We start from the raw sequence: 115,343 nt of genomic DNA on the forward strand, positions 1-115,343 counted from the left end.
GGGCGTCGGCATCGAGACCTGGGTGCCCGAACCGGTCGCCTGGGAGTGGGCCCAGCACCTGGCCGACGACTGGAACACGGTCATGACCGCGTCCTCGGCCGAACGCAGGGCCCTCTCCCGCGCCCGCATTCCGATGCCGGAACCCCTCTACCGGGACACCCGCGAGGTGATCGAGACCTTCCTGCGCGCGATCACCGAGATCGAGCACGTACGCGTGATCGCCGCGACGCCGGAGAGCGCGCTGGAGGGCCTCAAGGACCAGGTCATGCAGCGCGCGCCCGGCAAGCGCAAGAAGGACGTCAAGACCGGCGCCAGCGACAGCACCTGGCTGCGCGACGTGCGACGGGCCGCCGGAGGTTCGCTGGACGACCTGCTGTTCCTCACCGAGGACAAGGACATCAGCGCGGCCTGCACCGCCTGGGGGCTCGACGCGCCGCTCACCAGGACCCGGCAGCAGCTCCGGCCGACGCTGTTCAACGTCACCGTGGACGACGGCCACGCGACCCGCGAGGTCGTACGCCACCTGCTGGCACGCCTGCCGATCTGGGTGGACGCCGGGTGGAGCGACAGCGAGCCCGTCTTCGACATCGGCGACACGCCCAGCCTGAACCGGGCGATCGAGGCCGACGGCGAGGGCGACCTGCGGGTACTCGGCGCGAACGTGGTCCGGCTCACCCGGCTGGCCGGGCTCGACGACGTCACCGTCGTGTCCACCCAGACCGAGGCACCGCGCTGGCCCGGCGAACTCGGACCGCCCACCCACGACCAGGCCCTGGCCACCGTGTACTTCCTCGGCGACTCGGAGGCCACGGTGAACCGCATGGATCCCGGCGCAGGGCCGGAGACGATGACGGTGGGGTACGAGGACGTGTTCGTCCGGGCGGAGCTGGCGTTCCACTTCACCGACGGGGTGATCACCGGGGTCTCGGCCGAAGGGGACGCCCACGTGTCCCTGCCGTCAGTGACGTACGGGGAGGCCGACGACGCGATCGAAGACATCCGGGAGGCGCTCACCTGCGTGCCGGGACTGGTCGTCCCCGACGACTTCCTCGCAGATGAGCACCGGCTGGTCATCCCCGGGCATGCGGCGGAGCTGACGTTCACCTGGCTGCCGAGCGACTTCTGGGCCTTCCGCGTCGAAATCCGGGTCGACGACGAGTCTGATTACGCCGAGGTGAGCTGCGAGTACAACGTGGACGCCTGGGTGGGCGGGAAAGACGGGTTCCACATGGTCGACCCCTTCTATCCCGTCGTCGAGGAAGGGGACCTCGCGCCCGGCAACCCCATCTGGTCCCTGCCCGCGTGGGTCATCAAGCGCCTGGACTGGGACAGCGGTGACGGCCACGGGCGTGCTCCTGGGTGAGAGGAGCACGCCGCGCGGCCGTCAGGCGGTCAGCCGCCGTTGATGACGAACTGTGTGCCCGGTTGGCGCACGATGTTGCCGGTGGCCGAGTTGGTGATGGTCACGTTGGTCAGGTTCGCGTTACCGCGGGCGCCGCTCATGGCCAGGATGCCGGCGCCGTTGTTGGACTTGTCGATCCTCACGTTCGTGATGGTGACGTTCGGCATGTTGCCGCCGCCGGTCTTGAACTGGATGCCGTCGTAGGTGGAGTCGAAGATGTCCGTGTCGCGGATCGTGACGCCGGGGATGTCCGGGCCCTGCGGGAACAGGGTGATCGCGCCGAACTCCTGGTCCTCGTTCCAGAAGACGCCACCGGCCCGGTAGAGCGCGTTGTTGGCGATCAGCGTCGTCCCGGAGAAGGGCAGCGGGTCGTGGTCGGTCGCCAGCATGATGCCGGGGTAGTTCATGGTGTCGTAGATGAGGTTGTTCTCGATCTTGTTGCCGTACCCGCCGTAGACCGCGATGCCGTTGGCGCGCCACGGGAGCTGGATCGTGTTGTTGATGAACTGGTTGTCGTGGGCGATGTCCACGGCCTGGTTCTTGACGTACTTGTTGGCCCAGACGGCCAGGGAGTCGTCGCCGGTGTAGCGGAACGAGGAGTTGAACACCTTCGAGTTGCGGGTGCCGTTGGTGAAGTTGATGCCGTCCGCGTACGTGTTGCGGATCCGCATGCCGCTGAACTCCAGGCCGTCGCCCGGTCCCCACAGGTCGGGGATGTTGTCGAAGTCGCGGCCGACCCAGACGCCCACGTTGGCGTGCTCGATCCAGACGTTGCTGATCTTGGTGTTGAGGCCGAACCGGCCGTTCAGGCCGACGCCGCCCTCGGCGTTGCCGTCACCGCCGCGGATGCGGCCGGAACCGAAGATCGCGATGTCCGAGATCTGCACGTTGTTGTCGATGTCGAAGCCGAAGTTGCCTTCGTGCGGGTGGTTGATGCTGCCCTGGGCGAGGTGCGGCTCGGTCAGCGTGTACAGCTGGGAGTGCCACATGCCGGCGCCGCGGATGGTGACGTTGCTGATGCCCACCTGGTTGAACTGGCCCCGGTTGAGCGGGTCGTCGGTGAGGATCTTCTTCTCCTGGCGCCACTGGCCCGCCGGGATCCAGACGCAGCTGATGACGCCGTTCTGGTCGTCGGTGACCGCCCGCTGGATGGCGGTCGTGTCGTCGAGGCCGTCGTTGGGGACGGCGCCGTACTGGGTGATCGAGGTGCAGCCGGCCGGCTGGCTCGCCGCGGGCGCGACCTGCTCCAGGTCGATCAGGTCGATGATGTAGAAGGTCGCGTTGTCGGTCGCGTCGCGCTGCAGCCGGAACCTGGTCCCGGCGGGGTAGCTCTGCGAGAGCAGCGCGTGCGACTCGTCGAACATCCGCCGGGCGTCGGCCTGCGGGGTGTTCGTCAGGCCCTCGGGCTGGTCGGTGTTCCCGTAGAGCCAGCTGTGCCGGGACGAGAGGGTCAGTTTCTGGGCGAAGGTCCCGTTGATGTAGAGGCTGATCGTGGCCTCGGTGCCGCCGCCGCCCGGGGCGTCGGGGATCGAGTTGCGGACAACGATCGAGTTCGCCTGGTTGGTCGAGGTGAACTCCACGAACTGGCCGGTGTTGTTGAGCCGGACCGACTGGCGGCCGGAGGACTCGGTGGCGAAGTTGGTGTGGCCGAAGGTGCGCAGCGGGTCGGCGGTCAGCAGGGTGCCCTGGTAGCTGGCGGACTCGGCCTCGTACTCGACGTACGGGACGGCCGCGCCGCGTCCGACCACGATCGACTGCGAGAGCGTGTTGTTGCCCTCGTTGGTCTCGGTGAGCACGTTCGTGGCGTCGGCGGTGGCGGTGATGGTGGCGCCGCCGCTGGTGGCGGTCCAGCTGCCGGTGATCGCCACGTTGGCGGTGGCCCCGGCGGCGATGGACGCCGTGTTGGTGTTGAGCGTGGTCCCGCCCACCGACAGGCGGGTGACCGTGGTCACGCCCGAGGCGGTGGTGCCGCGGTTGTTCACGGCCACGGTGAAGGTGACCTGCGCGCCGACGGCCGGGTTCGGCGGGTTGGAGGTGATGCCGGTGACCTGGAGGTCAGGGCCCGGAGCCTGGGCCACCACCAGCGGCGAGGAGGCGACCAGGACGTTGTTGGCCTCGTTCTGCTCGAAGACGGTGTTGTCGGCGTCGGCCCGGGCGCTGACCTCGTAGCTGCCCATCGCGCGGGTGCCGATGGCGGCGGTCACCGTGGCGGTGGCGTTGACGGCCAGGGCGGGCAGGGTGGCGGTGCCGACCAGCGCGCCGCCGAGGTTGAAGTTGACGCTGTCCGCGGCGCTGGCGGCGGTGCCGGCGTTGCGGACGGTGGCCGACAGGGTGATCGCGCTGGTCTCGTTCGGGGACGTCGGGGTCCACGAGACGCCGGTGACGGTCAGGTCCGGGTTGGGGGCCGGGACGCCGAAGACCTGGAACTCGGCGACCTGGCCGCCGGGCGCGCCGGTGTTGCTGGTGAACCGCAGCTGCACGTCGGCGACGGTCGCGTTCAGGTTGATGGTGACCGAGTTGCCGCCGGAGGCCGGGTTGAAGGTGTAGTTGGCCGCCGACACCAGGTTGCTGTAGCCGGTCGCGCTCTGCTCCCGGCCCAGCACCTGGATGTTCTGGGTACGGGTACCCCACTCGGAACCCGGATTCAGCTTCACCACCACCGAGCTGACCACCGCGTTGGCGCCCAGCTTGACCGTCAGCGTGTTCGGGAAGGCGCCGGAGTTGGCCTCCCAGTAGGTGGCGGTGTTGTTGTCGTTGGCGTTGGCCGCCACGAAGCTGTGCACGTGCCCGGACTCCACCATCTCCTTGCCGAGGGCCAGGTTGGAGCCGGGGTTGCCGGTGCCGGTCCGGGTCACGCTGTTGCTGTCGGCCGACTCGTTGCCGGCCGCGTCCTTGGCGCGTACGACATACGTCACCGTGGCACTGTCCGGCTGCGTGTCCGTGTACGTCAGGACATTTCCGGCGACGCTGGCGCGGAAGGAGTTGTTGGCGTAGACGTCGTACCCGGTCACGCCCACGTTGTCGGTGGAGGCCGTCCAGGTCAGCCGGATCTGGCCGCTCGCCGGCTGGGTGAAGGCCAGGTTGCCGGGCGCGCTCGGGTCCTGGTCGTCGACCGACTGGCCCTGGCGGGTCACGCTGTTGCTGTTGGCCGACGGGTTCCCGGCCGCGTCCTTGGCCCGGACGAAATAGGTGACCGTGGCGCTCAGCGGCTGGGTGTCGGTGTACGTGGTGACGTTGCCGACGCTGGCCCGGAACTGGTTGTTGGCGTAGATGTCGTACCCGGTCACGCCCACGTTGTCGGTCGAGGCGGTCCAGGTCAGGCGTACCTGGCCGGGCGTCTGCTCGGTGAACGCCAGGTTCGTGGGAGCGCTGGGCGGTACGGGGTCGACCGTGCCGCCGGGGCCGTACACCTCGAACTCGGAGATCTGGCCGGCGGCCCAGCCCGTGTTGCCGGTGATGTTGAGCCGGACGTACCGGGTGACGGCGGTAGTGAAGTTGATCGTCACGGTGTTGCCGCCGGCCGGGTTGAACACGTAGCCCGCGGATCCGACGATGTCGGTGAACGAGGATCCGTTCGTGCTCCCCTGTACGGCGAGCGTCTGCGTCCTGGTCGCCCAGCCCGAGGCCGGCAGCTTCAGCACGACCCGGTTGACGCTGACCGAGGAGCCGAGGTCCACCTGGAGCCACTCGGGGAAGACGTTGTTGACGCTCTCCCAGTAGGTGGCCTGGTTGCCGTCGTTGGCGTTGGACGCCACGTAGTTCTGCGCGACGCTGCTGCCGGTCATGGTCCGGCCGGCGGCCAGGTTGCCGCCCCCGCCGCCGCCGTCCGCGCCGTAGATCTCGAACTCGGAGATCTGCCCGGCGGGCCAGCCGGTGTTGGCGGTGATGTTGACGCGCCAGTACCGGTGGCTGGCCGCCGCGAAGTTGATCGTGACCGTGTTCCCGGTCGCCGGGTTGAACGTGTAGTTCGCCGAGGCCACGACCGTGCTGTAGTTCGTGCCGTCCGCGCCGCCCTGGACCGACAGCGTCTGGGTACGGGTCTGCCACGCGCTCGGCGCGGGCACCTTCAGCACGATCTGGTCGACGCTCGTCGCCGTGCCCAGATCGATCCGCGCCCACTGCGGGAAGCTGTTGTTCGCGCTCTCCCAGTAGGTGGACTGGTCACCGTCGTTGACGGCCGACACCGCGTGCCCGGCCGTGGTGGTGCTCGCCTGGGTCGCCTTGCCCAGCGACAGGTTGGGTCCGCCCGCGGCGGAGGCCGGAACCACGGCCCCCACCACGAGCAGGCCGGCCGCGACCACGGTCGCGACCAGCCGTAACGGCAGGTTCAGTCTTCTCATTCGCGTTCGTCTTCTCTCGTCAGGCATGACTGGGTCGCGGCACGAAGGCATGCGCCTTCACCGCACACGGATGCGGGACAAGTGCACGGACGCAGTGCAATCCCTGAGTTGCGAGGAACAGCGAGAAATTGGATGGCTTTTTGCAAGCTTCTTGCGTATCGCTGATCGGATGTTACATACGCGCAACAGTCCCGTCAACGGTCGGGAACAGCCGTGCTCAGACGGCTCGAAGAGGGCTCACGCGGGGGGTCTCACGCGGGGGAGGTCAGCACAGCACGTCGGGAGACGCCGCGGCGGTCTCGGCGGCGGAAATGTTTACGTAATAGGCCCGGGCGTTTTCCACGTTGACGCTGTAATAAGCCATGGTGTTCGCCACGGGACGGCTGAAGCACACCGAACTCGGCAACGCTTCGACCTCCACGGGAGTCCAGCCCAGCGATTGCGCGCGCTCCGTGTAGAACGCCACGACGTCGGAAATCTCATCCGTGGTTTCAAAAGATCGGCCGACCGTCAGGTAGTGGTCGTCCGTCTCGCAGCCCGTGTACAGGTCACCGTCGGGCGTGGACGCCGCGGGATGGCTGTCGAGTATATCGTCCGAGGTCAATTGGGAAAGCACCGCGTCGCTTCCCGGGAAACACTCCCTGTCCAGCGACTGGTAGATCGAGGCCGCCCCGAAAATCAGCAATCCAGCCATGCAGGCGAAGAAGATGGTTACACGGTGCCACATTCGCATGGATGAAACGGTCCCTTCGGCGATCTTCGCGCTGTGGAAGCATTCCAGGGTTACGTTTCTGACTGGCGCTGTCCAGTGCCGGGACGGCCCATTGTCGTCAGCGGTCCTGAATGGTCGTCAGGTGGGGGTTCAGTGCAGACGGCGGATCTCGCCGTACGCGCGATAGAAGCCGCCGCTGCCGGCCGTGCGGATGCCTTCGACCAGGTAGCGGGCACCGGCCTCGCGGATGCCCTTCGGGAACTGCACGTGCCAGCCCTGGTCGTAGCCGGGGGAGATCACCCGGACCCGCAGGCGGTCGCCGTCCGGGAAGCACTCCACGGTGATGCCCTCGTCGGAGAGGTCGGCGGTCTCCACGACGAGGGTCGGCTCGACGGCGGGCAGTCCGGCGGCGGCCTTCACGTCCACCGGCTCGGGCACGGTGCCGGACTGGGCGGCCAGGATCGCCTGCTCAGAGGCGTCGATGCAGGCCAGCGTGCCCTGGCCGGTGACGATGTAGAGGCGCTCGTCGAGGTACTGCATGGACAGGGCGGAGCCGCAGCCGGTGGCGAGTTTCCACAGGCGGGTGCCGTTCTCGTCGAAGCAGTAGACGGAGGAGGAGCTGTCGCCGGCGAAGACGTACCGGCCGCCGGGGGCAGTGGCGCAGGAGTAGATGGTGTCGTCGCAGTGGTAGGTGGCCTCCTCGGCGCCGTCGGCCTTGGCCAGGCGCACCACGCGGTCGGCGCTCGTCCCGGCGTAGACCGAACGCTCCTCCTGCCAGCCGAACAGGACCGCGCCGGGGATGTTCCGCTGCCAGACCGGCCTGCCGTCGGCGGCGTCGTAGCGGGCCACGCCGCCGGAGTGGCCGTGGTAGACGGCGTCGCCGTCGCAGCGCACCATCCAGCCCGAGGATCCGTTGCTCTTGCGCTCCCACTGGAACTCGTCCTCGTGGTCGATGGCGGTGATCCGCCCGGCCACGTCGGAGACGCCGAGCACGCCGTCGTAGATGTCCAGCCAGTAGATGTCCACGTCCTCGGCGATCTCGTACGCCACCCGCGGCACCTTGCCGGAAAGGTCGTAGACGCGGCCGTCGTCGGCCCCCGCGTAGATCCAGAAGTCGTCGCCGACGATGCACTTGACGCCGTCGGGCAGCTTGAAGTGGCCGACCACCGAGCCGTCGTGCGTCACCTTGTAGACGTCGCCGCGCTGGTTGCCGACCCAGCACCGGTCCTGGTCCACGAAGATGCCGAACGCGGCCGACCCGCTGGCGAAGCGCCACAGCACCGGCGCCCGCCGTGCGGTGGACGCCCGGCTCACGATCGGCCGCCGGGTCACCGCCCGCCGCTGCCGCACCCCCCGCACCGCCGGCGCGTACCCCTTGCGTAACTTCTCGTCGATCTTCTTCTTGGCCGCCGCCTGGGCCTTCTCGGCGTTCGCGAAGGACGAGACCTTGGTCTGCCCCGGGACCCCGATCCGGCCATAAGTGATCGACACATCCGTGCCGGAGACGATGACCTCGTAGTACTTGTGCGCGCTACCGCTGTCTTCCGACAATTCCAGATATGTCATGACGCCTCCCGCTCTCCTGATCAATGGGCGAGAGCGTACGGGACCCTGGCGACATTTTCCGCGGATCAGACATTGCCCGCGGCGAGGCGGCGCTGCTCCTCCTCGACGATGCGCCGGGCCACGGATTCGTCGGAGATGTCGATCGCGCCGGCCGTGTTCTCGGCGACCTCGCTCCTGCGCGCGTACGCGTCGAAGAGTTCCGCCTTGTCGTCCAGGATCTCCAGCAGCCGCTCGTCCACGCTGTCCACGGTGAGCAGCCGGTGCGCCTGAACCGTACGGACCTGTCCCATGCGGTGCGCACGCGCGATGGCCTGGGCTTCCACGGTCGGCTTGAGCTGCGGCTCACAGATGATCACGACGGACGCGGCCTGCAGGTTCAGGCCGGTTCCGCCGGCCTCTATCTGGCTGAGCAGGACGGCGTGACCGGCCGCCGCCGAGAACGTGTCGACGATCCGCTGGCGGCGTGCCGCCGAGAGCCCGCCCGTGATCGGCCCGTGGACGTGCGGTCCGAGGGCTTCGCCCACCACCGCGAGCACGTCCCGGAAATAGGAGAAGACGATGACTTTCAGCTCGTTGTCGGCGGCTTCCTTGACGATTTCCACGAGCCGTTCGAGCTTGGCCGACTCGGCGGGGACCGCGTACGCGGCGCGGCGCATGAGCATCCATTTCCCGGCCGACACCGCGCTCCGGTAGACGTCCAGGTCCGCCGCGCTCATCTCCTCCCACTCGTCGACGCGGAGCACCGGCGGGAGTTCGTCCAGGACGTCCTGCTGGTTTCTCCGGAGGTACACGGGGGCGACCGCTTTACGGAACGCGGTGGGCCCGGCCACGCTGTCGTTCAGCCGGAGCTCGGCAGCCAGCCCGGGCTGGAGGTACGCGACCAGATTGCGGAATTCCTCGACCCGGTTCTCCATGGGCGTACCGGAAAGGAAGAGCACCCGGTCGACGCGCGAGCACCACGCGGCGACGGCCAGTGAGCGTTTGGCGCCGGGATTCTTGATGTAATGCGCCTCGTCCACCACCAGCATCTCCACGGCCAGGCCGCCGGGAATGGCGAGCTGGTCGAGCATGGCGAACGTGGTCACCGCGACGCCCCCGCGGCGGACCCATTCCGCAGTGGCCTCGGCGCGCTCCGGGCCGTGCAGCGGGTACGCCTTGAGGGTGCTCCGGCGCTCGATCTCCCGCAGCCAGTTGATCAGGACGCTCGCCGGGCAGACCACGACGAAATGCGTGCCGCCCCCCGCCCTCAGGTGGGCGAGCGCGGCGATGGCGACGACCGTCTTGCCCAGGCCCATCTCGTCGCCGATGATCGCCCGGCGCTGGGCCAGCGCGTAGCGGGCGCCGAACGCCTGGTATCCGCGCAGCGAGACCGTCCGGTGCGTGTCGTCGAGTTCCTGGGCTTTGACCCGCTCGGCGATGTCCTCGGAGAGGAAACCTTCGGCGGCCGGCCGGTCGGGGCCGACGCCGGAGATCTCGGCCAGCAGGCCCTGGTATTCGGGCGCCTGGATCTCGTAGTCCGTCCAGGCTTCGAAATCGCCGCTCACCGGGCGGAGCAGATCGACGGACGCCTGCGCGAAGAGCGTCGCCGCCTCGTCCGCCGTGGCTTCGGCGAGCAGGGACGAGATCTCGCGTACGGCCTCCCTGGCCCGGTCGCGGCCCTTGGCCCCGGCGAACAGCATGCGCAGGCGGCTCCGCGCGGGTCGCGCCGCGGGGACGGCCTGGGCCAGCCTGGCCTGTACGGTCCCGGCCAGCCGATGCGTACGCTCCAGGGTGGGACCGGCGTTGACCAGCCGTTTCAGGGCCTTGAGCAGGTCGGTGGCGGGGGCGTCCTGCCGGTCGACGTCGATGCGCACGCTGACGGAGTCCGCCACGGCGCGCTCGATCTGCTGGGCGGCGGCGTGGATGTGCCGCGCCGACTGCGGTCCGACCCCGGGAAGCAGCTGCAACTCGTAGGGAGTGGCGCGGAGAACGTCCCGTACGGAGGTGTAGCCCGCCTGTTCGAGCGGTCCCAGCCGGAGGCGGCCTTCCGTCACGTCCTTGAGCCGGTGCAGCGGAATCGCGGCCAGGTCCCGCTGCGCGGCCTCTGTCCGGACCACGGACAGCGCCTTCTGGACGTCGGCACGGGCTTGGTCGTAGTCGGCCAGAAAGCCCTGGGTGGTCTTCTGTAACGAGGCCGCCGCCGCGAGGACCACCCTGACGTCCCGGGTGGAGAAGATGGCTTCCACGTTCCGCCCTCACCAGCACACGGCGGATCAGCCCGCTCACCAGAGAAGGTACAGGAGGCCTCGTCCTGAGGTGTTGCTTTGTGGCTACTTCGGGGATTCGTGTGGTTACGCGAGCATGGGCTGGTGTACAAGCGGAGGTCGAAATCACCCACGCGTAAGGACAACCGTGCGCCCACGGAGTCGACTCCGTCGAGGCTGGAGGATAAGCCGCGAATCGACGGCCTGAACAGGGCCACTCCCCGGATCGTCCCCCGGCAGCAGACGACCAGCCTCACGGAGGATCAGCCCGCTCTCGTCAAGGACAAGGGTTCCGGGCGAAACGACCGGGTCGATCAGGTCGACCGCATCCAGCGGCAGGAGACGGTCCAGACGGGCGAGCGGCCCGTACGTCAGGTGCGGGTCGGGCGGCAGCCGGATGTGGCGTTCGGCGACCAGCCCGGCCTCCAGGCGAAGGTCGACTACAGCGCCCTGGTCAAGGTGACGCCGGACACGGAGGAGAACTTCTTCAACGGGCTGAACACGCTGCTGGGCTCGGATGAGGAGCTCTGGCCGCACGTCGAGAGTCTCGGCGAGAACGACCGCTGGTGGCTGACGCACGCCCTGTATCTGCACGCCTCCAACAGGGGCACGCTGCCGCCGGAGTTCGACCACGCGGCCGCCGTCGCCCGGCTGCTCAAGCGCGCGGGCCGGCACACCACCATGCCGGGTGACCCGGACCAGGCGTTCGAACGCGAGGTGCTGTCGGTCGGCGGCTGGGCCGGATCGGTGCTGACCCGCGAGCTGAAGCCGCCGCCGGACCAGTACGCGCGCGTCATCGACGGCCTCTACAACCCCCGGGGCTCCGGCGGCCAGGCGATCGGCCCGTTGAAGAAGGACGTGCTGCGGGACACGCTGCTGCCCGCGCTGGAGACCATGATGGACACGGAGATCGGATACTGGCGGCGCGGGGACGAGCCGCTGGAGGCGGAGCCTCTCGACCGGGTCAGGGGTGTGGCCTCCTATGTCCAGGACTACGTGGCCAGGGCGCTCGGGCCGTACCCGCTGGCCTGCCAGGACGGTCCGTACTGGGAGGGCTTCCGGTACGCCGACCGGGTGCAGAGCACGGCCGAGTTGCCGACGGAGCCCGAGCACCTGCTCAACTACCTGCGGAACCGGGCCCAGCTGATCGGCCGGGCCGCCAAGTACGACGCGCCGCTCGTGCAGGCGTCCTTCGACGGGAACCGCGCGGAGGACGTCCAGGAGCTGGATCGGCTGCTCGCCGAGTTCCTGAAGGGCGAGCGGATCTGGCGGTCGGTGCACGTGCTCATCAAGCGGACGGGCGCGCACACCGGAGGCGAGGGCAACATCTCGATCCAGCCCATCCTGCCGAACGAGACGTGGGGGACGAAGGCCGACTGGCGCTGGCGGACGCTCCGGACGCTGGTGCACGAATTCCTGCACCGGCTGGCACATCCGGCCTTCACCGCGAAAGCGACCACCATCGGGCATGGGCAGGTGCTGAAGGAAGGCTTCGTGGACCTGCTCACCGTGGACGTCTTCGCGAAGCTCGCCGAGGACGTCGGGAAGTCGCCGGAGCTGTGCCGTCGCCTGCTCGGCGAGCTCGGCCTGGGCACGACGCCCAAGGATTCGCTGATGCACGCCGACTACGGGCAGGCGAGCGACTCCGCGGAGACGATACGCAGGGCGGTGGGGGACAAGAACGTGCGCGCCGCGTTCTTCCTGGGCGCCACCCACCTGATCGGCCTGCCCTGACCGGAAAGCCGTCTCCGAGTGACGGGCGGGAGCCCCGAAGCGGTCTGCTTCGGGGCTCCGGGCGTCAGCGTGCGCCCGCGCGGTACATCAGGATCAGGCCGGCGTTCAGGAGCGCCTGCGGATCTCCGTCCAGCACCAGCCGCCACGTCGGCCCGCCCACGCCGAGGCCGGGCGTGCGCAGCAGCTTGCCGTGGTCGAGGGCCATGCGCGGATCCCCGTTGAGCAGGAACCGCGCCGAGCCGCCTTCCGCGAGCTGGTACGTGGCGTGGATGCCGGTGATCTGCCGCCCGTTCATGCCAGGGAACATCTCGGGCGAGAGGGGCAGCACGAGCGCGCCGTCCTCGTCCTCGAAGAGCCGGCTCCACTCGTCGGGGAACTCCCCGGCCACGTCGAAGTACCGCGCCGCCGGATACGGCTTGAGCATGCCCTTCACCGCGTTGCCGAAGACCTCCCCACCCTGCTCGGCCGTGTACTTGACGGTGACCGTGACGTCGAACAGGTCGACCGGCCCCGCCGCCTCCAGCCGCCAGGTGGACACCGCGCCCGTCCCTTCGAACGGCAGGTACCGGTCGTCGTCGAAGCGGAGTTCGAACAGCCCGTTGTTGTCGCGGCCCTCCTCCAGGTCGGAGAGGGCGATCTGCTGGCTGGGCCGCCAGTCGGACCGTACGGACGCGGGCGGGGCGCCCTTGGCGTCGAGCAGGAACTTGACGCCCTTCGGGTCCGCCGACAGGACCGTCTTGTGGCCGAGCTGGGTGAGGGTGGCGTTGACGCCGAGCGGGCCTTCGTAGCCGTCGAAGGTGACCGACAGGGTTCTGATCCTGCGCCGGTAGTGGCCGGGGAAGTCCCGGTCGAAGAGGGCTTCGGGGAGCGCGAACTCGCAGCGGCCCTCGTTCCTGAAGGCGAGCACCGCCAGCGGGTCCAGCTGGAGCAGCGACACCTTCTTGGTGATCTCCAGCCCTCGGCTGTCCCCGTCCACGTACGCCTTGCCGAGCCGTTCCAGGTCCACGCTCAGGCTGTCGCCCGCGAGCAGCCCGTTGCGGCGGCCCTCCCAGTAGACCGGCTGGACGAACGCCTCGTCGACGCCCCGTTCGTACTGGTAGGCGCGTTCTGCGGACTTCGCCATCTCGTGGGCCATGTCGTACGTCTGGAAGTACAGCCCGGACAGGCGTCCCGACATCCACTGGTAGAGCTGGAGGTTGCTGAACTTGTCCTTGAGGAAGGCGGCGACCTCACGCTGGTTGGCGATCTCCTGGTTGACGATCTCCAGTTCGCGTTCGGCGATGGCCACCTGGTGCCCGGAGGCGTTGACCTGGTGCTGGAGCTGGACGATGTCGGCCTCGGCCATCATCAGCTGGTACTTCCAGTCGCCCTCCTGGCGCTCCTGCTCGGCGCGTACGCCGAAGAGCTCGCCCAGCACGCTCAGGCCCTCGCCCAGGGACTCGGCGATCTCGGCGCCCTTGTCCAGCACCTCGCCGGCCTGCTCGCCGCCGAACTCGGTGCCCATGATGAAGGGCCCGGCGAGCACCTGCGGCAGCGCGTACGCGATGGCCGAGCCGACCTTCAGGCCGCTGGCGATGAAGTGGGAGACGGCGGCGCCCGTCATCGAGTCGATCTGGGCCTGCTGGGTGGCGCTGATCCCGGCCGCGATCAGGCCCTCGTAGTAGGTGGCCCGCGACTTGGCCGCCGCCAGTGACGCCTCCGCCTCACCCAGGGTCTCGACGGCCACCTTGACCTGCGCCTCCCTGACGGACCTGGTCAGCGCCTGGATGGCGGCCTCCTGCCGGTTCTGCAGCAGGGTGAGCTCCTCGTTGTCCTTGCGCTCCAGCACGCCCAGCAGGTCGTTGCCGAACTGGCGGACCCGGTCCACCAGGTCCTGCGCCTTACGGTGCAGGAAGGCGAACCGGTAGTGCGGCACGGGCGCGGTCACACCCGCGCCGACCTGGTCGGGGGTGAGCCCGGCGGCGGCGCCCCGCACCAGCGCCATCACGTCCACGGGCGGCTCGAACAGCGGCAGCGGCTGGCTGACGCCGAGGATGTTGAGCGACTGCCTGATCTTGCGCAGCCGGTCCTCGACCCGCGTCCAGTAGTCCTCCAGCAGCGTGTTGTCGGGGATGTAGAAGTAGGAGCCGGCCACGCTGCCGTGGATGGCGCCCATGCCGTCGAGCATGCTCCCGCCCGCCGTCAGCCGCTCCGCGTACGGATCCTCCACCGCGCCCGGCAGCTCGCCGTAGGTACGGGTGGGCGGCAGCGTACGCGTCCCGACGCCCTGCGGGCGCCGCCCGAGCAGGTCGTAGGCGAAGATGTAGAGCATCCGCGCCTCGTCGATGCTCTCCATCGTGTACTGCCGGAAGAGCAGGTCGCCCCAGTCGAGCAGGTTGTCGATGTAGGCCATGACCACCGCCCGCCGGTACGCCACCGGCCGCAGCTCCGCGATCGCGTGCGGATCGAACGGATCCTCCAGGTACGCCCTGAGCAGCGCGTCCCGGTCGCCCATCAGCTCGCACTGCCGGCGCAGCCGCCCGAGCATGAAGACCTTCTCCTGCAGCTCGGGACGCCCGTTCAGGGCCAGCTCGATGGGCCGCACCCGGGCGGCGAGACCGGCGAGGGTCACGTACTCGGCCGGGGTGAAGTCGCGCGCCCGGTCGAAGGCGGGGGCCATCTCCGCCACCTCGTCGAGGATCGGCCGCAGCTCCCCGGCCACGTCGTCGGCCCGCGAGCCGAGGGCGTCCAGGTCGGCCCGGCAGGCGCGGACGAGGGCCCGCACGTCCACGGCCAGGAACGGCAGGAACCGCCAGTACCGGTCCAGTTCGGTGGGGTCGAAGATGTACTCGTACCAGCGCCGCGCGTCCTCGAACTTCTGGGCCGCGTTGAGCGCCTGCGCGATCAGCAGCGGCGCGTGGAAGAAGATCTCCCAGTAGTAGCGCCCGCTCGGGCTCTGGAAGTCCAGGTGGGAGCTGGCCGGCACGTCCGTCACCCACGGGTGGACCACGATGGTGGTCGGGTCGGGGGTGTCCCGGCCGAACGCGGGCAGCTCGTTGATCTCCTGGGTCCCGGGGGCCAGCAGCGCGGCCACGCCGCCGGTGAGCAGCGTGCGGTTGAGCTCGAACGCGGTGCTGGAGGTGAGCCGGACCACCTCGTGCGGCAACGTCGCGAACTCGTACGGCCGCGGCACGCTCGCGCTCTTCGACGCCGCCACGTAGTGGTCGCCGAGGAACAGGTAGAGGTCGCTGTCGGTGTCCATCGCCCCGGTGAACCGGGTCAAGAAGTCGGCGGGCAGCGACCGCCAGTTGCCGCCGATGTCGATGAACGAGTCCGCCCGCAGCGTGCCGAGCTCCTGGTTCGCGCCGATGACCGCGTACCGGCCGGTGCCGAACACGTAGCGGATGTCGCCGCGGCGGAAGACGGCCTTGACCCTGGCCGCCAGCGGCTTGGGGTAGCCGGCGTCGATGGCCTCGGGGACGCCGCCGTCGGCGCCGAGCGTGTAGCGGACGTACTCCTCGCCGCTGGTCAGGTAGAGGTGGCCGTTGGACAGGTGGGCCGAGTCGACGGCGCCGGTACGGGTGATCGCGGTCGGGACGCGCCCGAGTTCGCGGCTGGACTGCGGCCGTTCCAGCCCGCCGGAGCCCTGGACCACGTAGGTGCCGTCGTTGTTGTCGAAGTAGTAGGGCGTGTTGCGGTAGGAGAAGGCGGCGCCCATCCGCGACCAGCGCGGCAGCCCGTCGTCGTTGTCGGCGAGCCGCTTCGGGTAGCCCTCGTCGGCGCGGCCCTCACCCGAGTAGCGCAGGTAGTGCTCGCCGAAGAAGACGAACAGCTGGTTGCGCCGCGGCAGCACCGCGTCCACCCGGCTCCTGGACGGCACCGCCCACTTGTCCTTGACCGGCCTGAGCTGGTCGAGCGCGCCCGACTCCACGTAGCCGTCGCGTTCGTGGGAGAAGAAGTACTCGGTGCCGTTGGCCGCCGTGTACGCGGCGTCGATCCTGGACCAGCGCGGCAGTCCCTCGTCGTTGCTCTCGATGGGCTTGGGGTAGCCGGGGTCCACCGCGCCGAACGGCCGTCCCCCGTGGTAGCGGTAGTACTCGCGGCCGGAGAACACGTACGTGTGCTCCTTGCGGACCAGCACCGCGTCCACGACCCCGGTCGAGGTCAGGCCGTTGCTGATCACGCCCCAGCGGGCGGCGGTGGACTCGTTGGTGCTGCGCAGCTTGCCCTTCGTCCGGGTCACCAGGAACTGCTGGGTGAGGTTGTCGAAGAAGTAGCGGGTGCCGTCCGGCAGTTCGAAGCCCGCGTCGATGCGCTCCCAGACGGGCAGCCGGTGGCTGTTGCCCTTGAGCGGCTGCACGGGCGGGTCGTCGCCGGGGGCGACGGTGATCGGTCGGCAGAGCAGGCTGCCGCCCTTGTGGTCCACGCTGAACCAGGGGCCGTCGGGGGAGTTGACCGGCATGTTGAAGCGGACCAGGGTGCGGGTGTCCACGGGCTCGTTGAAGATCTTCGAGAGTTCGACGATCCTGGCCGGCCGGGTGGCGGCGGCCACGGGCACGGCGTACAGCTCGGGGGTGAGCGCGAACGCGGTGCTGCCCGGGACCGGACCGGCCGGGGTGTGCGCCGTGTAGGAGCAGGAGATCACGATGGAGTCGTGGGTGTCGCCGGAGAGGGTGGCGGAGGCCTGCACGAACAGGCTGACGTCGGTGATCGGGCCGACCACCTCCGGGCCCGGCGGCAGCATCTGCGCGGGCACCCACTCCTGGTTCAGGTTGCAGAAGGAGTAGGAGATCCGCACCCGGTACCGGGGCGGCGGCGCGCTGACGTTCTGCTTGTCGCCGTCCTGCTTGGTGACGATCGTGGTCGCGCCGGTGGCGGGCGGCGGGATGGTCTCGACGTTGGTCCAGAAGACGAACACCCGGCCGAAGGCGTGCACGGGGTCCACCCGCTCGGCGTCGATCTGGATGTCCACCTTGAGCCACGGCTCCCAGGTCGCCGACAGCCGTTCGCCGTCCCGGAACTCGGCCTCCCGGTAGTAGTAGCGGCGCGGCTCGGTCCTGGTCTGGCCGAACAGCACCAGGCGCCGGGTGTTCTCGTCGGCGTCGTCCTCGCGGTAGACGTACGCGCCGGCGATGGCCAGCCGGGACACCTCGGTGTACTCGTCCAGGTAGCGCTTGTACGCGTGCAGCACGGCGTCGGCCGTGATCTCGCCCTGGAGCAGGTCGTTCTCCAGCTCCCTGAACGCCGGGGTCTTGGTGTCGCGCAGTTCGGGGCGGATGTAGTTCTCGGGGTAGAGGAACACCTTCCGGTTGGCTTCCCAGATCCGGTAGTTCTTCAGCCACGACCACCAGGTCCTGATCTTCTGCCGCAGGTCCTCCTCGTCCACGCCCATCGGCGGGGTCAGCCGCTCCAGGTCGAGCAGGTAGCGGTGCAGGTAGAGCTGGGTGGCGGCGATGGCCTCCCGGACGCGGGAGGTGGTGGCCACCGCGCCCATCTCGACGTCCACGAGCAGGTGCTCGTACAGCTCCCTGGAGTTCTCGATGTCCGGGTGCAGGTGCAGCGCGGCCGGGAGCAGCGCGTCGCGTCTGAGCAGGTTGAGCTCGTCGTGCATGGTCTTGGCGAGGATCTTCCAGTCCTCCGGGCCGTGCCGCCGTTCGAGCAGCCGCAGCAGCTCGTCCGCGCCTCCGTCGAGGTCGGCGCGGCTCCAGATCCGCGCCCACACGTCCGGGTAGAGCCGGGACGGCCCTGTTCCGGCCTTCGCGGCCAGCGCGAACACCTCGACGAGCTTCAGCACGAACTCGACCTCGAAGCGCTCCTCCTCCAGCGGGAACTCGGTGAGGACCCCGGCGTTGCGCTTGACCCAGCGCAGCTCGTCCACGTCCCACCCGAACAGGGCGGCCAGCCGCTCGTACGGGTCGGCCGCGCCCGCGCCGAGCAGGTCGGCCAGCCCCGGCCGGGCCCTGGCCAGCTCGGCGAAGCGCACGATCGTGTGCACGTCGCTGAGGCGGTAGTCGGCCTTGTCGGACCAGCGGTGCCGGAACGCCTGCGGGAAGGTGCGGTCCAGGACGTCGTAGCGGCCGGTGTAGCGGACGTACCGGTCGTCCTTGATGAGGTAGGTGGCGCCTTCCAGGACGAACGCGCCCGTGATCCCGGCCTCGAAGGCGGCGGGCAGGTCGCCCCAGTCGTCGCGGATGGTCCGGGGGTAGCCCTCCTCGACCAGGTCGAGCACGCCGGGGCGGTAGCGGATGTACTGGCCGCCGCGGAAGGCGTACAGCTCGCCGGAGGGGGCGACGAACGCGGCGTCGATGACCGGTCCGGCCGCGAACTCGTTGCGGATCCTCCCCCACTGCTCCGTCACCGGCCGTACGGCGTCGCCGGCCAGGAAGCGGGTGCCCTTGAACAGGTAGACCTGCCCGTCGGCGGACCGGAAGGCGGCGTCCAGGCCGTCCTCGAACTCCTCGGGCAGGGCGGCGAGGCCAAGCTCCGCCGCCAGCGAGGGCGCGATCGTGCGCGGGTAACCCTCGTCCGCGTAGGCGTACTCGGTGCCGGTGTAGCGCACGTACTGGTCGCCGGAGAACAGGAACGTGTGCTGGTCGCGGACGAGGGCGGCATCGACCTTGCGGTCGTCCACGATGGTGTTGCGGACCCGGCCGAGCATGCCGATCTCGTACGACCCGACCGGCGTGCGGGAGACGACGTGCAGCGCGCCGCCCACCACCAGGTACGCGGTGCGCGGGTTGGCCACCGCCGCGTCCACGACCTTGCCGGCGCCCCGGTCGGCGACCGCGTCCTCGAAGGTCTCCGCCAGGTTGGCGAAGGCCGGTTCGGCGCGCAAGTTGGCCGCGATCGGCTTCGGGTACCCGGGGTCCACGTAGCGGTATCCGGAGCCGGTGTAGCGCACGTACTGGGTGCCGGAGAACAGGAAGGTGGTGTCGTCGCCGAAGACGATCGCCGCGTCGATGCCGCCGGTGCCGTCGTGCGGGACGAACGGGTTGAGCGACCTGCCCCAGCGGTCGCGGATCGGGGCGAGCGGGCCGAGCACGCGGTCGGCGTAGCGGGCGTACCGCTCCTGGAAGAAGAAGTAGGTGGCGCCGTCCAGCGCGGTGAACGCGGTGCGCAGCGCGTCGCCGGGTTCCAGGTCCTTGCCGAAGCCACGCCAGATGCGCTCGATCGGGCGGGGGTAGGACCACTGGCCGGTGGCCTCGCTGAACTGCACGCAGCGTTCGCCGCTGAGCAGCAGCATGGTGTCGCCCTCGAAGAGCACCGCGTCGGGCGCGGGGAAGCCGTCCGGGGCCTTCCAGAACGTCTGGTCGGTCACGATCGGGTAGCCGGGGTCGGGCTCCAGGTAGGGGCCGTCGTCGCCGGTGTAGACGAGGTGGCGCATCATGCCGGTCTCGTCGGCGTGCTCGAACAGGTAGGTGACCCCGTTGCGCGCGTACGCGAGCGCCACGCTCGCCAGCCCGCCCCAGTGCTCGCTGATCGGCTTCGGCTCGCCGTCGATGGTCTCGGCGTTCGTGCTGTACGTGACGAACTGGTCCCCACTGAACAGGTACGTCTTCCCGTCCCGGCCCACGAACGCCGCATCAACCGCGTTTTCCTGATAAATCGTGTTACGGGGGCGGCCCCACTCCTCGGCGAGCGGGTAGTCGCGGTTGATCCGCGTGTTGTAACAGGCCGGACCCTTGAACAGGTACGTGGTGCCGTCCGCGCCGGTCAGCACCGCGTCCAGGCCGGACCGGAACTCCGGCGGCACACTCCGCAGCCGCAGCGGCCGCACCGGCGTGCCCCCGACCGGCCCTTCCAGCGCCGAATGCCGCCGCCAGCCGCCGGGCCCCTCGACCAGCACCGCGCCGTTCTCCACGTACGCGCACGTGATGCCCGCCAGGTCGAGATCGTCGTACTTCCGGTACAGGGTGTCGGAGACGACGTGCCACATCCCGCCCCGGAACAGGTAGACGTTGCGCCGGTCGGCGAACGCCGCGTCCACCCCGTCCAGCTTCACGGTGAGCGCGCCCAGCCTCGGCTCCGTGGACAGCGACGAGATCGCGCGCGGATACCCGTTCTGCACGGTCGTGTAGTCGTGGCCCTCGTAGCGCACGTACTGGTCGCCGGAGAACAGGTACGTGTAGGTGCGCTTGGTCTCGACCCCGTCGACCAGCTCGACCGCGTCCGTGACCAGCGTCGCGTCCACCCGCCCGGTCCTGGCGACGGCGTTGGAGACGTTCCCCCAGAACCTGGCCACCGTGGCCGGGTAGCGGTCGTCGATCTGCGTGTAGTCCGCCGTCGAGTAGCGGACATACCGCTCCCCGGAGAACACGTACGTCTTGCCGTCCTTGCCGACGAAGGCGGCGTCCACCTTCGTGAACGGGATGCTGTCCCAGCGGTCGCGCAGCGTACGCGGCTCCGACCACCAGCGGTGCCGGGTGTCGAAGACGACGAAACGGTCGCCGGAGAACAGGCACGTCTGGTTGTCGCGGCCGGTGAACACGGCGTCGATCCTGGCGAACCCGGGGTCGTCGGCCAGCGTCACCGGCAGGTTCCACCAGTTGTCGGCCAGCGGCTTCGGGTAACCGGCGTCGGGGACGGTGTAGTTCCTGGTGGAGTAGCGCACGTAGAAGGGGGTGTCGTCGCCGTACACCTTGAGACGTTCGCCGGCGCGGCGGATGGTGAGCACGAGGGAGCCGTCGGCGGCGACCTGCCACTCCGGCGACGCGCCGGACACGGGCGCGTCGGCGGCCACGGTGACGCCGTGCTCCTGGAGGCGGCGGCGCAGCGCGGGGTTGAGCCGCCCGGAGGCCAGCTCGGCCTCGTAGTCGGCGGGCAGGTCGAGGATGAGACCGACCGGGCCGAACAGGTGGGTGGCGCCGTCCATCACGAACGCGGCGTCCACCCGGTCGAGCCCGCCCCAGTCGCCCCCGATGCCGCGCGGGTAGCCGAGGTCCGCCACCGAGTAGTCGGCGGTGGAGTAGCGCAGGTAGCGGTCGCCGCTGAACAGGTAGGTCTTCCCGTCCAGGCCGACGAACGCGGCGTCGACCGTGCCGCTCGGCAGGACGGGCGCGAGCACGCCCCAGCGCTCCGCGGTCGGCGCGGCCGACACGCCGGTGGGGCCGAGCGCGACCGTCCTGCCGTCCTTGAACAGGTGCACGGTCCCGGAGCCGTCGGCGAAGGCCGCCTCGACCGCTCCCTCGAACTCGACCGGCACGTCCGGCCGCCACGCCTCGATGCGCTTGGGGTAGCCGTCCGCGACGCGGACCCCCGTGTTCTCCAGGCTGTCGGTGTAGCGCACCACCTGGTTCCCGGCGAACAGGAGATATCCCTCCCCGTCGGCGTAGGCGGCGTCCACGCGGGCCGCGTCGGCGAAGGTGTTGCGCAGCTTCCCCCACCGCTCGGTCAGCGGCTGCTCGGCGCCGCCCACCGCGACCCACCGCTCCCCCGTGAACAGGTGCGTACGGCCGTCGAGCCCCTGGAAGCAGGCGTCCACCGCCTTCCGGAACGTCTCCGGCAGCGCCACGTCCCGGCCTTCCGCCTCCCACCACTCGGTGACCGCGCGCGGGTAGCCCTCGTCGGCGAACGCGTAGTCCGCCGTGCTGTAGCGCAGGTACTGGTCGCCGCTGAACAGGTACGTCCGGCCCTCGACGTCCACGAACGCGCTGTCGATCCGCCGCGGATCGGCGAAGTTGTTCCTGACCTTCCCCCAGACCTGCTCCCTGGCCTGCCAGCGGGTGCCGCCGGCCGGCCGTACGAACGCGCGCGAGACGCCGTCCACGCCCCGGCCGACGATCCACTCACCGCCGTCGGTCTGCGTGAACGCGGCGTCCACGCCGGCCAGCCCCGCGAAGCGCGACGACAGCTCGGTGAGCGGCTTCTGGCGGGGGTCCGCCAGCGCGTACGTGGCGGCGGAGTAGGTCCAGTAGCCGGCGCCCTGGAACACGTAGATCTTGCCGTCGGCGCTGGCCAGCAGGGCGTCGAACCGGTCGAGTTCGGCGGGCAGGGCCAGCGGCTCGGGGAACTTGCCCGCGAGGTCCTGATCGTGGAAGGCCACCGCGACCTCGACCGGGTCCAGGGCCAGCTTGCCGGCCAGCCGGGCGAAGCGCCGGATCCGCCGGTAGGAGCGCCGGAAGTGGGGGTCGTCGGCCGCCGCGTCGTCCTCGGCCAGGGCGGGCGCGACCAGGAGGTCGAGGGCGTCCGGGGTGACGGCCGTGCAGATGGCCTCGACGACGGGGGCGGCGATGCCGAAGACGTCCTGGAGGACGGTGAGCAGGGCGCGGCGCTGCTGGGCGGCGAGCGCGTCGAGGCGGTCGAGCACCTCGGCGACGCCGGCGGACAGCTCGGTCGCCACGGCGTGCAGCAGGAAGAAGATGTCCTTGTCGTAGTCCTCGACGCCGGGCACGGTGAAGTCGAGCGCGTTGGTGATCGTGCGGAAGTAGCGCAGCCGCTCCTCGGGCACCGCCAGGGCGTCGTCCAGGTGGCCGGCGTCGATGAGCATGCCGACCAGCAGCGCGCGCTCCTCGTCGTCGAACCCCAACTCGGTCAGGGCCGCCAGATCCAGCCGGTACGGCGCCTGCGCCCGCAGGATCGCCGCCACGCGCTGGTAGACCAGCGTGCCGTCCACCTCGGTGAACCCGGCGCCGAGATCCAGCCATCCCTCCGGGTCGGCGAACAGCTCCCGCACGTCCTCGCGTACGCGTCCTTCCGTGGTGACCTTCCCGTCGAGCCGGTCGACGACCCGCTGGCTCATCACGTCGTCGGCCACCGGGGCGAAGTCGCCGGGCCCGAACGTGGACAGCTCGGCCCGGCGGGCCGCGATCTGGCCCTTCATGCCGTCCAGGATCAGGCGGCGCATCGGGTAGAACTCCAGCGCGATCCCGAACTCGTCCACCGGCAGCGCGCCGAGCGCGATCTTGTCCTGGTAATTGCCGTCCGCGTCCAGGAGGCCGTTGAAGCGCAGGCTCTCGGTGAGCGTGACCAGCTGGGTCTCGGTCAGCCGCAGCTCCGCGAAGGCCCCCAGGTCGATCGGGAGTTTCTCCTCGCGGAACCAGTCCATGCGCTCCCGCAGCGTGGCCAGCACGCCGTCCACCACGTCGTCCAGGTCGGCGCCGGCGGTGAACAGGGCGACGTTCTCCGGGTCGGCGAAGAAGCCGGGATCGACCACCTCGCCCGACTCGTCGAGGTAGCCGTGGTAGAGCAGGTTGTCGTACAGCTCGGCCTGTTCGACCTCGGTCAGCTCGGGGAGGGCGTTGGCCAGGTCGGAGGGGTAGAAGCCGCCCTCCAGACCGGCCATCGCCTCGAACAGCGGGGCCGCCAGCTCGTCGAAGTCGCTGGACAGCACCAGCCCGGCCGGCACGTCGTCGCCGGTGAGCCGGCCGTCCGCCTGGAGCAGCCCGCACAGCACCAGGTTGGTGAAGATCTTGGTGGTGAGCCGCTCGTCCAGGCCGAGCCCGAGGAAGTCCTCCCTGGTCAGCACGGCCAGGTCGGCGACGGCGTCGTACGCGGCGGTGGCCGCCCTGGCCCGGTCGAAGCGCAGCAGCCGAGGGTCGCGCGGCGAGACGACCCCGTCCTCGTACGCGATGAGCACGTCGTGGATCACCGCCGCGGCGCGCTCGTCGAACCGGTCCGACACGAACACCCCGGGCGACAGCCCGACCGTCTCGAACCGGTCCCTGATGCCGGCCAGCACGGCGTCCTGCTCCTCCTCGGCCTCCGGCTTGGCGGGCTCGCCGAGGATCTCGGTCAGCTCCTGGCCGCCGAAGCCCCAGGTCCGCATCCAGGCGACCACCGCGACCAGCGTCTGGGCGAGCCACAGGCTGGAGGCGGCGTCCGTGCCCTCCAGGATGCGGTGGCAGTCCTGGGTGGCCGGCTCGATCACCGGCAGCAGGGGGAAGGTCGTGTACCGCTGGATCGACGGATCGGCCTCCAGCGCGGCCAGCACGCCGAACAGCTCCCCGACCGAGAGGCCGAGCGTGTCCACCAGGCGGCCCACCCGGTGCAGCAGCGACAGCGCGGCCACGTCCAGCGGCCGATCGAACGGGCTGGTCTGGTGCGGGCTCGCGTACCGGTCGCGGAAGCGCTGCACGACCTCGGCGATGTCGGCCTCGGCCAGGTCGATGGATCGTGCCAAATGCCGCCGGTAGTCGCGGTTCTGCGGGGCCAGCAGGTCGCCGGAGGGGATCGGGACGTCGTTCACGGTCACCGGCAGCGTGCGCGCGGTCAGCGCGGCGATCGTGTCGTACGGCAGGTCGTGCGCGCGGTGCAGGTGCACGGCCGCGGCGAGGGCACGCAGTCCGGCCAGGTCGAGCGTGTCGCCGGCGCACGAGGTCAGGACGAGGTCCAGGTCGGTGAAGGAGAGGCCGGTGCGGCGCGAGAGCCGTACGAAACGGCTGACACGGTCGAACCACGCCGCGGGGATCTCGCCGCCGCCGGTCACGAGGGTGCGGTCGTCGGGGGCGACGGACACGACCTGGCCGCCCTGGTGCACGAAGAAGGTCTCGGGGGAACGCTCCAGGAGCGGGTCCTGGTAGAGCAGTTCGCGCAGTTCCGCGCCGGTCATCGAGGTGGCGGTCAGGAAGCGCGTGACGTCCGCCAGCACGGCCGTGGTCTCCCCCGGCGCGAGCCCGTAGAACTCCCCGACGTCCGCCGCCTCGGTGGTCACGACCTCGGCGTCCTCGGGCGTCAGCCCGAGATACTCCCGGGCCACCGTGTCCCGGTCGATCCGCGCGGCGAACAGCCGGTAGAACTCCACCGGATCGATGTCCAGATGGCGCAGGTACGTGGACAGCCGCGCGTTCCGCAGCGAGAACGGCAGCGCGAACGGATGGCGAAGCTCCCGCAGCCGCTCGTACGGCTCGTCGCCGACCAGCGTCTCCAGCACGCCGTTGACGATGTCCAGATACGGCGTGAGCTCGAAGGTGTGCTTCGCGTCGAGAGGGATGCGCCCGAGGTCGGGACGGCGGGTCAGCAGGGACGTGTCGTCGAACGTCTCCCGCAGCAGCGTGAGCAGATCGACGAGATAGGCGGCCGGCGAGTAGACCGACCTCGCCTCATCCCCCTCCCGGAAGTCCAGTTCCCCGAAGAGCCGTTCATAGCTGGGTAATGAGGCATCGCTTCGCACGCGGTAATCCCCCTCGGTGAATGCCCCCGATCGGCCGACTCATGGTCGCCGATCCGGCGTAGGAGGACCACCTACTGAAAAGGTGACAAGTTCCAACCCCTGGAACATCACGCTTTATCCCGCTTCACATGTTGGTCAGGCGAGTGGGGAGAGTGTGCCGCGGGCGAGGGTCTCCAGCGGGCTGGCCAGGACCTCCGCGAAGGCCAGTTCGGCCGCGCCGATCAGGGTGGCGTCGTCGCCGAGGGCCGCGGTGCGGAGCGACACCCGCTCCCGGGAGATCACCAGCACGTTGGCCTCGACCCGCCGGTGCACCTGGTCGGCCGCGCCCGGGTAGATGTCCTGCAACATGCCTCCGAAGACGATCATCCCGGGGTTGAAGAGGTTGATCAGGTTGGCCACGCCGATGCCCAGCCAGTCCCCGATCCGGCGCAGCGCCTCGGCCGCCGCCTCGTCCCCGTCGGCGGCGGCGGCCACCACGGTCCTGATGCCCTCGCGGCCCACCAACTCGCCGGACCGGCCGGCCGCCTCCAGCAGCGCCTGCTCGCCGACCTCCGCCTCCAGGCATCCCCGCGAACCGCATCCGCACGGGCGTCCGTCGTACGGGTTCACGATCATGTGGCCGAGTTCGCAGCCGTAGCCGCCGTCGCCGTCCAGGAGTTTGCCGCCGACGATGATGCCGCCGCCCACGCCGACGTCGCCGTGGAGGTAGACCAGGTTCTGGTGCCCGACACCCACGCCGCGCACGTGCTCGGCCACCGCGCCCAGATGGGCCTCGTTGCCCACCGCCACCGGCAGGCCGAGCCCCAGCCGGTCCCCCAGCTCGGTGCCGAACGCCTGGTCCACCCAGCCCATGTCCGGCCCGAACCTGACCATGCCGTCGCCGGGCCTGATCATTCCGCAGTAGGCCGCGCCGAGCCCCACGCAGATCGCGTCCCCGCCCCGGTACAGTTCACGCCCGAATCCGGCGAGCACGTCCACGACGTCGTCCAGGTCGGCGCCCGCCCGCCGCCGCGCCGCCTCCCGGCGTTCGAGGATCTCGCCGCCGAGGCCCACCCGGCAGGCCACCAGGCGGTCCACCCGGACGTCGAAGGCCAGGACATACACCCGGTCGGACTCGGGCCGCACCAGCAGGGACGGCCGGCCGGCCCGGCCGGTGTCCCTGGGCAGTTCCTCGCGGACCAGGCCCGCGGCGGTGAGCTCCGCGGTCAGGCCCATGATCGTGCTGCGGTTGAGTCCCATGCGTTCGGCCAGCTCGGAACGGGAGATCGGACCGGCCATGTGCACATGCCTGAGCACGGTGCCGAGGTTGTGCCTACGACTCTCCTCCTGGAACCGACCGAGGTGCTTCATCACGGGATCCTGACGCACGAAGGTGTTTGTCCTCCCACTTTAGACAGTGATGTCCGCTCGCCCGGGATCCATCGACGTTCAGCGCCCTTAGACTTGGGCGCGCGTGGCCGACGGCGCGCATGTGCCGAGCAACGGGGACCGGGAGAGCCACGCATGACCGTCACGGCCACTCTGCCGGGTGATCTGAGCGACGCGCTCGACGCCGTGCTCAGGCGGTTCGCCCCGGCGCAGATCGCGCGGTCCGTGCAGAGCCTGATGGGGCAGTACCGGGACGGCGCGCCGCCCGCCGAGGTGATCCTGCGGTCGGAGATCGATGTCGCGGCGTATGCCGCCTATCGCATGCCCGCGACGTTCGCGGCAGTGTCGGCGGCGCTGCGGCATACGGCGGAGCTGGCGCCGGGCTTCGCGCCGCGCACGCAGGTGGATGTCGGCGGCGGGACCGGGGCGTCGGTGTGGGCGGCGGCGGACGTCTGGGGGTCGCTGGAGAAGGTGACCGTGCTGGAGCAGTCGCCGTACGCGATCAGCATGGGCGAGTGGCTGGCGAGCCGGTCGCGGACGCCGGTGGTGCGCTCCGGGCAGTGGAGCCGCGGAGTTATCCACAGGGCTGTGGACAAACCTCCGGCGGACCTGGTCACCATGTCGTACGTGCTGGGCGAGCTGCCCGCCGACGCCCAGGAGGCCGTGGTGCGGTCGCTGGCCGGGGACGCGGGCATGGTCGTACTGATCGAACCGGGCACCCCCGCCGGGTACGCCAGAATCCTCGCCGCCCGAGACGTGCTGATAAATCAGGGAATGTCGGTGGTGGCGCCCTGTCCGCACGACCTCGCCTGCCCGATCACCCTCGGCCGCGACTGGTGCCATTTCTCGGTACGGCTCAACCGCACCGCCCTGCACCGGCAGATCAAGGTGGGCACCCTCAGCTTCGAGGACGAGAAGTTCTCCTACGTCGCCGCCGCCAACCGCCCCTGGACCCGCGCGAGCAACCGGGTCCTGCGCCACCCCACCCAGCGCAAGGGCCTGGTCTCCATGCGGCTGTGCACCGGCGAGCCCGGCCTGACCGACGAGATCGTCTCCAAACGCCGGCGCGACCTCTACCAGCGGGCCCGCGACATCTCCTGGGGAAACCAGTGGCCGCCTCCCGGCTGAGCCGCCGCTAGGTCAGACGCCAGAGCCGGATCGACTCGTCCTTGCTGCCGGTGACCGCCACGGGCTCGCCGTCGAGTTCGGCGAAGGCGACCGACCAGACGCAGTCGGTGTGGCCGGTCAGCGGGGCGCCCACCTGCTTTCTGGTGGTCAGGTCCCAGACGCGGGCGGTGTCGTCCTCACCGCCGGTCAGGGCGAGCAGCCTGCCGTCGATCGCGGTCAGGGCGACAGACCAGACCCAGCTGACGTGACCGGTCAGCGGATCGCCCAGCTGCTTTCCGGTGGCCAGGTCCCAGACCCGGGCGGTCCCGTCCTCGCCGCCGGTGAGCGCGATGGTGCTGCCGCCGAGTTCGCCCACGGCTATCGAGCGCACCCATCCGGTGTGCCCGGTCATCGGATCGCCGATGGGCCGCCGGGTGCCCAGGTCCCAGACCCGTACGGTTCCGTCGTCGCCGGTGGTCACCGCCACCGGGGTGCCGTTCAGGGTGGTCAGGGCGACGGCCCAGACGGTGCCGGTGTGGCCGGTGAGCGGTTCGCCGAGCTGTTCGCGGGTGCGGAGGTCCCAGATCCGGGCGGTCTCGTCGACTCCGGCGGTGATCGCGATCGGGGTGCCGTCCAGGTCGCCGAGCGCGACGGATTTGATCCCGCCGGGGTTTCCGGCGATCGGCTGCCCCATGCGCTCGCGGGTACGCAGGTCCCAGAGCAGGGCGGACCCGTCGTCGCTCCCGGTCAGGGCGACGGGCACGCCGTCGAGCGTGCCCAGCGCGACCGAGCGCACCCATTTGCGGTGGCCGGTGAGCGTGGGGGTGAGCTGCACGCCCTTGGCCAGGTCCACCACGCGGGCGGTGTTGTCGTCGGAGCCGCTCACCGAGACGGTGTCGCCGCCGAGCCGGCCGATCGCGATCGATCGCACGTCGTCGGTGTGCACGAGGAGCGGGTCCCCGACGGGGACGCCGAACGTCGAGGCTTCGAGGGTGGTGCTGGTGCTGGGTGAAGCCGCGGGTTCGCCGCCGGTTCCGGGCCAGAACCGGACCGCGGCCAGCACCGCCGCCGCCACGAGGAGGCCGGCCGCGCCGACCAGGATCGGCGTGCGCCGGGACCGGGACCGGACCTGCTGGGTGAGTTCCTGGCCGTGCGCGGCAGGGGAATCGGGGCTCACCAGGGTGGGCGGCGGGGGCGCGGGCGGCACCGTGCTCGGGGGGACGACGCTTGGGGCGACGTCGCCGGTCAGCATCCTGACCAGGTCGGCGGCCGTCGGACGGTTCCCGGGTTCCTTGTCCAGACATTTCGCGAGAAGCGGTCGGATGCTGTCCGGGACGTCGGAGAGGTCGGGGGTGCCGTACAGGAGTGCGTGCAGGATGACGGGCATGGAGTCGCCGCGGAAGGCCGCCTGGCCGGTCGCCGCGTAGACCATGGTGGCCGCCCAGCTGAAGACGTCGGCCTCCGGTCCGACCTGCCCGGAGGTGACCTGCTCCGGGGCCATGTAGCCGGGCGTGCCCATCGACCCCGTGTGGGTGACGGTGTGGTCGAGCGCCCGCGAGATGCCGAAGTCGATCACCACGGGGCCTTCCGGGCCCATGATCACATTGCTCGGCTTGAAGTCCCGGTGCACGACTCCGGCCCGGTGGATCGCCGCCAGTGCGGTGGCCGTGGCCACGGCGAGCCGCATCAGCCCGCCGCCCGTGCGCGGGCCCTCCTGCCGTACGACCTGGTGCAGCGACGCCCCTGGCACGAATTCGCTGACAATGTACGGCTGATTGTCCTGGACGCCCACATCGAGCACCCGCGCCGTGCAGAAGGGAGCCACCCGCCGGGCCAGATCCACTTCCCGGAAGAATCGGCGGCGCGCACCCTCGTCCGCGGAAAGCGTGGCGTGCAATATCTTGACGGCGACCTCGGCCCCGGACGCCGTCCTGGCCCGGTGGACCTCACCCTGGCCACCCTGCCCGATGCGGCTGACCAGCCGATACTCACCCAGATCTCGGGGCGCGGCGCTCGGCAAGGGTCACCTCTTCGATAAACACCGATCGGCCGCCCAATAATATCCGCCACCCATCCGGTAAAGGTCAGCCTGCCGATCAGCCATTAACCTGTTATTCATCATCTAGATGCTTCGCCCGCTCCACACGAAGAGCACGGATGAACGTAGTAAGCCGGAGGGTCTCCCGTGGAAGCCGCACGATGTCGGCGGTTCCCGCAGGAGGCCCTCCGGCGGCTACTACAAGCCCAGCTGAGCGGCCGCCCCGGCGAGATCCCAGTAGCGGTGCGTCTCGACGATCAGTCCGTCCTCGGAGAACTTGTGGACATCGCAGATGGCGATGCTCGCAGAGACACCGGTGGCCTCCACCACTCCACCGGGTGTCTGGAGGGGACCCTCGTGCGTCCCGACGCCGACGACCTCGCACACGGCGAATCCGTCGCCCGCGTGAACGACCACGTCCTTCACGGTTCCGTTCGGGAACGGAGTGCTCCAGAACGCATAGTTGTCCTCCTGGCCACTGGCGCCGACATGGATCTGCCCGCTGGGGACGTCCCGCCAGATCGACGTGGGTGAGAACTTGGCAAGCCATGCCTCTCGGTCATGCTTGCTAAAGGCCTCATAGAGCTCTTCAGCGCTCTGCTTCTCGTGGTTCGTCATGATTCCTGCCCCTCTCTTGTGTCGTCACGCACATAGACGGATCGACCTTCGAATACCGTGCGCAACACCTCAGTTCCGCCGATCTCAGATGCGTCGATCTCGAAGAGATCACGATCCAGAACGACGAAGTCCGCCGATTTCCCGCGTCGCAACGAGCCGCGCGTGTCCGATCGCCCGACGGCTTCAGCGCCGGACAACGTCAAAGCGCGAACTGCGGCATACATATCGATCGACTCGGAGCCGTGATCCATCATTCCCTGCAGAGGCGGGAAGGGATTCGGAGTCGGGGTGATGATCCAATCGGATCCCACCGTCATCCGCGCGTTGTTCGCGAGCACCGTGCGAAAAGGAAAAGCTGCTCCGAGCCCGAATTCCGGGATATGCCAGATGGCGGGAGACATCTCGGCGGTGACATCCAGGTCGGCGAACCTGCTCTTGTCGGACTCGCTGACGAACGCCGTATGAGCGATCTCGTGCACGACACCGCTTGTGCCGTTGATTCGACGTAACTTGTCAATGGCGTCAAGCGCGTAGCGTACCGAACCGTCACCCGCGCAGTGGAGCTTCAGCGTGACCCCATCGGCATCCAAATCGGCGAGGAGCGCGACAAGCTCATCCTTCGCGACGAACACCGTCTCCTCGTCGACCTGATCTTCGGCGTCGAGCGTGCAGTTGTTCACGTGCGGAGGCAACGGCACGCCGTCCAACCAGACCTTCGCGAAGCGGGTATCGACGTGCTCGGACCTCCAGTCGTCTCGCCGCCTCAGCACGTGTTCCAGCTCTTCCGCCGAAGCCCGGCCGAAACCCTCTTCTCGCCAGACAAGATGAGCCGCAACGTGGAGGGGCAGGTCGCCGCGCCGGTCGAGCTCGTTGAGCGCGTCCAACTCGGCCCGCGTGGCCGAGGCTTCCTGAATCGATGTGATCCCGAAGCTGCTGCAGGTGCGAACGGCCCACTGGAGAGCAGCGAGATTGACTTCGTCGGCGAACTGGGGGATGGCGCGCATCACCGGCCATCTCGCGTGCGCGACGAGTTCACCGGTCAGGTTGCCCGAATCGTCACGAACGAATCGGCCTCCAGGCGGATCTTCGACATCTTCGGTGATCCCTGCGATCTCGAGCGCCTTGGAATTGGCGAGGCCGTGGTGGATCGAGTAGTCGTAGAGGAATACCGGCCTGTCGGGAAAGGCCTCGTCCAAGAACTGCTTGTGGAGTTTCCCGGGGGAAAATGAGAAAGGGAGGAAGTCGCCTCCGACGATCCAACGATGACCTTGGGCGTCCACGAGATCGGCCGGTGCGGTTTCGAGGTGGCGGTGCAGATCGGCGACGACCTCGTCTGGCCCGCCGCCGGGCGTCAAGCGTGCCTCGAACTGGAATTTCTGGCCGCTGTACAGCAGGTGAGCGTGCGCGTCGTGAATTCCCGGTATCACCAGGTGGCCCTCAAGATCGATGGTCTCGTCGGGCAGGGATGCGAGGACTCGGCGATTGGACCCGACCAGCTCGATGATCCCGTCCGTTACCAGTATCGCTTCGGCCCACGGGGTGTCTGATTCAACGGTGTATACGCGTCCGTTTACGTAAGCTGTCTTCATTCACGCCTCGAACTTTCCGTTGCTCGCTCCGCTTAGAGATGGGTGTACATCTGGACCATGGTCTCGATGTGTCCTTCTAGGCGAGTAGTTAGGACGCTAGAGAGGCTCGACGCTGCGACGTGAGGCGATTCGGGAACCGGCTCAGGACGAAATCGGAAGCAGTCCTGTGCTCTAGGACCGCCCCCACACCGCAGGAGAGAATTACGATCCATCAGCCTTTGAAACTCTCTAGACTCGAGGCACGATGAAGATCGCGTTTTTTGGTGACGTCCACGGATATGTGCTGCACGCGCTGGGTGCGGCCGTTCTCCTCCAGGATCGGCGCGGCGTCGAGCTCGGCGCGTCGATCCAGGTCGGCGACCTCGGCGCGTTCCCCTCCCCCGAACGCTGGGACGCGCCCAGCCGCCGGTTCGGCGCGGACAGCCCGGCCCAGGGCGACTTCTTCCGGCTGCTCGACCCCACCCCCGAACTCGCCGAAGGCGTACGGCTGGCGCTCGCCCAGGTTCCGCCGTTCCTGTTCGTCAGCGGCAACCACGAGGACCACGACTGGCTCGAAACCCTCCACCGGGCGGCCGGCGCCGACGTGACCCCGGTGGATCCGCTCGGGGCCTACCACCACGTCACCTGCGGCCAGATCCTCGACGTCGGCGGCCGGCGGGTGGGTTTCCTCGGCATGGTGGACGTGCCGGGCAAGATGGACTTCGACCCGGAGGCGTACGCGATGTTCGAGAACGCCGAGCCCGGCAGCGTGGACATCCTGATCACCCACGAGGGCCCGTACGGGATGTCGCGGAACGTGCACGGCGTCGTGCAGGGCTCCGCCAAGCTGACCCGCCTGATCGAACGCCTCCAGCCGCGCCTGCACGTCAGCGGCCACTACCACCACGAGAACGGCGACCGCGTCTACGGCCGCACCCGCTCGTACGCGCTGGCCCAGCTGGTGCCGCCGAAGATCACCCGATGGAGCCCGGACCCGGTCAATCCGGACCAGCGCGTCGCCGCCGGGAGCATCGCGGTGCTCGACACCGAGACGTACGCGTTCGAGTACGTGCACGACGCCTGGCTGGCCGACGTCCGCGGCGACGACCTCGACCTGCGGGAGCTGTTCGCCTGAGGTGGAACGGCGTGGAACGGGATGGAACGCCCCCTTGATGTCCTCGGCTCCGCGATCGACGTCTAGGTGGACGACCTCATGGCCACGCAACGCACCGAGAACCCCGGGCCGGGACTGTGGCTGGGGCTGGTCGGTGACTTCCGCGTGTACCGGGACGGGGTGCCGGTGCACGGGCCGAAGGTGGGGAGCCTCAAGGCGCGCACCCTGCTGACCCTGCTGGCCGTCCGGTGGGCGCAGCTGGTGCCGCTGGAGCTGGTGGTCGAGGCGGTGTGGGGCGGGCAGGCGCCGCGGCAGCCCGGCGAGAACGTGGCCACGCTGGTCAGCCGGGTGCGGGCGGTCCTCGGATCCGAGGTGATCGAGGGGAGCCGGATCGGGGGGTACCGGCTCGGGGAGGGCGTCCGGGTCGATCTGGCCGAGGCGGCCGCGTTCGTGGGGCAGGCGGAGGCGTACCTGTCGGGGGGTCAGCCGGGGGCGGCGGTGGCGGCGGCCGTACGGGGGCTGGGGTTGCTCGACGGTGCCGTACTGGGCGGGGAGGAGGCGGAGTGGGCGCGGCCGGCGCGCGTGCTCCACGCCCAGCTGCTGCGGCGGGCCCGGCGTGCCCACGCGGAGGCGGCGCCGCGGGCCGTCGCGGACCACCCGTGATCCGCGACCTGCGGGGTGCGAGGTAACCGTTCGCCCATCAATCGATGCGCACTCCCCCACAGCCCCACCAATTCTCCCGCGATGCCCCATTTATCCAGATTTGATCGGATATTCGGGGGCATGGTTGCCCATCAACCGACCTACGGAGGATGGCCATGCGCGAAGACGATATGGATGTAATCACTTTCCTGATGCGCCAGCACGAAGAGATCCGATCACTGTTCGACGAGGTCACCAAGGCGAAGGGCCCCGCGCGCCAGGACTTGTTCCGGCATCTGGTCCGCCTCCTGGCCGTCCATGAGACCGCCGAGGAGGAACTGGTCCACCCGTACGCCCGGAAGGCCTTCCCCGGGGGCGACAAGGTGGTCAAGGACCGTCTGCGGGAGGAGAAGGAAGGCAAGGAGATGCTGGCCCAGCTGGACGAGATGGGCACGGATCATCCCGACTTCCCGAAGCTCTTCGACGAGTTCCGCACCGACGTCCTCGCGCACGCCGAAGCCGAGGAGCTGTACGAGTTCGCCAAGCTGCGGGAGGAGGCCAGCGGTCCCCAGCTACGGGCCATGACCGCAGGCGTGAAGGCCGCGGAGGCCCTTGCGCCCACGCGTCCGCATCCGGGCGTGGAGTCCGCGATGAAGAACCTCCTGCTCGGCCCGCCGACCGCGATCATGGACCGCACCCGGGACGCCATCCGCGCCGCCATGGGCAAGAGCTGACATGGCCAAGCCGGAGACGCCCGGAAGGCCCGTGCCGATCGACGAGCCGACCGAGCCTCGCGATCCGCTCCCGCCTCCGCCCGACCAGCGTGGCCCCGACTACCTCAGCCCGACCGGGCAGCCCACGGGCGCCCCGCAGGCCACCCGGGCGCAGGGCGGGCCGTACCTGACCAACGCCCAGGGTGTGCGGCTGCCCGACACCGACCACTCGCTCAAGGCGGGCTCCCGCGGGCCGGTCCTGCTCCGGGACCACCACCTGCGGGAAAAGATCACCCATTTCGACCACGAGCGCATCCCGGAGCGGGTGGTGCACGCCCGTGGCGCGGCCGCGCACGGCATCTTCCGCGCGTACGGCACCGCGTCGAACATCACCAAAGCCGCCTTCCTCGCGGAGGGCGTGGAGACGCCGGTCTTCGTGCGATTCTCCACCGTGCTGGGCTCCCGCGGCTCGGCCGACACCGTCCGGGACACCCGCGGCTTCGCGACCAAGTTCTACACCAGCGAAGGCGTCTTCGACCTGGTCGGCAACAACATCCCGGTGTTCTTCATCCAGGACGCGATCAAGTTCCCGGACGTCATCCACGCCGGCAAGCCGCACCCGGACCGGGAGATCCCGCAGGCGCAGAGCGCGCACGACACGTTCTGGGACTTCGTCTCCCTGCACACCGAGGCCACCCACCACACGATGTGGAACATGTCCGACCGGGGCATCCCGCGCTCGTTCCGCACCATGGAGGGCTTCGGCGTGCACACCTTCCGCCTGGTGGCGGCGGACGGCGGGACGGCGCTGGTCAAGTTCCACTGGAAGCCGAAGGCGGGCGTGCACTCCCTGGTCTGGGAGGAGGCGCAGCTGATCAGCGGGATCGATCCCGACTTCCACCGCCGCGACCTCGCCGACGCCATCGAGTCGGGGATCTTCCCGGAGTGGGAGTTCGGCGTCCAGGTCTTCCCGGACACGCCGGAGCAGACCTTCGAGGGCATCGACCTCCTGGACCCGACCAAGATCGTCCCGGAGGAGCTGGCGCCCGTGCAGCCGATCGGGTCGATGGCGCTGACCGCGAACCCGGTCAACTTCTTCGCCGAGACCGAGCAGGTGGCCTTCCACGTCGGCCACCTGGTGCCCGGGATCGACGTCACCGACGACCCGCTGCTGGCCGGCCGGCTCTTCTCGTACCTGGACACCCAGATCACCCGGCTGGGCGGGCCCAACTTCGCGCAGTTGCCGATCAACCGCCCGCACAACCAGACCAACGACATGCTGCGGGACGGCATGCACCAGACCGCCGTGCACACCGGAGTCGCGCCGTACCGGCCGAACTCGCTGGACGGCGGCTGCCCGTTCACCGCGGGAGCGGCCGAAGGCGGCTACGTCGAGGTGCCGGTGCCCGTGCAGGGGGCCAGGGTGCGGGAGGCGCCGCCGTCCTTCGACGACCACTTCAGCCAGCCGAGGATGTTCTGGCTGAGCATGTCGCCGGTCGAGCGTGACCACATCGTCGGCGCGTACACCTTCGAGCTGAGCAAGGTCACCGAGACGGCCATCCGCGAGCGCGTGCTGCGGGTGCTGGCCGAGATCGACGCCGAGCTGTGCCGGCAGGTGGCCGAAGGGCTCGGCCTGCCCGCGCCCACGGGCTCTCCCGCGCAGGTACGGCCCAGCCCCGCGCTGTCCCAGGTGGGCCGGACCTGGCCGACCACCGGCCGGATGATCGGCATCGTGGCCGGCGACAACGACCTCGACGCCCTCCGCACGGTACGCCAGGCCGTGCTGGAGGCGGGCATGGTGCCCGTGGTCATCGCGGCCAGCGGCGGCATGCTGACCGGCCGCGGCGACCCGATCCCGGTGGGGAGCACGTTCGCGGGGGCCAGGTCGGTGGAGTTCGACGCCGTGCTGGTCGCCGGGATGCCCGCGCCCGGCCGGGACGCCCGGGGCGCCCGGGACGCGAAGGCCGCCAACGGCAAGGCCGCCATGGTGGTCGATCCGCGGGTGTCGCTGCTGCTGCACGAGGCGTACCGGCACGCCAAGCCGCTGGGCGGCTGGGGCGACGCCGCGACCGCGTTCGACGCGGCGGGCATCGCGACCGACGCTCCCGGCGTGGTCATCGCCTCCGACCCGGCCGCCGTGCTGGGCGCCGTGACCGACCTGCTGGGCCGGCACCGCGTCTGGGACCGGTTCCCAGCGACGTGAGCCTGATGGCCGACCGCATCGACGAGCCCTGGGGCCGGCGCACACCTTTCGGCCCCAGGGATGGCCCCTGGCCGATCAGGGTGGACGAGCAACTCGCGGAAGGGCTCACGGAAGAGGACGTCGACCGTTGGGTGCAGGCCGTCTCCGTCCTGCACTCCAACGGCGACGGCCTCGACATCGCCGTACGGGACGGCAGGATCGTCGGCGTCCGGGGCCGGGCCGACGACCGGATCAACCACGGCCGCCTCGGCCCGAAGGACCTGTACGGCTGGCAGGCCAACGCCAGCCCCGACCGCCTCACCACGCCCCTCATCCGCGAAGGCGGCGAACTCGTCGAAACCGACTGGGAGACCGCGATGGGCCGGATCGTCGAACGCTCCCGGCAGCTGCTCGCCTCGCCCGGCGGCTGGGGGAAGATCGGCTTCCACACCAGCGGCCAGCTCTTCCTGGAGGAGTACTACACCCTCGCCGTCCTCGGCAAAGCCGGCATCGGCACCCCGCACATGGACGGCAACACCCGGCTCTGCACCGCCACCGCCGCGGCCGCCCTGAAGGCCAGCTTCGGCACGGACGGCCAGCCGGGCTCCTACACCGACGTCGACCACTGCGACGCCATCGCCCTGTGGGGCCACAACGTCGCCGAGAGCCAGGACGTGCTCTGGTCGCGCATGCTCGACCGCCGCCGCGGCACGGACCCGCCCGCCATGCTCGCCGTCGACCCCCGGCTCACCGCGGTGGCCGAGGAGGCCGACGTGCACCTCGCCGTACGGCCCGGCACCAACCTGGCGCTGATGAACGCGCTCATCCGCGAGCTGATCGTGCGGGGGTGGTGCGACGAGGCGTACGTCGCCCGGCACACCGCCGGGTTCGAGGAGCTCGAACGGGTCACCGCCGGCTACCCGGTCAGCCGGGCCGCCGAGATCTGCGACGTGCCCGCCGCCAGGATCGAGCAGGCCGCGGAGCTCGTCGGCACCGCCGAGCGGCTGCTCTCCACCGTGCTCCAGGGCTTCTACCAGTCCAACCAGGCGACCGCCGCCGCCTGCCAGGTCAACAACGTGCACCTGCTGCGCGGCATGATCGGCAGGCCAGGGGCGGGCGTGCTCCAGATGAACGGGCAGCCCAGCGCCCAGAACACCCGCGAGACCGGGGCCGACGGCGACCTGCCGGGCTTCCGCAACTGGGCCAATCCCGACCATGTCCGGGAACTGGCCGAGCTGTGGAACGTGGACCCGCTGACGATCCCGCACTGGTCGCCGCCCACCCACGCCATGCAGGTCTTCCGCTACGCCGAACTGGGGTCCGTCGAGCTGCTGTGGATCACGGCCACCAATCCCGCCGTGTCGCTGCCCGACCTGCCGCGGATCCGGCGCATCCTGTCCCGTCCCGACCTGTTCGTGGTCGTGCAGGACCTGTTCCTGACGGAGACGGGCATGCTCGCGGACGTCGTCCTGCCGGCGGCGGCCTGGGGGGAGAAGCAGGGCACGCTCACCAACTCCGACCGTACGGTGCATCTGTCCGACAAGGCCGTGGAACCGCCCGGGCTGGCCCGCAGCGACCTGGACATCTTCCTGGACTACGCGCGCCGGATGGACTTCCGCGACCGGGACGGCGACCCGCTCATCGGCTGGACCGACCCGGAGTCGGCGTTCCGCGCCTGGCAGGCCTGCTCGGCCGGGCGGCCCTGCGACTACACCCACCTCGGCTACGACCGCCTGCGCGGCAGCGCCGGAATCCAGTGGCCCTGCACGGCCCAGGCGCCCGGCGGCACCGAACGCCTCTACCGCGACGGGCGTTTCCCCACCGACCCGGACCACTGCCAGACCTACGGGTACCACCTCGCCAGCGGAGCCGAATACGACGGCGCCCACTACCGGGCCCGGCACCCGGACGGATGCGCCTTCCTGCACGCCGTCCACTACCAGCCGGCTCCCGAGACGCCCGACTCCGACTATCCGATGCAGCTCATCACCGGCCGGACGCTCTACCACTTCCACACCCGTACCAAGACGGCCAGAGCGCCGCGACTCCAGCACGCCGCGCCCGACGTCTGGGTCGAGGTGAACCCGGAGGACGCGGCGGACCTGCACCTGAAGGAGGGCGACCTGCTCCGCGTCGAATCCCGCCGCGGCGTGATCCACGCGCCCGCCCGGATCCGCCCGATCCGCCAGGGCACGATCTTCCTGCCCTTCCACTACGGCTACTGGGACTTCGGTGCCGCCGGCCCCGAGGCCGACAACGCCCGTGCCGCCAACGAACTCACCATGACCGTCTGGGACCCCGTCTCCAAGCAGCCTCTCTACAAGATCGCCGCCGTACGCGTCGAGCCCGAGGAGCCGTGACCAATGCATCTGGCCCACTATCTCGGCCTGCTGTACCACGCCGAATGCGCCCTGGAGCGGGCGTACCTGGAGGTGGCGCACGCCCACTGCGCCGAACCAGACGTGCACTACCTCTGCTACACCTTCGCCGGCCAGTGCTCCGCGCACGCCCGGCGGCTCGGCCCGCTGGCCGCCCGTTACGGGGAGCAGGCGCCCGTCGAGTGCGAACGGCTGCACTCCAACCTGTTCTCCGGCAGCCGTACCGGCGGGCTCGCCCTGCTGCGCGATCTGCACGATCTCTACCTGATGGCCGCGGAGTGCGACATCTCCTGGACGCTGGTCGGCCAGGCCGCGCAGGGCGCCCGCGACCAGGAACTGCTCACCGTCGTCCGGGAAAGCGAAGGCGAGAGCGCGATCCAGCTGCTCTGGCTGCGGAACCGGTTGAGGCAGGCCGCCCCCCAGACGCTCGTCGTGGCCTCGTAACGATCAGAGGAGGAACAGTGAAAGCTCTCACCTGGCACGGAAAGCGCGACGTCCGCGTCGAGAACGTGCCCGATCCCGCGATCAAAGAGCCCAACGACGCCATCATCAAGGTGACCTCGACCGCCATCTGCGGCTCCGACCTCCACCTGTACGAGGTGCTCGGCCCGTTCCTCGGCGAAGGCGACATCCTCGGCCACGAACCCATGGGCATCGTCACCGAGGTCGGCTCCGACATCACCAACATCAGACCCGGGGACCGCGTGGTCATCCCGTTCAACATCTCCTGCGGCCACTGCCTGATGTGCGCCCACCGCCTGTACGCGCAGTGCGAGACCACGGCCAGCCGCGAGCACGGCACCGGCGCGGCCCTGTTCGGCTACACCAAGCTGTACGGCCAGGTCCCCGGCGCCCAGGCCGAGTACCTGCGCGTCCCGCAGGCCCAGTTCGGCCCGATCAAGGTCCCGGAGGGTCCTCCCGACGAGCGGTACCTGTACCTCTCCGACGTGCTGCCCACCGCCTGGCAGGCCGTGCAGTACGCGCGCATCCCCGACGGCGGCAGCGTCGGCGTCCTCGGCCTCGGCCCGATCGGCCAGATGGCGGCCAGGATGGCCCGCCACCTCGGCTACCGCGTCATCGCCGTGGACACCGTCCCCGAACGCCTCGCCATGGCCAGCCGCCACGGCGCGGAGATCGTCGACATCAGCGAGACCCTCGACGTCGGGGACGCCATCCGCGAGGTCACCGGCGGCCGCGGCCCCGACTCCGTCATCGACGCGGTCGGCATGGAGGCGCACGGCTCGCCCGCCGCCAAGTTCGCCCACACCCTGACCGGCCTGCTGCCCGACCGGCTCGCCGCCAGCCTGATGACCAGCGCGGGCGTGGACCGCCTGGCCGCGCTCACCATGTCCATCGACGTGGTCCGCCGTGGCGGCACCGTCTCCATCGTCGGCCTGTACGCCGGCGCCGCCGACCCGCTCCCGATGCTCCGCATGTTCGACAAGGGCATCAACCTGAGCATGGGCCAGGCCCACGTACGCCGCTGGACCGACGCCCTGCTCCCGCTGGTCAACGACGAATCCGACCCGCTGGGCCTGATGGACTTCACCACCCACCAGATGCCCCTCGACCAGGCCCCGCACGGCTACGAGATGTTCCAGAAGAAGCAGGACGGAGCCATCAAGATCATGCTCAAGCCGTAACCCGTACGCCACGACGGCCGTCTGCTCTCCGCGGGCGGCCGTCTCTTTATTCAGGCTTGACTTATATAAGCGACAGGTGAAATTCTTCCGGAGTCCGGGCCCGCGCCCGGGGTCACCGCGGGAGGTCGCCATCTGGTGGGAACGCGTCCGCCAGTTCTGGAACCAGCGCCTGGACGCGCTGGGCGTCGAACTCGCCCGCGGCGAACGCGAGAACGAATCCGATCAGGGAATCGAGGAGGACACGTGATCGACATCGTCAACCAGATCAACGCCACCCACCGGGAGATCGGCGACCTTCCGGTGGCCACGGGCGAGGGCCGGTCGCTGCTGCTGCGCCGCACGTACGACGCCGCGATCGAGGACGTGTGGGACGCCTGCACCGACCCGGACAGGATCAGCCGGTGGCTGGCCCCGGTCGAGGGCGACCTCCGGCTCGGCGGCACGTACCAGCTCAAGGGCAACGCGGGCGGGGAGATCCTGCGCTGCGAGAAGCCCACGCTGCTCAAGGTCACCTGGGCGCTCGGGCCGGGCATGGACACCGAGCTCGAAGTCCGCCTCGCGCCCGGCGACGGCGGCGGCACCCTCCTGGAGCTGGAGCACTCCTCCCCCGCCGCGATCGTCGACGAGCTGGTGCGCACCTACGGCCCCGGCGGCACCATCGGCGTCGGCGGCGGCTGGGACCTCACCGTGCTCGCCCTCGACCTGTTCCTCAACGGCGTCGACTTCGACCCGGAGACCTGGGAGAACACACCCGAGGCCCGGGAGTTCGCCACCCAGAGCTGCCACGCCTGGGGCGCCGTCATCCAGGCCGCGTGGAACGTCAGCGACGAGGACATCGCGGCGGCCATCGCCTTCGGCGTGCAGCACTTCGCCCCGGCCGAGGACGCGAACGGCTGATCCGAGGTCGGCTGGTGAGCTTGATCCCGCTTCTCGCGCGTCGCCGGGCGAGCGGATCGTCGACGTCGCCTCGTCTACAGCGACCACACCTGGAAGCCCGGGCCTTCGCCGGGGAGGGTGAGGGTGTCGTCGGAGAGGGTCGCGGGGGCTCCGCCGTACAGGTTGCGGGGGAGGTCGCGGGCCAGGGCGGCGGGGAGGGCAAGGGGCGTGTGGGGAGCGCGGGAGGCCTGGATGAGGAGGCGTTCCTCGGGGGATTCGCGCAGGTAGAGGAGGGTGTCGGCGGTGGCGTGGAGCCAGCGCAGGCCGCCGGTGCGGAGAGCCGGGTGGGCGCGGCGCAGGGCGATCAGGTCGCGGTAGACGTCGTAGGTGGAGTTGGCGAAACGGGTGGGGTCGTCCCAGGGCATGGGGGTGCGGGAGTCCTCGCCGTTGGCGCCCTCCAGGCCGATCTCGTCGCCCATGAAGACCATGGGCGTGCCGGGATAGGTGAACAGCAGTCCGGCGGCGACGGCCACCCGGTCGGCGGTGCCGAGGAAGGTGCGGATGCGGGGACTGTCGTGGGAGCTCAGCAGCGTGACGTTGGCGTTGGTGGCCGTCCACGGCACCCCGGCCGCGAAATTGCGCATGGTCTGCGCGGTGCGTTCGCCGGACAACGCCCGTAGCGGCAGCGGAATGCCGGGAATGACCGGCCCCCGCTGGTACGGCGTCAGCCACGACCACACCGGCTTCGCGAACCCGGCGTAGTTCATGACCCCCTGCCAGCCGTCCCCGGGCAGGTCCGCCGTGTAGTCGTGGAAATGCTCCGCGAGCAGGAAGTCGTCCTCCCCGATCACCTGCCGCAACGCCCTGCCCGCCGCGAGGTAGTGATCCTCCGCCCCCTGCCGCCCGGTCATGTTGGCCACATCGATCCGCCACCCGTCCAGCCCGTACGGCTCCCGCAGCCACCGCGCCGCCACCGCCAGCACCCGCTCCCGCAGTTCCGCCGAACCCCAGTTGAACTTGGGCAGCGAAGGCACATCGAACCAGGCGACATACCCGCCGTCGCCGGTCAGGTAGTAGTACGACGCCTCCGGCGAGGACGGATCGGCCATCGCCCGCCGGAACCACTCGTGCGTGTCACCGGAATGGTTGGTCGTCAGATCCCCGATGACCCGCATCCCCCGCCGATGCGCTCCCTCCGTCAGCGCCCGCAACGCCGCGTCGCCGCCCAGATGCGGATCCACCTGGTCGAACGAGGTCGCGTTGTAGCGGTGATTGGACGCGGCCGGGAAGAACGGCGTCAGGTAGACCACGTCCACGCCCAGCTTGACCAGGTAGTCCAGGCGTTCGGCCACTCCGTACAGATCGCCGCCGTAGAACTGGATGCCCGCTTCCGGCCCTCGATCGATGACCTTGTCCGTCCACCGCGCCGGCGACGCCCATTCCGGCGCGGGCAGCTCCACCTGCCCCGACCGAGCAAACCGATCCGGAAATATCTGATAAATCACCGCGTCGTCCACCCATGCGGGCGGACCCCCGTACGTGGTCACCCGGAAATCGGTGGCGTCGGTCGGATCGTGATCGCTCAACCCCCCGGCGTGCAGCCAGGTATGCCCGACATCCCCACGATCCAGCAGAAACCGATAACGCGTGTCCGGATTGTGCACGAGCAGTTCCGCCCGCCACCACACCTCCAACGCGTCCCCCCGATCGACGACCGCCTGCGTGTACCGAGGCTCCCCGTCATAGACCGACCGCAGATAGACGGCTTCGACCGGGTAACCATGCGGCAGCCGTACGAACACGGTGACGGTGTCGCCGAGCGCGGGACGCTGCTCCGGCACGTGCAGAGCCGACCCATCGTGGTGCGGCACGAGCAGGACTTTCATCCTTTGACAGACCCCCTGAGAAGACCGGAGACGATGTAGCGCTGGAGGAAGCGGAAGAGGAGGACGCTGGGGATGGCGCCGATGAGGGCGCCGGCGGCGAAGACGCCCCAGTTGGCGGAGAGGCGTTCGGAGATCAGGCCGTAGAGGCCGACGGCCAGGGTGTGCTCGGACGGCGACTGGAGGATCACGCTGGCGACGAGGAACTCGTTGACGGTGTTGATGAAGGTGAGCAGGCCGATGACGGCGAGCACCGGCGCGCCCAGCCGGAGGATGATCGTGAAGAAGACGCGGGTGTGGGTGGCGCCGTCGACTTTGGCGGCGTCGTCGAGTTCGCGGGGGATGGAGTCGAAGAATCCCTTGATCAGGAAGGTGTTCACGCCCATCGCGCCGCCCAGGTAGACCATGACCAGGCCCCACTGGGTGCCCAGCCCGACGCCGGGGAAGACGCCCTTGATCCGCGCCATCAGCAGGAAGATGGCCACCGCGCCGAGCACCTGCGGGAACATCTGCACGAGCAGCAGCCCGAGCAGGCCCAGCCGCCGCCCCCGGAACCGGAACCGGGAGAACGCGTAGGCCGCGCTCGCCGCCAGCAGCACCGTCAGCACCGCCGTCGCCCCCGCGATGATCATCGTGTTGGCGAACCAGCGCGGGTACGGCAACGTCGGCGTGCTGAACAGCTTCAGGTAGTTCTCCAGCGACGCCCCGTCGAACAGCGTGGCCGAGGCGGTCAGCGTGCCGCGCGGATTGACCGACGCGCTGACCACGAAGACCAGCGGGAAGAGCGCGAACACGAGCATGCCGATGCCGACCAGGTGCCGCCAGCCCGTCTCGGCCAGCCACCCCTTCGTGCTTCTCATGAGTACGTCTCCTCAAGCGAACGCGTCCGGCGCAACCCGAACGCCGAGATGCCGGCCACGATCACGAAGATCAGCGCGGACATCGCGGAGGCGAACCCCCACTCCCGCCCGGCCCCGCCGAACGCGATCTTGTACACCATGGAGATGAGCAGATCCGTGCTCCCCAGCGTGATCGGCGCCTCCGGGATGTTAGGCCCGCCCCCGGTGACGAAGTAGATCACCGTGAAGTTGTTGAAGTTGAACGCGAACGCGGCGACCAGCAGCGGCGCGGTGGACACCAGCAGCAGCGGCAGCGTGACCTGCCGGAAGTGCTGCCAGGGCCCGGCTCCGTCGATCTTCGCGGCCTCGTTCAGCTCGGTCGGGATGGCCTGCAACGCCCCGGTGCACACCAGGAACATGTACGGGAACCCCAGCCACAGATTGACCAGCAGCACACTGCCCTTGGCCAGCCAGGGATCGTTCAGCCAGGGCACGTCGGCCCCGCCGAGCAGCGTCTGGTTGACGAACCCGAACGTCTGGTTGAGCATGCCCGTCCACACCAGCGCCGACAGGAACGACGGCACCGCGTACGGCAGGACCAGCAGCGACCGGTAGAGGTTGCGCCCCTTCATGCCAGGCTTGTTCAACGCGAGCGCGAGCAGCAGCCCCAGCGCGAAGTTGAACAGCACCGACAGCGCCGCGAACACGAACGTCCAGATGAAGACCGAGACGAAGGGCCCGCGCAGCCGGGTGTCCGTCAGGACCCGGGCGAAGTTGTCGAATCCGACGTTCTCCGTCCAGCCCGGCGTGAGGTGGGTGCCGTCGGCGGCCTCGTAGTAGCCCGTGGCGGAGGCGCGGTAGACCTGGCCGTTCTCCACGTCGGTGAGCGTGTCGGCGGCCGGGTCGTGCCGGAGGGCGGGCCGGGCCAGGAAGCCGGTCGCGCCGTCCTGCGTGCGCAGCGCGCCCTGGGTGCCGAGCGGTACCCGCAGGTCCAGGACCTCCTCCTGGCGGCTGGTCAGGTCGCGCAACTGCAGGGTGCGGTAGCCGTCCAGGGCGGTGGCCTTGCCGGTGGAGTCGCGGGTGACGCCCGCGGTGACCGGTTCGCCGTTCAGGGTGACCTGGCCGGCGGGGTCGGTGGCCAGGAGTTCGAGCGTGCCGCCGCTGCCGGTCACCACCGCGACCCGGTAGAGCGGACTGTCGGGCACGCGTTTCTCGGAGACCGCGAGGATGTGTTCGAGGGCGCGTGGCTTGTCCAGGTTGTGTCCGTCGCCGACGTTGGTGAAGGCGGCCGCGACCGTGTGGAGGACGATGTAGACCTGGAAGACGAGCAGGAACAGCAGGCCGGGCAGCAGGTACTTGCCGGCCGCGACCCGCTTGCTGAAGTACACGTAGTCGGCGATCACCGTCGAGATCGCGACGAAGCCGAAGATGCCCCAGTCACCGGCGGCGAAGGACGTCAGCAGGCCGAACACGGCCAGGGCGTTGACCGCACCGAGCAGCACGATCTTCCCCGCCAGCGCCGCGACGGAGGTGGTCCGGCCGTCGGCCGGGCGGGGGCGGCGAGGGCGGCGGACGCCGAGGCGCCCGCCGCCCGTGGCGGTCAATCCCACCGTCAGCCGATCTTGGCGCGGATCTTCTCCGCGGCCTGCTTCATCAGCTTCTCCGGGTCGCCCTTGCCGAGCAGGATGTCGCGCTCGGCGTGGCCGTACTCGGTCCAGACGGCGTCCATGGCGGGGATGCTGGGGAGCGGCTGGCCGATGTCGCCGGCGGCGCCGAAGCCAGCGATGATCGGGTCGCCCTTGACCTGGTCGTACACGGAGATCATGGCCGGGGGGCGCTTGCCGGTGTCGTACAGCTCCTTCATGACCTCGGGGGTGCCGAGGTAGTTGACCACGAAGTCGTTGGCGACGAGCTTGTTCTTGGCGTTGGCGGAGATCATGAAGCCCTGCACGCCGACGAAGGGCGCGGCCGGCTTGCCGCCCGCGGACGGGATCGGGTCGACGGCCAGGTCGATGCCCGCCTTCTGGGCGTCCTCCGTGCTCCACGGCCCGGTGATCATGTACGGCGACTTGCCCGTGTTGAACGCCTCCTTGGCGATGTCCAGGGTCAGGTCTGCCGAGAGCAGCTTCTTCTTGCTCCACGACTCCAGCGCCTTGGCGAACTCCAGGCCGCCCGCGTCGTCGATGAGCAGCTGGCTCGGGTCGTAGCTGCCGTCCGGCTTGGTGGCGAAGATGCCGCTGCCGAACGAGGTGTGCACCGGGTAGAAGTGGTACGGGTCGCCCTCCGGCCCGACCTGCAGGCCGAGCGGCACGGTGGCCTTCTTCTCCTTGACCAGCTTGAGCGCGTTGTCCATCAGCGCGTTCCAGTCCTTGGGCGCCTCGGGCGCCAGGGCGACGTTGCGGAACAGCGCGATGTTCTCGATCGCGTACGGCAGGCCGTAGAGCTGCCCGTCGTACGAGAGCGCCTTGAGGGCCACCTCCTTGAACTGGGAGGTCTTGTCGCCCAGCTCGATCGGCGCGACGGCTCCGTTGGTGACGAGCTTGCCCAGCCAGTCGTGGGCGCCGATGACGACGTCGGGACCCTCGCCGGCCTGCCCGGCGGTGACCAGGTTGTCGCGGATGTCGCCGAACTCCAGCTGCTGGACGGCGACCTGCACGCCCTTCTCGGTGGCGAACTTCTGCGCGATCTTCTGAATGATCGGAGAGCGGGTGTCGTCAGCCCAGATCACCAGGTCCGCCTGGGCACGCTTCACCGGGCCGTCGGTGGGCTCGACGATCGTGGTGGCGCCGGGCGCCGGACCGGTGGTGGTGGCCGCGGCCGAGGGAGCGGCGGTTTCGCCGCCTCCCCCGCAACCGGCGGTGAGCAGGAGGGTGACACCCGCGGCCAACGTTGAGACCTTGCTCAGACGCATGGTGGCTCCTAGGGGGATTTTCAGGCGGCCTGAAGCCGCCCTCTTGCGAAACCAAGGCAGCACTTGCGCTGCCATCTTGCGAAAGCTAACCACGCTTTTCGGCAAGTTTCTAGACGGTTACTGACATGTTGCAGTCGGCCGTCGGGCACATCTTGCCAGCCGACGTCCTCCGGATTCCTTGTTACACCTGGCAGTCCACCAGGTGGGACGATGTAAGCGCTATGAATTCCTACTGCAAGGACTGCTAGACTTTCAGCATGAAAGTGACCTTGACGGAAGTCGCCGCTCGTGCCGGTGTGAGCGAGGCCACCGTCAGCCGGGTCCTCAACGCCAAGGCGGGCGTCGCGGAGGAGACCCGGGAACTGGTCCTGGCCGTGGCCGAGGAACTCGGCTACGAGCGCCCCTTCAAACCCGAGGTCCCCCGCCGCAGCGCGGGCCTGGTGGGCCTGGTCGTGCCCGAGCTGGAGAACCCCATCTTCCCCTCGTTCGCGCAGGTCATCGGCACCCTGCTCGCCCAGCAGCGGTACACGCCGGTGCTGTGCACGCAGACCCCCGGCGGGGTCAGCGAGGACGAGTACGTGGAGATGCTGCTGGAACACAACGCGGCGGGCATCATCTTCGTCTCCGGGATGCACGCCGACACCCACGCCGACCCGGGCCGCTACCGGCGGCTGGTGGACCGCGGCCTCCCGATCGTCCTGATCAACGGCTTCCTCCCCGGGCTCGACGTGCTGTCCATCTCGGCGGACGAGAAGTCGGCCATGCACCTGGCGGTCGAGCACCTGGCTTCGCTGGGGCACACCCGGATCGGTCTGGCGATCGGCCCGGAGCGCTACGTGCCGGTGATCAGGAAGGTGGCCGGGTTCCTGGAGGCCGGGAAGGCCACGCTCAGCGCGGATTTCTCCGACATGGTGGAGCACACCACGTTCACCGTGGAAGGCGGGCAGGTCGCGGCCTCCCGGTTGATCGACCGCGGCGCGACCGCGATCGTCTGCGGTTCCGACATCATGGCCTTCGGCGCCGTACGGGGTGCGCGCGGCCTGGGCAGGAACGTGCCGCAGGACGTGTCGGTGGTCGGCTTCGACGACTCCTCGGTGACCGTCTTCTCCGACCCGCCGCTCACCACGCTCCGCCAGCCCGTCCAGGCCATGGGCACGGCGGCGGTCCGCGGCCTCATCGACGAGATCCACGCCCTCTCCCCGCCCCGCGGCGAGTTCGTGTTCCGTACCGAACTGCTGGCCCGCTCCTCCACCGGCCCGGCGCCCGTCAGCTCGCCGTGACCCGGTGCTCCCCGTGGCCCCGCCACGGACGGGCGAGTACGGCCAGGGCCAGGACGGCGCAGGTGAAGGCGACCAGCATGATGACCGCCATCGGGGTGGCGCTGTCCACGCCGAAGACGCCCACGATGGGGGCGGCGACCGCGCCGAGCAGGAACTGGCCGCCGCCGAGCAGGGCGGAGGCGCTGCCGGCCGAGTGACCGGCCACGCTCTGGCCGATGGTCATGATCGCGGGAAAGGTCATGCCCAGGCCGGAGATGGCCAGGACCAGGCAGATCCAGGTGGCGGCCACGTTGCCGCCGGTGGTCAGGTCGATGGCCACGTGCACGAGCGTGGCCAGGAACGACACCGAGAGGGCGGTCATCAGCAGGGTGTTGAGCCGGACCCGGCGGGACAGGGCGCCGAACAGGCCCGCCGCCACGGTCATGCTGATGGCGTTGACGGCGAAGACGACGCCGTAGCCGAGGGGGCTCATGCCGTACACGATCTGGAAGACGAACGACGAACCGGAGACGTACGTGAAGAGGCCGCCGGCGGCGCAGGACAGGGCGATGGCGTAGCCGACGAAGAAGCGGTTGCGGAGCAGACCGCCCATGGCGCGGAAGGAGTCGCGCAGGCCGCCGGGGTTGCGGCGGTCGGGCGGCAGGGACTCCGGCACCCGCCACCAGACGGCGGCGAACTGGGCGAGGCCGACGAGGGCGAGCACCACGAAGATCGCCTGCCAGGGCGCGGCGAGCAGGACCAGGGCGCCGATCAGGGGCGCGGCCACGGGGGCGACGCCGGTGATGATGGCCAGGGTGGAGAAGTAGCGGGCGACGCCGGGCCCGCGGTACCAGTCGACGATCACGGCGCGGGCGAGGACGGCGCCGCACGCGCCCGCCGCTCCTTGCAGAAATCTTGCGCCGACCAGGAACTGCACGGTCGGGGCGACGGCGCAGAGCAGGGAGAAGAGGCCGAAGAGCGCGGTGCCTCCGAGCAGCAGCCTGCGGCGGCCGAGGGTGTCGCTGACCGGGCCGAGCAGGAACTGGCCGAGCACGAGCCCGGCCAGGAAGGCGGTCATCGACAGCTGTACGCCGGAGCCGGTCGTCTCCAGCGTGCGCACCATGTCCGGGAAGGCCGGGACGTACATGTCAATGGCGAGCGGGGCAGACGCGGTGAGCGAGGCCAGGGAGGGGAGGAGGGACAGGGGACGGGGTGGCGCGAGGGGCACGTCATCAAAGAGTAATGAACCGCCACAGAGCGCCCCAGGTCAGGGGGCAATTAGTGCCCAGAGCATTGACACTTATGCGCGTGTCGTGTGAACCTTCGGGCGGAAACAATCATAAGTAGGTTCATCAAGAACTAATGAAACCCCATTAGGTGCGGCGGCGCGCTCCTCTTCCAGTCAAGGAGTGGCGAATGCCCCTGCCCAAAAGACCGATTTCTGCCTTATTTCGCGGCTTATTATCACTCGTCCTAGTAGCGGCGGGTCTGGCCCTGTTGCCGACGAGTGCCTCAGCGGCCCCGCTGACCCGGGTGCTGGTCTTCTCCAAGACCGCCGCGTTCCGGCACTCCTCCATCCCGAACGGCATCACGGCCATCCAGCAGCTCGGCGCGGCCAACGGCTTCACCGTGGTGGCCACCGAGGACGCGGCCGCCTTCACCACGGCCAACCTGGCCCAGTACCAGGCCGTGATCTGGCTCTCCACCACCGGCGACGTGCTCAACGCCACCCAGCAGACCGCCTTCCAGTCCTACATCGCGGCCGGCGGCGGCTACGTCGGCGTGCACGCCGCCGCCGACACCGAATACGGCTGGGCCTGGTACGGCGGCCTGGTCGGCGCCTACTTCCAGTCCCACCCGGCCACCCAGCAGGCCACCATCAAGGTCGAGGACCGGGCCAACCCGTCCACCGCGCACCTCGCGCCCACCTGGACGCGCACCGACGAGTGGTACAACTACGCGGCCAACCCGCGCTCGGCCGTACGGGTGCTGGCCAGCCTGAACGAGTCGTCGTACTCGGGCGGCAGCATGGGCGACCACCCGATCACCTGGTGCCACGACTACCAGGGCGGGCGTTCCTGGTACACCGGGCTCGGCCACACCGAGGAGAGCTACGCGGACGCCAACTTCCGGGCCATGCTGCTGGGCGGCATCCGGGTGGCGGCCAGGGCCGTACCGGCCGACTGCCGGCCCGAGGTGGGTTACACCCCGCTGTTCGACGGCACGCAGGCCACCCTCGGCCAGTGGCGGCAGGCCGGGCCCGGCGGATTCACCCTGGCCAACGGCACACTGACCTCGTTCGGCGGCATGGGCCTGCTCTGGTACCCGGTGTCCACGTTCGCGAACTACTCGCTCAAGGTCGACTGGATGATGCCGGGCGACGACAACGGCGGCGTCTTCATCGGCTTCCCCGACCCGCAGGGCGACCCGTGGGCACCGGTGGACGCCGGCCACGAGATCCAGATCGACGCCACCGACGGCGACCCGAGCCGGACGACGGGCAGCGTGTACAGCTTCAGGGCCCCGGACACCGCCGCCCGCGCCGCCGCGCTGAACCCGCCGGGGCAGTGGAACGCGTACGAGATCGGCGTGCACGGCCAGCGGGTCGAGATCTGGCTCAACGGCGTCAAGATCAACGACTACACGAGCACGCGGAACATCGCCAACGGCTACATCGGCGTGCAGAACGACGGCGACGGCCTGGACATCAACTACCGCAACATCCGGATCAAGGCCGACGGCGGGCAGCCGCAGCCGGCCGACGTCGCCCAGGGCAAGCCGACCACCGCGTCCAGCGTGGAGCCCGGCAGCGCGCACGCCGCCGCGAACGCGACGGACGGCAACTCGGGCACGCGGTGGGGCAGCGCGTACGCCGACCCGCAGTGGATCCAGGTGGACCTCGGCCAGAGCCACACCATCAACCGGGTCCGGCTGAACTGGGAGGCGGCGTACGGCCGCGCGTACCAGATCCAGACCTCCCCCAACGGCACCACCTGGACCAACGTCTACACGACCACCACCGGCGACGGCGGCGTGGACGACGTCAACGTGACCGCTTCGGGGAGATATGTCCGCATCAACGGCACCCAGCGGGCGCTCACCCAGTACGGCTACTCCCTCTGGGACCTGAACGTCTACGGCACCCCGGGCGGCAACCCCGGTCCGGTCCTGCTGTCGCGCGGTAAGCCGGCCAGCGCCTCCAGCGTCGAGCCGAACAGCGCGCATGCGGCCGCCAACGCGTTCGACGGCAACACCGGCACCCGCTGGGGCAGCGCGTACGCCGACCCGCAGTGGATCTCCGTGGACCTCGGCCAGAGCTACAGCATCAGCCGGGTCCGGCTCAGCTGGGAGGCGGCCTACGGCCGCGCGTACCAGATCCAGACCTCCCCCAACGGCACCACCTGGACCAACGTCTACACGACCACCACCGGCGACGGCGGCGTGGACGACGTGAACGTGACCGGAACCGGCCGCTACGTCCGCGTCAACGGCACCCAGCGCGCCCTCACGCAATACGGCTACTCCCTCTGGGAGTTCGACGTCTACGGCTCCTGACACCCCCCTCTCATCCTCTGGAGTTCACGTGTTCAGTTCCGCGCGCCTGCGTCGCGCCCTCTGCGCGCTCCTGTTACCCGTCCTGGCCGGTACGGCACTGGCCGCGATCCCCGCCTCCCCGGCGGCCGCGGCCCCGCCCCCGACCAGCGGCTTCGAGAAGGTCAAGCTGGACGGCGGCCTGTCCATGGGCGAGCCGATCGAGCTGTCCGTGCTGCCCGACGGCAAGGTCCTCTACATCAACCGCGGCACCTCGGCCGGCGGCGGCCAGGTCCGCCTCTACAACCCGGCCACCCAGACGACCACGGTCGCGCTGACCGTGCAGCTGGACGCCCGGTTCGAGGACGGCCTGATCGGCATCACCCTGCACCCGCAGTTCGCCACCAACCGCTGGGTGTTCCTGTTCTACTCGCCGAAGGTGACGCCGCTGGTCAACCGCATCTCCCGGTTCACCTTCAACCCGGCCACGAACGTCCTGGACCCGGCCAGCGAAGACATGATCATCGAGTGGCCGACCGAGCGTGACCTGTGCTGCCACTCGGCCGGGTCGATGACCTGGGACAGCAACGGCAACCTCTACTTCGCGGTGGGCGACAACACCAACTCCGGCGGCGACTCGGCCGGCATGGCGCCCATCGACGAACGCACCAGCCGCAACCCGCAGTACGACGCGCAGCGCACCTCGGGCAACACCAACGACCTGCGCGGCAAGATCAACCGCATCCGTCCGGAGAACAACGGCACCTACACGATCCCGGCCGGCAACCTGTTCCCGCAGGGCACGCCGCAGACCAAGCCGGAGATCTACATCATGGGGGTGCGGAACCCGTACCGGGTGTGGGTCGACAAGAAGGCCGCCAACACCCTGTACTGGGGTGAGGTCGGGCCCGACGCCGGGGCGACCATCCCGAACCGGGGTCCCGCGGCGTACGACGAGTTCAACCGGGCGAGCGGGCCGGGCAACTACGGCTGGCCGTACTGCGGCGGGCCCAACGTGGCCTACAACGACTGGGACTTCGCGGCCAACGCGCCGCGCGGCTGGTTCCCGTGCGGCGGCACCACCGGACCGGTCAACAACTCGCCCCGCAACACCGGGCAGCAGCAGCTGCCCGCCACCAAGCCCGCGCTGGTGTGGGAGCAGCACGGCGGCAGCGTGGACTGGCCGGCGCTGGACAATCCGGGCGGCTGCGGCTCGCCCAACCACGCCGAGGTCTACCACTGGGACGCGAACCTGGTCTCGGACGTGAAGTGGCCGCAGTACTACGACAACAAGCTGCTGATCTCCGAGTACTGCCGCAACTGGATCAAGGAAGTGCAGTTCAACAACGGCAACGCGGCCACCGGGACGCCGACGATCATCGAGCCGGTGCTGGCGGGCATGAACCTGGTCCACCCGATCGACATGGAGTTCGGGCCGGACGGTTCGCTCTATCTGCTGGAGTACGGCAGCGGCTACTTCTCCGGGGCGGCCGACGCCGGACTCTACAAGATCAACTATGTTCAGGGCGGGCGGTCGCCGATCGCGCAGGCCACCTCCAACGTCAACAACGGGCTCGCGCCGCTGGCCGTCTCCTTCTCCAGCGCGGGCAGCTCCGACCCGGACGGCGAGGCCATCACGTACGCGTGGGACTTCGACAACAACGGGACCACCGATTCGACGGCGGCCAACCCGTCGTACACGTACACGACGGTGGGCGACAAGCGGGCGCGGCTGACCGTGCGTGATCCCGGAGGCAGGACCGGGACGGTGCTGCTGCCCATCGTGGTGGGCAACAACCGGCCGGTCGTGACGCTGAACGGCATCCCGGCGGGCGGCATGTACAGCTGGAGCGAGAACCTCAACCTCACGGCGAGTGCCACCGACGCGCAGGACGGGACGATCGCGTGCGGTTCCGTCATCGTCCGGGCCGCGCTGGGGCACCAGGAGCACGCCCACGAGGAGGGTGAGGCCACCGGCTGCGGCGCGTCGTTCAACACCGGGCCGATCCACGCCGGGCTGGACGCGGTGCAGTTCTTCGTGCTGCGCGGCAGCTACACCGACCGGGGCGCGACCGGGACCGTGCCGCTCACCGGCGAGCGCGAGATCACCGTCTGGCCGAAGCAGTGGCAGGCCGAGCACTTCGTCTCCATGAACGGCCCCCGCGTCGTCGACCAGGCCGCCGCCGAAGGCGGCAAACGCCTCGGCGACATCCAGAACGGCGAGTCGGTACGGCACCACGCCGTCAGCCTCAAGGGCATCACCAGCGTCAAGGCCCGGGTGAGCTCGGCCAACGCCGGCGGCGTCCTGTCCTTCCGGTTCGACTCCCCGACCGGGCCCGAGGTCGCGAGGATCACCGTCGGCAACACCGGCGGCTGGGACAACTACACCGAGATCACCGCACCTGTCACCAAGCCCGACGACAACACGCACGACCTATACCTGGTCTTCACCGGCACCGCCGGCACCGCCCTGTACGACGTGGACAGCTACACCTTCATCGGTCCCGGCGTCAGCGTGCCCGGTACGGGGAACCCCGGCGGGGACCTCGCCCAGGGCAAGCCGGTGACCGTGTCCAGTACGGAGGCCGGGGCCAACGTGGCCGCCAACGCCGTCGACGGCAACTCCGCCACGCGCTGGAGCAGCCTCTACGCCGATCCGCAGTGGATCCAGGTGGACCTGGGTGCTTCGTACTCTCTCAACCGGGTTCGTATCAACTGGGAGGCCGCTTTTGGTCGGGCGTACCAGGTCCAGACCTCACCCAACGGGACGACCTGGACCAACATCTTCTCCACGACGACCGGGGACGGTGGCGTCGACGACCTGACCGTCTCCGGGACCGGCCGCTACGTCCGCGTCAACGGCACCCAGCGCGGGCTCACGCAGTACGGCTACTCCCTCTGGGACCTCAACGTCTACGGCACCCCCGCCGGAGGCGCCACCCTCCTCTCCCAGGGCCGTCCGGTAACGGTCTCCAGCACAGAGGCAGGGGCCAACGTCGCCGCCAACGCCGTCGACGGCAACCCCGCCACCCGCTGGAGCAGCCTCTACGCCGACCCCCAGTGGATCTACGTGGACCTGGGCTCCAGCCGCTCCATCACCCGCGTCCGCCTCAACTGGGAAGCGGCGTACGGCCGCGCCTACCAGATCCAGACCTCCCCCAACGCCACCACCTGGACCGACATCTACTCCACCACCACCAGCGACGGCGGCGTAGACGACCTGACCGTCTCCGGAACCGGCCGCTACATCCGCGTCAACGGCACCCAACGCGGCCTCCCCCAATACGGCTACTCCCTCTGGGAACTAGAGGTCCACGGCACCTGACCACTCCCCCACCGCCTCCACGGCGCCGCACATCCCCCCAAGTCCGGCGCCGTGGAGGCCCCCTTTTCCCCCGGTACGTCAACACACCCGACACCCAACTCCCGAGCCCCACCCATTGCTTGCCGCCAGGTCCCACCCGTTGTTTGCCGGTGGGTTCCCACCCACCCTTGTTGCCGCTGCGCGGCGCGCTCACCGAGTGGGCATCCGGGCGGCATGCCTGCCCGGAGCCGCTTGCCAGGCAAGATCCTCCGGGTGATACGCCGATCAGCGTGTTGCGGGAGTTTCCCTGCCCGTCCACGCTTCTTTCGTGCCGGTGTGACGAGGAAGGGCGGGCGACAAGCGGCGCTGACCAGCAGTGCTAGACCTCTAGGCGCTATACAGCGGCACCAAGAACCCCCTAGCAAAATGAAGCCGGTCACTCTTGGCGCCGGTGCGGCGAGAAGCGTCGCCTGCGTTAACGGCGCCGGATAACGGCGGGAACCCGGGCGGCCGGGCCGTTCTGGGAGCCGTTTTAGGCCGGGTAGGCGTGGGTTTCGGTTGCTTTGATGGAGGCCCAGACGGTTTGGCCGGGGGTGAGGTCGAGTTCGGCTACTGCTGCGGGGGTGATGTCGGCGGCGGCGGAGATGGGGCCGTCGAGGTGGATGCGCATGTTGTCGCCGTGGCGTTCCACGCCGTCGATGGTGGCCTGCCAGAGGTTGCGGGGGCTGCCGTCGGGGCGGGTGCGGTAGAGGGCGACGGCGCTGGGGGCGAAGACCAGGAAGGCGGGGCCTTCCAGGTGTTCGGTGACGGTGAAGAGGATGTCGTCGACTTTGATGTGGTGGCCGGCGGCGGTGCCGCGGTAGAGGTTGAGGCCGACGAGGCGGGCGACGTAGTCGGTGCGGGGGCGGCGGGCGACGTCGGCGGGAACGCCTTCTTGGACGACCTGGCCTCGTTCGATGACGATCAGGCGGTCGGCGAGGACCATGGCGTCGAGGGGGTCGTGGGTGACCAGGACGGTCGCGCCGTCGAAGTCGGCGAGGTGGCGGCGGAGGTGGGAGCGGATCTCCAGGCGGGTGTGGGCGTCGAGGGCGGCCAGCGGCTCGTCGAGGAGGAGGAGCCGGGGGTCGATGACGAGGGCTCTGGCCAGGGCGACGCGTTGGGCCTGCCCGCCGGAGAGCTGCCTGGGGCGTACATTCGCGTGATCTTCGAGGCCGACGCGGGCGAGCCATTCGAAGGCCCGGCGGCGGGATTCGGCCTTGCCGGTGCCCTGGCAGCGGAGCCCGAAGGCGACGTTGTCCAGGGCGGAGAGATGAGGGAAGAGCAGGTAGTCCTGGAAGACCATGCCGATTGGGCGCTTCTCGACCGGCAGGTCGTGGAGCGGCTGGTCGTCGAGGGTGATGTGGCCTTCCGTCAGACGGGTGAGGCCGGCCAGCAGGCGCAAGGCTGTGGTCTTGCCGGCGCCGTTGGGACCGAGCAGGGCGACGACCTCGCCCGGAGCGACCTCCAAGTCGAGGTCGAGGCGGAAGTTCGGCCGGGTGAGGCGGAGAGCGGCGGTGAGGGTCATGGGCTGTTCACCCATCGATCGCGCAGGCTCGCCAGAATGATCACGGACACGGCCAGCAGGACCAGGCTGAGCACGATGGCGGCCTCGGGTTCGGTCTCCAGGGCCAGGTAGACGGCCAGAGGCATGGTCTGCGTCTGGCCCGGGAAGTTCCCGGCGAAGGTGATCGTCGCCCCGAACTCGCCCAGCGCCCGCGCCCAGCAGAGCACCGCCCCCGCCACGATCCCCGGCGCGATCAACGGCAACGTCACCCGCCGGAACACCACCCACCGAGACGCCCCCAACGTCGCCGCGGCCTCCTCGAACCGCAGATCAGCCGCCCGCAACGCCCCCTCCACACTGATCACCAGGAATGGCATCGCCACGAACGCCTCAGCCACCACCACCCCCGCCGTGGTGAACGGCAGCGTGATCCCGAACGCACTGTCCAGCCACTGTCCCACCAGCCCACGCCGCCCCAGCACCAGCAGCAGCGCCACACCCCCGACCACCGGCGGCAACACCAGCGGCACGGTCACCAGCGCCCGCACCACCCGCCGCCCGGGAAAAGACAACCTGGCCAGGCACCACGCCAACGGCACCCCGAGCACCAGACAGATCCCCGTGGCCACCGTGGCCGTCACCAGCGAAAGCCGCAACGCCTCCAGCACCTCAGGCTCGACAAGCCGCTCTCCCAGCGTCGCCCAGGGCGCCCGTACCAGCAGCCCCGCCAACGGCAACACCAGGAACAGCAGCCCCAGCCCCGCAGGCACCACCAGCACCCACGGCAACCGCCCAGCCACAGCCTCACGCCCGGTGCCCGCCATGCGGCGTTTTCACCCCCGATCCCTCAAGACAACGATCACAACATACGACCGAGAAGATCGCTCCACGAGCGGGCGAGAATCCCGCGACCCCACCGCGCACCAACCTGCCGGCCGGTGACCGTTTGCGCTTTTCCTAGCTTGGCGGATTGCGGGGATTCCACCCGCTCCCTTCCAGCCGCCGCGCAGCAACTTGTCGGCCGGTGACCGTTTGCGCTTTTCCTAGCTTGGCGGATTGCGGGGATTCCACCCGCTCCCTTCCAGCCGCCGCGCAGCGGCAAAAGGGGTGGGTGGGTGGGAGATCCACCGCAGCATCCCAAGCCTCCGCAGGCGATCCCGGTCGCCCCCCGTTCTCCCACCCAACGTCAGGGCCTCGGAGCCCTCTGTGTCAGGGGGCTTCGAAGCCGGCCTTGGTCAGGACGTCCTTGCCCTGCTGGGAGAGGACCAGGTCGACGAACTGCTTGGCGAGGTCGGCGGCGGGGGCCTTGGACAGGGCGGCGATGGGGTAGTCGTTGATGGCCTGGTCGGCTTCGGGGAAGGCGATGCCGGTGACCTTGCCGGCGGAGGCGATGACGTCGGTCTGGTAGACGAGGGCGGCGTCCACCTCACCGAGTTCGACCTTGGTCAGGGTGGCCTTGACGTCCTGCTCCAGGGTGACCGGGGTGACCTTGAGGCCGGCCGCGTCCAGGGCCTTGACGGCGGCCGCGCCGCAGGGGACCTGCTCGGCGCAGAGGGCCACCTTGACCTCGGGATCGGTCAGGTCCTTGAGGGACTCGACCTTGGCCGGGTTGTCCGGCGGCACCGCGATCTGCAGCTTGTTCTTCACGAACACGGTGGGCGCGGTGGCGAGCCCGGCGTCGGTGACGGTCTTCATCGTCGCCGGGCTGGCGGCGGCGAACACGTCCGCGGGCGCGCCCTGCGTGATCTGGGTGGCCAGGGTGGCGCTGGACCCGAAGTTGAACTTCACGGTCGTGCCCGGGTGGGCGGCCTCGAAGGTCTTGCCGAGTTCGGTGAAGGTCTCGGTCAGGGACGCGGCGGCGAACACGGTCAACTCCGTGGGCGCGGCGGCGGTGGCCGCGGGGGTGGTCGCCGGGGCGGCGGCCGTGCCGCCCTCGGAACCGCACGCGGAGGCGGCTAACACGACGGCGATGAGCAGTCCGGATACGCGCCTGAACAAGGGTGCCTCCTACTTACTGACTTGGTTCGGGGATCTCCACGACGACGTTGGTGGACTTGATCACGGCGATCGCCACCGCTCCGGGCTCGAGGCCCAGTTCGTCGGCGGCCTGGCGGCTCATCAGCGAGACCACCCGGAACGGCCCGGCGGCGATCTCCACCTGGGCCATCACCGCGTCCTTGATCACCTCGGTCACGATGCCGCGGAACCGGTTGCGCGCCGAGGACTGGCCGGAGCCGGTCTCCTCGTCGATCCGCGCCCGCGCGAACACGGCCAGATCCGATCCCTCGACCAGCCGGTGCCCGTTGTCATCCCGGCGAGCCGAGAGCCGCCCGGCGTCCACCCAGCGACGCACGGTGTCGGAGCTCACTCCGAGCAACGCGGCTGCCTCACTGATCCGGAACGTCGTCACGAAATATCACCTTACCCTCGCACTTTCAGGCCAATACATTCGATACACCTTGCAACAGCACTGTTATCGTTCCGCGAGTCTTCGCAGATGCGACACCACTGGACCGATCACGCGATAACACGACATGCTGTGCCGTGCTCTTGCGCCAACTGGAGTATCTGGTCGCGCTCGCCCGGGAGCGGCATTTCGCCCGAGCCGCCGCGGCCTGCCACGTCTCCCAGCCCTCCCTGTCCGCCGCGATCCGCAAGCTCGAACGCGAACTGGACGTCCCGATCGTCCGCCGGGGCCGCAAGTTCGACGGCCTCACCCCTGAAGGCGAACGCGTCCTGCTCTGGGCCCATCGCATCCTGGCCGAAGCCGACGCCCTCCGCCACGACCTGTCGCTGATGCGCGCCAGCCTCTCGGGGACGCTCCGGATGGGCGTCATCCCGACCGCCCTGACCGCCGCGTCCCTGCTGACGACTCCGTTCTGCGAACGCCATCCGCACGCCCGGGTCTCGCTCGCCTCCCTGTCGTCCCGCGAGATCACCCGCCGCCTGGCCGAGTTCGAACTGGACGTCGCCATGACGTACCTGGACGGAGAACCCCTGGGGAATGTGCGCATTACTCCCCTGTACGAGGAGCGCTACCTCCTCCTCACCCCGGACGACGCCGAACTCGCCACCCGGCCGTTCGTGCGCTGGGCGGAGGTGGCCGCCCTGCCGCTCTGCCTGCTGGCGCCCGAGATGCGCAACCGGCGCATCCTCGACGACATCTTCGAGCAGGCGGGCGTCGTCGCCGTCGCCGCCGTCGAGACCGACACCGTCTCCGCCCTGTACGCCCATGTCGCCACCCACCGCTGGTCCAGCGTGATCGCCCACGCCTGGCTGCACATGTTCGGCGTGCCCGAGGGTATGCGCGTGATCCCCCTCGAAGATCCCCGCCAGGCTCCGCGCATCGGCTTGGTGATCGCCGACCGTACTCCGGAACCGGTTCTCGCCCGTGCGCTGCTGGACATCGCGCCGCAGGTCGACGTACGTGGACGGCTGGACCGGCTGCTCCATGATTACCTGCGATAGTTTATATCTATCAATAAATAGAGAGATTCGTTTTGACTCTTTATCCGGATTACCAGGAAGGTGGAAATACGACCGCTAAAAGGAGTCACTCATGGCGAAAATCCTCTGCGTCCTGTACGACGATCCGGTCACCGGCTACCCGCCCGAGTACGCCCGCGACGACCTGCCGCGCGTCGACCACTACCCCGGGGGTCAGACCCTCCCCACCCCCAAGGGCGTCGACTTCACCCCCGGCCAGCTGCTGGGCAGCGTCTCCGGCGAGCTGGGACTGCGGCCGTTCCTCGAAGCTCACGGCCACACGCTCGTCGTCACCTCCGACAAGGACCGTGAGGGGTCGGTGTTCGACCAGGAGCTGGCCGACGCGGACGTGGTGATCTCGCAGCCGTTCTGGCCCGCGTACCTGACGGCGGAGCGTATCGCCAGGGCGCCGAAGCTCAAGCTGGCGATCACGGCCGGGATCGGGTCCGACCACGTCGACCTGGACGCCGCGATCGAGCACGGGGTCACCGTCGCGGAGGTCACCTACTGCAACAGCATCTCGGTGGCCGAGCACGTGGCCATGATGATCCTTTCGCTGGTGCGCAACTACCTGCCGTCGTACCAGACGGTGCTGGACGGCGGCTGGAACATCGCGGACTGCGTCTCCCGGTCGTACGACGTGGAGGGCATGCACGTCGGCACGGTCGCCGCCGGCAGGATCGGCCTCGCGGTGCTGCGCCGGATGCGTCCCTTCGACGTGCACCTGCACTACACCGACCGGCACCGGCTGCCGCGCGAGATCGAGGAGGAGCTGAACCTCACCTTCCACGAGACGACGGCGGACATGGTGCCGCACTGTGACGTGGTCACCATCAACGCCCCGCTCCACCCGGAGACCGAGGGCATGTTCGACGACCAGCTGATCGGGACCATGAAGCGCGGCGCGTACCTGATCAACACCGCCCGCGCGAAGATCTGCGACCGGGACGCGGTCGTCCGGGCCCTCGAAAGCGGGCAGCTGGCCGGCTACGCCGGCGACGTCTGGTACCCGCAACCGGCGCCCGCGGACCACCCCTGGCGGACCATGCCCCACCACGGCATGACCCCCCACATCTCCGGCTCCTCCCTCTCCGCCCAGGCCAGGTACGCCGCCGGGACCCGCGAGATCCTGGAAGCCTGGATGGGCGGGACTCCCATCCGCGAGGAATACCTGATCGTCGACAAGGGGCGGCTCGCGGGGGCGGGCGCGCATTCCTATTCCGTCAACAAATGACTTCCCGAACGGGTGGCCACTCGGGTGGCCGCCCGTTCATCGAGGGCTGTGCGATTTGGCGCGGAGCGCCTCGAAGCCGAGGACGTCGTCGGGGATGGCGTCGGGGACCGTGTAGTCGAAGTTCCACAGGCCGCGCAGACGGGTGCCGATCAGGACGGTGGCGGCGATCACCAGGGCGAACAGGATGTACATGAAGGCGATGCCGCGGCCTTCGCCGGTGCCGATGACGGCGCCGACCGTGTCGGCGAGCAGGCCGCCGGGGAGGAACATCGGTTCGAACAGGGCGGTGCCGTAGGGGGCCAGCAGGCCGAAGCCGATCGGGAGGGTGGAGAAGGCGACCAGCTGGTTGAGGGCGAAGACGCGGCCGTGGAACCGCTGGGGGACCTTGACCTGGATGATCGTGGCGTAGACGCCGTTCAGGATGGTGAGCGAGGCGAACATGCCGAAGATGCCGATGGCGATGGGGACGAGGCTTTCCTGGAGGCCCACGACGAACGCGAAGCAGGCCAGGGACAGGGTCGAGAGCAGCTGACCGCGCATGCGCAGGCGTCTCGGGCCGCCCCAGAAGGTCATCGTGAGGCCGGCGAGGAAGATGCCGAGGCCGCCGAAGAACGTGACGCGGCCTACGTCGTTCAGGTCCGCGAAGGACAAAATCAAGGGGGAGATCAGGAGGAACATCGGGGACATGAACAGGTTGACGACCGCGAAGAAGAGCAGCATGCGGCGGATGCCCAGGTGGCCCCAGGTGTAACGGAACCCCTCGATCATTTCGGTGAGTACGGATTCGCGGCGCTTCCAGGGCATCGTCCTGGGGAAGCGGATCAGCAGGACGACGATGATGGCGACGGTGTAGCTGGCGACGTCGATGGCGAGGATGCCGCCGAGGCCGACGACGGAGAGCAGGCCGGCGGCGGCCAGGGGGACCACCAGTTGGGCGACGCCGGTGGCCATGCCGACCACTCCGTTCGCATGGCCCAGGTAGCGTTTGGGCACCAGTTGCGGGATCGCTGAGCTGTACGCCACTCGCTGGAAGGTGAGCGAGATCGACAGGGAGACCAGCAGCGGGTAGATGTGCCAGATCTCCAGGTTCCCCGTCCAGACCAGGACGCCCAACGCCAATTGCGTGGATCCGGCCGCGATGTCGCTGGCGATCAGGACCACTCGGCGGTTGAACCTGTCGACGACCGTTCCCGCCAGTGGCGCGACCAACAGTCCTGGCACCAACCCCAGCACCGAGAACAGCGCGAAGTTCGCCAGCGACCCCGTCGTCAGATAAATCCAGATCGGAATCGCGAATTCCGTCAGCGCCGACCCGGTCATCGAAACCAACTGCCCGGCCGCCAACACCAGGAACCGCCGCATACTAGGCGCCGGCCCTTCGCCAACCTCCGGGTTACTCGCCGTTATCCGGCGCCGTTCACGCAGGTGACGCCTCCCGCCGTACCGGCGCCAAATGTGCCCACGCCGCCCCCCACGCGCCTTCTTAAGACCCTTTTCCCCAGCCCCCGCTTCTTCCTGATTCCCCGCTTCTTCCTGATTCCCCGTTTCTTCCTCAGCCCCCGTTTCTTTCTCAGCCCCCGTTTCTTTCTCAGTCCTGGCCTTTTCCCCGGTCCCGGTCTCTTCCCCGGCCCCCGCCTCCGCCTCGGATCGGGCGGCTCCGCCGGCGCTATTCGCCGCGCCCTCGGCGATCAAGCCCGCAACGCCGGCCGCCGCTTCGGCGGGCGAGACAGCCGCCGGGCTGTCGATCAAGCCGTCGGTGTCGGTGTCGTAGGGGGTGCGCTTGGAGACGCCCTTCGAATTCGCCTCCGGTTTCCGCGCCGTGCCGGTAGCGGAGGACACTATGCCGTCGCCCGCTTCGGCGGGTGAGACGGCCGCCTGGCCGTCAATCGACCCTTCGGTGTCGGTGTCGTGGGGGGTGAGTCTGGAGATGCCTTCTAGCCACCAGGTTTCGGTGCCGGTGCGGGGGGGTGGAGGGGTGGTGAGGGTGGGGTGGGTGGTGGTGATGATGGTGGCTAGTTCTTGGGCGCGGTATTTGAGGAAATAGTGGGCGGCTTCGTCCAGGACTACGCAGGCGGCTACCGGGGAGAGGCAGTGCCATTCTCGGTAGCGTTCCTGGTAGAACTCGACGACGGGGTCGCGTTCGCCGGCGACGGCGATGACGGGGGCGGAGAGCAGGGGGGCGCCTTCGTCGAAGAGGCGGGCGAAGTAGTGTTCGGCTTCGCGGGTGCCGCGGCGGCGGTTGCGGACGATCAGCTGGAGTTCTTCCTGGTCGAATTCGGAGACGTCCAGGCCGGCGGCCACGAGGCCGTTGATTCTGGCCTGGTCGCCGCCGAGATCTTCCAGCCATTCGGCGAATCGGGCGAAGAGGCCGCGGGGGCGGGCGAAGGGGAAGACGGCCCCCAGGTAGATGGCTTCGACGGGACGGCCCGCGGTTTCGAGGCGGCGGGCGATCTCGGCACAGAGGGTGGTGCCGACACCGCAGTGGCCGTACAGGACGATGGGGCCCTGGACGGTGGCGAGGATTTCGGCGGCGCAGGATTCGGCGACGTCGAGGAGGGCCTGGGGTTCTTCGCCGAGTTCGTGGCCGGGGACGGCGATGGAGTGCAGGGCCCAGTCCGCGGGGAGGGCGTCGGCGAGGGGCTTGTAGATGATGGCGCTGCCGCCGCCGTAGGGGGCGCAGATGACGGAGGCGGTGACCGGCCGGGCGGGGGTGAGCCGGTGGAGCAGCCCGGCCGCGCCGTCGCCGCCGGATTCGACCAGCCGGGCCAGTTCGCGGACGGTCGGATGCTTGAAGAGCTCCATGAGCGTGACCGGATGGCCGGCTTTGCGCATCCGGGCGACCACCTGCATGGCCAGCAGCGAATGCCCGCCCAGGTCGAAGAAGTCGTCGAGCACGCCGACCTGTTCGAGGCCGAGCACCGACGCCCAGATTCCGGCGACGGTCTCCTCGACGGGGGTTTCCGGCGCGACGAGAACGCCCTGTTCGGACCGGTTGTCCCCGGGATCGGGCAGGGCGGCGCGGTCGACCTTTCCGTGGGATTTGAGCGGCAACTGGTCGAGCCAGGTGTACCGGACGGGGACCATGTAGTCCGGCAGCCGATCCTTCAGCCAGGAACGCAGTTCCGCCGCCGGCAGTTGCTCCGCGCCGACCAGGTACGCGACCAGGCGCTGGTCACGGAGTTCGACGACCGCCTGAGAAACGGCGGGATGCTCCGCCAGGACGGTCTCGACCTCGGTCAGTTCGACGCGGTAGCCGCGCACCTTGACCTGGAGGTCCTGGCGGCCGAGGAATTGCAGGACGCCGTCGTGGGACCAGCGGCCGAGGTCGCCGGTCCGGTACATGCGGGCGCCGGCGGAGCCGTACGGGTCGGGGAGGAACCTGTCGGCGGTGAGCGCGGGGCGGCCGAGGTAGCCGCGGGCGAGCCGGTCGCCGCCCAGGTAGATCTCCCCGGGGACCCCGGCGGGGACCGGGCGCAGACGTTCGTCCAGGACGTAGACCCGCGCGCCGGGCAGCGGCCGTCCGATCGGGAGGGCGGCCTGGCTGTCCACCCGTTCGGCGGGGACGGGGAAGGTGGTGACGCCGACCGTGGTCTCGGTGGGGCCGTAGTGGTTGACCACCGCGCAGGGCCCGGTCGCGGCCAGGTCGCTCGCCCAGCCGACGGTGGAGGCTTCTCCGCCGAGGATCAGAAGTCTGGCCGGGAGCAGCTCGGAAGGTTCGGCCTCGGCCAGCAGCGCGGCCAGATGGGACGGCGTGATCTTGAGGTAGTCCGGCCGCGCCCGCCCGAAATATTCACATAAATCAGGGGCGGCGGTCTTCGGCGGGATCAGATGCAGGGTGCCGCCGCTCATCAGCGACAGATAGAACACCGTGACGCCGAAGTCGAAGGCCAGCGACTGCGGCAGCGCGAACACCCCGCCCGGCTCGACCGCGAACCGCTCGTACACCCCGGCCAGATAGACCAGCACCTCCCGGTGCTGCACCGCGACGCCCTTCGGCCGCCCGGTCGTGCCCGAGGTGTAGATCACGTACGCCAGGTCGCCCGGCGTGACTCCGCTCTCCACCGGGGTGTCCGGCCAGCCGTCCGCCTCCGCGGGGACCTCGGTGACCCCGCCCGGCAGGGACCGTTCCGAAACCGCGACGCGGATCCCCGCGTCACCGATCATGTACGCGAGCCGGTCATCCGGCTGCTCCGGATCGAGCGGCACATAGGCCGCCCCCGACTTGAGCACCCCGAGCAGCGCCACGGCCAGCTCAGCCGACTGCTCCAGGCAGACCGCGACCCGATCGCCGGGCCGTACGCCGAGATCGCGGAGGCGATGCGCCAGCCGGTTCGCCCGCCGGTCGAGTTCGGCATATGTCAGGACCTGGGAGTCGAAGACGACCGCGGGCGTGTCCCCAGGGACGAGCACTTCGTGCAGCAGGCGGCTCTCCAGCGGACGCGGCGCCGCCGAGGAACCCAGCGCCAGGACATGATCCCGCTCGGCCGCGTCCACCCAGTCCAGCTCCGACAGCCGCGTGTACGGATCGTCCGCCACCGCCCCCAGCAGCGTCCCCAGCGAGGACGCCATCCGGGCGACGGTCTCCTCTCGGAACAGGTCGGTGTTGTAGATGACGGTCCCGTCGAACTCCTCGCCCTGCTCCCACAGGTAGAGCGCCAGATCGAACCGGCTGACCGGGATGTCCGCCCGGAACGGGACCACGCCCAGCCCGAGCGTGCCCGCGTCGTCCGGCACGTAGTTCTGCAGCGCGAACATCACCTGGAACACCGCCGACCGGCTGACGTCCCGCTCCACCTTCAGCTCGTTGACCAGCTGGTCGAACGGCATCTCCTGGTGCGCGTACGCGGCGAGGCAGTCGTCCCGCACCCGGATGAGGAACTCGGCGAACGACGGATCGCCGGACAGGTCCGCCCGCATGGCCAGGGTGTTCACGAACATGCCCGCGAGCCCGTCCAGCTCCGGCAGGCCGCGCCCGCTGACCGGCGTCCCGACCGCGAAGTCCCGCTGTCCCGACCACTTCCCCAGCAGCACCTGCAGCCCGGCCATCAGCACCATGTACGGCGTCGCCCCATGGCTGGCGGCCAGCTCGATGAGCGCCCCGCCCACCCGGGCGTCCAGCCGGAACCGGTAGTCCCGGCCTGCCGTGGTCTGCTCGGCCGGGCGCGGGAAGTCGGCGGGCAGTTCCAGCGGCGACACGCCCGCCAGCCGGTCCCGCCAGAAGGCGAGGTCCCGCTGGTGGGCCGGGGTGCCCTCGCGGGCCCGCTGCCAGATCGAGTGGTCGCCGTACTGGACGGGGAGCGGCCGGAGCGGGGACTCGCGGCCGTCGCGGAAGGCGGCGTGCAGGGTGATCAGCTCACGGAGGAGTATCTCCCCCGTCCACCCGTCGGTGATCGAGTGGTGCGCCGAGATCAGCAGCACGTGGTCGTCGGACGCGCGGCGCATCAGCAGCACGCGCAGCAGCCCGCCGGCGGACAGGTCGAAGGTTTTGGCCAGGGCTTCGCCGATCAGCTCCCGCGCCGCTTCGTCGGAGTCGGCCTCGACCAGCCGGAACTCGGCGGAGGGCTCCTCGTCGATGACCAGTCCCGGCAGGCCGTCCTCGGAGGTGACGAAGCGCATGCGCAGGCTCTCGTGCCGCCGGGTGACCTCCGTGACCGCCCGCGCGAAAGCCTCGGCGTCCAGCTCGCCGCTGAGCCTGACCATGAACGGGATCGTGTACGCGGCCGTGCCCGGCCGGTACTGCTCCAGGAACCACAGCCGCTCCTGCGCGTGCGAGAGCGGAGGCGTCGTGCCGGGTGGGCGGGGAGTGATCGTGGTGGCCGCGACGCGCCGCTGGAGACGCTGGGCGAGGAGAGCCCTTTTCGCCGGGGAGAGACTGGTCACACGTGCTCCGGGTGAGAATCGGTCCGTCGCGCTGCGTCGTCATTCCCGGGGCTGAACATCCCTGAAAGGGTTGTTATCCCCGCTATCCCCACGGGCAACACGAATACCGCGCTCCCCGTCAGTCGTTCGAATGGGGACGCTCCCACGCCTCTCGCAGGCTAGGTATCGCCACACATGACGGTCAAGTATTCACCGATATTTCATTACGATTCATGAATTTTCGGACAGGCCGGAGAAATGGCCTGCGGTTTCGGCCGGGGAATGCCGCGCGGACGCCGATACGCCTTGACAGCCCAGCCTGGGGGCATCGGCCCCACCCAAGATCACAAGCCCCAGGACCAGACGGAACTATCCAGATGCGGATTTTAACCACCATGTCGACTCTGCTCGGGTTTTCACGGGGAGTAGTCAAATATGTCGTCATGGTGAGGGGATTCGGATGAGAACCGTAGTACTGATAGCTGGGCTGGCCGTCCTGGCCGGATGTGGCACGGCCACCACGGAGGCCAAGTCTCCGAAGGCCCCCGCCAAGGGGCCGGTCAAACAGGCCGGCGCGCGCCCGATGAACGCGGCGGCGGCCAAAGCCGTCAAGGCCAATGAACTGGGGCAGATCCCAGTGTTGATGTACCACCGGGTCATCGAGAACCCGGGCACTCAGGATGACCGTACGCCCGTCCAGTTCCGTACCGAGCTGGAGCGGCTGGCCAAGGAGAACTACGTCCCGATCACCGCCAGGGAGTACGTCACCGGCAAGATCGACATCCCGGCCGGCAAACACCCCGTCGTCCTGACATTTGACGACTCCTCCCCGTCGCAGCTCACCTTGACCCACGACGGCACCCCGCTGCCCAACACCGCGGTCGGGATCATGCGGGAGGTGGCCGCCAAACACCCCGGCTTCCGCCCGGTCGCGACGTTCTACGTCACCCGCGACATGTTCGGCAAGCCGGACCGGGTCGAGCAGGCGCAGCTCATCGCCTGGCTCAAGAACAACGGCTTCGACATCGGCAACCACACCAAGGACCACCACAGCCTCTCCGGCAAGCCGCAGGAGCAGGTGGCCGCCGAGGTCGCCGCCGGCCACGAGCTGATCACCGCCCTGGACGGGCCCGCCCCGGCCAGCATCGCCCTGCCGTACGGGAACCAGCCGCGGACCAAGGCGTGGGCGCTCAAGGGCAAGAAGGACAAGGTGGCGTACGACTACGGCGGCGTCTTCCTGGCGGGGTACACGCCCGCGCAGTCGCCGTACAGCAAGGAGTTCGACCCGGTGGGGATTCCGCGGATCAGGTCGATGGACAAGAAGGGCGACTGCCTGAAGTTCTGCTCGACCGCGTGGCTGGACTGGCTCCAGGCCAACCCCGACCAGCGCTACACCTCGGACGGCGACGCCCGTTCCGTGGCCATTCCGAAGTTCCAGCAGCCCATGGTGGCCAACAAGTTCGCCAGCCGTACGCTCACGTACTAGTCGTCACGGGATCATGCTCGGCTTGTCCGGCCGAGCCTGATCCCGCGTTTGCGTTCGGCCCGAGTAGGCCTCATGATCGTCTCCTCATGACGTGTACGACCCGGAAAGCTCGCCCTATGTCACAACTTGATATAGGCGAATTGACAACTTAAGGTTGTCTCATGGAGCCAGCAGAGTTACTCGCGAAAGCGCGGGCGCGAGCCGCGAATCCCTCTGACCCGCTGGAAACCCTTGCCGCCGCGAGCGATCTGAGCCAGGAGCTGAGCCGGAGCGCCGACGCCCTGCTCGACCTGGCCGTGCACGACGCGCGGGCGGCGGGCACGTCCTGGACGGCGATCGGGGACCGGCTCGGGGTTTCCAAGCAGGCGGCGCGGAAGCGGTTCGCCAAACCGTTCACGCATCCGTTCGCGGCGCGGCGCACGCGCCGGGAGGCGGCATGCTCGTTCTGCCGCATGCCGCCGGGGCCGCGGGTGCACATGGTGCACGGCGAGGCCGGGCGGATATGCGAGCAGTGTGTGGCACTGGCCGGCGAGATCGTGGCGGACCTGAAGGCGAAGGCCCGCCAGGATCAGCGGCACTGATCAGGTGACGGTGAGGCGCTTCTGGTAGCGGTCCTCGCGCCAGAGCTCCTTGCTGAGCACCTCGGCCAGGGTGTTGGCGGCGTCGTAGACGTCGACGTACCGGAGATAGAGCGGGGCGAAGCCGAAGCGGATCAGGTCGGGTGCGCGGAAGTCGCCGTGCACGCCCATGTCGATCAGGGCGCGCATGATCGGATAGCCCTCCGGGTGGCGGAAGCTCACCTGGCTGCCCCGCTCTCCGGCGTGGCGGGGCGAGGCCAGCTCCAGCCCCAGGTGGTCGGTGAGCTCAATGAACAGCTCAGTGAGCGCCACGCTCTTGGCCCGTACCGCCCGCATGTCCACCTTCTCCCAGATCTCCAGGGAGGCGTTGAGCGCCGCGTAGGCGAGCACCGGCGGAGTGCCGGTGGCGAAGCGCCGCACGCCGGGCGCGGGCCGGTAGCCGGGCTCGAACTCGAACGGGTTCGCGTGCCCGTGCCAGCCCGAGATCACGTTGCGGGCCGCCTCCTGGTGCCGCGGCGCCACATAGATGTACGCCGGCGCCCCCGGCCCCCCGTTCAGGTACTTGTACGTGCACCCGACCGCGAAGTCGGCCCCGGTGATGTCCACCAGGACCGCGCCCGTGGAATGGCAGAGGTCCCAGATCATGAGCGCCCCGGACTCGTGCACCCGCCTGGTCACCTCGGCCATGTCCCGCACCGCGCCCGTACGGTAGTCCACGTGGGACAGCACCACCGCGGCCACGCCGGGGCCGAGGGCGTCCTCCAGCGGGGCCTGCGGGCCGATTTCCCGGATCTCCCGGCCGAAGGCCTGGGCGACGCCCTGCACGACGTACTGGTCGGTGGGGAAGTTCTCGCTGTCGGAGACGATGACGTTGCGGCCGGGCCGCAATGCCAGGGCGGCCGAGACCGCTTTGAAGATCATCATTGAGGTGCAGTCGGCGGCCAGCACCTCGCCGGGGCCCGCGCCGATCAGCGGGGCGATGCGGTCGCCGGTCGTCTCCGGCAGGTTCCACCACCCGGCGGTGTTCCAGCTGGCGCCCAGGTCCTGGCCCCATTCCGCGGTCACCGCGTGGGCCACCTTGGCGGCCGTACGGCGGGGCAGCGCGCCCAGGGAGTTGCCCAGGAGATAGACGACCCCGTCGGGCAGGACGAACTCGTCGCGGAAGTCGCTTATTGGATCAGCGGCGTCGAGCGCGGCACAGCCGGCGCGGGTGATACTCATGTACCCCATCATCCCCGTAAATTTCCTGACTCGACCAGTGTGACGGGGGGTGGCCACTGGAGAAAAATGCCCGAAGTGCCGTCATGATCATGGTCGGGCGCCCGGCAGAATCGACCACAAAGCGTCACAGATCATTCTAGGGACGAGACCACGCAGAGTGACATCCTCCCGAGATCACGCCCGCCGCGCCCGTCTCCTCCCGACTCGATCGTTCAAGGCGTCCCCGAGCGCCACACCTCCGACCAGGCGAAGATCTGTACGGGCCCTTGCCAAAAGGCCAGCTTCCGGTAACTTCTTCGCCGGAGCAGGGCCGAGGGACACCCGGGACGAACGATCATCCAGCGAGCCAAAAGGACACAGTCATGTTGCTGGCATGGCGTATGTGGGGACATATCATTCTTTTCAGCCTTTTGGCGCTCCCCGTCGCGCTCCTGACCGCCTATTTGATCGGGAGACAACGCGCTAGTTCGGGCATCCGGCACCCCTTCCGGACACCCCTGGCTGATGCCCTTTCCGTTACCGGAACCCTCCCCTGGCTGTGGATGATTCTCACTCCCGGTAACGTCCGGGAGCCCGCCAGGAGCCTCAGCCTGACCCCCTTCCGCGATCTGGCCACCCTCGCCGAGGGGTTTACTGGCACGCTGATCGCGCAGGTGGGAGGCAACCTCCTGGTGTTCGCCACACTCGGCGCGATGCTCCCGATCCGCTCCCCCGCGCTGGCCCGGCTGTCCCGGGTGGCCGCCGTCGCGGCGGGCTCGTCTCTCATCGTGGAATCGCTTCAGTATGCTTTAGGCCTCCACCGTGTGTCGTCGATCGATGACATTCTGCTGAACACCACGGGTGCCGTTCTGGCCGCAATCATGACTATGCGTTGGTGGGCCCAGCCAATACCGGAGGGGACCGTTCCACGATAACGGTCTGCATAAATACCACTGGATCGCCACATGAGCACGATCCGCTAAAAATAGGCACGGGACCAACCAACAACTCTGTGCGATCGTGGACAAGACGGGGCAAGTTCTCTGGAGACGCTAACTCCCCGTTGGTGACAGAGGGTGATCAAACGTGACGGAATCCCCGGTGCATCACGAGCCCCCCATTTATCGGCGTATCGCCGACAGTCTGCGCAGTCAGATCCTGTCGGGCGAACTCCGAGATGGGGATCGGCTACCGGGCGAGAACGCACTCATGTCGGAGTACGGCATCGCGCGCGCCACCGCACGGCAGGCGCTCGCCGTACTGATCAATGAGGGTTTGGCGGTGCCGCGTCGAGGTTCGGGGGTCTACGTGAGGCTGTTTCGGCCAATCAGACGACATGGTTCACGACGGCTCTCCCGCGAACAGTGGGGGCAGGGCCGGGCGATCTGGGATTCGGACACCCGGGGTCGCGCGTACACGGTGGACGAGGTCCACATCGAGCGGCTGCCCTCGGCCGAGGAGATCGGCCGGGTGCTCGACTCCGACGAGGTCTGGGTCCGGCGGCGGCGCTACTCGGTGGACGGCCGTCCCGTCCAGCTGGCCGCGTCCCACTTTCCGGCCGACCTCGTGGAGGGCACCGCGATCACCCTTCCGGACACCGGGCCCGGCGGTGTGTACGCCCGGTTAGGCGACCTCGGCTACTCGCCGGTCCACTTCACCGAGGAGGTGCGGGCCCGGATGCCCGCCCCCCACGAGTCCGAGCTGCTCCGCCTGCCCGCGGGCAACCCCATCCTGATCGTGGCGCGCACGGCCTACACCTCGGGAGGCATCCCGGTCGAGCTCAACGAGATGACCATGGACGCCGCCGCGTATGTACTTCAGTACGACTTCGACGCGTAGGTCAAGTAGACAAGTCCAGCGATAGATGGACCTGTCTATCCCGATCATTGATTTCTCTAGAGATGTCCCGCACCTTGAGGTTGAGACGTCAAGTTCTCGCGGTCCAGATCGGCATGGATTCGTGGGAGAAACCCCCTGGGCGACTCGGCGAGGGAAAGGTGGGCGGATGTCCTTTGACCGGCATCTTGCCGAGATTGCCCGCGAGTATCCGGAATGGACAATCTGGCGGAGCGATGCGGGCCGGTGGTGGGCCACCCGGCACCACCCGCTCACCTCCGTTCAGCGGGAAGCCGGCTGCGCGATGACCATCGACGCGGATGAACCGGAGGGGTTGCGCGAGCAACTGCACGAACAGGAGGAACGTGCCAAGTCCGCGGACCCTTGACCCAACCCTTGAGCGCGGAAGCCCCCGACCCGATCGGGGGCGGGGGCTTCCGCTTTCAAGGGTTCCGATACCCCCGTGGGGGCGCTGCCGCTGGTGCCAACCAAAGGCGCCTCCACGGGTACCACATCTGACCGATGCCAACTGAACAGCCACGGGACGGGGACCAGGACGGAGCGCCCGCCGCTGTCCGTGCGGCGGCGGGCGCTCGACCAGTGCGGCTCTCGACGATGACGATGACGTGCGTCTCCCCGAAGTCCGTGAAGTCCGCGAAGTCCCAGAAGTCCCCGGCGCCCAGGGCCTCCGGGATCAGGCGCGGAACGGCGGCGTGTCGTCCGGCGCGGCCGCGCGCAGGCGGGCGGCCTCCTCCGGCATCCCGTCGAGGCCGCGGGCGGGCTGGACCGGCTCGGGGCGGACGGCCTCGGGGGCCTGCTCCTGGGCGGGGGCGGGCTGCCGTGCCGGGTTGGTCGCGGACGACTCCTCGGGCTCGTTGAAGCCCTCGTCGTTGAAGCCCTCGCCGGAGAAGTCCTCCTTGAACTCCTCCTCCACCACCGACGGCGCCGGCGGCAGCACGGACGCCTCGTCGATCAGCGGGCCCGCGCTGGACTCACGCTGCAGCAGGTCGCCCAGGACCGCGCCGATCTCGTTGAGGCGGCGCACCACCTCGGTGTGGGTGTCGGTCAGGTAGACCACCCGGCGGCCGGTGTGCTCGTCCAGGGTCGTGGCCCGGCGCTGCGCGGAGGTGAGCGTGCTGGTCGAGACCGCCTGCGCGTCCGACACCAGCCGCTCGGCCTCGTGCTTGGCCGCGGTCACCCGGCGGTCGGCCTCGGAGCGGGCGTCCCGCAGCGTGTCCTCGGCCTCGGCGCTGGCCGTGGCCACCTTCTCCTCGGCCTCGGCCCCGGCCTGCGAGAGCAGCCGCTCGGCCGACGCGGTCGCGTCGTGGATGCGGCGCTCGGCCTCCTCCTGGGCGGCGGTCCTGATCGACTCGGCCTGCTCGCGGGCGGCGTTCACCAGCCGCTCGGCCTCGGCCGCGGCCTGGTCCCTGACCTTGGAGGCGTCGTTCTGGGACGCCTCCTTGTTGGCGGCGGCCTCCTCGTGGGCCAGCTTGAGGATCTGGCTCAGCCGCTCGCCCAGCTCGTCCGGGTTCTGCGGGGACTCGGTCAGCTTGCGGCGCGCGTCGGCCAGCTCCAGCCGGCTCTGCTCGGCCTGGTCGATCGTCCGGGCCAGCCGCTCCTCGAGATCACGGATCTGGTTGCGGCTGCGGATCATGTAGTCGTGGACCTGGCGACGGCTGTAGCCACGCATGACGACTTCGAAGGAGTCGTCGCTCATGAGGTCGGGGAAATTATCTGTCTGGTTCGTCATGAAGGGCCCTGGGGAGTCGAAAGGCGGAACGACACGTCAGGACACGACTTTCCTGCTATCCGACCCGCATCGCAACCTGAACGCCGCAGCTCCTTGCGGAAATATCCGACACTGCGCGTGTCGGGCGCGTAACCGCGCGTGCGATCATGTATGGCATGCCGTTCATCGCCGCACTCGACAGTGACGACAGCCCTTCAATCGATCCAACGGCCTGGCTCGCGCCCGGGGTGGTGGTGGTCGGCCAGGTGCGGATCGGCAGGTCCGCCAATGTCTGGTACGGCTCGGTGCTGCGCGGCGACGACGAGCGGGTCGAGGTGGGCGCCGAGTGCAACATCCAGGACCTGTGCTGCCTCCACTCGGACCCGGGCGAGCCGGCCGTCCTGGAGGACCGGGTGAGCCTGGGCCACAAGGCCACGGTGCACGGCGCGTGCGTGGCGTCGGGCGCGCTGGTCGGCATCGGCGCGATCGTCATGAACGGCGCGAGCGTCGGCGCGGGCACCCTGGTCGCCGCCGGGGCCCTGGTCCCGCCGGGAGCCAAGATCCCCGACGGGGTGCTGGTGGCGGGCGTGCCCGGCCGGATCATCCGGGAGCTCACCGACGAGGACCGCGCGACCTTCGCCGAGACCCCGGACCGCTACCTGGCCAAGGCCGAGCGCCACCGCGCTAGCCGACCCATGCCCCGGTGGTGAAGTTCCCGACGTTGATCGCCATCACCGGCGCCGCCACGGCCAGATAGGCCATGAACACCCAGGGCCGCCGCGACCCGGTCAGCCCCACCGCGATGTAGAGCGGCCACCACAGCAGCGAGGCGCGCCCCACGGACATGTAGAACGACGACATGGCCAGCAGCGCCACCGCCTGCGGCGCGAGGTACGCGAACTCGGCCCACCGCCGCCGCCCCAGCTGCCAGAGCATCAGCAGCACCAGGACGAGCGCGGCCAGGATCTCCTCCCGGTAGGAGGTCTGCAGCGCGCCCTCCTCCAGCGAGCGGTTCCAGGTGTTCACGAACGTCTGCCAGGGCCACTCCGCGTACCGCCCCCAGTACTCGGCCTCGACGTTCTTCCACTCCATCCAGTCCCCGGTCCGCGCCCACTGGAACAGCATGTACGCGACGACCGGCAGCCCCGGCACGACCAGCCACGGCAGCGTGCGCCACCCCCGGGCCCGCAGCCCGTTCTCGGCGGTCAGGAACATCACGGCCAGCCCGAGCGCCAGGAAGAGCCCGGAGATGCGGATGCAGGAGGCCAGCGCGGCGACCACCATCGCCTGCTCCCACCTGCCGCGCCGCGCCAGCAGCCAGGCGGGCACGGCCAGCGCCAGGAAGGGCGCCTCGGAGTAGCCGGCCAGCAGGAACACGGCGAACGGGCTCAGGAAGAAGGCGATCACCGTCCAGATGCCGGTGCCCTCCCGGTAGGAGTCGCTGAGCCGCGACAGCGCCACCGCCACGACCGCGCTGGCGACCAGGGAGACCAGCACGATGGCCAGGCTCCAGTCCTCGATCCCCAGGTGCAGGATGCGCAGCACGAACGGGAGCCCGGGGAAGAAGGCGGCCAGCTTGGGCGCGTCGGTCATGCCGGGCGAGCCGTCGTAGCCCCACTGGGCGATGATGATGAAGTTGTCGGCGTCCCACGGCGTGAGCCGGTCCAGCAGCGGGGCCTCGGTCCGGCCGGGCGCGGCCAGGACCATGTAGATGTAGGTCCCGATGTGCCAGAAGAACCAGACCAGCAGGGCATGGCGGTCGGACGCCGAGCCCAGCCACCGGGGCAGCGGTCGCGCCGGCGCCGTCTCATCCTCTGATACGGCCTGGGCCTGCCGGGTCTCGGTCACGAAGGACATGGAAGTGGATGGCCAGGAAGCATGCCAAGAGTGTAGAGCCGACGAATCCCAGGTCATTTGCGTTTCCGCAGGTCAGACGCATGAATGTTTCACGGCTTCTGTCCAGCCGAGTCCGGATATTGGAATGGGCAGGGCGGGCGGAAGTTCTACCATGACGGAGTGCACTGGGATGGCTTCGCCTCGATGGAACGCGATGTGCGCGCCATGGTCGCCGATCCCCGGTGGCCGCTGACGGGCGCGCCCACCCGGGCCGACGCCATCGCCCGTCGTGCCCTGGCGACCGCGGACGGCGTCTGCTGGCTGTTCGGCGCGTACGCCCGCTGGTACCGCCTCGACCCCGACGGCCAGTGGCACCTGTCGGCGCCCCCGGCGGGCTCGCCCATCCGGGGCAACACCCGTCCGGTCACCGTGCCCATTCCGTACTGGGTCGTGCCCACGGGGCCGGACTTCTCGGTGGACCGGGGCTCCACGCAGGCGTTCGTGGGCCCGGACGTGCCGGCCGAGGTGACCGAGCGGATCCGCGCGCTGATCATCGCCCACCGGGGCCTGCGCCGCGAGGACTTCCCGCTCACCGGCGGCCCGTTCCGCGAGGTCTTCGCCGCCGAGGTGGCCAGCACGGTGGCGGCCGTCTGGGGCACGGTCATGTGGTGCGCGTACGCCCCCGCCTTCGACGGCAACGAGGTCATCCTGTCCATGTTCGGGGAGTTCCTGGCCCGGCCGCTGCCCGGCGACGAGTTCGTCCGCTGGCTCCCCCCGGTCACCCTCACCGACCTGGTCGACCTGTACGCGGAGCGCTGCCGCTCCGGCTTCCCCGACGCCGGGCTCCAGCTGGCCGGGCTGATGGCGCAGACGGCGCACGTGCTGCGCGCCGACGCCCGGTTCCGGCCGAGGGCGACCGCGCTGATCGCCATGATCGAGCCGCTGCTCACCCAGCCGTGGCTGGACCACACCGCGCTCCAGTCGGGCGCGGTGGCGCACAGCTGGCTGCTGCGCTGCCCGGCCAACCTGGCCGCCGCCGCGCTGTCGGAGACCTCGCCGGGGGACCACTTCCGGCACGTCTTCTACGACCTGGTGGAGGCGCTGGCGTACACGGCGGAGACGGGGGCGGATCCGCGGCAGGTGGCGGCCGCGCTGCTGGCGGCGGACGTGGCCGCGGTCTCCACCGACGCGGTGACATATCTGTACCCGTGGATGGACGACGGCATCCGGCAGGCGCTGTACGCGGCGCTGGCCGAGCCGGGGCACACGCTGCGCGACTGCTGGCCGGTCGACGGGCTGCTGCCGCCCGCCCTGACGCCGCCGGACCGGTCCACCGCGGCCGCGCTGCTCGGGGCGGCCTACGCGACCGGTCTGGCCTGGTGTGAGCTGGCCGGGGCGACCCCGCCGACGACGGGTTTCCCGGTGGCCGCGGCCGTCGGGCAGTGCCTGGTGCACAACCGGGACGACTTGCCCCGCGAGCCCACGACGACCCCACGCAAACGGGTCACAGAGACCACTTCCGACTGGCTCTACTCCAGCTAACCGGATAGGTCCCACTTACCCCACAAATACGGATATTTCATCCTTTAGCAATACCGCCTCGATGACCTCGGGAAATTCATCGAATTGTGATCTCAGAATCCGGGAAATGGTCAGTGCAGGGGTGCCCGGCGTCAGGAATGGTCCCGATGGGCCATGTCGCGCCACGACACACGGACGTAACCTCGAAGAGGGTGTGGGCTGCGGAAGGAAGGACAGCGCGGTGGGGCACGACGACTTGGACTCTCGGGTCCATGACCGTGTCGCGTTGGACGAGATCGCGCTCTACGCCGAGGTGCTGGCGGCCGTGAACTACACGGATGACCGACTGACCTTGGAGGAGCTCGACAACGCGCTCGGGTTGCGGACTTCGGCGAGCCGCTGAAGTCATTGACGAACTGATCCCGGACTCCGAATGGGGTCCGGGATAGTTTTTTCACGGGGTACGGCGGGGTCTCCTACACGGCGTGGGGACTAGTCTCCGGACCTCTTATCACACGCGGGAGCGCAGGCCGTACATGAGTTCCTGCCAGCGGGCCGCGACGGCCGGGGCCGCGTGGGGGGCGGCCGACTCCAGGGCGCCCGCCGCGAGGGTCATGCGGCGGCGTTCGTCGTCCACCAGAGAGAGCAGAGCGGCCGCGTACGCCTCCGTGCCACCCTCCCCGTCGGAGACCAGGATGCTGTCCCTGCCGGGGCGTACGAACTCGCTCAGGCCGCGTGGGCCGTCGAAGCCGACCACGGGCACGCCGCAGCCGAGGGCCTCCACCACGGTCATGCCGAGCACCTCGTGGCGGGACGGCACGGCCACGATGGACGCCTTGGCGAACTCGCCGGGCAGGTCGGGGGTGGTGCCCATGAAGTACACGTGGTTGTGCAGGCTGAGTTCGGCGACCAGGGCGCGCAGGCGCTTCTCCTCCGAGCCGGCGCCGTAGAGGCGCAGCCGCCAGTCGGGGCGCTTGTCGGCGACCACGGCGAAGGCCCGTACCAGACGGTCGAAGGCTTTGGGGGCGACCCAGCGGCCGCCCGCGCTGATGATGCGGTTGTCCATCCGGGACCGCGGCCAGGGGCCCGCCGGGAGGGCGTCCGGGATGGTGTGCACGGAGAGCTCGTCGTCGAGCAGGCGGGACCACTCGTCGCGGCCGGCCTCGGTGTTGGTGACCACGGCGTCCAGGCGCGGGTAGAACCGCCGGACCGGTCCAGGGACCGCGGGGCGGCTCCATTCGCGGGCGATCCTGATGGTCTCGCGCGGCGCGTACCGGGCGGACTGCACGCTCAGCCCGGGGCGGGCGGTGATCAGGACGTCGGCGCGGACCGCGCGCAGGGCCCGCCAGAGCGCGACCTCGGTGCGGACCTGGCCGCGCGGCAGCAGATGGCGGCCGGGGCGGGCGTCGACCAGCCAGCGCAGCTTGATCCGGCCGTCGATCGGGAAGAACGGGGTGTCCCTGGTGCGCTTGACGCTGATGATCTCGACGTCCTGGCGGCCCGCGAGGGCGGCGGCCAGATTGAGCGTGGCCCGGACGTCGCCGCGCATCCCGTAGGCCGAGGGCACCAGGAACGTGATCTTCACGCCGCGCTCATCCCCTGGCCGACTTCGAGGCGGAGCTGGTCGTCGGCGGTGAAGCTGGGTTTGATGGGCACGCCGTCCACGCGGGTGGCCGGATAGTGCACCCTGCGGCGTTTGCCCTCCACGTCGTCCAGGCTCGCGCCGAGCGCCAGCGGCCCGTCCAGGCCGTCCACCTCCAGCGACGGCTCCCAGACGCCCTGCGAGTCCGGCATCGCGGCCAGCACGTCGCAGAGCGAGAGCGCGGCGTGGAAGCGCACGCCCTGCACGGTGGCGGTGGCGACCACCTGGGCGTCCTGGTCGTCGCTGTGGCGCAGCGCCAGCCGGGCGGTGTGATGCTGGTCGTCGTCGGTCAGGCCGGTGTACGCCAGCAGCCCGGTCACCTCGAACCGGCCCTCCCGGAACCAGACCGCCCGCACGTCCGCGATCGGCCCCGCCTCGGCGATCTTGATGGCCAGGTAGCCGTTGCGGGTCCGGTAGGCCCGGTAGGCCATGGTGCGGCGGTCCAGCGCGTACGCGTCGAGGCGGTCGAGGGAGAAGCCCGGGTCCACGCTCTGCATGCGGGTGCGCGGGCCGTCCTGCTGGAGGTAGGCGTCCCAGCGGCCGGGCAGCAGGGCGAGCGGCCCGAGGGAGACGGCCACGCTCGCCTCGCGGGCGCGGCGGCCCGGCGTGCCGAGCATGACCCGGCGTTCGGCTCCGCTGCCCCGGTGGCGGAGCACCAGCTGGGTCCCCGCGGCCAAAGGTTCTTCGATGGCCATCTTCAGGGAGAGGACGTCGGCCAGGGTTACCTCAGCATCGGTGACCACCACACCCACCGTTCAGCCCCCTCCCCGTTGATTGAGCCAACGTTGAGGTTACCGTGATTTCCCCGTTATGTGGAGAAGTGGGGGTGTATATGGCCGCGCTCCCAGGGACACGAGGAGTGCCCCGGGAAGCGGAGGCCTCACGAGACTGGTTTGACGGACTTGATGAGGAGTTGAGCCACGTCGACCACCTCAAGACTGTTCTTGGCGGCACCGGTGTTCTTCTTCTCGTTGATCGCGTCGCCGAGCATGACCAGACAGAAGGGGCACGCGGTGGAGACCGTGTCCGGATCGGTGGTCAGCGCCTCGTCCACGCGCTCGGTGTTGATGCGCTTGCCGATGCGCTCCTCCATCCACATGCGCGCGCCGCCGGCGCCGCAGCAGAAGCCGCGGTCCTTGCAGCGGTGCATCTCCTGCGTCTGCACGCCCGGCACCTTGGCCATGATGTCGCGCGGCTGCGCGTAGACCTTGTTGTGGCGGCCGAGGAAACAGGGGTCGTGGTAGGTGATCTTCTCCTCGATCGGCGTGATCGGGGTGAGCCTCCCCTCCTCGACCAGGTGGGCCAGGAGCTGCGTGTGGTGCACGACCTCGTAGTTCCCGCCCAGCTGCGGATACTCGTTGGCGAGCGTGTTGAAGCAGTGCGGGCAGGTGGCGACGATCTTCTTGACGCCGGCCTCGTTGAGGGTCTCGATGTTCTGCTGGGCGAGCATGTTGAACAGGAACTCCATGCCGAGGCGGCGGGCCGGGTCGCCCGTACAGGCCTCCATGGGGCCGAGCACGGCGAACTTGACGCCCGCGATGTGCAGGAGCTCGGCCACCGCCTTGGTGGTGCGCTTGGCGCGGTCCTCCAGCGCTCCGGCGCAGCCCACCCAGAACAGGTACTCGGCGTCGGCCGGCATCTTGTCCTCGACGATCTCGACCTCGAAGTCGAGTTCGGCCACCCAGTCGGCCCGCTTCATCTCGGACATGCCCCACGGGTTGCCCTTGTTCTCCAGGTTCTTCAGCATCACCCCCGCCTCGGAGGGGAACGCCGACTCGATCATGACCTGGTAGCGGCGCATGTCCAGGATGTGGTCGATGTGCTCGATGTCCACCGGGCACTGCTCGACGCACGCGCCGCAGTTGGTGCACGACCAGAGCACGTCCGGGTGGATCACGCCCTCCTCGCCGACGAGCGGCTTCTCCAGCAGGGCCAGCACGTCCTCACCCTGGTGCGACCGCTGCTCCTCGCTCATCATCAGGTACGGCGCGACCTTGAACGCGTGATCCCGCTGATCCAGGATGAGCATCTTCGGCGACAGCGGCTTGTCGGTGATCCAGGCCGGGCACTGGGACTGGCAGCGCCCGCACTCGGTACAGGTGTAGAAGTCGAGGAAGTCCTTCCAGGTGGCGTCGGTCAGCTTGCCGCGGCCGAACGCGTCCACCTCCGGGTCGGCCTCCTCGAAGTCCAGCACCTTGCCGCCGCTGCGCATCTCCTGGGCGGGCCCGAGACCGTCCGGGCGCCGGGAGAACAGCACGTTCAGCGGCGCGGAGAAGATGTGCAGGTGCTTGGAGTGCACCACGATCAGCAGGAACACCAGCATGACGCCGATGTGCAGGAGCAGCGCGATCTCTTCCAGCAGCGCGCTCGCCGGCAGGACCTTGGCCACCGTCTGGCTGACGAAGGCCCCCGACTCGTACGGGAAGTTGCCGGTCCTGACGGCGGCTGCGCGGGCCAGGAACAGCGTCCAGATCACATTGAAGATCATGAACAGGATCAGCCACGCGCCGCTCAGGTGCGAGCCGGAGAAGCGGGACCCGCGGCCGAGCTTCTTCGGCGAGTTCTTGATCCGGATGGCCGCGAAGGCGGCCAGGCCGAGCAGGCAGGCGAGCGCGATGAAATCCTGCAGGAAACCCAGCACCGGCCAGGTCCCGATCAGCGGGATGTGGAAGTCAGGGCGGCCCGTGACGGCACCCTGGATGATCGCGCCGTACGCCTCGATATAGACCGTCAGCAGGATGATGAACGCCCACATGACGAAGAAGTGGGCCACCCCGGACGGCGTCCATTTAAGCAGTTTCTTCTGGCCGAAAACCTCGACCAGCTGGGCTTTCAGTTCGGCGCCCGCGTGCTTCCTGGCGTACTCGACGCGGTGCGGGGCGGGTTGGCCGACCGTGGCCAGCCGGTAGAGGAACAGCACGCGACGGGCGGCCAGGGCGACCACAGTCACCGTCATGACCAGCCCGATGATCGCTACCAAGAGCATGGCTCCTCCATATCCGACACTCGACCACCATAGAACAATGCTCTGTAGATATCGCTCAGGGGTCGACGTAACGCTGGATCGTGGGGGCGAGCAGGGCGACGATCTCCTCGGGGTCGGCCGAGGCCATCGGCTCCAGGCGCAGGATGTGGCGGCCCATGACCATGCCGAACATCTGCGCGAAGGCTGCCTCCATGCGCAGTAACGGGATGTCGAGCGCGGCGGCGATCCGGCCCAGGATGGCCTCCACCATGAACTCGCGGAGCATCGCGACCGCCTGCTCGTTGGCGACCGCGGTCCGGATCAGCGCCAGCACCGGCTCGCGGGCCTGCGGATCGGCGGTGAGGTTGAGCACGAAACGGACCAGCCGCTCGCCCATCTCCTCCCGCGGGCCCGACACCACATAGGGCACGACCACGGAGGGGTCCATGGGCAGCCGCATGGCCGCCACGAACACGCCCTCCTTCGTGTCGAAGTAGTGGTGCACCAGCGCGGGGTCCACGCCTGCCGCGCGGGCGATGCCGCGGATGGTCGCCTTGTCGAAGCCCTTCTCGGCGAAGATCGTGCGGGCGGCGGTCAGGATCTGGCCCCGCGTGTCGGAGATCCCCGGCCTGCGCCCAGGACGCCGGCCGGGACCGCGTGGTTCGCTCACGCCCCCTCCGTCAGGCCCACGGCCAGCTGCTTCAGCTCCCGCAGGCCGGTTGGCTCGGTCAGGGCGGGCGGCTCCCGGTGGGTGAGCGGTTTGACGCCGACCGCCAGGTAGACGCGCATCGGGATGGTCATGTCGCCGTCCGGGAAGACCCGGAGGAGCTCGCCGCGCTCCCGGGCGATCAGCTCGTCGGCGGCGGTCTCCGGCATGGCCGCCACGTACGAGTGCGAGCGCAGGTCGGTCAGGAAGTCCTCCACGTGGACGTGGCGCGTCCAGTGCACCCACGTCTCCGACACGCGGAGCCCGGCGGCGGCCATCGCGGCCCCGATCGGCGGCATGCTCCAGCCCGGCTGGGCCGGTCCGGTGTAGCCCGGCAGGTCGGCCAGGCGCACCTGGCAGGCGGCCAGCCAGTCGGCCTTGCCCGCGTCCACGGTGTTCCACCAGCCGGCCACCGCGCCGCCCGGGCGGGCCACCCGGATCGCCTCGGCGATCGACACCGCGCGGTCCAGCCAGTGCCAGGACTGGGCGTACGTGACCAGGTCGGCCGTGCCGTCCCGGAGCGGGAGGGCGTTGCCGTCGGCCAGCAGGGCGGCGCCCGCCGTACGGGAACGGAGGAAGGCGAGCATGCGGGCGGCGCGGTCCACCGCGACCACGCGGACGCCGCGATCGAGCAGCCCGCGGGTGGAGATCCCAGTGCCGGCGCCCACGTCGACGGCGAAGGCGCCCTCGAACCGGATGCCGGACAGTTCGGTCAGTGCCGCATAGAGGGCAGGCGGATATTCCGGGCGCGCGGCGTCATACGCCTCCGCCACCCGGTCGACGTCGAAGACCTGGTGGCTCATCTCTCGTCGCGGCTCATCTCTTCGCGGAGGAGGCGGCGAAGTGGAGCCGGGCGAAGGCCAGCGCCTCGGCCAGGTCGTCGATCCGCTCGGTCCGGCCGACCGCCCTCCTCGTGTTGATCTCCAGCACGATCAGACCACCATAGCCCGCGTTCGCCAGCCGCTCCAGCATCGGGGCGCAGGGCTGGTTGCCGCGGCCGGGCACCAGATGCTCGTCCTTGTTGGTGATCCCGCTCCCGTCGGCCAGGTGCAGGTGGGCGAGGCGGTCGCCCAGCTTGGCCGCCATCTCCATGGCGTCGGACCCCGACACCGCGGTGTGCGACAGGTCCAGCGTCACCTGCGGGAAGTCGTGCTCCACCGGGTTCCAGTCCGGCGCGTACGGCACCACCTCGCTGCCCCGGGCCCGCAGCGGGAACATGTTCTCCACCGCGAACACGATGTCGGTCTCCTCCCGCATCCGGGCCAGGCCGATCTCGAAGTCCCGCGCGTAGTCGCGCTGCCAGCGGAACGGCGGATGCACCACCACGGTCTGCGCGCCCAGCCGCTGCGCCGCGTCCCTGGCCCGCTCCAGCTTGGCCCACGGGTCGCGCCCCCACACCCGCTGGGTGACCAGCAGGCAGGGCGCGTGCACGGCCAGGATGGGCAGCTCGTAATGGTCGCGCAGCCGCTCCAGGACCTCCACGTCCTGGCTGACCGGATCCTGCCCCACCATGATCTCGACACCGTCGTAGCCGAGCCGCGAGGCCAGCTCGAACGCGTCGGGAGTCCGCTCCGGATAGACCGACGCGGTGGACAGCGCGATCTTGGCATTCGGGACCCGCACGACATCCCGCCGCGCGCCGTCCGCGGGTTCGTCTCCGCCGATGTAGGTCCGCTCGCCGGGGCTCATTCCCGGCTCCCCACCCTGGCGCTGGCTCGCTCGCTCACCATTCCAGACTAAGCGAGCGAACTCGCGAAGCGGCCTAGCCGCCTATCGTGGTGCGATGCCGCGTATCGCGAAGGGGGCCGTGCCCAGCCCCAACATCTGGCACAACCCCCAGATCTACGAGCTGGAGAACCGCGCCGTGGACCCCGACGGCGTGATCGACACCGCCATCCGCTCGGTACGCCCCTGGACCGGCGCCACCATCCTCGACATCGGCTGTGGCACCGGCTACCACCTGCCCGGATACGCCTCCGACGCCGCCCGCGTGATCGGCGTCGAACCCCATCCGGACCTGGCCGCCCTCGCCACCCGCCGCTGCGCCGCCCTCCCCAACGTGACCGTCCAGGTCGCCGCCGCGCAGTCGCTGCCCGTCCCTGACGCGTCCGTGGACGTGGCCATCGCGCGCTGGGCCTACTTCTTCGGGCCCGGCTGCGAACCCGGCCTCAAAGAGCTCTCCAGGGCCGTCCGCCGCGGCGGCGCCGCGTTCGTCGTCGACCTGGACGCCTCCCGGGGCTCCTTCGGCGAATGGTTCCGCGCCGCCGTCCCCGCCTACTCCCCCCGCCTCATCGAGGACTTCTGGTCCCGCCAGGGCTGGAACCGCCTCGAACTCACCCCCCGCATGGCCTTCACCCGCCGCCCCGACCTCGAAGCTGTCCTCCGCATCGAGTTCACCCCGGCCGTCTCCCAGCGCGCCATCACCGAAACCGAAGGCCTCGAATTCCCCTACCCCACCCTCCTCCGCTGGCGCCTCTTCTAACCGGTACGGCCGCGGGCGAAGCGTTGGGGTGGCTCACCTGACGTAGACGGGCTCGACCAGGTCCAGAGGGAGTTGGAACCCACCCTGACCAAGGCTCAGACAGTCCGGGCTTCGCACGAGGGGCGGGAGAGGTGGTTCCCCCACCCGCCCTCGAATCCCGCGCGCTTCGCACCCATGTCCTCAAGCCTGCGGCCCAGCCCCGGCAAGGGCGCGGCGAAGCCCTGGTGGTTCCCCCACCCACCCTCCCGCAGGCTTCGGCCACACCCCATTCCCTCAGGCCTGCAGCCCAGCCCCGGCATGGGCGCGGCGGAGCCCTGGTGGTTCCCCCACCCATCCACCCGCAGGCTTCGGCCACACCCCATTCCCTCAAGCCTGCAGCCCAGCCCCGGCATGGGCGCGGCGGAGCCCTGGTGGTTCCCCCACCCACCCTCCCGCAGGCTTCGCCCCACACCTCATTCCCTCAAGCCTGCAGCCGAGCCCCGGCATGGGCGGGGCGAAGCCCTGGTGGTCTCCCACCCGCCCTCGAACCCCGCGCGCTTCGCGCACCCATGTCTCAAGCCTGCAGCCCAGCCCCAGCAGGGGCGGGGCAGAGCCCTGGTGGTTCCCCCACCCACCCACCCACGGGCTTCGCCCCACACCTCATTCCCTCAAGCCTGCGGCCGAGCCCGAGTATGGGCGGGGCGGGCGGAGCCCGCAGAAAGGGATGGGTGGGGTGGGAGAACCATCGCAGGCAACGCCGGGCGTGCCAGCGAACGCCCGAAGAGGAAGCGCCAGCCCGACAAAGGGTGGGTGGGAACCCACCGGCAAACAACGGATGGGAACCCACCGGAAGATCTCGTCTGGCAAGCGGCCGTGGGCCGGCATCCCGCCCGGATGCCCGCTCGGTGAGCGCGCCGCGCAGCGGCAACAAGGGTGGGTGGGTGGGGAGAACCACCGCAGGCAGCCGGCACGCCGGAAGAGGGCAGAGCGCCAGCTCAACAAGGGTGGGTGGGAACCCACCGGCAAACAACGGATGGGAAACCACCGGAAGATCTCGTCTGGCAAGCGTCCGTGGGCCGGCATCCCGCCCGGATGCCCGCTCGGTGAGCGCGCCGCGCAGCGGCAATAAGGGTGGGTGGGTGGGAGAACCACCGCAGGCAACCGGCACGCCGGAAGAGAGCAGAGCGCCGACTCGAAAAGGGGTGAGAACCACCTCTCCCGCCCTCGTGAGGTTCGTGAGGGGAGATTGTCGGTGGGGGGCGGTAGCCTCCGGGCGTGGGTAAAGCTGCGAAGCCTTCGTATCGGTGTGGCGAGTGTGGCTGGGTGGCCGCCAAGTGGGTGGGGCGCTGTGGGGAGTGCCAGGCCTGGGGGACGGTCGAGGAGGCGGGAGCCCGGCAAGGGGTGACCGTCGTCAAGGGCGGGGCCGTGTCGGCGCCTGCCGTACCGATCGGGCAGGTGAAGGCGGAGACCGCGCACGCGCGGCCGACGGGAGTGGGCGAGCTGGACCGGGTGCTGGGCGGTGGCCTGGTGCCGGGCGCGGTGGTGCTGCTCGCGGGCGAGCCCGGGATCGGCAAGTCGACACTGCTGCTGGAGGCGGCCGCGAAGACGGCGCGGCATGACACGGTCCTCTACGTCACCGGCGAAGAGTCGGCGTCCCAGGTCCGGATGCGTGCCGATCGCATCGGCGCCATCCAGGACAACCTCTATCTCGCCGCGGAAACCGACCTCGCCGCCCTGGTCACCCACGTGGAGAAGGTCCAGCCACGGCTCCTGATCGTGGACTCGGTGCAGACGATCGGCTCCCAGGAGGCCACCGGCGTCCCCGGCGGCGTCACCCAGGTCCGCGAGGTGGCCGGCAACATCACCCGCCTGGCCAAGGAACGCGGCATGTCCACCGTCCTGGTCGGCCACGTCACCAAGGACGGCTCCATCGCCGGCCCCCGAGTCCTGGAACACCTCGTCGACGTGGTCCTCCACTTCGAAGGCGACCGCAACTCCCGCCTCAGAATGGTCCGCGCCATCAAGAACAGGTTCGGCCCCATCGAGGAGGTCGGCTGCTTCGACCTGCACGAACGCGGCATCACCGGCATCACCGACCCCAGCGGCCTGTTCATCTCCCGCCACCCGGAACCCGTCCCCGGCACCTGCGTCACGGTCACGATCGAGGGCACCCGCCCGATCCCGGCGGAACTCCAGGCCCTCGTGGGCCCGACCGAGGCCCCCCAGCCCCGCCGGACCTCCTCCGGCCTCGACTCGTACCGCGTCGCCATGGTCCTCGCCGTCATGGAACGCCGCCTCAACGCCAAAATCGGCAAATGCGACGTCTTCACGGCCACCGTCGGCGGCATCCGGCTCACCGACCCCGCCGTGGATCTCGCCCTCATGCTCTCGGTCGTCAGCGCGGCCGGCGACAAACCCCTCCCCCACGGCCTGGTCGCCTTAGGCGAGGTGGGCCTGGCCGGTGAGCTCCGCCCGGTGCGCGACGTCCGCCGCCGCCTGGCCGAGGCGGCCCGGCTCGGTTTCACCCGCGCCCTCGTCCCTACCGGCTCGCTCGCGGGGGATACCCTCAAACTCGAACCCGCCCCCTCCCGGGGCGACCTGGTCGCGGTCCGCCCCTCCCGGACGCGTACCACGAACTTCTCACCAGGCTTCGACGTTACAGAGGCAGAGAACGTCTGGGACGCCTTGACGCACATCCGGTGAGCAACCAGTTACCTAGGTAAACTGGGCGGTGCCTTGGGTCTGCTGAGTTGGGCAGGCCTGCGGCGAAGGCGGATAGACCGTCTGGGCGCAGAGACACGACCAGCGGGGGTCACTGACGTGCACAATGACAAAGCCCGGGATGAGCGCCGCAGAGCCACACTGGCTGCCCTCGCCCCCGGAACAGCGCTCCGCGACGGGCTCGAACGCATCCTGCGCGGTCACACCGGCGGCCTGATCGTCCTGGGGTACGACGACAAGGTCGAGGAACTCTGCACGGGCGGCTTCGAACTGGACGTGGAGTTCGCCGCCACCCGGCTCCGCGAGCTCGCCAAGATGGACGGCGCGATCGTCCTCAACGGCGACGACCTGCGCATTCTCCGGGCGGCCGTGCATCTGGTGCCGGATCCGGGCATCCCCACGGACGAGTCCGGCACCCGCCACAGGACCGCCCAGCGGGTGGCCCGGCAGACCGCGCACCCGGTCATCGCGATCAGCAAGTCGATGCGCATCATCGCGCTCTACCTGGACGGGGTTCGTTACGTCCTGGAGGAGTCGGCCGCGATCCTCTCCAAGGCCAACCAGGCCCTGGCCACCCTCGAACGCTACAAGATGCGCCTGGACGAGGTCTCCGGCACGCTGTCCGCCCTGGAGATCGAGGACCTGGTCACCGTCCGCGACGTCTCGGCGGTCGTGCAGCGCCTCGAAATGGTCCGCCGGATCTCGGTGGAGATCGAGGGATACGTCGTCGAACTGGGCACGGACGGCCGGCTGATCTCGCTCCAGCTGGACGAGCTGGTCGGCGGCGTGGAGGAGGACCGCGCCCTCACCATCCGCGACTACATGCCCGCCCCTCAGCACAACCGCCGCCCGCGCCGCTTCACCGAGGCCATGGACGACCTGGACAGCCTCTCCGCCCTGGACCTGCTGGACCTCACCCGGGTGGCGCAGATCCTCGGCCACACCGGCCCCGACCCGCTGGACAGCGCGGTCAGCCCTCGCGGCTTCCGGCTGCTGGCCCGCGTCCCCCGCCTGCCCACCACGATCGTGGACCGCCTGGTCGACCACTTCGGCGGCCTGCAGAAACTCCTGGCCGCCAGCATCGACGACCTCCAGGTGGTGGGCGGCGTGGGCGAGACCCGCGCCAGAAACGTCCGCGAGAGCCTCTCCCGCCTCGCCGAGTCCTCGATCCTCGAGCGGTACGTCTAGCTACTTCAGGTGGAACACGTTGCGGGAGCTCTTCAGGCTCCCGATGCGGGCGAGCGCGACATAGGTGCCCTTGTGCGCGGACGGCGCTTTCGCGGCGCAGTCGAGCACGGAACGCGTACGCGGCCAGAGGATGGTGCGGACGAACGGCACGCCCCGGTGCAGCAGCTGGCGGTCGATGCCTTCGCCGGCCACGCAGTCGGCCGTGGACCAGACGCGCTCCCCGCCGGTGGAGATGCGCATCTCCAGCGTGCGCGGCCCCAGGTCGGCCACGCAGGCGACGTCGCCGATGTTGACGACCGTGAGCAGGAAGCCCGGGTCCTCGGCGCCCCGGTAGGTCTCCTGGTTGGCGCGCAGGCTGATGACCAGGTCCTTGCCTTCGCAGGGGTCGCCGTTCCTGCGGGCGGGCGCGGGCTTGGGCGATCCTGACGCGGGGCTCGATCCGGGCGACGGGCTGCCGAAGGGCGTCGGCGACGGGGCGGGCGCGGAGAACTTGGGCGACGGCAGCGAGACGACCATGGCGTCGGTCCCGCCCGACCCCGCCTTCGTGGCGGTGGTCGGCTTGTCCGTACCGCTCGCGCAGGCCCAGGCCACCACGGCGACCACCACCAGCATGCCGGTGAGCACCGACACCCGGCGACGCCAGTAGACGTCACCACCCTCGACTCCGACATCACCACGGAACGTGTCCGGATCCATACGGCCAGTATGGAGAGTCATGGTCAGCTCATCTTCGCGCCTCGCCGTACGAGATCCAGATGCGGAGTTTGTACGGTGTCACACACCGCTAGAGTCTGACCGTGACTCTTCATGCCCCGATCCTCGACTGGTACGCGGAGCACAACAGAGATCTTCCCTGGCGCCGGCCCGAGGCGACCCCGTGGGGAATCCTGGTCAGCGAGATCATGCTGCAGCAGACCCCCGTCGTGCGGGTGCTGCCGATCTGGGAGGACTGGCTGGCCCGCTGGCCCACCCCGGAAGCCCTGGCCAAGGAGCCGCCCGGCGAGGCCGTACGGCACTGGGGGCGGCTGGGTTATCCCCGGCGCGCCCTGAACCTGCACGCCTGCGCGAAGGCGATCACGACCGAGTTCGCCGGCACCGTCCCCGCCACGTACGACGAGCTCCGCACCCTCCCCGGCATCGGCGACTACACGGCCGCCGCCGTGGCCAGCTTCGCGTACGGCGCCCGCCACGCCGTCCTGGACACCAACGTCCGCCGGGTACTCGCCCGCGCGGTCCGCGGCGAGGAGTTCCCACCGACCGCGACGACCGCCCCGGAGCGCAAACTCGCCGAATCCCTCATCCCGCCCGTGGACGCCCCCCGCTGGGCGGTCGCGGTGATGGAACTGGGCGCCCTCGTCTGCACGGCCCGCTCCCCGCGGTGCGCCGACTGCCCGGTGGCCGCCCGCTGCCAGTGGCTGCTGACCGGCAAGCCCGCCCACGACGGCCCGCCCCGCCGCGGCCAGACCTACGCCGGCACCGACCGCCAGTGCCGCGGCGCCCTGCTCGCCGTGCTGCGCGACGCCCCCGGCCCGGTCCCGAAGGCCGCCCTCGACGCCGCCTGGTCCAACCACGCCCAGCGGGAGCGCGCCCTCGACGGACTGCTCACCGACGGCCTGGCCGAGCTCCTCGACAACGATTTCTACGGCCTGCCCAGCTGACCCCCAAAAGTGTTTCGCGCCACGGGGTGTAGTACTACACTGTGTAGAGCGAATTCGGTTCAGTCCCACCCAAGTGGATCACAAGTTGCCGTTCTTACGGTGGGATCACTGTCGACGTCACCCGCGCGGCTTACGGCTGAATCAGCTGCGGGGTGGACGCGTAGTCCGGTGCACGAGAGCAAGCTCGCCGTACCGGGCCGGATTCCCGGCACGGAGGGACTCGTGTCCCATGCGGCCAGGACAGGTCATGTGGGGCAATGAGTCGGAAGCTTGGAGGCAATCGATGCGGCTGCGCCACGACGACGGGACGCTCGTTCACCTGGCCTACAACGCGGGCGTGCATCCCGCGGAGGACCTGGAGAACCTGATCGCCCACCTGACCCGCTACGCGGTGCCCGTACGCAGGCGCCTGGGCGTGGACCGGCTGGGCATCGGCCTGTGGCTGGCGCCCCCGGTGGCGGACCACCTCATCGCCGACCGCATCGAGCTGGTCCGGCTCCGCCGCTCCTTGGAGGAGCGCGGCCTGGAGGTGGTGAGCCTCAACGGCACCGGCGGCCGCAACCAGGAGGCCCCCGGCCCCGACTGGGCCAAGCCCGAGCGTTACCGCTACACCATGGCGCTGGCGAAGATCCTCGCCTTCCTGCTGCCCGAGGACGTGCGCTTCGGCAGCATCTCCACGATCCCGATCGGCTGGCGCCGCGACTGGCCGGCCGACCTGCACTCCATCGCCTCCCGCCGGCTGGAGCGCCTCTCCCGCGAGCTGCGCGGCCTGTCCAGCGTGACCGGCAAGACCATCAGGGTCGGCTTCGAGCCGTGGCCCGGCTGCGTGCTGGAGACGACCGAGCAGGCCCTGCAGCGCGTCTGCGGCATCGACTCCGAGCACCTCGGCGTCTGCCTGGACGCCTGCCACCTCTCCTGCGGCGCCGAGGAGACCGCCTCCGCGCTGCGCGGCCTGGCCCAGGCCGGCGCGCCGGTCGTCAAACTCGGCCACGTGCACAACCACAGCCAGGAGATCCCCAGCACCCAGCCGGTGCTCCAGGACACGCTCACCGCCCTGCTGTCCGGCGCGGTCAACGGCAGCGCCCACATCGAGGTGGAGGCCCACGACTGGACGGCGCCGAAAAACAAAGGCCCGGCCGCGCTGGTGGCCCGCCTGGCGGACGATCTCGACTGGACCCGGCAAAATCTGACGGCCTTGGGGCTCAAACTCGCCGCATAGGTGCTATTCACCACACTTATTCCGCTCATACCAATGTGTCGCCAGATGAGCACACGATCGCTACACAATACGCACATTTCGGTTGCAAGCACGGGTTGAGCGCAATGTAAAGCGCCCCCCGCCTCCGTTGCGGAGGCGAGGGGCGCTTTACCGTTTCAATTACTTTTGGATCGTCTCAACGATCGACGCGGCGGAGTCAGGCACCTGAGGGGTCTTGTTTTCACCGACGAAGGTGAAGACCGCGGCCTCGCCTTCGCCTTCGATGTCGATTTTGACGATCTGGCCGGGGCGGAGTTCCCCGTACAGGATTTTCTCGGAGAGGGTGTCTTCGAGTTCCCGCTGGATCGTGCGGCGGAGCGGGCGCGCCCCGAGCACGGGGTCGTAGCCGCGGTCGGCCAGCAGCTGCTTGGCGGCCGGGGTCAGGTCGAGACCCATGTCCCGGTCCTTGAGGCGGGCGTCCACCTGGGCCAGCATCAGGTCGACGATCTTGATGATCTCGCCCATGGTCAGCTGGTGGAAGACCACCGTGTCGTCGACACGGTTGAGGAACTCGGGCCGGAAGTGCTGCTTGAGCTCCTCCTGGACCTTCGCCTTCATCCGGTCGTAGTTGCCCTCGACGTCGTTGTTCTTCGCGAACCCGACCCCGATGCCCTTGGAGATGTCCCTGGTCCCGAGGTTGGTCGTCATGATGATGACGGTGTTCTTGAAGTCCACCACGCGGCCCTGGGCGTCGGTCAGGCGACCGTCCTCCAGGATCTGGAGCAGCGAGTTGAAGATGTCCGGGTGGGCCTTCTCGATCTCGTCGAACAGGACCACGGAGAACGGCTTGCGCCGCACCTTCTCGGTGAGCTGGCCACCCTCCTCGTACCCGACGTAGCCGGGCGGGGAGCCGAAGAGCCGGGAGACCGTGTGCTTCTCCATGAACTCGGACATGTCCAGCATGATCAGCGCGTCCTCGTCCCCGAACAGGAACTCGGCCAGCGCCTTGGAGAGCTCGGTCTTACCGACACCGGACGGACCGGCGAAGATGAACGAGCCACCCGGGCGGCGCGGGTCCTTCAGACCGGCGCGGGTACGGCGGATCGAGCGGGACAGGCCCTTGATGGCGTCGTCCTGGCCGATGATCCGCTTGTGCAGCTCGTCCTCCATGCGGAGCAGTCGCTGGGACTCCTCCTCGGTCAGCTTGAAGACCGGGATGCCGGTGGCGGTCGCGAGCACCTCGGCGATGAGCTCCTCGGTGACCTCGGCCACGACGTCCATGTCGCCGGCCTTCCACTCCTTCTCCCGGCGCTCCCGCTTGATCTGGAGCTGCTTCTCCTGGTCGCGCAGGGCGGCGGCCTTCTCGAAGTCCTGCGCGTCGATCGCGGACTCCTTGTCCCGGCGCACGTTCGCGATCTTCTCGTCGTACTCGCGCAGGTCCGGCGGGGCGGTCATCCGGCGGATGCGCATCCGGGAGCCGGCCTCGTCGATGAGGTCGATCGCCTTGTCCGGCAGGAACCGGTCGCTGATGTACCGGTCGGCCAGCTGGGCCGCGGCCACCAGGGCGCCGTCGGTGATGGAGACGCGGTGGTGCGCCTCGTACCGGTCGCGCAGGCCCTTGAGGATCTCGATGGTGTGCGACAGCGACGGCTCGGCCACCTGGATGGGCTGGAACCGGCGCTCCAGCGCCGCGTCCTTCTCCAGGTGCTTGCGGTACTCGTCGAGGGTGGTCGCGCCGATGGTCTGCAGCTCGCCGCGGGCCAGCATCGGCTTGAGGATGCTGGCGGCGTCGATCGCGCCCTCGGCGGCGCCCGCGCCCACGAGCGTGTGCAGCTCGTCGATGAACAGGATGATGTCCCCGCGGGTGCGGATCTCCTTGAGCACCTTCTTCAGGCGCTCCTCGAAGTCGCCCCGGTAGCGGGAGCCCGCCACCAGCGCGCCCAGGTCGAGCGTGTAGAGCTGCTTGTCCTTCAGCGTCTCCGGGACCTCGCCCTTGACGATCTTCTGGGACAGGCCCTCCACCACGGCCGTCTTACCGACGCCGGGCTCGCCCACCAGCACGGGGTTGTTCTTGGTACGGCGGGACAGCACCTGCATGACCCGCTCGATTTCCTTCTCCCGGCCGATCACCGGGTCCAGCTTGCCCTCCCGGGCCGCCTGGGTCAGGTTGCGGCCAAACTGGTCAAGCACCAGGGAGGTGGACGGCGCGGCCTCCTGCGGGCCACCCGCCGCCGCGGGCTCCTTGCCCTGGTAACCGTGCAGCAACTGGATGACCTGCTGCCGCACCCTGTTCAGATCCGCGCCCAGCTTCACCAGCACCTGGGCCGCCACACCCTCACCCTCGCGGATGAGCCCGAGCAGGATGTGCTCGGTGCCGATGTAGTTGTGACCCAGCTGCAGGGCTTCACGGAGCGACAGCTCAAGGACCTTCTTGGCCCGTGGGGTGAAGGGAATGTGCCCCGACGGTGCCGACTGGCCCTGGCCGATGATCTCCTCGACCTGCTGACGCACGCCTTCAAGACTGATGCCCAGGCTCTCCAGAGCCTTGGCGGCAACGCCTTCACCTTCATGGATCAAGCCAAGAAGAATGTGCTCAGTACCGATGTAGTTGTGGTTGAGCATCCGGGCCTCTTCTTGGGCCAGGACGACAACCCGACGCGCACGGTCGGTGAACCTTTCGAACATCTCGTCGCTCCTCACAGAGCGGTCGGACGCGCCCGGATGTTCCGGCCCCGTCGTTCCGCATGCCAGCTCTGGCCCGGTGACCGCTTCTATGAGAGAAGACGTTCCCCTGGCGCAGGGCGTTCACCCTCCATCCAACTACCGATCGGGGGCCAGGTGTTCCCGATACGCCGCAAGCGAACGACGTTTATTACCTGATAACGCGATCGTGCGGCCATGCCGGCCGTCAGGAGAACCGGCGACCGGCATAACCGCACGATCAAGATAGCGGCGGAGTTAGTGCGCCGCGTCGTAGGCCTCGACGATCGAGGCGGCAATCCGGCCGCGCTCGCTCACCGGGTGGTTGTTCGCCTTGGCCCAGGCGCGGATCTCCGCGCTCTTCTCCCGGGTCATGGCCCGCTGAGTCCCACCGCTTCCACGACGACGGCCCCGCGTTGACCCGCTTTCGCCCTTGCGGGCGCTGGAGACGAAAGGCGCCAGGGCTTCCCGAAGCTTCTTGGCGTTGCTGTCGCTCAGGTCAATCTCATATGGCAGGCCGTCAATCGCGAAGGTGACCGTCTCATTGGCCTCGCCACCATCGAGGTCGTCGATGAGAATCACCTGCGTGTGCTTGGCCATCCGGCAATCCTTTCGCAGAGCATAGTTTGATTCGTCAGCCAAACATATACCCAGTTACCCCGGATGACAATTCGCGCTCACAGTATTCTCAGGGAAGGGTCTTCTCGGATGGCTCTTCTCCCGGTTCGCGCCTTCTGCGGAGCCCGGCGGCGTCCGATCGCAGCAACTTAAGTACGCCGTACACCACTGCCGCGCCCACCAAGAGCGGCGGTATGAGCGCCGAGATTACCTCAGTCATTCCTCATCACTCCTTGGGGGGGTCTACCCCGGCCGGATTCAACCGGAAGCCCTGTAAATAGGGGGGAACCGATGCCGAGTGACCGTCGTGTACGGCTGTCCATAGCCGTCACCGCGCGGAGAGTATCCTCTGCGGTGGTCAGAACGCTTACCCGATAGAACAAAATCGTACCCAGGAATGACAGTGGGGCGACCGCCGGGCGGTCACCCCACTGGTTGGCACGTCCTTGGCGGACTACAGCTTCACCACGACGGTGCCGGCGACCTTGTCGTGAATCGCCTGCTGGAGCGGCTTGTCCCAGAGCGGCCACAGGCCGTTGACCAGCATGAACAGGCCGGCCAGCGCGTTCAGCGCGAAGTTGAAGCCGAGCAGCTGCGGGCCGAACAGCACGCCGATGCGCTTGGCCAGGGTCTCGGTGTCCAGACCTCCGTGAACGCTCCCGCCGAGCTTCACGACGCGGATCTTCATGACCTTCTTGCCGATTGTCTGACCGTCCCGCGAGACCATGAAGAACTCGTATGCGGAGTAGAGCAGGAAGCCCACGATGGCCGCGATCAGCAGGCCGAGGAACGACGGAGTCGACACGGTTGTAGTTGTGCCGAGGAACTCGATGGTCTCCTCAGTGGAGAACATGCTCGTGATGATCCGGCTGACAATGAGCAAGTTGATCACACCGAGGATAACGCCGTCGATGAGTCGCGCGACCAAACGCTGCCACCACTCGGCAAGTGGCGCCGGGACTCCCGGCGGGAGTGGCATGCCCATCGGGGAGTTGTAGGCCCCCGCCGACGGGTATCCACCGGGCTGCTGGTAAGCGCCGGGCTGCTGGTAAGCGCCGGGCTGCTGATATCCACCAGGCTGCTGTTGCTGATAACCACCAGGCTGCTGCTGATATCCACCAGGGGGCGGGTATCCGCCTTGGGGTGGGGGGTATCCGCCTTGAGGCGGCGGGTATCCACCCGGAGGGGGAACCGAGCCATACGGGTTCTGGCCGGGGGGAGGTTCCGGGTTCATTTGGCTACCTCTCGTGACATCTATGGGGACTAGGTGTTCTAGGTCCCATCGCACGGTAGCAGTAACCCGTTACGGCTTTTGCGGTGTTATTTCGGATCGAACGGAGCGAACACGCTGCGTGCACGAAAGCGGGGCCAATGGTTCGTTCCATCGGCCCCGCCCGGTTCTTTGCCGCGGCTCTATGTCACTATTTGACCTTGACGACCACCGTGCTCGCCGCCTTGTCGAGAACCGACTGCTGGAACGGCTTATCCCAGAGGGGCCAGAGCAGACCCACGAGCCAGTACAGGTACACCAGCCACGCGCCAATGACGCGGATTCCGGGAATCCAGGTCAGCACCAACGGCCCGGCCAGCGCGCCCGCGCGGCGCAAGGCGGCGTCATTGTCGAGACCACCCTCAAGACGGCCGCCGATGCGCACCACCTTGATTCCCATAATGATCTTACCGAGCGTTTGACCGCGCTGCTTCAGCATGAGGAATTCGTAGCCGAACAGCACGAGTGTGGTGATGAGCGCGGGCACCAGGTAGACGAGGAACGAACCCCGGGTGACCGTCTGGGTCTCGATATCGAAACGATCGGTGGCCGCCCAAATGCCGCCCGCGATGATTCCGAGCGCGATGAGCACGACGGCGTAGAGCGCTCCATCGATGAGGCGCGCCACCAGACGCTGCCACCATTCGGCGAGCGGCGCGGGCGCGCCCGCGGGAATGGGCGCGGGACCGTAGCCGGCTCCGTAGCCGCCCTGCGGGCCGTAGCCGTAGCCCTGGTACTGGGGGCCGTAGCCCGGCGGGGGCTGCTGCGGGTAGCCCTGGCCGTAGCCGGGCTGCTGGGCGTAGGCCGGCTGCCCCTGCTGCGGGTGGCCGTAGCCGGGCTGCGCCTGACCGGGCTGGGTGTGGCCGGGCTGGGTCTGCCCGTAGCCCGGCTGCTGCCCGTAAGGCTGCCCGTGGGGCTGCCCGGCCGGTTGGCCGCCCGGCTGCTGGCCGTAGGGCTGCCCGCCCGCCTGCTGCGGGTAGCCGGGCTGGGCGTAGCCGGGCTGCGTGTGCGACTGCTGGCCGTACTGCTGCTCCTGGCTGTAGCCCTGCTGGCCGTAGCCCTGCCCATAGCCCTGACCGTAGCCCTGGCCGGGCTGGGACTGGCCGTAGCCCTGCCCGTAGCCGCCCTGCCCATAACCCTGGCCGTAGCCCGGCTGGCCGTTGCCCGGCTGGGGCTGCTGTGGGGGCTGCTGAGAGGGCTGCTGTGGGGGCTGCTGGCCCGGTTGGGCGGGTGGCCGCGGGTAGCCCTGGCCGTAGGCTCCGGTGCCGCCCGCCTGTCCGTACGCCCCTGACTGCGGCGGGCCGTACACGGGACGGGAGCCGGTGCCCGCGGCGGGGTTGCGGCTCATGATGGTGACGTCGGGATCGAATTCCGGCGCGGGCTGTTCCGCGCCCTGCTCCCCGCGCTCGGGCGGCGGCACGTCGCCGGTCGAGTCGTCCTGCGGGTACGGCGGCTGGGTGCTCACCGTGTCACCTCACTTCTCGTTCGAGCGTGGGCACACGTCAGACACACACGCTTGACACGCACAAAGTTGCCGGTGCCATTCCACTGTCATTCTTCCCCCTGGTTACGCCTCTAGTCAGATTGGCGGCCTGAGGTGCAGAATCATGCGCGTGTTGCCCAGCGTGTTGGGCTTGACGTGCTCCAGGTCGAGGAATTCGGCGACGCCTTCGTCATAGGAGGCGAGCAGCTCCGCGTACACCTCGGGCGAGACCGGCGTGCCGTTGATGGGCACGAATCCGTGCCGGGCGAAGAACTCCACCTCGAAGGTGAGGCAGAACACGCGCCGCACCCCGAGTTCGCGCGCGGTGTCGATGAGCGCGGCGACGATCCGGTGTCCCAGGCCGAGCCGCCGGGAGCCGGGGTCGACCGCGACCGTCCGGATCTCCGCCAGGTCCTCCCAGAGCACGTGCAGCGCCCCGCAGCCGACCACCACGCCGTCCACCTCGGCGACCCAGAACTCCTGCACGTCCTCGTAGAGGGTGACCGTGGACTTCTTGAGCAGCCGTCGCTCCGCGCCCGAGTACGAGTCCACGAACTTCCGGATGACCCGGACGTCGTGCGTACGCGCCCGGCGCACCACCACGGACTGAGGGACCGCCTGCTCCACCGACTCCGCCACCATGCTGAGCAGCGTAGTAGGCCGCGGTGAGCGGCCCATGATTAACGGGCGTACCGAAATACCGATGCGTCGCGGAAGGTGCCCGGGCGCCTACTTTCCGTTGAGATCACGCGTGACCTGGACGTGATCGTTCAGATGCGCAATCTAGACCAGAATTCTGCGTTCCGGTTGAGGACGAACCGGGCGTGCACTAATGTCCAGCGGGACCACGGCCCTGGAGAGGAGATTGCTTGCGCACTCGATTCCTCGGGCGGCTCGCCTTCGTGGGCATCGCACTCGCCGTCATCACCGTCGGCGCGCCGATAGTTTCGGCCACCGCGGACCCCGAGCCCACCCTCAAAGAGCTGACCGAAGAGGTGGAGAACCTTTACATCGAGATCGAAACGCTCACCGAGGAGTACAACGGCGAGAAGATCCGCCTCAAGGAGGCCGAGCGCGCGGCCCAGCTCGCCAAGACCACGCTCACCAAGAGCGAGGCCGACCTGGAGGAGCGCCGCCGCAAGGCCAGCCTGTTCGCGCAGAACTCCTACATGACCGGTGGCGCCGCGACCGCCTTCGGCCTGATGGGCTCCGCGGACCCGGACCGGTACCTGGACATCGCCTCCACGACGTACGCGCTGCAGCTCCAGACCGGCGAGGAGGTGCTCCAGGTCGAGAAGGCCATGGAGACCGCCAAGCGCGCCCGCGCGGGCGCCAAGGCCCGCCAGGACGAGGTGGCGAAGCTGATCAAGAGCATCGACACCCGGCAGGACAAGATCCGCAGACTGATCAAGAAGACCGAGGGCTCGCTCTACCGCCAGGTCGCGGGCAAGGTCAGCCGCGCCACCCGGCTCTCCCTGCCGGTGGTCGGCGACGGCAAGGCCGCGCAGGCGGTCAGGTGGGCGCTCACCCAGCAGCTCAAGCCGTACGTGTGGGGGGCCGAGGGCCCGAACTCCTACGACTGCTCCGGCCTGGTGATGGCCGCCTACCAGCGGGTGGGCATCAGCCTGCCGCACTACACCGGCGACCAGTGGACGGCCGGCACCCACATCAAGCGCGAGGACCTGCGCCCCGGCGACCTGGTGTTCTTCTACAACGACCTGCACCACGTGGGCATGTACATCGGCGGCGGCTACATGGTGCACGCGCCGCGCACCGGCGACGTCGTCCGGGTGGCCGCGATCGGCAACCGCCCCTTCGCGGGCGCGGTCCGTATCGCCGACTGAGCCGACCGAGCGGACCGAGCGGACCGAGCGAGTTCGGGCAGGGGATGGGATCTGATCCCGCCGGTGAGGGCGGGATCAGATCAGACGGCGGCGAGCCGCCCAGGCGACCGCCTCGATCGCGGTCGCGACGCCAATCCGATCGCAGATACCCCGGAGCCTGCGCCGGACCGTGCGGCCGCTCACATCCAGCCGACGGCCCACCCGGTCCACCGTGACGCCTTTCGCCAGTTCGGCGAGAAGCAGCAGTTCATCGTCGGTTAGACCGGCACGCTCCATGTCCAGATCACTCCGGGCAACCACCTCAGAAAACGACATCGTGAGCCCCTCTCCCACGACGAATGATTTTCGCCACCCTTGGGGAAGGTAAACGCCGCTGCGAAAGGTCGTCAAGCAGCCGCATTGACATAGCAATGACTACGTGAACTACTGGGGCCATGCCGCCGCCCCGGAGAAGCGGGCCCGACCCGGCGCGGCTGACGCGTGCGGAGACTAAGGCGCGCACCCGGGCCCTGCTGCTGGACGCGGCCGCGGACGTCTTCGCCGAGCAGGGTTTCGCCGGCGCCTCGGTGGAGGAGATCGCCCGCCGGGCGGGTTTCACGATCGGCGCGCTCTACGCGCACTTCCCCGGCAAGGACGACCTGTTCCTCACCCTGTTCGAGGAGCACGTCTCGCACCACCTGGAGAACGCGGCACGCATCGCGGGCGGTGACGACGTGCTGGCCACGTTCGGGGCGTACCTCACCGAGGTGGCGGACGAGCACGCCGCGTGGAGCATGCTGGAGCTGGAGTTCCTGCGGTACGCGCTGCCCCGGCCCGAGCTGCTGGCCCGGCTGGCCGAACGCTGGCGGGTGCCCAGGGACACGATCGCCGAGCTGGCGGGCGGGGGCCTGTTCGGGGCGAACGGGGACCCGCGGGCCGTGGCCACGGTGATCATGGCGCTGTTCGAAGGGCTGGTGCTCCAGCGCAGGATCGACAGGGCCGCCGTCCCGGCGGCCCTGTTCTCCGACGCCCTGCGCTGGCTCGCCCGCGGCCTCGTGAGCGAGAAGGCGGGCGAGACCCGGCCCGGCTAGGTGGGCCGCACCAGCGGGAACAGGATCGTCTCCCGGATGTTCTTGCCGGTGAACGCCATGATCAGGCGGTCGATGCCGACCCCGAGACCGCCGGTGGGGGGCATCGCGTACTCCAGCGCCTGCAGGAAGTCCTCGTCCAGCTGCATGGCGTCCGGATCGCCGCCCGCGGCCAGCAGGGACTGCTCGGTGAGGCGGCGGCGCTGCTCGATCGGGTCCACCAGCTCCGAGTAGGCGGTGCCCAGCTCGGTGCCGAAGCCGATCAGGTCCCACTTCTCGGTCAGCAGCGGGTTGTCCCGGTGCTGGCGGGTCAGCGGCGAGGTCTCCAGCGGGTAGTCCATGACGAACGTGGGCTGGATCAGCGTGTGCTCGATCAGCGCCTCGAAGATCTCCTGGACCAGCTTGCCCGAGCCCCACTTGGGGTCCCAGTGGATCTCCCGCTGGTCGGCGTACTTGCGCAGCTGCTCCAGCGAGGTGTCGGTGGTGATCTCCTGGCCGAGGGCCTGGGAGACCGAGCCGTACAGGGTGATCCTGGGCCATTCGGGCAGGCCGAGGTCGACCTCGTGCTCGCCGTGGGTGACCACGGAGGTGCCCAGGGCGGCCTGCACGGCCTTCTGGATCATCCGCTGGGTCAGGTCGGCCATGTCGTTGTAGTCGAGATACGTGCCGTACGCCTCCAGCATCGTGAACTCGGGGTTGTGCGTCGCGTCCGCGCCCTCGTTGCGGAAGTTGCGGTTCATCTCGAAGACCTTCTCGATGCCGCCGACCACGAGCCGCTTCAGGTAGAGCTCGATCGCGATGCGCAGGTAGAGCTCCATCCCGCCGTACGCGTTGATCTGCGTCTTGAACGGCCGGGCGCTCGCGCCCCCGTGGATGGGCTGGAGCATCGGCGTCTCGACCTCGAGGTAGCCCTCCTCGTGCCAGAAGTCGCGGACCGCGCGCACGGTGGCACTCCGCACGTACGCCATCCGGCGGGCTTCCTCGTTGACGATGAGGTCCACGTAGCGGAGCCGGACCCGGGCTTCGGGGTCGCTCAGGCCGGCGTGCTTCTCCGGCAGCGGGCGCAGGCACTTGGAGGTGATCCGCCAGCTCTCCGCCATGATCGAGAGCTCACCGCGGCGGGAGGTGACGACCTCGCCCTCGATGCCGACGTGGTCGCCCAGGTCGACGTCGCGCTTCCAGGCGGCCAGTGACTCCTCGCCCAGCCGGTCCAGCGAGAGCATGATCTGCAGGTCGCCGGAGCCGTCCCGGATGGTGGCGAAGCAGAGTTTGCCGCCGATGCGCGACAGCATCACCCGCCCGACGACGCCGACGTGGTCGCCGGTGGCCGCGCCGGGCTCCAGCTCGGCGTATTTCTCCCGGATTTCGGCGTTGGTCGCCGTCCGGGGAAACGTCACGGGGTAGGGGTCGACGCCTTCGGCCCGCAGCCGGTCCAGCTTGTCGCGCCGGACGCGCATCTGCTCGGGAAGGTCGATCTGCTCATCGCTCACGGACACAAAGATTACCGAGTCGCGGCAAGCGGAATTGCAAGCCGCGTGCTAGCGGGCGGCAGGGCCGGTGAAAGGGCGTGCGCGTATTCATGTATCACACCCCCAAGGGTGCCCCCGAGAAGGAGCACAGAAATGAAGCGCATGACCCGAGCGATGGTAGCTCTGGCCGCGGGCGCCACCGCCGCGGTCCTCGCTCTCCCCTCCGCCGCGAACGCCAACCCCGCCAACGAGTGGGGCCCGTACTACTCGCACAACGACCTGGCCCGGGTGAAGGGCACCATCGACATCACCTGGAACCAGCACCAGACCATCAACCGCGTCGACGTCACCGGCCAGCTCTGGGACGACGACAACCGCTACTACAAGCACGGCGGCAAGTGCGCCTACGTGAAGTTCCAGGTCTCCAACCTGTTCAGCCACCACTTCTACACGGTCAAGAAGTACAAGCACTGCGGCTACGGCACCGCCAAGCACTTCGCGTTCGGCAAGAAGGGGGTCAGCAGCCTGCGTTTCAAGGTCTGCCAGATTCACCACAAGTCCGGGAAGCTGTCCAGCTGCAGCGACTGGAACTACCTCTACACCGTCGAAAGCGAGTGATCCATATAGATCGGGAGCCCGCTCTTTCCGGGAGAACCGGAAAGGCGGGCTCTCACGCTGTGTTGCGGGCGTAGATGAGGCGCAGGCCGATCAGGGTCAGCCAGGGCTCGTGCTCGTCGATCGTCCTGGCCTCGTTGACGACCAGCGGCGCGCCGGGTCCGGTGGCGACCACGGTCACGTCCTCGGGGTCGTCGGCCAGCTCGGCGGACATGCGCTCCACGATGCCGTCCACCAGGCCGGCGAAGCCGTAGATGATGCCGGACTGCAGGGCCTCCACGGTGTTCTTGGCGATCACCTGGCGGGGGCGGATGAGCTCGACCTTGTGCAGCTGGGCGCCGGCGGTGGCCAGGGCGTCCACGGAGATCTCCAGGCCGGGGGCGGTCACCGCGCCCACGTACTCGCCGCGGGCCGAGACGGCGTCGAAGGAGGTGGCGGTGCCGAAGTCGACGATGACGCAGGGGCCGCCGTACAGGGTGGTGGCCGCCAGGGCGTTGACGATGCGGTCGCTGCCGACCTCCTTGGGGTTGTCCATCCGGACCGGGACCCCGGTGCGCACACCCGGTTCGACGACGACGGTGGTGACGTCGCCGTAGTAGCGGCGCGACATCTCCCGCATCTCGTTCAGCACCGATGGAACGGTCGAACAGATGGCCAGCCCGGCGATGTCCGCGTTTTTCAGGATCGGTGACTGGGACAGCAGGCCCTGGAGGACCACCGCGATCTCGTCGGCGGTCCTGCGCGGGTCGGTGGCGATGCGCCAGTGCTCAAGGACGTCCTCACCCTCGAACAGGCCAAGCACCGTGTGGGTGTTGCTGACGTCGATGGTGAGCAGCATCCCCTGATTATGCACCACGAAGATCCAAAGCAATATCGAGAGCGGGCGCGGAATGTGTGAGCGCCCCCACGGCGAGGTAATCCACTCCGGTCTCGGCCACCGCGCGGGCCACCTCCAGGGTCAGGCCGCCGCTGGACTCCAGCCGGGCCCGGCCGGCGACCAGCCGTACCGCCTCGGCCAGTTCCGGGACGGTGAAGTTGTCCAGCAGGATCTCGTCCGCGCCTTCGGCCAGCACCGGCTCGATCTGGTCGATCCGGTCCACCTCGACCTCGATGGCGATACCCGGATAGGTACGGCGGACCGCCCGGAACGCCTCGGCCACACCGCCCGCGGCCAGCACGTGGTTGTCCTTGATCAGGGCGGCGTCGTAGAGGCCCATCCGGTGGTTGACGCCGCCGCCGCAGCGCACCGCGTACTTCTCCAGGGCGCGCAGGCCGGGGAGGGTCTTGCGGCTGTCCCGTACGCGGGCGCCGGTGCCGTCGATGGCGCGCACCCAGAGGCGGGTCTGGGTGGCGATGCCGGACAGGTGGGTGAGGAAGTTGAGCGCCGTGCGCTCCATCGTGAGCAGGGCCCGGGTCCTGCCGCGCACGGTGAGGAGCACGTCGCCGCGGCGCACCTCGTCCCCGTCCTCGGCCAGGCGCTCCACCTGGAGGCCGGCCCGCCGGAAGACGGTCTCGGCGACCGGGAGCCCGGCGACCACGCCGTCCCGGCGCGCCACCACGTCGGCCACCGACTCCTGGTCGGCCGGGATGGTGGCGGCCGAGGTCACGTCCTCGCCGTCGGCCAGGTCCTCGCGGAGGGCCGCGGCCACCAGGTGCTCCACGTCGAGGGCGTCGGAGGATCGCATGCTGAGTTCACCCTTCTCGGTGAGGGTCAGATCGATGTGGCGGAGCCACTGGTCGTCGCGGCGCTCGGGATGGTCCTCGCGCCAGTGCGAGCCGCGGGTCTCCTCGCGTACGCCTGCCGCCACGGTCAGGGCGGTGGCGACCGTGTGCAGGTTGGTGGCCTCCCAGGACTCCGTACAGGGCTCGACGGCGACGGGGGTCCAGCGGGCGTCGGCCAGGGCGCGGCGCACGGCGGCCAGGGACCCGCGGCTGCGCAGCACCCCGGCGCCCTGGCTCATGAACGCCTGCACCCGCCCGCGGGTACGGGGGTCCACCAGGCCGTCGGCGCGGTCGTCGGCGGGGTCCCGGGGCGGACGCCGTACGGCGATGAGGTCGGAGGCGATGCGCTCGGCGAAGACCAAGCCCTCCAGGAGGGAGTTGGAGGCCAGGCGGTTGGCGCCGTGCACGCCGGTGCAGGCCACCTCGCCGCAGGCGTACAGGCCGGGCACGGTGGTCCTGCCCCTCAGGTCGGTACGGACTCCGCCGCTGGCGTAGTGCGCGGCCGGGGCGACCGGGATGAGGTCGGTGACGGGGTCGATGCCGTGCTCGCGGCAGACCGCCAGGATGGTCGGGAACCTGGCCTGCCACTTCTCCGCGCCGAAGTGCCGCGCGTCCAGGTAGACATGGTCCGCGCCGGTCTCCGCCATGCGGCGCATGATGGCCTTGGCCACCACGTCGCGGGGGGCCAGGTCGGCGAGCTCGTGCACGCCGGCCATGAACCGTTCCCCGGCCGCGTCCACCAGCACCGCGCCCTCGCCGCGCACGGCCTCGGAGACGAGCGGCTGCTGCCCGGTGGAGCCCTCGCCCAGCCAGAGCACGGTGGGGTGGAACTGCACGAACTCCAGGTCCCTGACGGTCGCCCCGGCGCGCAGCGCGAGGGCCACGCCGTCCCCGGTGGAGACGACCGGGTTGGTGGTGGCCGCGTAGACCTGTCCCATGCCGCCGCTGGCCAGCACGACGGCCCCGGCCCTGATCGCGCCGACGCCGTCGCGGGCGCCCTCGCCCATCACGTGCAGGGTGACTCCGCAGGCGGCGCCGTCGGCGTCCTTGAGCAGGTCGAGCGCGAGCGCGTGCTCGATCACCTCGATCCTGGGCTCGTGCGCGGCCGCCTCGATGAGGGCCCGCTGCACCTCGGCCCCGGTGGCGTCGCCGCCCGCGTGCACGATCCGGTTGCGGCGGTGGCCGCCCTCCCGGGTGAGCTGGAGTTCGCCGTCGGCGTCCCGGTCGAACCGGGCGCCGTGCTCCATCAGCCGTTTGAGCGCGTCGGGGCCCTCGGTGACCAGCACCCGGACGGCCTCCTCGTCGCACAGGCCGGCGCCCGCGAGCAGGGTGTCCCGGAGATGCTCCGCCGGGGTGTCGTCCGGGTCGAGCACGGCGGCGATGCCGCCCTGGGCCCACTGGGTGGACCCGGCGGAGAGCACGTCCTTGGTGACGACGAGGACCCGGCCCTCCGGGGAGAGCTCGGTGTAGCGCAGCGCCACGGTGAGCCCGGCGATGCCCGATCCGACCACGACCACATCCGCCGTCACCGTCCAGCCGGGTGCGGGTGCCGTCAGCTTCCGTGGCATGGTCGTCATCGCGAGCCCCTTTCGTCAACATGACGATAACGCCTCGCGTGCCGGGAAAACTTCCCGGGGCACCCTGCCGGGCATCGATCCAGGTCAGCCCAGCGTGAGCACCACGTTGTCGATCAGCCGGGTGGTCCCCACCTTGGCGGCCACCGCCAGGATCGCCTCACCCCGGTGATCTTCCGCCACCTCGGTGAAGGTGGCCGGGTCGACCAGCGCCAGATAGTCCAGCAGCAGCGGCGGATCCAGCCGCGCCGCCGTCTCCAGCACCGCCCGCGCCGCGTCCTTGATCCGCTCCGGCCCCCGCTGTACGGCTCCCGCCCGCAGCGCCCTCGACAAGTTGAGCGCCGTCGCCCGATCGTCCGCCGACAGATACCGGTTCCGGCTGGACAACGCCAGCCCGTCGCCCTCCCGTACGGTGGGACCGCCCACGATCTCGATCGGCAGGTCCAGGTCGGCCACCATGCGCCGGATGAGCGCCAGCTGCTGGGCGTCCTTCTGGCCGAACACCGCCACGTCCGGCTGGACGAGGTTGAACAGCTTCAGCACCACGGTCAGCACGCCGTCGAAATGCTCGGGCCGAAACGCGCCCTCGACGACCGAGCCCATCGCCCCCGCCGACACGGACACCTGCCGGTCGGGCAGGTACATGTCCGCCACCGCCGGCGCGAAGACCACCCGGACGCCCTCCTCCGCGCAGACCGCCAGGTCGGCCTCGAAGGTCCGCGGATATCGGCTGAAATCCTCATTCGGCCCGAACTGGAGAGGGTTCACGAAGACGCTGACCACCACGTGGTCGGCCTGCTCCCCGGCCAGCCGGATCAGCGACCGGTGGCCCTCGTGCAGGGCGCCCATGGTGGGGACCAGCGCGTACCGGCCGCGCCCGGTGGCCTCTCTGGCCTTGGTGAGCTCGGCCCGGTTCCCGGTGACGATCACGTCCATATGTTGCCTCCCAGGGCGTCCAGCAGCAGCTCGGCGGCCTCCGGCTTGAGCAGCCCGGCGGCGAGCGCCCGGTCCGCGGTCAGCCGGGCGAGCGCGATGTAGGCGTCGGCCGCCTCCGGCGCGGCCAGGATGAGCGCGTCCACGTGCTTGCGCACGGTTCCGGCGTCCCCGCGCACGACCGGACCGGTCAGTCCGTTGATGCCGAGCCTGAGCACGTTGTCGAGCGCCGCCCCCAGCAGCGGCCCGAGCATGCGGCCCGGATGTTCCACGCCGATCCCGGCGAGCAGGTCCTGCGACTCCGCGACCAGGGTGACCATGTGGTTGGCCGCCCCCGCGATGGCCGCGTGGTAGAGCGCCCGGTCGGCGTCGGCGATCCAGACCGGCTCGCCGCCCATCTCGATCACCAGCGCCTCGGCCACCGGCCGCAGCGGCGGCGGCGAGGTCACCCCGAACGAGCACCCGGTGAGCCGGTTCAGGTCGTCGCCCCGGCCGGTGAAGGTCATCACGGGGTGCAGCGCCAGCGGCACCGCGCCCGCCTCCACCGCGGGCCCGAGCACACCGAGGCCGAACGCGCCGCTCGCGTGCACGAGCAGCTTGCCGCGCAGATCCACCCCGGTCGCGGCCAGGCCGGCGACCAGGCCGGGCAGCACGTCGTCCGGAACGGTCAGCAAGATCAGCTCGGCCCGCTCGATCACCCGGTCGGGCCTGGTCAGCTCCACGCCCAGCGTCTCGGCGGCACGCAGGCGCGAGGCGTCCGAGACCCCGCTGGCGGCCACCACCCGATGACCCGCCTGCATCAACGCGGCCCCGAGAACGGAACCCACCCGACCGGCTCCGAGCACCCCCACGGCCAACCGCGCGGGGCGATCGCTTGTGTCCATGCCGTCCTCCCGCTCGCCAGAGTAACGGGGAGGGGTGAATAACCATGGCAAGGGGAGCGGGCGCGGGCTCTGGTGTCTGCTCAGGCACCAGCCGCCCCACGCCCACCAGACCGGTCATCCGCCGATTGACCGGCCACATCGTGCATTCCCCTTCGCCGTGGGTGGCCGGACCGCGCCCGCTGGGGGAGCGGGCCGGGACGGCCGCCGACACATGGCAACGGTACCGCAAAGAAAGCACAGGTCGTGGTCACTCGACTACCCTGCGTGTCGCGATATGGTCAACCGTTGTGTGGGTCAGGTGGCGGGAGGCGATGGGCCGGGCGCTCTACGGGCCGGGCGGCTTCTACCTGCGGGAACGTCCGCACCGCCACTTCCGCACCTCGGTGCACGCCTCTCCCGTGTTCGGCCGGGCCGTCGCCCGGCTGCTCGGCGAGGTGGACGAGCGCCTCGGGCGGCCGCCGCTGATCGAGTTCGTGGACATGGGGGCGGGTGACGGCCTGCTGGCCGCCCAGGTGCTGGCGGGCGCCCCGGCCGATCTCGCCGGGCGGCTGCGGGTGACCGCCGTCGATCTGAGTTCCCGGCCGGAGGGGCTCGACGAGCGGATCCGGTGGGCGGATGCCGTACCGGACGGGGTGACGGGGCTGATTTTCGCCAACGAGTGGCTGGACAACGTTCCGGTGGACGTGGCCGAGTGGACCGAGGAGGGGCCCCGGCTGGTGCTGGTCGATCCGGCGACCGGGGCGGAGCGGCTGACCGACCTGGATGAGCGGGACCGGGAGTGGCTGGCGCGCTGGTGGCCGGAAGGGGAGCGGGCCGAGATCGGGTGGCCGCGCGAGGAGGCGTGGTCCGGGCTGATCGGCGGACTCGCCGCCGGGATGGCCGTGGCCGTGGACTACGCGCACGTCAGGAGCGACCGGCCGCCATTGGGCACCCTGGCCGGTTACCGGGACGGTTCGTGGGTGCCGCCGGTGCCGGACGGCTCCTGCGACCTCACCGCGCACGTGGCGATGGACTCCTGCGCGGGCACGCTCACCACCCAGCGCGAGGCCCTGCTGCGCCTCGGCGTCCGGGGGGAACGGCCGCCGCTCGACCAGGCGGCCACGGATCCGGCCGGCTACCTGCGCGCGCTGGCGGCGGCCTCGGAGGCGGCCGAGCTGATCGACCGGGAAGGGCTGGGCGCGTTCGGCTGGCTGTCATGGATACGGTAAACGGTGTGGAGATCGAACAGACTGCGCTACCAGGCATCGGACTCAAACACGAGTTCACCACCCACACCGGCCGCCGGATCGGGGTCGTCTCGCACCGCACCGGTCGCCGGGACCTCATCATCTACGACAAGTCCGATCCCGACCGCGCGTGCGAGACCGTGCAGCTCAACGACGACGAGGCGGACGCGCTGGTCGAGCTGCTCGGCGCGCCCAGGATCGTGCAGCGCCTCAACGCCCTGCACCGCGAGGTGGAGGGTCTGGTGAGCGTACAGCTGCCGATCACGCCGGGCTCGCCGTACGACGGGAGGGCCATGGGCGACGCGGCCATCAGGACCAGGACGGGCGCCTCGGTGGTCGCCGTGGTCCGGGGCGGGCAGGTCAACGCCAGCCCGACGCCCGACTTCCGGTTCGCCGCCGGAGACGTCGTCGTCGTGGTGGGAGACGAGGAGAACACCGCGGCCGTCGCCAACATCCTCACCGACGGTTAGGCCACCGCGTGCCCGCTTTTATCGCATCTTCGGAATCTGTCGCGATCCTCTTCCTCGAGCTCGGCGGGGTCATCCTGGCTCTCGGCGTGCTCGGCGCGCTGGCGCTCCGCGCCGGCATCTCCCCCATTCCCCTGTACCTGGTCGCCGGTCTGGCGTTCGGGCAGGGTGGTTTCCTCCCCCTCGCTACCAGCGAGGAGTTCATCCGGGTAGGCGCCGAACTGGGCGTCATCCTGCTGCTTCTCACCCTCGGCCTGGAGTACAACGCCGACGAGTTAGTGACCAGCCTGCGGAGCAACGCCCGAGGCGGCCTGGTGGACCTCGTCCTGAACGCCGCTCCCGGCGCGATCGCCGCACTGCTGCTCGGCTGGGGCCCGGTCGGGGCCGTGGCCATGGCGGGTGTGACGTATGCCACCTCGTCCGGCATCACCGCCAAGGTCCTGTCCGACCTGGGGTGGATCGGTAACCGGGAGACCCCCGTGGTGCTCTCACTGCTGGTCTTCGAGGACCTCACCATGGCCCTCTACCTGCCCATCCTGACCGCGCTGCTGGCCGGGGCCGGACTGCTGACCGGTTCCATCACCGTGGCCGTGGCGCTCGCCACCGTCACCGTCGTGCTGGTGGTCGCGCTCAAGTTCGGCAACCTGATCGAGAAGTTCGTGGCCAGCCCCAACTCCGAGGTGCTGCTGCTCAAGGTCATCGGCCTGGCGCTCCTGGTCGCCGGCATCGCCCAGGAGCTCCAGGTGTCGGCGGCGGTCGGCGCGTTCCTGGTGGGCATCGCCCTGTCCGGCGAGCTGGCGCACGAGACGCGCACCCTGCTCATGCCCATCCGGGACCTGTTCGCGGCGGTGTTCTTCGTCTTCTTCGGCCTGCAGACCGACCCGGCGAAGATCCTCCCGGTGGCCGGCCTGGCTCTGGTGCTGGCCGTGGTCAGCATGATCACCAAGCTGCTGACCGGCGTGTACGCGGCCCGCAGGGCCGGGATCGGCCGGGCGGGACGGGTCCGCGCCGGCATCGCCCTCATTCCCCGCGGCGAGTTCAACATCGTCATCGCCGGCCTCGCGGTGGGGGCGGGCGTGCATCCCGACCTCGGACCGCTGGCCGCCGGTTACGTGCTGATCCTGGCCGCCTTCGGGCCGCTGGCGGCGCGGGCCATCCAGCCGCTGGTCACGGCCATCGCCAACCGCGCCTAGACGGTCACGCGCAACGACTCCAGGCCCCGGATCACGAAGCCGGGCTTCCAGGCGGGCTCCTCGGCGAGAGTCAGATTCGCGTCGAGGAGCGCGCCGAAGGATTCGATCAGCTCCACCCTGGCCAGCGGCGCGCCGAGGCAGAAGTGGATGCCCGCCCCGAACGAGATGTGTGGGTTGTCGGCGCGGCCGACGTCCAGCCGGTCGGGGTCGGCGAACGCCTCGGGGTCGCGGTTGGCGGAGCCGAACAGCAGCGCGACCTCGACCCCGCGCGGGATGCGTACGCCGCCGACCTCGATGTCCTCCAGCACCCAGCGCTCGAACATCTGGAGTGGGGTGTCCCAGCGCAGCAGCTCTTCGACGGCGGTCGGCAGCAGCGACCGGTCGGCGCGCAGACGCTCGAGTTCGTCCGGGTTGCGGAACAGCGACCACCAGCCGTTGCCGGTCACGTTCACGGTCGCCTCGTGGCCGGCGTTGAGCAGGAGCACGCAGGTGCCGACCAGTTCGTCCTCGCTGAGCCTGTCGCCCCCGTCCACGACCTGGGCGAGCGCGCTGATCAGGTCGTCGCCGGGCTCGTCCCGCCGGGTCCTGGCCAGGTCGCGCAGGTAGTCGCCGAACTCCTGGGCGGCGCGTACGGCCGTGTGCTGGACTTCCAGGCTGGGGTTGAGCTCGTACATGCCGCAGATGTCGGCCGACCACGGGCGGAGCAGATGCCGGTCCCGCTCGGGCACGCCGAGCATCTCGGCGATGACGGTCACCGGGAGCGGCTCGGCCACCTCGCTGATCAGGTCGCCGCCGCCCCGCTCGACCAGCCCCTCGGCCAGTTCGGCGGCGATCTTCCTGATCCGCGGGCGGAGCGACTCGACCATGCGCGGCGTGAACGCCTTGGAGACCAGCCGGCGCAGCCGGGTGTGCACGGGTGGCTCCACGTCGAGCATGCCGGCCCGGATCACCCGCCAGAACGGCTCCTGGAACTCCGGCTCCGGCTCCCTGCCGAAGGCTTCGTGGGTGGCCGTGTGGAGATACGAGCGCCCCAGGCGGCGGTCCCGGAGCAGGGCGTTGACATCGGCGTGCCGGGCGACCAGCCACTGGCCGGTCGGCTCGAAGAAGCTCACGGGGTCATTGACGCGCAGGTCGGCGTACACGTCGTACGGGTGGGCCACGAAGGACGGATTCCAGGGATCAAACCTCACAAACCACATGCTAAGCGCGCGTCCCGGGTGCGTCCGGTCCGGGCGGTGGGTTATAGCCCGGCGTTAGGTCATGAGTGCCAGCGCACAGCCCCGGCTTGCTGGCCGGCAACCCTCGCGTCCGCGGCGGGGTGCCCCGGGTGAGGACCAGGCCCGTCGCGGCATGCGGCGGGCAAGCGCGTGGCCGACGAGGCCCTGGCCGAGATCGAGGGCCCGGCCCTGCTGGTCGTCACCGCGGCCTCCGACGTCACCGGGGAGCTGTGGCCGATCGCCGGGCTCGCCCACATCGCGCACCGGCGCGGCGCGCGGATCGCCGTCGACGCCGCTGGTACCGCACGCCTGCGAGCATCTCGGGATCGGGAGTACCGACGAGCGCATCGATCGGCTGCTGGACGCCCTGCGCCTGTTCGTGATCCTTCGGGCGTGGGAGCATGAAAAGGTGAGCGAGCCACAGGAGATCGTCGTCGGTGTCGGCGCGGGGGCCTCGGCAGTGCCGGGCAAGGAGCTCGCGACCGAGGATATGGTGCTCAACATCGGGCCCCAGCATCCGTCCACGCACGGGGTGCTGCGGCTGCGGCTGACCCTGGACGGGGAGCGCATCGCCACCGCGGAACCGATCATCGGATACATGCACCGGGGCGCGGAGAAGCTGTTCGAGGTGCGCGACTACCGGCAGATCATCGTGCTGGCCAACCGGCACGACTGGCTGTCGGCGTTCGCCAACGAGTTGGGTGTCGTGCTCGCGGTGGAGCGCATGCTGGGCATGGAGGTGCCGGTCCGGGCGGTGTGGGCGCGTACGCTCCTGGCCGAGCTGAACCGGGTGCTCAACCACCTGATGTTCCTGGGGTCGTACCCGCTCGAACTCGGCGCGATCACCCCCGTGTTCTACGCGTTCCGGGAGCGGGAGACCATCCAGGCGGTGATGGAGGAGATCTCCGGCGGGCGCATGCACTACATGTTCAACCGGGTCGGCGGGCTCAAGGAGGACCTGCCGCTCGGCTGGCTGGAGCGCACCGGCCAGGCCGTCGCCGACGTGCGCCGCCGCCTGCCCGACATCGAGAACCTGATCATGGGCAACGAGATCTTCCTCGCCCGCACCACCGGCGTCGGCGCGCTCGACCGCGAGACCATCCTCCAGTACGGCGTGAGCGGCCCGATCGCCCGCGCCTCCGGCGTCGACTTCGACCTGCGGCGGGACGAGCCGTACCTGGCCTACGGGGAGCTGCCGGTCAAGGTGGTCACCCGCTCGGCCGGGGACTGCCACGCCCGCTTCGAGGTGCTGCTGGACCAGCTGAAGGTCTCCCTGGACCTGGCCGACGCCTGCCTGGAACGCCTCCGCGCCCTCCCGCCCGGCCCGATCAACCAGCGCCTGCCGAAGATCCTCAAAGCCCCGGAGGGCCACACGTACGCGTGGACGGAGAGCCCGCTCGGGCTCAACGGCTACTACCTGGTCTCCCGCGGCGAGAAGACGCCGTGGCGGCTCAAACTGCGCAGCGCGTCCTACAACAACATCCAGGTCCTGCGGGAGATGCTCCCCGGCAACCTGGTCTCCGACATGGTCGCCATCCTCGGCTCCATGTTCTTCGTCGTCGGCGACATCGACAAGTGATCTAGTCGTCGTCGCGTTTCGTTTTGTCGGGAACCCGGCAGCTGAACTCCAGGTAGAGCGCGGCGCAGATCAGCAGCACACAGGAGATGAACGAGCCGCCCGCGATGAACGCGTCCTGACGCGGGTCCGGCACGTCGATCATCTCCACCGTGTGGATGATGAAGCCGCCGAAGACCCCGGCGAAGACCGAGCCCGCGTACGCGGTCGCCTTGGCCAGGGCGGCCAGGCGGGCCACCGCCAGCGGTTCGACCGGCTTGGTGCCCTCTCTCCTGGCGATCCTGGCCCGGGTCAGCCAGCCCGTGTAGGCCTCGCCGATGGCCAGCAGGAGCAGGGTGGGGATCGCCGTCCACGGCAGCGCCGGGATGGTGTGGTAGACCGGCTTCAGCATGCCCCAGGTGAGGATGGCGAACACCACCACCAGACCGACGAGGACGCCAGGATTGCTGGGCTTCACGGGGGCGCTCCTAGGCGGGGGGCTGTAGCGAGAGGTCGGCGCGGAGACGTACCCCGCTCTGGTCCAGGCCGGCGAGCAGGGCCACCACCAGGCCGCGCCCGGGCAGCACGGCGGCGCGGTCGGCCTGCGCCCACGGCACCAGCACGAACGCGCGCTCGTGGGCGCGCGGATGCGGCAAAGTCAGCTCCGGGTCGTCGCTGGTCAGGTCGCCGACCATGATCAGGTCCACGTCGAGGGTACGCGGCCCCCAGCGCTCCCTGCGCTCCCGGCCGAAGGCGTCCTCGATGCTCAGCGCGCGCTCCAGGATGGTCCTCGGCTCCGGCATGCCCTCCGCGATCACCACCGCGTTCAGGTACGCCCCCTGCGCGGGACCGCCCACCGGATCCGTCTCGTACACCGGCGAGACCGCCACGAAGGACAGGCCGGGCGCGTCGAACAGCGCGTCCACCGCGCCCTGCAGGTTCTCCATCCGGCGCCCCAGGTTGCTGCCCAGGGCCAGCACGACCCTCACGGCCGGGACCGCCGCACGGTCACCACCACGTCGGCGAACGGCACCGGGATCGGCGCGGCCGGCTTGTGCACGCGGATCTCGGCCGACTCCACCAGGTCATGCCTGAGGCAGGCCTGCGCCAGCCGGTCGGCGAGGGTCTCGATCAGGTTCACCGGCTCGCCGGAGACGATCGCGGCCAGCTCCCCCGCCAGCGCGCCGTAGTCGACCGTCTTGCTCAGGTCGTCACTCGCCGCGGCCGGCGCGGTGTCCAGGAAGAGGGTGGCGTCCACGACGAACTCCTGGCCGAGCTCCCGCTCCGCCGGCAGGCAGCCGTGCCGCCCGCGCGCCCGGACCCCCCGCAGGGCCACGCTATCCATCGGTGTCCTCCTCCTCGTCGTCGGTCTGCAGCACCGGCGAACCGTGGTGGTGCCACAGCCGCCAGCCCGTCGGCGTGCGGACGTAGGTGTTGGTGGCCACCACCCGGCCGGCCGCGAACCCCGTGTCGTCCGAGTCGGCGGCGGTCAGGATGTTCTCCGCGCAGGTCAGCACGGCCACGTCCCCGAGCACCGTGGTGTTCACGTCGGTCAGCACGAACTGGATGTACGGCGTGTTCGCCATGATCAGCGCCCACGA

82 protein-coding genes and 1 riboswitch (1 of these 83 running past the window's edge) are annotated in these 115,343 nt (G+C 69.6%); of the genes, 37 read left to right on the plus strand and 45 right to left on the minus strand.

The window, feature by feature from the left end; all coding sequences use genetic code 11:
- The coding region (locus tag Aph01nite_RS09675) for a hypothetical protein (protein WP_204040454.1) at positions 1 to 1,363 on the plus strand (1,363 nt) is incomplete at its 5' end.
- Positions 1,364 to 1,392: 29 nt separating this feature from the next.
- Here the strand turns inward: Aph01nite_RS09675 and Aph01nite_RS09680 are convergent.
- The 4 genes from Aph01nite_RS09680 to Aph01nite_RS09700 form a co-directional block, all read right to left on the minus strand.
- Positions 1,393 to 5,742, minus strand: a complete 4,350-nt coding sequence (locus Aph01nite_RS09680; RefSeq protein ID WP_239161531.1) for a galactose-binding domain-containing protein — start codon at positions 5,740 to 5,742, stop codon at positions 1,393 to 1,395.
- Positions 5,743 to 6,007: 265 nt separating this feature from the next.
- Positions 6,008 to 6,436, minus strand: coding sequence for a hypothetical protein (locus Aph01nite_RS09690; protein ID WP_204040455.1), 429 nt, complete (start codon positions 6,434 to 6,436; stop codon positions 6,008 to 6,010).
- Positions 6,437 to 6,604: 168 nt separating this feature from the next.
- A complete protein-coding gene (locus Aph01nite_RS09695; protein WP_204040456.1) occupies positions 6,605 to 8,020 on the minus strand; it encodes a WGR domain-containing protein in 1,416 nt (471 codons plus the stop codon).
- A gap of 65 nt (positions 8,021 to 8,085) precedes the next feature.
- Complete coding sequence (locus Aph01nite_RS09700; protein WP_239161532.1) at positions 8,086 to 10,245, minus strand: DEAD/DEAH box helicase; 2,160 nt, start codon at positions 10,243 to 10,245, stop codon at positions 8,086 to 8,088.
- Positions 10,246 to 10,368: 123 nt separating this feature from the next.
- On the opposite strand from Aph01nite_RS09700, the gene Aph01nite_RS09705 reads away from it, so the two are divergent.
- The gene (locus Aph01nite_RS09705) at positions 10,369 to 11,997 is read left to right on the plus strand and encodes a hypothetical protein (protein WP_204040457.1); all 1,629 of its coding nucleotides are present in this window, start codon (positions 10,369 to 10,371) and stop codon (positions 11,995 to 11,997) included.
- Positions 11,998 to 12,061: 64 nt separating this feature from the next.
- Here the strand turns inward: Aph01nite_RS09705 and Aph01nite_RS09710 are convergent, their stop codons facing one another.
- Both Aph01nite_RS09710 and Aph01nite_RS09715 read right to left on the minus strand, forming a co-directional pair.
- Positions 12,062 to 25,084, minus strand: coding sequence for a hemopexin repeat-containing protein (locus tag Aph01nite_RS09710; RefSeq protein ID WP_204040458.1), 13,023 nt, complete (start codon positions 25,082 to 25,084; stop codon positions 12,062 to 12,064).
- Positions 25,085 to 25,219: 135 nt separating this feature from the next.
- A complete protein-coding gene (locus Aph01nite_RS09715; protein ID WP_204040459.1) occupies positions 25,220 to 26,434 on the minus strand; it encodes an ROK family transcriptional regulator in 1,215 nt (404 codons plus the stop codon).
- Between the two features lie 153 nt (positions 26,435 to 26,587).
- On the opposite strand from Aph01nite_RS09715, the gene Aph01nite_RS09720 reads away from it, so the two are divergent.
- Positions 26,588 to 27,580, plus strand: coding sequence for a small ribosomal subunit Rsm22 family protein (locus Aph01nite_RS09720; protein ID WP_204040460.1), 993 nt, complete (start codon positions 26,588 to 26,590; stop codon positions 27,578 to 27,580).
- A 7-nt stretch (positions 27,581 to 27,587) separates the two neighbouring features.
- Here Aph01nite_RS09720 and Aph01nite_RS09725 read toward each other — a convergent pair whose 3' ends face one another.
- The 3 genes from Aph01nite_RS09725 to Aph01nite_RS09735 form a co-directional block, all read right to left on the minus strand.
- Positions 27,588 to 29,579, minus strand: coding sequence for a WD40 repeat domain-containing serine/threonine protein kinase (locus tag Aph01nite_RS09725; protein WP_204040461.1), 1,992 nt, complete (start codon positions 29,577 to 29,579; stop codon positions 27,588 to 27,590).
- Between the two features lie 216 nt (positions 29,580 to 29,795).
- Positions 29,796 to 30,215 carry an ester cyclase gene (locus tag Aph01nite_RS09730; protein WP_204040462.1) on the minus strand — a complete coding sequence of 140 codons (420 nt, stop codon included), beginning with the start codon at positions 30,213 to 30,215 and terminating at the stop codon, positions 29,796 to 29,798.
- Entirely contained in the window at positions 30,212 to 31,804 is a 1,593-nt protein-coding gene (locus tag Aph01nite_RS09735; protein ID WP_204040463.1) for an amidohydrolase, read from the minus strand. Before Aph01nite_RS09735 ends, Aph01nite_RS09730 begins: the two co-directional genes overlap by 4 nt.
- Before the next feature lie 244 nt (positions 31,805 to 32,048).
- Here Aph01nite_RS09735 and Aph01nite_RS09740 point away from each other — a divergent pair, with 244 nt between their 5' ends.
- The 9 genes from Aph01nite_RS09740 (at position 32,049) to Aph01nite_RS09780 (ending at position 41,352) form a co-directional block, all read left to right on the plus strand.
- The gene (locus Aph01nite_RS09740) at positions 32,049 to 32,918 is read left to right on the plus strand and encodes a metallophosphoesterase family protein (RefSeq protein WP_204040464.1); all 870 of its coding nucleotides are present in this window, start codon (positions 32,049 to 32,051) and stop codon (positions 32,916 to 32,918) included.
- A gap of 78 nt (positions 32,919 to 32,996) precedes the next feature.
- Positions 32,997 to 33,560, plus strand: coding sequence for an AfsR/SARP family transcriptional regulator (locus Aph01nite_RS09745; protein ID WP_204040465.1), 564 nt, complete (start codon positions 32,997 to 32,999; stop codon positions 33,558 to 33,560).
- A 170-nt stretch (positions 33,561 to 33,730) separates the two neighbouring features.
- The gene (locus tag Aph01nite_RS09750; RefSeq protein ID WP_275418982.1) at positions 33,731 to 34,273 is read left to right on the plus strand and encodes a hemerythrin domain-containing protein; all 543 of its coding nucleotides are present in this window, start codon (positions 33,731 to 33,733) and stop codon (positions 34,271 to 34,273) included.
- Position 34,274: 1 nt separating this feature from the next.
- Positions 34,275 to 36,455 carry a catalase gene (locus Aph01nite_RS09755; RefSeq protein ID WP_204040467.1) on the plus strand — a complete coding sequence of 727 codons (2,181 nt, stop codon included), beginning with the start codon at positions 34,275 to 34,277 and terminating at the stop codon, positions 36,453 to 36,455.
- A 5-nt stretch (positions 36,456 to 36,460) separates the two neighbouring features.
- Entirely contained in the window at positions 36,461 to 38,794 is a 2,334-nt protein-coding gene (locus tag Aph01nite_RS09760; protein WP_204040468.1) for a molybdopterin oxidoreductase family protein, read from the plus strand.
- 3 nt (positions 38,795 to 38,797) lie between these two features.
- Complete coding sequence (locus tag Aph01nite_RS09765; protein WP_204040469.1) at positions 38,798 to 39,256, plus strand: hypothetical protein; 459 nt, start codon at positions 38,798 to 38,800, stop codon at positions 39,254 to 39,256.
- Positions 39,257 to 39,273: 17 nt separating this feature from the next.
- Positions 39,274 to 40,455, plus strand: a complete 1,182-nt coding sequence (locus tag Aph01nite_RS09770) for a zinc-dependent alcohol dehydrogenase (RefSeq protein ID WP_204040470.1) — start codon at positions 39,274 to 39,276, stop codon at positions 40,453 to 40,455.
- 76 nt (positions 40,456 to 40,531) lie between these two features.
- Positions 40,532 to 40,702 carry a hypothetical protein gene (locus Aph01nite_RS09775; protein WP_204040471.1) on the plus strand — a complete coding sequence of 57 codons (171 nt, stop codon included), beginning with the start codon at positions 40,532 to 40,534 and terminating at the stop codon, positions 40,700 to 40,702.
- Positions 40,699 to 41,352 (plus strand): SRPBCC family protein, encoded by a 654-nt coding sequence (locus Aph01nite_RS09780; protein ID WP_204040472.1) that lies wholly within the window; start codon positions 40,699 to 40,701, stop codon positions 41,350 to 41,352. Before Aph01nite_RS09775 ends, Aph01nite_RS09780 begins: the two co-directional genes overlap by 4 nt.
- 74 nt (positions 41,353 to 41,426) lie before the next feature.
- On the opposite strand, the gene Aph01nite_RS09785 is transcribed toward Aph01nite_RS09780, so the two are convergent.
- Genes Aph01nite_RS09785 through Aph01nite_RS09800 form a run of 4 tightly spaced genes read right to left on the minus strand, consistent with a single transcriptional unit; the run spans position 41,427 to position 46,964 of the window.
- Positions 41,427 to 43,217: a glycoside hydrolase family 13 protein gene (locus Aph01nite_RS09785; protein WP_204040473.1), complete on the minus strand. Its 1,791-nt coding sequence runs from the start codon at positions 43,215 to 43,217 to the stop codon at positions 41,427 to 41,429.
- On the minus strand, positions 43,214 to 44,074 hold the full coding sequence (locus Aph01nite_RS09790; protein ID WP_204040474.1) for a sugar ABC transporter permease: 861 nt from the start codon (positions 44,072 to 44,074) through the stop codon (positions 43,214 to 43,216). Before Aph01nite_RS09790 ends, Aph01nite_RS09785 begins: the two co-directional genes overlap by 4 nt.
- On the minus strand, positions 44,071 to 45,663 hold the full coding sequence (locus Aph01nite_RS09795; protein WP_239161534.1) for an ABC transporter permease subunit: 1,593 nt from the start codon (positions 45,661 to 45,663) through the stop codon (positions 44,071 to 44,073). Before Aph01nite_RS09795 ends, Aph01nite_RS09790 begins: the two co-directional genes overlap by 4 nt.
- Positions 45,664 to 45,665: 2 nt before the next feature.
- Positions 45,666 to 46,964, minus strand: a complete 1,299-nt coding sequence (locus tag Aph01nite_RS09800) for a sugar ABC transporter substrate-binding protein (protein WP_204040475.1) — start codon at positions 46,962 to 46,964, stop codon at positions 45,666 to 45,668.
- A 257-nt stretch (positions 46,965 to 47,221) separates the two neighbouring features.
- On the opposite strand from Aph01nite_RS09800, the gene Aph01nite_RS09805 reads away from it, so the two are divergent.
- Entirely contained in the window at positions 47,222 to 48,244 is a 1,023-nt protein-coding gene (locus Aph01nite_RS09805) for a LacI family DNA-binding transcriptional regulator (protein ID WP_204040476.1), read from the plus strand.
- On the opposite strand, the gene Aph01nite_RS09810 is transcribed toward Aph01nite_RS09805, so the two are convergent.
- Entirely contained in the window at positions 48,231 to 49,451 is a 1,221-nt protein-coding gene (locus Aph01nite_RS09810) for a multidrug effflux MFS transporter (protein ID WP_204040477.1), read from the minus strand. The two genes, Aph01nite_RS09805 and Aph01nite_RS09810, sit on opposite strands and share 14 nt — an antisense overlap.
- 269 nt (positions 49,452 to 49,720) lie before the next feature.
- Here Aph01nite_RS09810 and Aph01nite_RS09815 point away from each other — a divergent pair, with 269 nt between their 5' ends.
- On the plus strand, positions 49,721 to 51,778 hold the full coding sequence (locus Aph01nite_RS09815) for a ThuA domain-containing protein (RefSeq protein ID WP_204040478.1): 2,058 nt from the start codon (positions 49,721 to 49,723) through the stop codon (positions 51,776 to 51,778).
- A gap of 28 nt (positions 51,779 to 51,806) precedes the next feature.
- The gene (locus Aph01nite_RS09820; RefSeq protein WP_204040479.1) at positions 51,807 to 55,079 is read left to right on the plus strand and encodes a galactose-binding domain-containing protein; all 3,273 of its coding nucleotides are present in this window, start codon (positions 51,807 to 51,809) and stop codon (positions 55,077 to 55,079) included.
- A gap of 511 nt (positions 55,080 to 55,590) precedes the next feature.
- Here the strand turns inward: Aph01nite_RS09820 and Aph01nite_RS09825 are convergent.
- The 4 genes from Aph01nite_RS09825 to Aph01nite_RS09840 all read right to left on the minus strand — a co-directional run bounded on the left by Aph01nite_RS09825 (position 55,591) and on the right by Aph01nite_RS09840 (position 59,011).
- Positions 55,591 to 56,637 carry an ABC transporter ATP-binding protein gene (locus Aph01nite_RS09825; RefSeq protein WP_239161535.1) on the minus strand — a complete coding sequence of 349 codons (1,047 nt, stop codon included), beginning with the start codon at positions 56,635 to 56,637 and terminating at the stop codon, positions 55,591 to 55,593.
- Positions 56,619 to 57,425, minus strand: a complete 807-nt coding sequence (locus Aph01nite_RS09830; protein WP_204040480.1) for an ABC transporter permease — start codon at positions 57,423 to 57,425, stop codon at positions 56,619 to 56,621. The genes Aph01nite_RS09825 and Aph01nite_RS09830 overlap by 19 nt, the downstream gene beginning before the upstream one ends.
- A gap of 385 nt (positions 57,426 to 57,810) precedes the next feature.
- Entirely contained in the window at positions 57,811 to 58,599 is a 789-nt protein-coding gene (modA, locus tag Aph01nite_RS09835) for a molybdate ABC transporter substrate-binding protein (protein WP_204040481.1), read from the minus strand.
- A 13-nt stretch (positions 58,600 to 58,612) separates the two neighbouring features.
- Positions 58,613 to 59,011, minus strand: coding sequence for a TOBE domain-containing protein (locus Aph01nite_RS09840; protein WP_204040482.1), 399 nt, complete (start codon positions 59,009 to 59,011; stop codon positions 58,613 to 58,615).
- Between the two features lie 134 nt (positions 59,012 to 59,145).
- Here Aph01nite_RS09840 and Aph01nite_RS09845 point away from each other — a divergent pair, with 134 nt between their 5' ends.
- Positions 59,146 to 60,069, plus strand: a complete 924-nt coding sequence (locus Aph01nite_RS09845; RefSeq protein WP_204040483.1) for a LysR family transcriptional regulator — start codon at positions 59,146 to 59,148, stop codon at positions 60,067 to 60,069.
- A 91-nt stretch (positions 60,070 to 60,160) separates the two neighbouring features.
- The gene (locus tag Aph01nite_RS09850) at positions 60,161 to 61,321 is read left to right on the plus strand and encodes an NAD-dependent formate dehydrogenase (RefSeq protein WP_204040484.1); all 1,161 of its coding nucleotides are present in this window, start codon (positions 60,161 to 60,163) and stop codon (positions 61,319 to 61,321) included.
- Positions 61,322 to 61,357: 36 nt separating this feature from the next.
- Here the strand turns inward: Aph01nite_RS09850 and Aph01nite_RS09860 are convergent, their stop codons facing one another.
- Positions 61,358 to 67,201 carry a non-ribosomal peptide synthetase/MFS transporter gene (locus Aph01nite_RS09860; protein ID WP_239161536.1) on the minus strand — a complete coding sequence of 1,948 codons (5,844 nt, stop codon included), beginning with the start codon at positions 67,199 to 67,201 and terminating at the stop codon, positions 61,358 to 61,360.
- A gap of 439 nt (positions 67,202 to 67,640) precedes the next feature.
- On the opposite strand from Aph01nite_RS09860, the gene Aph01nite_RS09865 reads away from it, so the two are divergent.
- Positions 67,641 to 68,666: a polysaccharide deacetylase family protein gene (locus Aph01nite_RS09865; RefSeq protein WP_204040485.1), complete on the plus strand. Its 1,026-nt coding sequence runs from the start codon at positions 67,641 to 67,643 to the stop codon at positions 68,664 to 68,666.
- Between the two features lie 161 nt (positions 68,667 to 68,827).
- On the plus strand, positions 68,828 to 69,247 hold the full coding sequence (locus tag Aph01nite_RS09870; RefSeq protein ID WP_204040486.1) for a ClpX C4-type zinc finger protein: 420 nt from the start codon (positions 68,828 to 68,830) through the stop codon (positions 69,245 to 69,247).
- Here the strand turns inward: Aph01nite_RS09870 and kynU are convergent, their stop codons facing one another.
- The gene (kynU, locus tag Aph01nite_RS09875) at positions 69,248 to 70,465 is read right to left on the minus strand and encodes a kynureninase (protein WP_204040487.1); all 1,218 of its coding nucleotides are present in this window, start codon (positions 70,463 to 70,465) and stop codon (positions 69,248 to 69,250) included.
- A gap of 362 nt (positions 70,466 to 70,827) precedes the next feature.
- On the opposite strand from kynU, the gene Aph01nite_RS09880 reads away from it, so the two are divergent.
- From Aph01nite_RS09880 to Aph01nite_RS09890, 3 genes are all read left to right on the plus strand, one after another.
- A complete protein-coding gene (locus tag Aph01nite_RS09880; RefSeq protein WP_204040488.1) occupies positions 70,828 to 71,379 on the plus strand; it encodes a VanZ family protein in 552 nt (183 codons plus the stop codon).
- Between the two features lie 151 nt (positions 71,380 to 71,530).
- The gene (locus Aph01nite_RS09885) at positions 71,531 to 72,283 is read left to right on the plus strand and encodes a GntR family transcriptional regulator (protein ID WP_204040489.1); all 753 of its coding nucleotides are present in this window, start codon (positions 71,531 to 71,533) and stop codon (positions 72,281 to 72,283) included.
- A gap of 166 nt (positions 72,284 to 72,449) precedes the next feature.
- Positions 72,450 to 72,668, plus strand: coding sequence for a hypothetical protein (locus Aph01nite_RS09890; RefSeq protein WP_204040490.1), 219 nt, complete (start codon positions 72,450 to 72,452; stop codon positions 72,666 to 72,668).
- A gap of 306 nt (positions 72,669 to 72,974) precedes the next feature.
- Here the strand turns inward: Aph01nite_RS09890 and Aph01nite_RS09895 are convergent, their stop codons facing one another.
- Positions 72,975 to 74,030, minus strand: a complete 1,056-nt coding sequence (locus Aph01nite_RS09895; protein ID WP_204040491.1) for a hypothetical protein — start codon at positions 74,028 to 74,030, stop codon at positions 72,975 to 72,977.
- 155 nt (positions 74,031 to 74,185) lie between these two features.
- Between Aph01nite_RS09895 and Aph01nite_RS09900 the strand changes: the two genes are divergently transcribed.
- Complete coding sequence (locus Aph01nite_RS09900) at positions 74,186 to 74,719, plus strand: gamma carbonic anhydrase family protein (protein ID WP_373872282.1); 534 nt, start codon at positions 74,186 to 74,188, stop codon at positions 74,717 to 74,719.
- Here the strand turns inward: Aph01nite_RS09900 and Aph01nite_RS09905 are convergent.
- On the minus strand, positions 74,694 to 75,857 hold the full coding sequence (locus Aph01nite_RS09905; RefSeq protein ID WP_204040493.1) for a mannosyltransferase family protein: 1,164 nt from the start codon (positions 75,855 to 75,857) through the stop codon (positions 74,694 to 74,696). The two genes, Aph01nite_RS09900 and Aph01nite_RS09905, sit on opposite strands and share 26 nt — an antisense overlap.
- Before the next feature lie 168 nt (positions 75,858 to 76,025).
- On the opposite strand from Aph01nite_RS09905, the gene Aph01nite_RS09910 reads away from it, so the two are divergent.
- Positions 76,026 to 77,387 (plus strand): hypothetical protein, encoded by a 1,362-nt coding sequence (locus Aph01nite_RS09910; protein ID WP_204040494.1) that lies wholly within the window; start codon positions 76,026 to 76,028, stop codon positions 77,385 to 77,387.
- A 490-nt stretch (positions 77,388 to 77,877) separates the two neighbouring features.
- Here Aph01nite_RS09910 and Aph01nite_RS09915 read toward each other — a convergent pair whose 3' ends face one another.
- The 6 genes from Aph01nite_RS09915 to Aph01nite_RS09940 form a co-directional block, all read right to left on the minus strand.
- Positions 77,878 to 78,951 (minus strand): glycosyltransferase, encoded by a 1,074-nt coding sequence (locus Aph01nite_RS09915; RefSeq protein WP_204040495.1) that lies wholly within the window; start codon positions 78,949 to 78,951, stop codon positions 77,878 to 77,880.
- On the minus strand, positions 78,948 to 79,751 hold the full coding sequence (locus Aph01nite_RS09920) for a hypothetical protein (protein ID WP_239161537.1): 804 nt from the start codon (positions 79,749 to 79,751) through the stop codon (positions 78,948 to 78,950). Before Aph01nite_RS09920 ends, Aph01nite_RS09915 begins: the two co-directional genes overlap by 4 nt.
- A 137-nt stretch (positions 79,752 to 79,888) precedes the next feature.
- Positions 79,889 to 81,994, minus strand: a complete 2,106-nt coding sequence (locus Aph01nite_RS09925; RefSeq protein WP_204040497.1) for a (Fe-S)-binding protein — start codon at positions 81,992 to 81,994, stop codon at positions 79,889 to 79,891.
- A 55-nt stretch (positions 81,995 to 82,049) separates the two neighbouring features.
- Entirely contained in the window at positions 82,050 to 82,643 is a 594-nt protein-coding gene (locus Aph01nite_RS09930; protein ID WP_204040498.1) for a TetR/AcrR family transcriptional regulator, read from the minus strand.
- Positions 82,640 to 83,482 (minus strand): class I SAM-dependent methyltransferase, encoded by an 843-nt coding sequence (locus tag Aph01nite_RS09935; protein ID WP_204040499.1) that lies wholly within the window; start codon positions 83,480 to 83,482, stop codon positions 82,640 to 82,642. The genes Aph01nite_RS09930 and Aph01nite_RS09935 overlap by 4 nt, the downstream gene beginning before the upstream one ends.
- A gap of 13 nt (positions 83,483 to 83,495) precedes the next feature.
- On the minus strand, positions 83,496 to 84,368 hold the full coding sequence (locus tag Aph01nite_RS09940; RefSeq protein ID WP_204040500.1) for a sugar phosphate isomerase/epimerase family protein: 873 nt from the start codon (positions 84,366 to 84,368) through the stop codon (positions 83,496 to 83,498).
- Positions 84,369 to 84,462: 94 nt separating this feature from the next.
- Here Aph01nite_RS09940 and Aph01nite_RS09945 point away from each other — a divergent pair, with 94 nt between their 5' ends.
- The 3 genes from Aph01nite_RS09945 to disA all read left to right on the plus strand — a co-directional run bounded on the left by Aph01nite_RS09945 (position 84,463) and on the right by disA (position 89,049).
- Entirely contained in the window at positions 84,463 to 85,161 is a 699-nt protein-coding gene (locus Aph01nite_RS09945) for a class I SAM-dependent methyltransferase (protein WP_204040501.1), read from the plus strand.
- A gap of 1,254 nt (positions 85,162 to 86,415) precedes the next feature.
- The gene (radA, locus tag Aph01nite_RS09950) at positions 86,416 to 87,843 is read left to right on the plus strand and encodes a DNA repair protein RadA (RefSeq protein WP_204040502.1); all 1,428 of its coding nucleotides are present in this window, start codon (positions 86,416 to 86,418) and stop codon (positions 87,841 to 87,843) included.
- Positions 87,844 to 87,960: 117 nt separating this feature from the next.
- Positions 87,961 to 89,049 (plus strand): DNA integrity scanning diadenylate cyclase DisA, encoded by a 1,089-nt coding sequence (gene disA / locus Aph01nite_RS09955; RefSeq protein WP_239161538.1) that lies wholly within the window; start codon positions 87,961 to 87,963, stop codon positions 89,047 to 89,049.
- Here the strand turns inward: disA and Aph01nite_RS09960 are convergent, their stop codons facing one another.
- Positions 89,050 to 89,745, minus strand: coding sequence for a hypothetical protein (locus tag Aph01nite_RS09960; protein WP_204040503.1), 696 nt, complete (start codon positions 89,743 to 89,745; stop codon positions 89,050 to 89,052).
- 95 nt (positions 89,746 to 89,840) lie between these two features.
- Here Aph01nite_RS09960 and Aph01nite_RS09965 point away from each other — a divergent pair, with 95 nt between their 5' ends.
- Positions 89,841 to 90,707, plus strand: coding sequence for an iron-sulfur binding domain-containing protein (locus Aph01nite_RS09965; protein ID WP_275419021.1), 867 nt, complete (start codon positions 89,841 to 89,843; stop codon positions 90,705 to 90,707).
- Between the two features lie 283 nt (positions 90,708 to 90,990).
- A complete protein-coding gene (locus Aph01nite_RS09970; protein WP_204040504.1) occupies positions 90,991 to 91,926 on the plus strand; it encodes a TIM barrel protein in 936 nt (311 codons plus the stop codon).
- 159 nt (positions 91,927 to 92,085) lie between these two features.
- Here the strand turns inward: Aph01nite_RS09970 and Aph01nite_RS09975 are convergent, their stop codons facing one another.
- The 5 genes from Aph01nite_RS09975 to Aph01nite_RS09995 all read right to left on the minus strand — a co-directional run bounded on the left by Aph01nite_RS09975 (position 92,086) and on the right by Aph01nite_RS09995 (position 98,618).
- Positions 92,086 to 94,590, minus strand: a complete 2,505-nt coding sequence (locus Aph01nite_RS09975; protein ID WP_204040505.1) for an ATP-dependent Clp protease ATP-binding subunit — start codon at positions 94,588 to 94,590, stop codon at positions 92,086 to 92,088.
- 273 nt (positions 94,591 to 94,863) lie between these two features.
- Positions 94,864 to 95,205, minus strand: a complete 342-nt coding sequence (locus Aph01nite_RS09980) for a histone-like nucleoid-structuring protein Lsr2 (RefSeq protein ID WP_155351063.1) — start codon at positions 95,203 to 95,205, stop codon at positions 94,864 to 94,866.
- Between the two features lie 472 nt (positions 95,206 to 95,677).
- A complete protein-coding gene (locus Aph01nite_RS09985; protein ID WP_307836770.1) occupies positions 95,678 to 96,457 on the minus strand; it encodes an RDD family protein in 780 nt (259 codons plus the stop codon).
- Between the two features lie 187 nt (positions 96,458 to 96,644).
- Positions 96,645 to 97,958 carry an RDD family protein gene (locus Aph01nite_RS09990; protein WP_204040507.1) on the minus strand — a complete coding sequence of 438 codons (1,314 nt, stop codon included), beginning with the start codon at positions 97,956 to 97,958 and terminating at the stop codon, positions 96,645 to 96,647.
- Between the two features lie 114 nt (positions 97,959 to 98,072).
- Positions 98,073 to 98,618, minus strand: a complete 546-nt coding sequence (locus tag Aph01nite_RS09995) for an amino-acid N-acetyltransferase (RefSeq protein WP_204040508.1) — start codon at positions 98,616 to 98,618, stop codon at positions 98,073 to 98,075.
- Between the two features lie 227 nt (positions 98,619 to 98,845).
- Here Aph01nite_RS09995 and Aph01nite_RS42085 point away from each other — a divergent pair, with 227 nt between their 5' ends.
- A complete protein-coding gene (locus Aph01nite_RS42085) occupies positions 98,846 to 99,820 on the plus strand; it encodes a C40 family peptidase (RefSeq protein ID WP_275419002.1) in 975 nt (324 codons plus the stop codon).
- Positions 99,821 to 99,895: 75 nt separating this feature from the next.
- On the opposite strand, the gene Aph01nite_RS10005 is transcribed toward Aph01nite_RS42085, so the two are convergent.
- Positions 99,896 to 100,135 (minus strand): LuxR C-terminal-related transcriptional regulator, encoded by a 240-nt coding sequence (locus Aph01nite_RS10005; RefSeq protein WP_239161539.1) that lies wholly within the window; start codon positions 100,133 to 100,135, stop codon positions 99,896 to 99,898.
- Positions 100,136 to 100,254: 119 nt separating this feature from the next.
- Here Aph01nite_RS10005 and Aph01nite_RS10010 point away from each other — a divergent pair, with 119 nt between their 5' ends.
- Positions 100,255 to 100,890, plus strand: a complete 636-nt coding sequence (locus Aph01nite_RS10010) for a TetR/AcrR family transcriptional regulator (protein WP_204040509.1) — start codon at positions 100,255 to 100,257, stop codon at positions 100,888 to 100,890.
- On the opposite strand, the gene lysX is transcribed toward Aph01nite_RS10010, so the two are convergent.
- Positions 100,887 to 102,377, minus strand: coding sequence for a bifunctional lysylphosphatidylglycerol synthetase/lysine--tRNA ligase LysX (lysX, locus tag Aph01nite_RS10015; protein ID WP_204040510.1), 1,491 nt, complete (start codon positions 102,375 to 102,377; stop codon positions 100,887 to 100,889). The two genes, Aph01nite_RS10010 and lysX, sit on opposite strands and share 4 nt — an antisense overlap.
- Positions 102,378 to 102,509: 132 nt before the next feature.
- Here lysX and Aph01nite_RS10020 point away from each other — a divergent pair, with 132 nt between their 5' ends.
- Positions 102,510 to 102,974, plus strand: coding sequence for a hypothetical protein (locus Aph01nite_RS10020; RefSeq protein ID WP_204040511.1), 465 nt, complete (start codon positions 102,510 to 102,512; stop codon positions 102,972 to 102,974).
- A gap of 52 nt (positions 102,975 to 103,026) precedes the next feature.
- Here the strand turns inward: Aph01nite_RS10020 and Aph01nite_RS10025 are convergent, their stop codons facing one another.
- The 4 genes from Aph01nite_RS10025 to Aph01nite_RS10040 all read right to left on the minus strand — a co-directional run bounded on the left by Aph01nite_RS10025 (position 103,027) and on the right by Aph01nite_RS10040 (position 108,084).
- A complete protein-coding gene (locus tag Aph01nite_RS10025; RefSeq protein WP_204040512.1) occupies positions 103,027 to 103,809 on the minus strand; it encodes a type III pantothenate kinase in 783 nt (260 codons plus the stop codon).
- Positions 103,810 to 103,816: 7 nt separating this feature from the next.
- Positions 103,817 to 106,270: an L-aspartate oxidase gene (locus tag Aph01nite_RS10030; protein WP_204040513.1), complete on the minus strand. Its 2,454-nt coding sequence runs from the start codon at positions 106,268 to 106,270 to the stop codon at positions 103,817 to 103,819.
- Positions 106,271 to 106,354: 84 nt separating this feature from the next.
- Positions 106,355 to 107,203 carry a pantoate--beta-alanine ligase gene (gene panC, locus Aph01nite_RS10035; protein ID WP_204040514.1) on the minus strand — a complete coding sequence of 283 codons (849 nt, stop codon included), beginning with the start codon at positions 107,201 to 107,203 and terminating at the stop codon, positions 106,355 to 106,357.
- Positions 107,194 to 108,084, minus strand: a complete 891-nt coding sequence (locus Aph01nite_RS10040) for a Rossmann-like and DUF2520 domain-containing protein (protein ID WP_204040515.1) — start codon at positions 108,082 to 108,084, stop codon at positions 107,194 to 107,196. The genes panC and Aph01nite_RS10040 overlap by 10 nt, the downstream gene beginning before the upstream one ends.
- Positions 108,085 to 108,371: 287 nt before the next feature.
- Between Aph01nite_RS10040 and Aph01nite_RS10045 the strand changes: the two genes are divergently transcribed.
- From Aph01nite_RS10045 to Aph01nite_RS10055, 3 genes are read left to right on the plus strand one after another with little or no spacing between them, the layout of a single operon-like run.
- Entirely contained in the window at positions 108,372 to 109,292 is a 921-nt protein-coding gene (locus Aph01nite_RS10045) for an SAM-dependent methyltransferase (RefSeq protein WP_239161540.1), read from the plus strand.
- Positions 109,293 to 109,297: 5 nt separating this feature from the next.
- On the plus strand, positions 109,298 to 109,780 hold the full coding sequence (locus tag Aph01nite_RS10050) for a cation:proton antiporter regulatory subunit (protein WP_204040516.1): 483 nt from the start codon (positions 109,298 to 109,300) through the stop codon (positions 109,778 to 109,780).
- Between the two features lie 8 nt (positions 109,781 to 109,788).
- The gene (locus Aph01nite_RS10055) at positions 109,789 to 110,970 is read left to right on the plus strand and encodes a cation:proton antiporter (protein ID WP_239161541.1); all 1,182 of its coding nucleotides are present in this window, start codon (positions 109,789 to 109,791) and stop codon (positions 110,968 to 110,970) included.
- Here the strand turns inward: Aph01nite_RS10055 and Aph01nite_RS10060 are convergent.
- On the minus strand, positions 110,967 to 112,169 hold the full coding sequence (locus Aph01nite_RS10060; RefSeq protein WP_239161542.1) for a cytochrome P450: 1,203 nt from the start codon (positions 112,167 to 112,169) through the stop codon (positions 110,967 to 110,969). The genes Aph01nite_RS10055 and Aph01nite_RS10060 overlap by 4 nt on opposite strands.
- A 57-nt stretch (positions 112,170 to 112,226) precedes the next feature.
- A riboswitch (SAM riboswitch) is annotated at positions 112,227 to 112,342 on the plus strand.
- Between Aph01nite_RS10060 and Aph01nite_RS42580 the strand changes: the two genes are divergently transcribed.
- Positions 112,338 to 112,592 (plus strand): aminotransferase class V-fold PLP-dependent enzyme, encoded by a 255-nt coding sequence (locus Aph01nite_RS42580; RefSeq protein WP_373872283.1) that lies wholly within the window; start codon positions 112,338 to 112,340, stop codon positions 112,590 to 112,592. It overlaps the preceding riboswitch by 5 nt.
- Positions 112,593 to 112,596: 4 nt before the next feature.
- The gene (locus tag Aph01nite_RS10065; RefSeq protein WP_239161543.1) at positions 112,597 to 113,766 is read left to right on the plus strand and encodes an NADH-quinone oxidoreductase subunit D; all 1,170 of its coding nucleotides are present in this window, start codon (positions 112,597 to 112,599) and stop codon (positions 113,764 to 113,766) included.
- Between the two features lies 1 nt (position 113,767).
- Here the strand turns inward: Aph01nite_RS10065 and Aph01nite_RS10070 are convergent, their stop codons facing one another.
- The 4 genes in view from Aph01nite_RS10070 to Aph01nite_RS10085 are tightly spaced (at most 10 nt apart) and all read right to left on the minus strand, a layout consistent with a single transcriptional unit that may run on beyond the window.
- Positions 113,768 to 114,220: a DUF3180 domain-containing protein gene (locus Aph01nite_RS10070; RefSeq protein WP_204040518.1), complete on the minus strand. Its 453-nt coding sequence runs from the start codon at positions 114,218 to 114,220 to the stop codon at positions 113,768 to 113,770.
- A 10-nt stretch (positions 114,221 to 114,230) separates the two neighbouring features.
- Positions 114,231 to 114,731 (minus strand): 2-amino-4-hydroxy-6-hydroxymethyldihydropteridine diphosphokinase, encoded by a 501-nt coding sequence (folK, locus tag Aph01nite_RS10075; protein WP_204040519.1) that lies wholly within the window; start codon positions 114,729 to 114,731, stop codon positions 114,231 to 114,233.
- Entirely contained in the window at positions 114,728 to 115,087 is a 360-nt protein-coding gene (gene folB, locus Aph01nite_RS10080; RefSeq protein WP_204040520.1) for a dihydroneopterin aldolase, read from the minus strand. The genes folK and folB overlap by 4 nt, the downstream gene beginning before the upstream one ends.
- Positions 115,080 to 115,343, minus strand: partial view of a nuclear transport factor 2 family protein gene (locus Aph01nite_RS10085; protein ID WP_204040521.1) — the 3' portion only. 162 nt of this gene lie beyond the right edge of the window; only the last 264 of its 426 coding nucleotides appear in the window; the start codon falls outside the window, past its right edge — the gene reads right to left on this strand; it ends in the stop codon at positions 115,080 to 115,082. The genes folB and Aph01nite_RS10085 overlap by 8 nt, the downstream gene beginning before the upstream one ends.

The sequence above is a fragment of the Acrocarpospora phusangensis genome, from assembly GCF_016862995.1.
Taxonomy (GTDB): Bacteria; Actinomycetota; Actinomycetes; order Streptosporangiales; family Streptosporangiaceae; genus Acrocarpospora; species Acrocarpospora phusangensis.

What these genes read in the sequence shown, in the direction of transcription:
- Aph01nite_RS09680 (WP_239161531.1), bottom strand. Translation starts at nt 5,742, where the DNA reads ATGAGAAGACTGAACCTGCCGTTACGGCTGGTCGCGACCGTGGTCGCG.
- Aph01nite_RS09690 (WP_204040455.1), bottom strand. Translation starts at nt 6,436, where the DNA reads ATGGCTGGATTGCTGATTTTCGGGGCGGCCTCGATCTACCAGTCGCTG.
- Aph01nite_RS09695 (WP_204040456.1), bottom strand. Translation starts at nt 8,020, where the DNA reads ATGACATATCTGGAATTGTCGGAAGACAGCGGTAGCGCGCACAAGTAC.
- Aph01nite_RS09715 (WP_204040459.1), bottom strand. Translation starts at nt 26,434, where the DNA reads ATGAAGCACCTCGGTCGGTTCCAGGAGGAGAGTCGTAGGCACAACCTC.
- Aph01nite_RS09720 (WP_204040460.1), top strand. Translation starts at nt 26,588, where the DNA reads ATGACCGTCACGGCCACTCTGCCGGGTGATCTGAGCGACGCGCTCGAC.
- Aph01nite_RS09730 (WP_204040462.1), bottom strand. Translation starts at nt 30,215, where the DNA reads ATGACGAACCACGAGAAGCAGAGCGCTGAAGAGCTCTATGAGGCCTTT.
- Aph01nite_RS09735 (WP_204040463.1), bottom strand. Translation starts at nt 31,804, where the DNA reads ATGAAGACAGCTTACGTAAACGGACGCGTATACACCGTTGAATCAGAC.
- Aph01nite_RS09740 (WP_204040464.1), top strand. Translation starts at nt 32,049, where the DNA reads ATGAAGATCGCGTTTTTTGGTGACGTCCACGGATATGTGCTGCACGCG.
- Aph01nite_RS09745 (WP_204040465.1), top strand. Translation starts at nt 32,997, where the DNA reads ATGGCCACGCAACGCACCGAGAACCCCGGGCCGGGACTGTGGCTGGGG.
- Aph01nite_RS09750 (WP_275418982.1), top strand. Translation starts at nt 33,731, where the DNA reads ATGGATGTAATCACTTTCCTGATGCGCCAGCACGAAGAGATCCGATCA.
- Aph01nite_RS09755 (WP_204040467.1), top strand. Translation starts at nt 34,275, where the DNA reads ATGGCCAAGCCGGAGACGCCCGGAAGGCCCGTGCCGATCGACGAGCCG.
- Aph01nite_RS09760 (WP_204040468.1), top strand. Translation starts at nt 36,461, where the DNA reads ATGGCCGACCGCATCGACGAGCCCTGGGGCCGGCGCACACCTTTCGGC.
- Aph01nite_RS09765 (WP_204040469.1), top strand. Translation starts at nt 38,798, where the DNA reads ATGCATCTGGCCCACTATCTCGGCCTGCTGTACCACGCCGAATGCGCC.
- Aph01nite_RS09785 (WP_204040473.1), bottom strand. Translation starts at nt 43,217, where the DNA reads ATGAAAGTCCTGCTCGTGCCGCACCACGATGGGTCGGCTCTGCACGTG.
- Aph01nite_RS09790 (WP_204040474.1), bottom strand. Translation starts at nt 44,074, where the DNA reads ATGAGAAGCACGAAGGGGTGGCTGGCCGAGACGGGCTGGCGGCACCTG.
- Aph01nite_RS09800 (WP_204040475.1), bottom strand. Translation starts at nt 46,964, where the DNA reads ATGCGTCTGAGCAAGGTCTCAACGTTGGCCGCGGGTGTCACCCTCCTG.
- Aph01nite_RS09805 (WP_204040476.1), top strand. Translation starts at nt 47,222, where the DNA reads ATGAAAGTGACCTTGACGGAAGTCGCCGCTCGTGCCGGTGTGAGCGAG.
- Aph01nite_RS09825 (WP_239161535.1), bottom strand. Translation starts at nt 56,637, where the DNA reads ATGGGTGAACAGCCCATGACCCTCACCGCCGCTCTCCGCCTCACCCGG.
- Aph01nite_RS09830 (WP_204040480.1), bottom strand. Translation starts at nt 57,425, where the DNA reads ATGGCGGGCACCGGGCGTGAGGCTGTGGCTGGGCGGTTGCCGTGGGTG.
- Aph01nite_RS09850 (WP_204040484.1), top strand. Translation starts at nt 60,161, where the DNA reads ATGGCGAAAATCCTCTGCGTCCTGTACGACGATCCGGTCACCGGCTAC.
- Aph01nite_RS09865 (WP_204040485.1), top strand. Translation starts at nt 67,641, where the DNA reads ATGAGAACCGTAGTACTGATAGCTGGGCTGGCCGTCCTGGCCGGATGT.
- Aph01nite_RS09870 (WP_204040486.1), top strand. Translation starts at nt 68,828, where the DNA reads ATGGAGCCAGCAGAGTTACTCGCGAAAGCGCGGGCGCGAGCCGCGAAT.
- kynU (WP_204040487.1), bottom strand. Translation starts at nt 70,465, where the DNA reads ATGAGTATCACCCGCGCCGGCTGTGCCGCGCTCGACGCCGCTGATCCA.
- Aph01nite_RS09880 (WP_204040488.1), top strand. Translation starts at nt 70,828, where the DNA reads ATGTTGCTGGCATGGCGTATGTGGGGACATATCATTCTTTTCAGCCTT.
- Aph01nite_RS09890 (WP_204040490.1), top strand. Translation starts at nt 72,450, where the DNA reads ATGTCCTTTGACCGGCATCTTGCCGAGATTGCCCGCGAGTATCCGGAA.
- Aph01nite_RS09895 (WP_204040491.1), bottom strand. Translation starts at nt 74,030, where the DNA reads ATGACGAACCAGACAGATAATTTCCCCGACCTCATGAGCGACGACTCC.
- Aph01nite_RS09900 (WP_373872282.1), top strand. Translation starts at nt 74,186, where the DNA reads ATGCCGTTCATCGCCGCACTCGACAGTGACGACAGCCCTTCAATCGAT.
- Aph01nite_RS09925 (WP_204040497.1), bottom strand. Translation starts at nt 81,994, where the DNA reads ATGCTCTTGGTAGCGATCATCGGGCTGGTCATGACGGTGACTGTGGTC.
- Aph01nite_RS09935 (WP_204040499.1), bottom strand. Translation starts at nt 83,482, where the DNA reads ATGAGCCACCAGGTCTTCGACGTCGACCGGGTGGCGGAGGCGTATGAC.
- Aph01nite_RS09940 (WP_204040500.1), bottom strand. Translation starts at nt 84,368, where the DNA reads ATGAGCCCCGGCGAGCGGACCTACATCGGCGGAGACGAACCCGCGGAC.
- Aph01nite_RS09945 (WP_204040501.1), top strand. Translation starts at nt 84,463, where the DNA reads ATGCCGCGTATCGCGAAGGGGGCCGTGCCCAGCCCCAACATCTGGCAC.
- Aph01nite_RS09960 (WP_204040503.1), bottom strand. Translation starts at nt 89,745, where the DNA reads ATGGATCCGGACACGTTCCGTGGTGATGTCGGAGTCGAGGGTGGTGAC.
- Aph01nite_RS09970 (WP_204040504.1), top strand. Translation starts at nt 90,991, where the DNA reads ATGCGGCTGCGCCACGACGACGGGACGCTCGTTCACCTGGCCTACAAC.
- Aph01nite_RS09975 (WP_204040505.1), bottom strand. Translation starts at nt 94,590, where the DNA reads ATGTTCGAAAGGTTCACCGACCGTGCGCGTCGGGTTGTCGTCCTGGCC.
- Aph01nite_RS09980 (WP_155351063.1), bottom strand. Translation starts at nt 95,205, where the DNA reads ATGGCCAAGCACACGCAGGTGATTCTCATCGACGACCTCGATGGTGGC.
- Aph01nite_RS09985 (WP_307836770.1), bottom strand. Translation starts at nt 96,457, where the DNA reads ATGAACCCGGAACCTCCCCCCGGCCAGAACCCGTATGGCTCGGTTCCC.
- Aph01nite_RS09995 (WP_204040508.1), bottom strand. Translation starts at nt 98,618, where the DNA reads ATGGTGGCGGAGTCGGTGGAGCAGGCGGTCCCTCAGTCCGTGGTGGTG.
- Aph01nite_RS10005 (WP_239161539.1), bottom strand. Translation starts at nt 100,135, where the DNA reads ATGTCGTTTTCTGAGGTGGTTGCCCGGAGTGATCTGGACATGGAGCGT.
- Aph01nite_RS10010 (WP_204040509.1), top strand. Translation starts at nt 100,255, where the DNA reads ATGCCGCCGCCCCGGAGAAGCGGGCCCGACCCGGCGCGGCTGACGCGT.
- Aph01nite_RS10020 (WP_204040511.1), top strand. Translation starts at nt 102,510, where the DNA reads ATGAAGCGCATGACCCGAGCGATGGTAGCTCTGGCCGCGGGCGCCACC.
- Aph01nite_RS10025 (WP_204040512.1), bottom strand. Translation starts at nt 103,809, where the DNA reads ATGCTGCTCACCATCGACGTCAGCAACACCCACACGGTGCTTGGCCTG.
- Aph01nite_RS10030 (WP_204040513.1), bottom strand. Translation starts at nt 106,270, where the DNA reads ATGACGACCATGCCACGGAAGCTGACGGCACCCGCACCCGGCTGGACG.
- panC (WP_204040514.1), bottom strand. Translation starts at nt 107,203, where the DNA reads ATGGACGTGATCGTCACCGGGAACCGGGCCGAGCTCACCAAGGCCAGA.
- Aph01nite_RS10040 (WP_204040515.1), bottom strand. Translation starts at nt 108,084, where the DNA reads ATGGACACAAGCGATCGCCCCGCGCGGTTGGCCGTGGGGGTGCTCGGA.
- Aph01nite_RS10060 (WP_239161542.1), bottom strand. Translation starts at nt 112,169, where the DNA reads ATGTGGTTTGTGAGGTTTGATCCCTGGAATCCGTCCTTCGTGGCCCAC.
- folB (WP_204040520.1), bottom strand. Translation starts at nt 115,087, where the DNA reads ATGGATAGCGTGGCCCTGCGGGGGGTCCGGGCGCGCGGGCGGCACGGC.